We start from the raw sequence: 115,343 nt of genomic DNA, 5'->3' as shown, positions 1-115,343 counted from the left end.
GCGGCATGGACCGGAGGAACCACAATCGGCTCGCGCTGCGGCGCCAGAACGACCGGTAATGCGCCGTCGCGACTGATGGTTGTACGTGTGTTTATATCCGAGGCAACGACCTGCCCCGCAGCTTCTGCCGCTACTGGGGCTGCGTTTGCCGGCAGCGCTTGCACAGGCAATGCAGCTGACGGCTGTTGCTCGATCGCAGGCGGCTGTGCAGCCACCGCAACCGACCTGTCATTCAGATTTTTTTTTTGCAAGTCTGTTGCACTTGCGGTCACTGCCTGACCAACCGTTGGTGGCGCCGGCTGTGCGCTCTGTTCCGAAACCGCAGGCGAGACAGCTGTTGATTCCTGATGCACCGGCGCAGGTCCGGAAGCGGCCACGGCAGCAGCCGCTTTTTGCCCGCCGGAGGCGTGACCGTTACCGGCCTGCCATTCACTGGCCGTACTGTGAGCCGGCTCGGACGTGACCAAAGACAACATGCGCAGGCAGGTCATCACAAAGCCGGCATATTCATCTGGAGACAGTGCCAGTTCATTTCGCCCATGAATCGCAATACTGTAAAACAGCTGCAGCGTATCAGGGTGGCAGGTACGCGCCAGTCGCACGATATCGTCCTGCAACAACGCTTCGGTAAGAGCAGTACCCGGCAGGCGCTGCTCTATGGCGATCTGCGACAGCAGCACTGCCATATCGGCCAGCGCGCCGCCAAACGAGTAGCCGCGTTCATATAATTCATTTGCAATATCGAGCACGCCCTGCGCCGACCCCTGATTCAGGGAATCGAGCAGACGGACCAGAAAGCGCTGATCAATGGTGCCAAGCATATCGCGCACGGCATCGCCGGTGATATTGGAACCACTGAATGCAATGGCCTGATCGGTCAGCGACAACGCATCACGCATGGAACCACCTGCGGCCTGGGCAATCTGACGCAACCCAGGCACCTCAAAAGCCACTTCCTCTTCTGTCAAGACATGATTTAAGTGCGAGACAATGGCATCTGGCGGCATTTGCTTCAGGTTAAACTGAAGACAGCGTGACAGCACAGTAACCGGCATTTTCTGCGGATCGGTGGTCGCAAGAATAAATTTGATATGCGGTGGCGGCTCTTCCAGCGTTTTGAGCATGGCATTGAACGCATGCCCGGAGAGCATGTGCACCTCGTCGATCATATAAATTTTATAGCGCCCAGAACTGGGGGCGTAGACAGCCTGCTCCAGCAGTTGGGTCATTTCCTCAACCCGGCGATTGGACGCCGCGTCAAACTCCAGATAATCGACAAAGCGCCCCTCGTCAATCTCAACGCAGGCACGACATACGCCGCAGGGTTTGGACGTGATACCGGTTTCACAATTGAGTGATTTTGCCAGGATGCGTGAGAGCGTGGTCTTGCCGACCCCTCGGGTACCTGTAAACAACCAGGCGTGATGCAGACGCTGCGTATTAAGTGCGTTGGTCAGCGCCCGGACCACATGGTCCTGGCCGACAAGCGTTTCGAAGGAGCGAGGACGCCACTTACGGGCAAGGACAAGATAGCTCATACCGTTTATTTTAGCCCAGAAAAAACAAACGCCACCACAAGGGGTGACGTTGGTTCAAGAATGCGGGGGTGAGCCTTACTTCGGCACTGAACCTGAACGACTATGGCTGCTTCGTTCCCGACCTGACCAGTTTCACCGCCGGCCCATGCGAAGGGACCCACCGCTTTGCATTTTAGCAAGTTTCGCCAAGCTTGTGGGAAATTTACCTCGCCTGCGTCAAGAGCACCGGATCAAATTCGATCCAGTCTCCGGTATCCAGCGCAAAAATGGCAGCCGTGGCATCGCGCCCGTCCATTTGCGACAAGCGCTCGCAATACCCTTGTAACTGGAGTCGATACGTATCTCTCATGCGCGCCTCAAAAACGTCCTGCGGCTCGTGCTCCCGCCGCACACCCGTCTTGAAGTCCACGACCAGCCATCCCGTCTCGGTGGAAACCGCCACGTCGACAATCAGCAGTTTTCCATCTGCGCTGGTCAAGGACAATTCCTGGCGGGCCTGATCATGTGAGAGCAGCCAGCGGCCTTTTTCCGATGCCACGCAGCGACTAAGCAACTCGTAAACGCGCTGTGCACCGCTGCGCGCCTGCGACTGACGCAACCCTTCATTTTCCAGCTGGCGCACGATAACCTCCTGCGCTGCGTGCAGCCTTGCCTCGTCCCAGCCCCGCATGCGGTCCTGGCCAATGCGGGCCAGCCATGCATGCGCCACCGTACCAATGCTGGCCTCGTATTTATCGTCAAATTGCCAGCCCGAACCGGCAGAACCGGTGATGGCGCTTCTGTCGGAAACGACCGGCAACTGCCCAAGAGCTGCCGTGGCAATCCGGCTCAGAACGGGCCCCTGGACTCCCGGTGTTGCCGCATCGGCTGTTGCCGCCTCCTGCTGCGCCTGGGGCTCGGGAGGCGTAAATTCAAACAGTGAGAAAAGCCGCGACAACAGGGAGCCGCGCGGCGGATCAACGACCTGACCTTGCTTGCATTGCACCTGTGAAACCAGATGCAGGCGCTGACGCGCACGGGTCGCAGCCACATATAGCAAGCGATCGAGCTCATAGTCGCTGCGTCGTTTTTCCATCGCACCCAGCATTGCGGACAATTTGTCTGTTTCCTCAGCGGCCTTGGGCTTGATGGGGCCCATCAGCAGGCGATTGCGGTTGCGCTCAAAGCGCAGCAATGGCGCAGTATCGGCGCGGGGCCGACGGTGCAACCCGTACAAAATAACCTCTTCAAACTCCAGCCCTTTGGACTTATGCATGGTCATGATTTCAACCGCCCGCTGTTGCGCGCTCGTTGCCGAATACAGGCGCGCCAGCGCATCTTCCAGATCGGCAGGATTCAGGTCCCCGTAGGGCGCCAGCCTGTCGACCAGATCGAAAACAGCCTGGAAATCGGCAAATGCAGTATCGCTTGCATACACGCCGTAGCCACCCAGCGCACGCCAGACCGATTCTACATGCGAGGAAAATGCAATATCGGCAGTCAGATGACTGCGATCAAGCAGGATGCGCGCGCAACGCTGCAAACGCGGCCATTCGTCGCCAAGCAGCGGCGCAAATTCGGCCTCGCGGGCCAGCACAGTTTGCAGACGAAAAGCAATGGTGTCGCGACTGTCGCCAAACAAGTGGGTTAGCGCCTTCAGCGTCAAACCACACACCGGCGAGCGCAAAACAGACAGCCAGGCCACGCGATCGGCCGGGTGCGCCAGCGCGCGAATCAGTTGCACCAGATCGGTTACCGATTGCTCTGCCCGAATCGGGTTAAGCTCGACCGCCCTCACTGGTATCCCATGACGCTGCATGAGCAGCATGAGTGCGCCCAAATGCGTTCGGGCCTTGACCAGGATCGCCACCGGATGGTCGCTGTCCGGGTTGGCTGCCAGTGCTGCCCTCACCAGTTCCAGCGTCAGTTGCTCGGCTTGCGCCTGAACCTCTTGCGTATCCTTGCCTTCCAATTGGTAAACCGGATGAAGGCGCACGGCCGGGCCCTCTGCTGCCGGATTAAATGCCACCGAGTCTGTATACCTGATCGCACCCAGCGTCAGATCATCATATTCTGGAAACACGCGACTAAAGGATTGGTTTACCCAATTCACCACGCCGGCCTGAGAGCGGAAATTCTCGGTCAGGACCAGTTTTTCCAGCGCAAGACCGTTGATTCCCTCGTTGGCAACGCTCAGAAACAGACCGACATCGGCTTTGCGAAAGCGATAAATGGACTGCATCGGATCGCCCACCAGAAACAGCGTGCGGCCATCGCCCGGGCTCCAGCCCAGCGTCAACTTTTCGATCAGTTGAATCTGAATCTGGCTGGTGTCCTGAAACTCATCGATCAGGATGTGCGAAATGCGCGCATCCAGCTTTAACAGCATATCCGTGGGATCATCGGTGTAACCCAGCGCCAGCGCCGCTCTTTGGGCAATTTCGATAAAATCCACCTGCTTTTCTTCACGAAAAACCAGTGTCAGCTCAGCTGCCGCCAGTTTCAGTGTTTCCAGCAAGGACCGGATGATTTTTTCCTGGCGCTCGCTCAGCACCTCCAGGGGCAAGGCGCTGATTTCGGCAAGCAGGCCAGCCCAGTGCTCGCTATCACTCTGCCAGGCATCGAGCCAGTCCTGCATTGCCTGCTTGTGCGCACTTTTGGCCGGAAAGCCTTCTTTGACTGTAAGGCGTTTGCGCAAGCCGCCGCTGCCTGTAAGCAGCAGGCGCGACAAGGCATGCCATTGCGGCAAGGTTTCTACGGAACTGGCCAGTGGCTCACCATCCCAGTCCATCAGCGCGTCCAGCATGCAGACAGCTGTCTCGGCCTGGCTGGCGGCAGCCAGTCGCGCAATGGGCGCCAGCTCGCTGGCGTAGGAAAACGGCATCGCCTCTGCCAGAGCGTCCAGTTTCTGTTCCATCACGTCTCTGAGCGCCACTCGCAATTGGGTCATGGCCGCCTGGGTGTCCACCGTTTCCTGCAACCATTGGTCGCGCCGCGCAAGCATGTCCACGATCAGCCGCTCTACCGACCCCAGATCAATATCCATATGCAGCAGCACGTCCTGCACACTTTCGTTGTGGTCGACATGCTCCAGCAATCGTCTGGCCGCCTGCAAATACAGTTGCTCTGGATTATCGGCAATGCCCGGCATCCCGCCCATGGCGGACATCCATGGCATAGAACGGACCAATTGCGCGCAAAAAGCGTCAATCGTGCGAACCTTCAGCCGTGCCGGGTGATTAAGCAGATCCCAGCCTTGTTGCTCGTTACGCGCCAACGCCGCACGGGCCAGACGCCAGCTGTTTTTTTCATGGGCACTGGCCGGCTCCTGCTCGGACAGGCCGGCACGAAGCTTGCGCAGCACCCGGGCATGCATCTCGGCAGCCGCCTTGCGCGTAAAGGTAATGGCCAGAATCTCTTCGGGCTTGGTCACGCCCCCGAGTAGCGCCAGAATACGGTCAGTGAGCAGCTCGGTTTTACCGGAACCGGCCGGCGCCTGAATAATGAACGATTTGTCCGGGCGCAACGCCTGTGCCCGCGCCTCGAAATCACTGGGCCGACGTTCAATCATCTTCATTCTCCTGTGCCAGGCGTAAAAATGGCAGCACATCACAATAGATCAGGTCATTCACAGCCCAACTGCGGTTGTCGGCCACCCCGTCCGACATGTCGCGGGCCAGTTGTTGCAGACTGCGTTCCCAGCCGTCCAGCAACGCCTCCCAGCTTTGCTCTGGCGCCAGCTTGGTCAGGGACGTCACCCCGGCAATATCGGTGCCACTCTCCCCCAGGCCGCTCAATTCAGTTTTCTTTGCATTCAATTTTGCAAACAACAGGGCTTCTATCTGCCCGCGCTGCCCCGCTTCATCGGGTTGCCGCAGGACCGTAGCGTACAAGGGCAGTTGCAGATTGACCGGTTGTGGCCGCAGCCAGTCTTTCTGAAAGTCGGGCGTGCGCTGCCCGGATTTGTAATCCATCACCACTTTGGCGCCGTGTCTGGTTTCATCAATCCGATCGACACGCAAGTTGACTTTCACGCTGGCATGCTGCCAGCCGGCTGCCTGTTCAACACCCACGATATGAAATGACGGGCGTTCCCGCTCCAGGTCCAGCAATGTCATCATGACTGCGTGACCCCGTTCCTTTTCCATTGCCGCCAGTGTTGGCGATACCCCGTCCAGCGTCTGGTCTGCCGCCATGGTCACCGCCTGCGTCACCAGGTCATCCTGCTGAGCCTGACTAAGTTGTGCCAGACGTTCGGACGAGCCAAGCATTTCCCACACTTTTTGGGCCATGCTGTGCAGAAACATACCGCGAATGGCTGCGTTCAGCGATTCAGGATAGGGCTTGAGCCCTTTGGCCAGCAGACGATACCGCACGTACCCCCAAAGCGGATTGAGCGCCTGCGTTTCCAGCAGATCCGAGCCGCCTTCCAGCATGTGCGCCAGGGGCAATCCCCGATTATCGTTCAGCGTTTCCAGCGGCAGCGATGTGCAGCGGGCCCGCGACAGGCATTCGGGTGCATCAACGCCCTCCCGTTGTTCAGCTTGCGCACCGACAAAAAAGCTGAGCAATGGCGATGGCCGCAGGGCCCTGTCAGCCTCACTGGCCGGATAACTCAGAACGACTCGGGGTGCAACGCCACACAACGCCTGCAGCATATCGATTGCCCAGACTTTCTCGCGCTCCGGCGTGGCACGCGGCGCACCGGCCCTGGCCAGCGCCGCCACAGACAGGAACGGATTCGGGTCAGGGCTGGCTGGAATAACGTCATCTGTCAAGCCAAGCACCCAGACCGCATCCCATTGGCCGTGTTCAGCTTCAAGAAAGCCCAGGACATCCAGCCTGACATCCTGATCGCGTTGCGGCTGGAACATGGACTCCCGCGCCATGCGCTGCAGCAGCGCGACAGCAGGCATGCCCGACAGGCGCCCGGCGTACAGCGTCATCAATGAAAAAGTATGCAAGAGCGCATCAAACGCTGCGCACACCTGATAGTTGGTACTAGACAGCGTACTGCCGGGAAAACCCAGCAATGCCAGCGTCTCGCGTATGACCTGTGTCCAGTGTTCGGTGCTCTGGCGCCCACCGGACGCGGCCTGCCGCCAGTGTGCAATCGCCTGCCGGAAGAAATAGGAAAAGTCAGGGACATGCCGATCCATTTGCGCGCATACCTGATCGGTATTCCAGGCAATGTTTTGTGAATCGCGCAGGCGTGCATCCAATACCGCCATGGCCGACTGCTCGGCAGCGCTTGCACTGCAAAACCCGGCCAGCAGCGCCTGGCCAAACTGCTGCGGCCGCACCGAACCCTGATCGCACAGGCCGGCAATCAGCGACAGCCATCGAAATGCGGCCAGAACAACCGGCCACTCCCCGAGTGCGCGCCCCACCGTCATGTTGTAACGATAGGCAGGCGCAAAGGGATCAGGCGACAGTTCACGATCCAGAATTCGTCTTGCGAACACGGCATCTGCTTCCATGGCTGGCGAAACAATGGCCACGCGGCGTTGCGGATCGGCTGCCAGCTCGCCGGCTGCCCAGTGCGCGGCAGCGATCCACTCGCTGCTGCGATCTTTTTGCGCCGACAATATGCGTTGCGACTGCTCGTGCCTGGGCAGGGACAGCGATACCAAGCGGCAACCGCGATCTGCACACGCCTGCAACAGCCGCGTCAATCGCGGCGAGTATTCGTTAAAGCCAGCCAGGACCACGGTGGCGGGCAGCCGCAACAGTCGACCCGCCGCGATAGAATCGATCAGCGTGTTATACAGGTGATTGTCATCCTGGGCGTCCAGTTCGCGGCAGCGTTGTTCGTATTGATTGCGCCACTGCATAAAACGCTGGTATTCCTCTGTCTGCTCCTGAGGCTGGACCTGCACCTGCCACTCGTCACGGTCATGACTGGCGGCCATGGCGCGCGCGGCAGCCAGTTGCACATCAATGAGCGGGGTCTCGCCCTGCAGGGAGGCGACGACCTCTTCCCACAGCAGACGGGCAGCGAAAGCACTGAGCCGGTGGCTGCGTACGGTAGGATCGGCGCAAAAAAGTCGTTCCTGATGCAGCTGGTCCAGCCACCGGGTCAGTGAACTGGCGGCGGGCAGCTGCAGCACGGCCCTGCCCCGCCCTGCCTGCTCGAGCAACAACGCGTGAACCCGCCAAACCAGGCGGTTATTGACGGTAACAACAACAGTTGTATCCGGATCCAGCGATGCCACCGTTTCTGGCGTTACCGCATCAATTGAACTTGCCATGTAAATGCATCCGAAAAAACAATCCGGCGTGTCGTTCAACGACCCGCCTTAATCGCAAACCGGTATTATGACAGGCATTCATTGGCATTGCTGCGGTCGCAACGCAGCATTTCGGTTGTTACGATGCTGGACAAACCGTCACACCACCGTCACGATACCTGGGTATCCTGCATGAATAGGACAACTCGGGCACGCAAAAAAGCATCCAGAAATCGTGACCACACCTGCTGTCCTGCTACTGCTATCTTGCTTCTACTGTCTCATTTGTACTGCCCTGCAGCACAAAAAGCAGTATCAAACTTGAAATATTTGCTGGCTCGTTGCGGAACAAGCCGGTAAACTGGGCGCTCGCAGACGACAAAACACCCTGATCCTGCGTTTTTTTATTCGCCCTGATTACCCCTCTTATGCCGTTGTACTTCCACCGGTTGGCAGGTGCGAAAGCCGTTCAATGTTGGCAACCACTGCTAGCACTCATTATCGACCCGTTCACGCGGATTGCCAGAAGGAGAATAAGATGAAAGATGTACTGCTCAAACTGGTTTTGTCCTCGCTAGCGGCACAATTGAGCTATGGCGCGCTTGCCGCCGGCATCCAGGACGACGATCAACGCCGCAAATGCAAGACCGTCCAGGGCCTGACCGAGATTGTTCGCGATATCGAAGAAAAGACCCAGGGCAAAGTGGTGCTGCTCACGCCCCGACTGCATGACGGAAAAACCCATTTTGAAATGCTGGTGTCCCGCGGTGGCCAGTTCCAGAAATTGATTGCCGACCCCGACGGTGTTTATGATGCTGGCGACGATGCCAGCACAGACACAGTAAACAAATCTGCATGACAGCCGCGGGCTGTCTCTTAATACACCGTCACTGATCACCCCGCTCCTGAGTTGGTTGTAGGCAGGCCACCGGCGTTAGTGGAACTGTCGCCACTACCCTGCTGCGTCATCCTTTTGCTGACCGGACCGCATTGTCGGACAGTTACTTTCCTTTTTGTTACCCATGCTGCCAGCGTCTGCAGCAGATCCTGGTGGCTTGTGTATTGCGATGGCGATCATCACAAGTGCAATACCAGCGAGATCCTGCCGTGTTGGTATCTGTGCAAGCATAATGGCAGCTATAACGGCAGCTGTTGCCGGCAAGATAGACAGATACAGAGCAAAGGTAGCACGAGGCAGGCGCGACATCGCCATCTGATCGGCCACATACGGAACAACCGAAGAACAAAATCCCACTGCAATGCCAGCCACCACGAGTGCCGGCACACCAAACACTGCCACAGCCTGGGTGATGCCAATTGGCATCACAATGACAAATGCAATGATCATTGCAGCGCCAAGATACTCAACGCCGCTGCTGGCGCCACCCTCTGCTGCCTTGTGACCCAGGATAATATAAATAACGAATAGCGTCGCATTCAATAGCGCCCAGCAAAGCCCGGGCAAATCGGTAGACCACTTTACGTCAATCAATATGATGATGCCGAGAACGGCCAGAACCAGCGCCAGAAGATTGCGTCGCGATCGCAGACCATACAGTGCGACAACGATCGTACCTGCAAATTCCATGGCTGCGACAAGACTCATCGGCAGGCGATCCAGAGCAAGATAGAAGGAAGTGTTCATCACAGCCAGACAAATACCCAACCCGATTAGTAATAATCGCGTTCTCCCGTCAGCCTGTTGCAATGTCTTCCATGGCCGCGTGACCGGTGCAAAAATCAGCGCCGCCGACGCAATTCTGAACCAGGCGACGCCCATAACCCCGATAGACGGAAACAGAAGGACTGCAAAAGAGGGCCCAAGATAATGAAAGATGGCACTGACACCGAACCAGACGGGCGGAGGCACAAAGCGCGCGATCTGAGTCAATGATAAATGTGATAAGTGAAATAGTTTCATTGTTGCTCCTTTGCCCTTATTATGCGAGACTGGAGCGGCCAAATGAATACAAAACAAAAGCCATATATGGATAATAGCTTTACAAAAAAAGGTCAATTACATGAAACGCCTTAAGTATCAAAATGGAAAGCTGGACCACACGGATCTGATGTTGATCGAGGCGCTGGTAAAGGACGCAAGAACCACAACGGCCGAACTGGCCCGCCTTGTAGGGCTATCGCCGCCAAGCGTTTCGGAGCGAATAAAAAGACTGGAAGATGCCGGTCTGATCGAGGGATACACCCTGAAAGTCAATCCCAAAGCCCTGGGTCTGCCCATTGCCGCCTGGTTGCGTATTCGACCTATCCCCGGCCAGTTGCAACGCGTCGCGCAGATTCTAAAAGATATCCCGGAAATTGCCGAATGTGATCGCGTTACCGGCGAAGATTGCTTTATTGCCCGTGCGCACGTCGACTCCATCGAAGGGCTGGAGCACCTGATTGACCAGCTTATCCCTTATTCAATGACCAATACGTCCATTATCCAGTCATCGCCCGTTGCACGTCGCTTGCCACGTAAATCGGGCGCCGCAATCTGACCGCCCGTCATTGGCCGATAAGCTCCTCCGGTTGCGCATTGCATTTTTCTGTGGTCGCTTGCGGTGCCGCAGGTGGCATTTGGACGAGAAAAATTGTGTCGTAATCAGTACAGACGAAATACAAACGAAAAAAGATTCTGGATAATTTTTCTGGACATCACGACATCATGATGTCATGATGTCTGTTATGAGACTGACTGATACTAATAGCACCCCGCTATACGCAAAAATTGAAGCCGCCCTGGCCGCAGAGATTTCAACCGGCCAGCTTGCCGCCGGAACGCAGTTGCCAACGGAAGAGCAACTGACCGCCCGCTTTCATATGAGCCGGACCACCATCCGCAAGGCAATCGATAATCTAGTGGCCCGCGGACTGGTGGAAATTCGACGCGGCAAGGGAACCTTCGTCACGCATCCCAAGATCACGCAGGCCTTGACCGAACTGACAGGGTTTGCCGAAGATATGGTGGTATTGGGTCGCCATCCGACCTCGCGCCTGCTGGATAAACGCATCGTTTCCGCTGACCAGAAAACGGCTCAGGCGCTGCAGATTGCGCCCGGCACGCAGGTCTATCGGATTGAGCGCATTCGCCTTGCCGATGGCATTCCGATGTCGTTTGACGAAACCTATCTGCCCCTGGAAATTGGCGACAAAGTAGTCAGCAACAATCTGGACGTGGAACCCATATTCGATCTGCTCGAAAACAAATATGCCTTGCCACTGATCGAGGCCAGCTATCAGTTGGAAGCGGTGATCGCAGACAGGCATGTGGCGCAAGCCCTCAATATTGCAATTGGCGCTCCGATTTTTCTGATTGAACGCACCTCCTATAGCACCGGAGCGCAACCTGTGGATTACGAGAAACTCTATTACCGTGGCGACTCCATCCGCTTTGCCACGCGGCTATCGCGGCGTTCGCGCTAAGTGGGTGTGTAAACATGGATATAACTACCCTGTTCTGGTTATTTGCCGCCGCGTTCGGCGCCAGCATGCTGGGTGGCATGCTGGGTATGGCAAGCGGCATTTTTATTGTGCCCATTCTGATTATCGCTTTCGGCGTCGATATTCACGTTGCCATCGCAGCCAGCATCGTGTCTGTTATTGCCTGCTCCTGCGGCAGCGCCGCGCCGTTTCTTAAAGGGCGCCTGACCAACATCAGACTTGCCATTGTGCTGGAGACGGCGACCACGCTTGGTGCAATCACCGGCGTGCTGTTGATCGGCATCATTCCTACGCCGATACTCTACGGGCTTTTCGCCGTTATTCTCGTTCTGTCAGCGCAGCAAATGATGGCGCGGCGCCGCGATCCGGCACTGGTCGTCACACCCGACCCGCTAAGCTGGGCGACTCGCCTGGGTTTGCATTCCACTTTTCCTGATCGTCAACTTGGCAAGGACGTGGCCTATCAGGTCGCTCGTGTTCCCTTGGGTCTTTCCCTGATGTATGGCGCCGGTGTGATCTCTGCCCTGTTGGGCATTGGTTCCGGCGTACTGAAAATCCCGGCAATGGATACTGCCTTGCGACTCCCCATCAAAGTGTCATCGGCAACATCGAACTTTATGATCGGCGTCACTGCGGCGGCAAGTGGTGGTGCCTATCTTGTTCGCGGCGACATCGATATGAACATCGCCGGCCCCGTGGCACTCGGTTCAGTGGTCGGCGCACTGGCCGGCGCCCGCCTGCTGATGGGACTGCCCGCCGACAAACTGCGTATTCTGTTTGCCGTTATTCTTATTGCACTTGCAATTCAAATGATGCTGAGCGCGCTGGGCATCCACCTTTGGGGAACAGGCTCATGAATCCATTGAGCAGCAAGCCGAACCGCCACGACGGAATCATTGCGGGCCTGCTTTGGTATGGCACCCTGATCGCCTCAGCGGTGATTACGATCGGCATTATCCTTGGCGCAGCGGCGCAGATGGGCGATACCTCAGGCCTGGCCCAGACCGGCTATGCGCTGATCAAACTTGGCGTGGTAATCTTCGTACTGCTGCCAATAATCCGCGTCGCGCTCATGCTGGTGATGTTCGCGCACGCACGCGACTATATCTATACCGCGATTGCGGCGCTCGTGCTGGCGATTATCGGCATCGGTGTTCTATTGGGCCTTTAACTTTTAACTGGCTTTTAACAGGGCACAACCCATACGGTATAACCAATAGCGACATAAAAAAACGACGCCATGTAGCGTCGTTTTTTACTGGCATTCAAAACGCCTAGATTTTGCAGGCATCTCCGCAGTCATCATCTGCTTCAGGCAAGTTTTCATCCATCTTTTTGATCAGCTCGGCATTTTTCTTTTCGATCGCGTCAAAATCGATGTTATCCAGCGCGGTGTCAAAGTCAGTGTCGTTGTTCATGTGCCATTCTCCGGGTGATTAGCGATATACCATTTTAAGGCATGGCGTTTGTCTTGTGTCTTGTCGTTCCCACAATCATACAAAAAGCGTTGGCAGGACCCAAAAATCACATGTGCTGCAGGTTGCACCCCAGCTAACCCGCTGGGCAATGCACGCCGTGCATCGCAAGTACGCCATGAAACTGCGTTGCCTCTTTATTTCCCTTGCTGCGTCAATCGCTTCTGACGGGTTCACGGCCAGCTAGTAAGTGCGGCCTCATGCGCCCCCACCACCGCCTGGCGCAAGCTGATAAAAAAGACGGACGCCCCCATGTTACCGGTGCCTGCCAATCCATCCTCTGCAAAGCAGGCGGCAAATAATTATGGCGGACATGCTATGCCTTGCATCTGGTGTAACAAAATCAAGCTATCGATATGACACCAATCATATCACCCTGAACCGGCGCTCAATCTGGCGAGGGGCCTCTTTCGAGAAATGTGGAGAGTGCAATATAACTGCGCACGGAACGGACCCCCTCAAGGCTCTGGATCTCCATCAGAAAGTTTTCGAGCGATTCCGTATCTGCGGCGCGCACTTTTACGAAGACACAACCATCCCCTGCTACCGTGTGGAGTTCTTCGACTTCTGGCCTGCTGACAAAGGAAAGTAATTGGCGTGTCGCGTTGTAGCTACTCGTATCGACCACCAGAAAGGTTAACAAGGTACGGCCCAGCTTGCAGCCATCCAGTATGGCAACCGTTCCTTTGATAACCCCGTCGCGCCTGAGCCGCTTTACCCGGTCATGCACGGCGGGCGCCGATAGATTCACCATTTTGCTCAGTTCAGCATAACTGTGTGACGCATCTTGAGCGAGCGCACCTAATATTTTTCGGTCAATATGATCCAGTTCAGCGGGATGGTGCCTCATTTGCCGAACAGTATCTGTTTCTGTCTCTGATTGTGCCATAGCGGTATATTTCCGAATAGTATTTCAAATAAAATTAAATTAGCCGAATATCATTCGGATATTAACATCATATAGGAAACCTGAACATGCCAATCGCACTTTTTGCGCTGGCGATCGGCGCATTCGGTATTGGTCTGACCGAATTCGTCATTGCCGGCATACTTCCACAGATTGCCCTGGATTTCGGCGTCGAGATTCCAACAGCCGGCCTTATGGCCACGACCTATGCCCTGGGCGTTTTTGTAGGCGCGCCGATCCTGACCGTCCTGGGTGCAAAAGTCCCGAGAAAAAGGATGTTGCTCGGCCTGGCCATCATTTTTACATTGGGCAATATTCTTACTGCCGTTGCCCCCACCCTATGGCTCGCGCTCGCTGGTCGCATCCTGACAGCACTCAACCACGGCACGTTCTTCGGCATCGGCTCTATCATTGCCGCATCGCTGGTTGCAAAGGAACGCCAGGCCAGCGCCATTGCCTTCATGTTTTCAGGTTTAACAATGGCAAACCTGTTCGGCGTGCCTGCCGGAACGTGGCTTGCGCAGGCATACGATTGGCGGTTGGTATTCTGGCTGATCGGTGGAATCGGTGTTGTGACCGCGTTTAGCGTGGCGCTATTGGTTCCCCGGATTGGAGCGGCAAAACCCATTGCACTGAAAACCGAACTTCGCGCTTTCATGGACCCACAGGTGTTGCTTGCAATGGGCATCACCATCTTCGGTCCGGCGGCCTTCTTCACCTCCATTACCTACATTGCCCCGATGATGATCGAGCAAGCCGGATTTTCTGATGCAGGCGTAGCCCGGCTGATGATTCTGTTCGGCCTTGGTCTGGTTGTGGGTAACTGGATCGGCGGTCGCTTTGCCGATCGTTCACTCTTTGGAACATTGTTTGTGACACTCGCGGCACAGGCTGCGGTTCTGATCGTCTTCTGGATCGGTGTGAGTAACGGCACTGTGGCCTCGGCCTGCGTATTTCTTATGGCCGCGTTTGGATTTGCTACAGTCTCGCCCATACAAAAATTGGTGATGGATCGTGCCAGTCATGCTGGTGCCCCAACAATGGCCGCATCAGTCAACATCGGCATGTTCAATCTTGGAAATGCAATCGGCGCATGGGCAGGAGGTGCAACCATCGCCGCCGGATTTGGCTTGGCGTCTCCGAATTGGGCTGGGGCGATCCTCTCGCTGATAGCATTGGGCCTGGCGGTGGTCGCCTGGGTAAGTACCGGCAGGGAATATTCAGCAATACCCGCTGAAAGCTAGATAACGAGCCATGGCCGTAGAGATTGCCATGGCTTTAATCTTGGCCTCGCCGACAGGAATCGAACCTGTAATTGGCCCTTAGGAGGGGTCGGTTATATCCATTTAACTACGGCGAGAACGCTTAAAAGCACCCAGCATTATATGCCAAATCATCGTGATAATGGACCTGGCTATCGTTGCAAGGCCCAATAAAAATCGCTACTCATGACAAAGGCAGCAGCGAGTCAGGTAGAAGGTGCCGCTGGCAACACGCCGAATCAGGGCAACATTCCCAAGAACAGAGTAATACGATAGACCAGCAACGGGCGCTGCCGTTTCTGCAGCCAACTGTCCCTTTTCCGGCAAAAATCGCAGTGATGCCGGCGCTCAGGCCATACCCGGCTAGTATAAACCCTGCTTTTCAAGCGGATACCTTTGTAGTATTAATTTGACATTATGACCGGCCGGGGAACTGTCATGAAACACTATGCGATCCGCAAGCGCAGAGAGCCGCAACATGAAGATTATTATCTGAATGCGTTGGTTTGCAATGAATGCGCAGGAGACGTTGCACAATCATATCCGGATGCACGGGAAATTACCGAAATCCTGTGTGATCCCAGCTACGAAGAGCGCTGCGCGCTTTGCGGCAAATCGTTCTGGGAGGAAGTTAATGCGCGCTCTGTCATCCGGCACCATTGAACACTTGCGGCGCGACGCTTGCTGGTCAGTACGCTGACTTGAGATGACTGTCACCAACCCTGCTGCGCAACCAGCCATGCTGCAAACCTGCCATTTACCAAAGCCGGCCGGGAAGCACCGGGCGCGCACGCTCAATAGAACCTCTCAGGCGCCGCGCCCGTCGTTGGCGACGTTCACTGAGTTTGCCTGCAATAGCGTCACTAGCACCTGCGGGTCAACTCCCAGCAAATAGCCGCGTCGCCCGCCATTGATATAGATCTGCGGCAAATCCAGCACACTTTGTTCCACCCACACCGGCATTCGCTTGCGGGTTCCGAAAGGCGAGGTGCCGCCGATCTGGTATCCAGAATGCCTGGGGGCCACTGCTGCCTGGCACGGCTGCATTTTTTTGACGCTGGCCTGGCGCGCCAGGTTTTTCATCGACACTTCGCAATCGCCGTGCATCAGCATCACGTGCGGCTTGGCGTGTTCATCTTCCAGGATGAGCGTTTTGACCACGGCATGCGAATCAATACCCAGTTGCCGTGCCGCCTCTGCGGTGCCGCCGTGCTCAATATAATCATAAATGTGTTCGGTATAGGCCACTTTATGTTTTTTCAACATTTGGGTGGCAGGCGTTTCCGATACGTGTTTGCTGGCAGCCATATCCGGTTCACTGACGTATTTTGTTGTTGATGGAATCGGGTATTCTACTGCAACTGCCCAAGCCGCGCCTTATGCCCGAGGATGATGTTGCGCGTGCAACTGCTTGAGCCGCTCGCGCGCCACGTGGGTATAGATCTGGGTAGTGGAAATATCGGCATGCCCCAGCAGCAATTGCACAACACGCAGATCTGCGCCGTGATTGAGCAGATGCGTGGCAAAAGCGTGCCGCAGAGTATGTGGCGACAGCGGCGTATGAATGTCTGCCTGCAGGGCATATTTTTTGATCAGTTGCCAGAACGCCTGGCGCGTCATGCCGGTGGCGCGACGAGTCAGAAACAAATCGTCGGACTGACGCCGTCCCAGCAAATCGGGACGCGCCTCTTTCAGATATCGTTCCAGCCAGTAGGCCGCCTGCGCACCTACCGGAACCAGGCGATCCTTTCCGCCCTTGCCCATGACCACCCGTACGACGTTCTCGTTCAGGCTCAAATGCAGCACCTTCAGACTGACCAGCTCGGTGACCCGCAGGCCCGACGCGTACAGGGTCTCAAGCATGGCGCGGTCTCGCAACCCCAGCGGATCCCGGGTGTTGGGTGCCTCCAGCAACTGGTCCACCTGCTGCTCGCTCATGGTTTTGGGAAACCGTGTCGGCTGGCGGGCCGAATGCAGGGTCAGGCATGGATCTTCACTGATCTGATGAGTACGGATGGCCCAGGCAAAATATCGTTTGAGTGTAGCCAGTCGGCGATTGGCCGTGGTGGCCTTGCTGTGGGCATGTCTGGCGGCAAACCAGGCTTCGATATCATCCTTGGTGGTCTCCAGCAGGGTTTTGGGCGGCTTTCGCTTAGCCAGAAAATCGGCCAGCCCCTTGAGATCCTGTCGATAGGCCGCAAGCGTGTTCTGCGACAATCCGTCTTCCAGCCACAAGGCGTCAATAAATGGATCAATGGCATGCTGGTGGGCAGGCGTGACTGGCTGATCTGGCATGGTTATTTATTCACAACAAAAAATGATAATGGCAAACCGCCGCGGCTTTCTGAACTATGATTTGATTCTAGCCTAAATTCTGCCTATCCAAATACGATTTTCCTATGCATATTGCCCTGCTCGTCATCCCAGACTGTCTCATTGTCGCGCTGGGCTGGGTCCTGCTTCACAAACTGAAGTTCTCCCGCGAATTTTTCACCAACACCGAAAAGCTCGTCTACTACATCCTGTTTCCGGCCCTGCTGGTTCAGTCTATCGCCTTCACGCCCATTTCCGCCAGCTCCGCCGGCCGTCTGCTTGCCGTGTCGATCCTGCTGTGTCTTGCCGGCTACCTGGCCGCGTGGCTGGCCCGCCCCTTGCTCAAGCCGCGCCCGATCGCACTGGCTTCGCTGGCTCAATGCGCCTATCGCTTCAACACGTATATCGGATTTTCACTGGCGGCGGCGCTGGCCGGCAGTGAAGGGCAGGCCATTATGGCGGTACTGGTGGGGTTTTCGGTGCCGATTGCCAATGTACTGGCTGTAAAGTCGCTGGCCCGCTTTCAGGGATCGAACGTCTGGCTGGAAATTTTGAAAAACCCATTGGTTCTGGCTACGGTGGCTGGTCTATTGCTGAATTTTTCGGGTATCGGGCTCGAAAACACAGTGAACATGACCTTATCCAAATTGGGCAATAGCGCCATCCCGCTGGGGCTGTTGTGCGTGGGCGCCAGTCTGTCTCTGGCAGGTGGGAACCAGGATCGCGCCGTCATTTCCTGGATTCTGGGCATTCGGCTGCTGGCCATGCCTGTATTTGCGCTGATACTGGCGTTCATGCTGGCGCTGTCCCCGCTGGAGACCCATATTCTTGTTCTGTTTGCCGCATTACCGCCCGCCTCGGCCGCCTATATTCTGGCTGCCCGCATGGGCGGCGACGGGCGCTGTGTCGCGACCGCCATTTCCATCGGAACGGTGTTTTCCGTCATCACGATTCCCTTCTGGCTGTTCATCGGGCAAAAATTGGTAAATTAGCCACGGATCGTCAACTAATTTCCATTTAATTTTAGGTAGTTCCGGTGGATTTCTTATAATTTACATTATGTTTCTTTTCCCGGAACGGCCCAATAGCCATGTCAAACTTGCAAATATCCCCTCTTGAGCCTCTGGCAAGCACCTCACTTTATCTGGCCGATGAAGCGGCCACCGAGCACCTGGCACAGTCCCTTTCAGACATTCTTTCTCATTATTTTTCAAATAGTTACGAAAAAACACCGGGCACAGGAAAAGGCGCAAAAGTGTATCTGAGAGGCGACCTGGGCGCTGGCAAAACAACCTTTGTTCGGCATTTTCTGAGAGCCATGGGTGTCAAGGGACGAATTAAGAGCCCTACCTACACTTTGCTTGAAACCTATAAAGTTTCTAGTTTATACTTGTATCACTTTGATTTTTATAGATTTACCGATACCGAAGAATGGCATGAAGCCGGTTTTCGTGAGAATCTAGGTGAAGACGCAATTGTATTTATAGAGTGGGCAGATAAAGCAGGACCCGGGTTGCCAACACCCGATCTTGAGCTGTACCTGATATACGAATCGGCTGGAAGAACGGCACAATTTAATGCTTTTTCGGAAAAGGGCAAGACATGGATAACAAAGCTCATTCACAGGAAAATGCCAACAGGCGACCAATAACCCGTCGGCGCATTCTGGGTGCGTCAGCCACACTGCTGTCCCTTCCCGTCGTCTCCAAGGTCGCTGCTGCTTCCGGCGGACAGATTCTGGCCGTACGTACCTGGCCTGCCGACGAATATACCCGGGTCACGCTGGAACTGAACTCGCCACTGCGGGCCGAGCACTTCATGCTGGGCAATCCCAATCGACTGGTGGTGGATATTCAGGGCCTGACCATCAGCCAGGCGCTCAATTCGCTGATTTCCAAAATCCGTCCCAACGACCCCTATATTGCTGCGGTGCGTGTGGCACAGAACCGCGCCGATGTCGTGCGCTTGGTATTTGACCTGAAACAGGACATTGCCCCGCAGGTGTTCACACTGAAACCGGTAGGCGACTATCAGTATCGGCTTGTACTGGATCTGTATCCCAAAATTGCCAAGGATCCGATTCTGGCACTGGCCAGGGATCTGGAAAATGACCCGTTGGCACAGGTACTGGACAATCTGGCCCAGAATAACAGCAACGCGCCGGTGCCTTCGGTCAGTGGCCAGGTCAACCCTGCCACGGCCGGTCGCCAGCCTTCACGCGCCAATCCCAATCGCCCCATACTGGTGGCCATTGACCCTGGCCATGGTGGCGAGGACCCCGGCGCTATCGGCATGCGCGGGACACGCGAAAAAGATATCGTCCTGGCCATCGGACGTCAGTTGCGCGATGTCATCAATTCACAGCCCAATATGCGGGCCTACATGACGCGCGAGTCAGATTTTTTCGTGCCGCTGCATGTGCGGGTGCAAAAAGCCCGTCGGGTCAAGGCTGACCTGTTCATCTCGATTCACGCCGATGCGTTCACCAACCGCTCGGCACGCGGCACCTCGGTTTTTGCTTTGTCCCGCAATGGCGCGTCCAGTGCCGCCGCCCGCTGGCTGGCCAAAAAAGAAAATGCCTCCGATCTGATTGGCGGACTGGATATCGGTGCGCATGATCGCCAGACAGCCAGTGTGCTGCTGGACATGTCCACCACCGCGCAAATCAATGACTCCCTGAAAATCGGGCACCGCGTACTGGGTTCGCTGGCGCAAATCAATGGCATTCACAGTCGCAAGGTGGAACAGGCAGGGTTTGCCGTGCTCAAGGCGCCGGATATTCCGTCCATTCTGGTGGAGACGGCTTTTATCAGTAACCCGCAAGAGGAAAATTTCCTGCGTAGTCCGGCCAACCAGCGCCAGATTGCCAGGGCCATTTTCTCCGGCGTCAACGATTATTTCTCCACCAATCCACCACTGGCAAGAGTCGGCTAATCCCTACTGATCCCCTTTTGGCTCTTCGGGACAGCCGACAGGCCTTTGCCCACATAACGCCTTCGTATTCGGAGGCGTTATTATTTGCAGCATCGCCGGGCAACTGATCTGCCATGGCCCGACTTGCGTGTACGGCAATCGTCAAACACGTTAAAATGAAAAATTGCCCTTCTCTCTTTACGCTGCCCCCATGTCCGACCGCCGCCATATTGCTCCCCTGCCCGACACGCTGATCAGCCAGATCGCGGCCGGCGAGGTTATTGAACGCCCGGCCTCTGTTCTCAAGGAACTACTGGAAAATGCACTGGATGCCGGCGCCCGCAGCATTGAAATCAGGCTTGACGGCGGCGGCATTCGCCGCATTTGCATTACCGATGACGGCCATGGCATTCCCCGGGAAGAACTGGCGCTTGCGCTGACCCGCCACGCAACCAGCAAGATCAACAGTCTGGGAGACCTGGAATCGGTCAGTTCCATGGGGTTTCGTGGTGAAGCCCTGGCCTCTATTGCCTCGGTGGCTCGCCTGACCCTCACATCCCGCACTGAAAGCGACGAGCATGCATGGCAGATTGATGGGACCGCGCTGCAGATCAGCCCGGCGGCTGGCAGCACAGGAACCACCATTGACGTGCGCCAGCTTTTTGACGCTGTGCCGGCCCGCCGCAAATTTCTGAAATCGGAACCAACCGAACTGGGCCACTGCCTGACTGTCGCCGAGCGCATTGCCTTGGCCAACCCGGCCATCGCCTTTCGCCTGTTTCATAATGGTAAAGCCTACAAACAGTGGATGCCGGTAGATTTATTGCAACGCATCCGCGATGTGCTGGGCAATGAATTTACCCAAGCTGGGCTGCCCGTAGACGCCCAATTGCCCGCTGCCGGCTTGCGAGGCCTGATCACGCTGCCCAACGCTGCGCGTGCCCGCGCCGATCGTCAGTATCTATATGTGAATGGTCGCTTTGTACGGGATCGCACCGTTACACACGCCGTACGCACGGCCTATGCCGATGTCCTGCATGGCGATCGGCAACCGGCCTATGTGCTGTTCCTGGATATAGACCCCACCGCGGTGGATGTGAACGTACATCCGGCCAAGCATGAAGTGCGCTTTCGGGACAGCGGTGCCATTCACCGCTTTGTGGGACAAGTACTCACCCAGGCCCTGGCTGGTGTTGGTGGCGAAGCGGCTGCAGCCAATGCCCTGCCTGCCAGGATGCCAGCCGGCCTGGAACCCACCGGACAGACCGCCTATATACAGAATTCAGATAGCGATCGCGCCAGCGACATGACAACCGACGGCGCACATACCCGTGAAGCAATCCGGATTACTCCGGGCTATCAATCCTCCCTGCATTTACACAGCGCATCACCGCAATCGACGGAACACTGGAAACAGTTCTACTCGCCGCTGGAATCGACCTCGCCGCATCTGGGCGAACCACAACACAGCCTGGCCATGCCCGGGACGGCAAGCGTCTTTAAGCCAGCAGTCAATGGTATGGCCAATGCCGGCATCGGCCTGCCCGACACCGGTGATCAGGCCGACCCCTATCCGCTGGGCATGGCGCTGGGGCAACTTCATGGCATCTATATTCTGGCCCAGAATGCCCGGGGGCTGATTTTGGTCGATATGCACGCCGCTCACGAGCGCGTTGTCTATGAACGCCTGAAAACACTGCTCGATCAGCAGGCGTTGCCTCAGCAGGAACTGCTGGTTCCGTATGTGATTCATTGCTCCGAGCGCGATATTGCCGTGATGGAAAGCCATAAGGAACAGTTGGCCACGCTCGGCCTGACCGTCAGCGCCACCGGCCCGCAGTCGCTGGCCGTGCGTTCGGTACCCAGCCTGCTGGCTGGCGGCGACATTGAGGCGCTGGTTCTCAATGTCCTGAAGGAGCTGGAGATGGTGGGTCACTCCGAACAGCTTACCGGTCAGCGCAATGAACTGCTCTCGACCATGGCCTGCCACGGTTCGGTGCGCGCCAATCGCCGCCTGACTCTTGAGGAAATGAACGCCTTGTTGCGCCAGATGGAGCATACGGAGCGAGCCAACCAGTGCAATCACGGCCGCCCGACCTGGTTTCAATGGAGCATGAACGACCTGGATCGTCTGTTCATGCGCGGCCAGTGACGCAGCCGGTATTCTGCCTGGCTGGCCCTACCGCGTCGGGCAAAAGCGCCAGTGTGCTGGCATTGGCCCGGCGCTGGCCAATCGAAATCATCAATGTCGATTCAGCCACCATTTATACCGGCATGGATATTGGCACTGCCAAGCCCACGCTGCAGGAGCAGGCCTCAACACCCCAGCATCTGCTGGATATCCGGGATCCGACAGAATCGTATAGTGCTGCGCAGTTTGTGCAGGATACCCAGTTGCTGATCGATCAAATACGCGCTCGTGGCCGCATACCCGTACTGGCTGGCGGCACCATGATGTACTTCAATGCGCTGCGCCAGGGCTTGCATGCATTGCCGCAGGCAGACCCGGTGATCCGCGCCGATATTGAGCAAATGGCAAAACAGCATGGTTGGCCGCATGTTCATGCGCTGTTGCAGCGCCATGATCCGGTCACGGCGGCCCGGCTTGCCCCCAATGACCGACAGCGAATCCAGCGCATGCTTGAAGTTTGCCTGATTACCGGCCAACCGTATTCGTCACTGATAGCGGCTGAAGGCGAACGCACCGGTACCGATACCTTTCACATGGTGAGCCTGGAGCCTTCGGAGCGCCTGCAGTTGCACGATCGCATTGCCTTGCGTTTTGACCAGATGCTAGAGCTGGGGCTGGTGGGGGAAGTGGAACAGCTGTGGCGCCGGGGGGATCTGCACGAGAATTTGCCCGCGATACGCTGCGTCGGCTATCGCCAGATCTGGCAACATCTTGCCGGCCAGGACAGCCTGCAGCACGCGCGGGAAAAAGCCATTGCCGCGACCAGGCAGCTTGCCAAGCGGCAGCTTACGTGGTTGCGCAGCATGCCGGACCGTCAGGTCATCGATTGCCTGCAGGCAGACGTCGCCAGCCGCGTCATCGACGCCGCGGCCACGGTCATGCCGCACTAAACCCAACCCGCCAAGCTAAGCGTCCACCGGGCCGGCACAGCCGGCCCGTAACGCGTCAGACCACCACAGCCTGGGGCATGCCGTCTTCCTGGCGCACGATTTGTCCGAGATCGAAAACGGTTTCGCCCTGTTCCTGCAAAGTGGCCGTGATGGCCGCGGCCTGATCGGCAGCAACCACGATAACCATGCCGATACCGCAATTGAATACGCGATGCATTTCGGTGTCGTCAACCTGTCCTTCCTGCTGCAGCCACTGAAACAGGGGTGGCAACGTCCAGGCTGCCTTTTCCATACGTGCGCTCAGGCCTTCCTGCAAGATACGCGGAACGTTGTCAAGCAGCCCGCCGCCAGTAATATGTGCCAGGCCCTTGATCGCTGTGCCATGTTGGGCCAGCGCTGCCAGCACTTGCTTTACATAGATGCGGGTGGGCGCCATGACCACGTCAACCAGTGGCTGACCGTGAAAATCATCGTCTGGACGGGCGCCGGCGCGCTCCAGAATCTTGCGGATGAGCGAAAAACCATTTGAATGCGCGCCGCTTGAGGCCAGGCCCAGGATGCGATCACCCTCTATAATGCTTTTGCCATCGATAATGGCAGATTTATCGACCGCGCCAACCGCAAAACCGGCCAGGTCATATTCGCCATCGGGGTACATGCCCGGCATTTCAGCCGTTTCACCACCAATCAGGGCGCAGCCAGACAACTCGCAGCCTTTGGCAATGCCACCCACGACCTGGGCAGCGGTGTCGACCGACAATTTTCCACAAGCGAAATAATCCAGGAAAAACAGCGGCTCTGCGCCCTGCACCAGGATATCGTTAACACTCATGGCCACCAGATCTATGCCCACGGTACTATGGCGGTTCCACTCAAAAGCCAGACGCAGTTTGGTGCCAACGCCGTCGGTTCCGGAAACCAGCACCGGCTCGCGAAATTTCTTCGGCACTTCAAACAACGCCCCAAAACCGCCGATGCCCGCCATGACGCCTTCGCGCATGGTTTTGGCCGCCAGCGGCTTGATCCGGTCAACCAGCGCATCCCCGGCGTCGATGTCTACCCCCGCATCGCGATACGTTAAGGAAGATTTGTTTGAATTTGTCATGAGCAGGCTGCCTAAATATGTAAAATGTCAATTAATCGAACAGGAAGGCCTTATTTTACGATGAACGAATATATTTTGCGCCGGAAACAGACCCTTCTCTGGTCAGGAGTCGGCCTGGTACTACTCGTTGTCCTGTATGTCCTGTCTCCCGTATTGACTCCATTCATGCTTGGCATGGCGCTGGCCTACATTCTCGTGCCCGGCGTCAACATGCTTGTCGCCCTCAAATTGCCTCGCTGGCTGGCCGTCGGCATCATGTTTTTCCTGTTGTTTGCCATCATCCTGGGAGTGCTGCTGATTGTCATCCCGCTGGTGCGCAAGGAAGTCGGGCTGGCCATTGAGCAATTGCCCGGCTGGGTTGCGCAGTACAATATCAACCTGGCCCCCCGCCTGAACCAGCTGTTTGGCGTATCGGCCGAAATTGATATCCTCAAAATCCGGGAAGTGCTGCAGGATGCCATAACCGGTACCGACAGCCTGACAACAACCATTATTACCTATGCCAAATCCAGCGGATCGGCTGTCATTTTCTTTTTTGTGAACCTACTGATCACGCCCGTGGTACTGGTTTATCTGCTGTTTGACTGGGACAAGTTCATTCTGTCGATCCGCGAAGTCATACCGCGACGCTATCTGGATGGTACCCTTAGCGTATTTCGCGATATTGATCGCCTGTTGTCCAGCTTTTTGCGCGGGCAGATCCTGGTTATGCTGATTCTGGCCTTCTACTATAGTATGGGCCTGTCGCTGGCCGGGTTCGAAAGTGCCATTCCGATTGGGGTATTGACCGGGATGCTGGTGTTCATTCCCTATCTGGGAGTCACTTTCGGCTTGTTGCTGGCTATTTTGTCGGCGCTGTTGCAGTTTGACAATTATTATGGCCTGATTTCCGTGGCCATCGTGTATGGACTCGGGCAGATCCTGGAAGGCATGGTGCTGACACCCAAAATCATGGGCGAGCGTATCGGCCTGCACCCACTGGTCATTATTTTTGCACTGTTTGTCTTTGGACAGATTTTCGGTTTCTTCGGGGTGCTGATGGCCCTGCCCATCAGCGCCGCCTTGTCGGTGCTGATCCGCCGTGTATACGGTCAGTATCGTCGCAGTGATTTTTATAAGACATGAAAGAACAACTTATCCTGGACGTCCTGCCGGTCGTACCTCCCCGTTTCGACAATTTCGTGACGGGCGGCAATGGCGAAACGGTCAGCCGTCTGCTTGGCGTCGCACCCGGCCAGAGCATCTATCTTTGGGGCGAACACGGCAGCGGCAAAACCCATTTGCTGCGCGCTGCCACGCGCCAGCACGGTCTCTACCTGAATACAGCAACCGATATCCTGCCGGACCCGGGCGAACCCATCGCGCCGGGCAGCATTATCGCGGTGGACGATGTGCAAAACCTGTCCGAAGCACAGGCGGCAGCCCTGTTCGGCCTGTTCAACCAGTGGAAGACCAGCCAGCATACGCCTGACGCTTTTACCTTGCTGACCAGCGGCCCTTGCGCCCCCCGCCAATTGGAAATACGCGAAGATCTGCGCACGCGCCTTGCCTGGGACCTGGTTTATCGCCTTGAAACCCTGACCGACGATGAACGTCGCAGCGCGCTGCTGCAACGGGCATCAGACAAAGGCATCCCGCTTAGCGCAGAAGTTACCAACTGGATGTTCAACTATTACGCCCGTGATATGAGTGCCTTGTCATCGCTGCTGGATGCTCTTGATCGCTATTCGCTTGCTGAAAAGCGATCCATCACCGTTCCCTTGTTAAAATCTTACCTTCAATCCAGACATTCCTGAAAAATTTACTTATTTGACTATGACGCAACGACTCGCCCTGTTTGACCTTGACCATACCCTGCTGCCAATCGATACTGATCGCCACTGGGTAGATTTCCTGGCCCGCAATGGCTGGGGCGGCGATCCCAAGGTCGTGCAGGCAAAAAACCATGAGCTCATGGAAAAATACACGGCGGGTACGCTGAAAATAGAAGAATCGGTCGAATTCATGCTGAGTTTTCTGAACCTGCATACACCCTATGAATTGGCGCGCTTTCACGAACAGTACATGCACGAAGTGGTCAGGCCCGCCATGCAAGACAAGGCGGTGGCTCTGGTTGCAAAACATCTGGAACAGGGCGACCTGTGTTGCCTGGTGTCTGCCACCAACGAATTTGTCATCGCGCCGGTTGCCCGTGCCTTTGGCATTCCGCATGTCATCGGCACGGTTCCGGAATACAAAAACGGTCGCTATACAGGCAAGGTCGTCGGTACGCCCAGTTATCAGGCCGGCAAAATCGTCCGCGTCAATGAATGGCTGGGCAACATGGGCCTGACGCTTGAGCACTTTACCGAGAGCTGGTTCTACAGCGACTCCCAGAATGATATTCCGCTGCTTGAAGCGGTAACCCATCCGGTTGCAACCAACCCGGTACCGCCGCTACGCGAACTGGCAAATAAAAAAGGCTGGCCGGTGCTGGATCTATTTCCTTTGCAATAACAGGGACCAACAAAAACAATCACATGATCAAAAATACCATTCGCACATTCGTCAGCCGGCTTTTTGCCGCGCCCGTCCTGAAAGATAAACACCGGGTCTACTCCCACGAGCAGCACAAGATTGACCGACGCCTGGTCTCGCGCAACGCCATCAAGGTCTGCGAAGTGCTGCAACAAAAGGGCTACGATGCATTTATTGTTGGCGGCGCAGTGCGCGACCTGGTCCTGGGCTACGAACCCAAGGATTTTGACGTTGCCACCAGTGCCACGCCCGAGGAAATCCGCCCGCTGTTCCGGCGCGCCCGCATCATTGGCAGGCGTTTTCAACTGGTGCACGTCGTCTTCGGCCAGGAAATTATCGAGACTTCCACATTCCGCGCCCCCTCGCAGGGGGACCAGCACACTGATGCCGATGGCCGCATTCTGAATGACAATGTGTTTGGCACGCAGCAGGAAGATGCCGCCCGTCGCGACTTCACGCTCAACGCGCTGTATTACGACCCAGTCAAGGAAACCGTCATCGATTACCATAATGGCGTAGCCGACCTGAAAAACCATCTGGTCCGCATGATCGGCGACCCGGAAAAACGTTTTCGCGAAGATCCGGTGCGCATGTTGCGCGCCGTGCGCTTTGCCTCCAAACTGAATGGCACGATCGAACCGGCAACACAGGCCCCGATTCGCAATCTGGCCGGCCTGATCAAAAATGTGCCTGACTCTCGCCTGTTTGATGAGACGCTCAAACTGCTGACCTGTGGTAATGCCATCGTCGCGCTGGAGCAATTGCGCAAGGAAGGGCTGCACGAAAACGTGCTGCCGCTAATCGATCAGGTGCTCAGACAGCCCGGCGGCGAACAATTCGTACAGTTAACACTGGAGCGCACCGATCATCGGGTTCGTTCCGGCAAATCGGTCAGCCCGAGCTTTTTGTTTGCAGCGCTGCTGTGGCGACTGGTCGATATTAACTGGAAGAAAAATCTGGAGCGCAAGGAACATCCAATACCCGCGCTAAGCCAGGCCGCCGATCTGGTCATCGATACGCACATCAGTAAAATGGCCATACAGCGTCGGCACACTGCGGACATGCGTGAAATCTGGTTTATGCAGCCGCGCTTTGAACGTCGCATACCCAAACAGATCTGGCGCATGACAGAACAACCGCGCTTTCGCGCTGCGTGTGATTTCCTGCAGTTGCGTGCCGCCTGCAATGAATTTGACAGCGTGCTGGCGCAATGGTGGATGGATCTGGCCGATGCCAATCCTGGCGAGCGTACCGAAATGATTGAAGCCCTCACCGCTGAACAACAGGCGGCCGGGCCAGCGACCGCCCCACGCAAGCGGCGTAAACGGCGCAGCAATGCCAGCAAAGGCAACGCCAGCGGCGATACTGCCGCCGGTAGCGCAAGCCGTCCTGCGGCTTCCTAGCCAGGTGCACAGCGCCTATATTGGCCTGGGGTCGAACCTGGGTGAAAGTGAAGACACACTGTATCGGGCCCTGGACGATATCGCCGCCCTGCCCCATACTGTTTTGCATCAGGTTTCAGACCTGTACCGGACGGCTCCGATAGATTCTTCGGGCCCGGACTACATCAACGCCGTGGCCCGGCTGGCCACCGACCTGCCTGCACCCGATCTGCTGCAAGCGCTGCAGGCCATTGAGCTGAACCATGGCAGGGCACGCCCCTATCGCAATGCACCGCGCACGCTGGATCTGGATATCCTCTGCTATGACGACCTGGTGCAGGACAGCACGCAATTGACTTTGCCGCACCCGCGGATGCACCTGCGCGCGTTTGTGCTGCGCCCGTTGCTGGATATTGCACCTGACATGGTGCTGCACGAACGACCCGTCAACCAATGGCTGGCTGAATGCGACGCGCAGCCCATTACCTTATATCGCCGCTATGCAGACCGGCCGGACAAAGAAACGTAAGCGGCAAAGAACAGCCGCGGACGCATTACACAAACTGCTCGGCCAGATGACAGGCAACCTGCCGACCATCCACCTCACGCAATACCGGCTCCTGGTCACTGCACCGTGCCACCGCATGCGGGCAGCGTTTATGGAAAGCGCAACCTGAAGGAAGGTTCAACGGTGACGGCAGTTCGCCTTCAATCTTGATTTTCACGGTCCGTTTTTCCGGATAGATCGAAGGAGTTGCCGACAGCAGTGCCTGCGTGTAGGGATGCAATGGCTTTTCATACACGGTCTGTTTGGGGCCGCTTTCTGCAATCCGTCCCAGATACATCACCATGACCTCGTCTGCGACATGCTCCACCACCGACAGATTATGGGAAATGAATACATATGACGTATGTAATTGATCCTGCAGATCAAGGAAAAGATTGAGTACCTGGGCCTGAATGGATACATCCAGCGCCGAGGTGGGTTCATCGGCCACAACGATACTGGGACGCAGCATCATCGCGCGGGCAATGGCCACACGCTGGCGCTGGCCGCCGGAGAACATATGCGGGTAACGATAATAATGTTCGGGCCGCAAGCCGACGCGTTGCATCATGTCACGTACGCGTTCCTTGCGTTCGGCGCTTTTCAGGCTGGTGTTGATAATCAGCGGCTCTTCCAGCTGATCGCCAATCTTGCGCCGCGGGTTCAGCGAGCCATAGGGATTCTGAAACACCATCTGCACCTTGCTGCGCAAGGCCTTGATCTGTGAAGACGATCCTGCATCCACCTGGTCCCCTTCCAGCCACAACGTCCCGGAGGTCGGTGCTTCAATCATGGTAATCTGCCGCGCCAGCGTCGATTTGCCGCAACCGGACTCGCCCACCACCGCCAGGGTTTTGCCACGCTCCAATGAAAGCGACACGCCATTGAGCGCCTTGAGCGTGGCACGCGGTTTCATAAATCCCTGCGACACATCATAATAGCGTGTCAGGTTTTCTGTTTTCAATACAATATCGTTCATGACTTGACTTCCTGCAATGGAACCAGCGGTGTGTGACAGCGCACTGCCCTGTCGGCATAGCTGATTAGTTCCGGACGCTCACGCACACAGCGCTCCTGGGCAATAGGACAACGCGGAGAGAGCAGACAGCCCGACGGACGATCGTATTGCCCCGGCACCATGCCCGGCAACGTAGACAAGCGCCGCGAACCACGACAGGATTCGGGAATGGAGGCAATCAAGGCTCGTGTATACGGATGAGCAGGCTCGAAAAAGACATCCCGCACCGCGCCCATTTCGGCGACTTGTCCTGCATACATAACCACCACGCGTTGCGCAACTTCCGAGACAACCGCCAGGTCGTGCGTAATCATGAGCAGAGCCATGCCGCGTTCTTTTTGCAAACGCAGCAGCAAGTCCATAATTTGCGCCTGGATCGTCACGTCCAGTGCAGTGGTAGGTTCGTCGGCAATCAATAGGCGCGGCTCACAGGCTATCGCCATGGCAATGGCCACACGCTGACTCATCCCTCCGGATAACTGATGAGGATAAGCCGACAGACGGCGTTCAGGATCGGGAATTTCCACTTCACGCATCAGCTCAATGGCGCGCTGGCGGCGAGCCTTGCGATCAAGGCCGATATGCACCTTGAGCACTTCCTCGATTTGAAAGCCTACGGTGTAGCTGGGATTTAACGCAGTCATCGGATCCTGGAAAATCATGGCGATATCCTTGCCGATGATCTTGCGCTTTTGCTTGGCAGTCAACGCAGACAATTCCTGCCCATCAAACAGCATCTGGTCCGCCGTCACGTTACCCTGCCCGTCCAGCAAGCCCATCATTGCCATCATGGACACCGATTTGCCCGAGCCGGACTCGCCCACAATACCCAGCAGCTCGCCCTCGTCTACCGTCAGGTCAACGCCATCGACAGCAAGAAAGGGTTTTTCTTTGGTGCCAAACCGCACGCAAAGGTTACGGATGTTCAATAAACTCATTCGTGACTCCTATGCCGCGCGTTTCAATTTGGGATCCAGCGCATCGCGCAGACCATCGCCCACCAAATTGATGGCCAGTACCGTGAGCAGAATGGTCAGCCCGGGAAAGGTGACCACCCACCAGGCACTGGTAATGTAATCGCGCGCCGTCGCCAGCATTGTGCCCCACTCCGGCGCCGGAGGCTGCACGCCCAGCCCCAGAAAGCCCAGGGCGGCAATATCCAGGATGGCCGAAGAGAACCCCAGTGTCGCCTGCACGATCAGCGGCGCCATGCAATTGGGCAACACGGTGATAAACATCAGGCGCAACACTCCGGCGCCGGTTACGCGAGAGGCCATGACATAATCCTTGCTCAGCTCGCTCATGGCCGAGGCCCGCACAATGCGCATGTAACCGGGCAAACCTACGACTGCAATTGCAATCATTGCATTTGTGATACCGGGACCGAGCACCGCCATGATTGCAATGGCCAGCAGCACCGATGGCAAAGACATCATGATGTCAGCCATGCGCATAAGCAAACGCCCGGCGGTATGCGGGAAAAAGGCCGCCAGCAGACCAAGCAGAATGCCGGGCACCAGCGTGATGACCACTGCTGAAAAACCAATGACCAGCGACAGCCGTGCGCCATGCATCAGTCGTGAAAGAATGTCCCGGCCGGCCTCGTCGGTGCCCAGCAGATAGGCTGCGCTACCGCCTTGCTGCCAGGCCGGCGGCTGCAGCATATGATCACGAAACTGCATCAGTGGGTCGTACGGCGCCAGCCATGGCGCCAGCGCAGCGGCCAGAACCATGATGACCAGAAAACAGAAGCCGGCGACCGCGCCCCGGTTATTGGAAAAACTATCGATAAACTCACGCAAAGGAGACGGATACGAGATGACGCCAGCCGTTGCTGCGCTGGTTTCGGCCACAGAGAGTTGATTCATGATGTCGTCCTTATTTTGCATGACGGATCCGTGGGTTGACAACGCCGTAAACGATGTCCACCACCAGATTGACCAGGATGATCAGGACGGCCACGATCAACAGGCCATTTTGCACCACCGGGTAGTCGCGCCGGAAAATGGCATCAACCAGCCACTTGCCGATGCCCGGCCAGGAGAAAATAGTTTCCGTGAGCACGGCTCCGCCAATCAGCGTGCTAATTTGCAGGCCAATCACTGTTACCACGGAAATCATGGCGTTGCGCAACGTATGGACAAAGATGACTCGTCGTGGCGACAGCCCTTTGGCCCTAGCTGTTCGGACATAATCTTCGCCCATGACTTCAAGCATCGAAGAGCGGGTCATCCGCGAGATGACCGCCAGAGGAATAGTTCCCAGCACAACAGAGGGCAAAATCAGGTGCATGACCGCATCCAGGAAAGCGCCGCTGTTGTATTCGGGGTCCTGGATCTGCGCGATCACCGAGTCGATCAACATGAAGCCGGTATAGGGCTGCACGTCATAGGTCAGGCTGATACGGCCAGAAACTGGCGTCCAGCCCAGATAGGACGAAAACAGCATGATCAGCATCAGGCCCCACCAGAAAATCGGCATGGAGTACCCGGTCAGCGACAAGCCCATGACCCCATGGTCAAGGAACGTGCCACGCTTGATGGCGGCCAGCACGCCAAGCAAAATGCCGAAGACTGTGCCAAACAACAGGGCACAGATACCCAGCTCCAGCGTGGCCGGAAACAAGGCTGCAAATTCTCCCCAGACACTACTCTGGCTGGAAAAGGACTTGCCAAAATCACCCTGCAGCAAACCGCCCAGATAGTTCAGATATTGGATATGCAGCGGCTGATCCAACCCAAGCCGCGCCATGATGGACTTGTACATTTCCGGGTCGACATTGCGTTCACCCAGCATCGTCATCACCGGATCACCGGGAATCATATGAATAAGAAGAAACGTCAGGATCGTGATGCCGAAAAATGTCGGGATCAGAATTGCCAGACGTCTGAGAATAAAGGAAAACATGAGGCCAGCCTCCGTGGACACGCAGGCCATTTGAGATATGACCGGTTTATTGCACGTATCCTGAAAAAACATATGCCAAAACGAAAGCTACCCTGTCGGGGCAGCCTTCGTTTTGGCTCCTACGATAGTCGAAATTGTTATTTCAGACTGACGCCATAGAACTGAAAGAGGCCGAACGGACTAATCTTGAAGCCTTCGACTTTCTTGTTCATGGGAACGTTCACAATCGATGTGCCGATTGGAGACATGGGCATCTGTTCATGGAAGATTTTCTGGGCTTCCTTGTACAGCTGGGTGCGCTCCTGCTTGTCGGTTACACGCTTGGCCTTGACCACCAGCTCGTCAAACGGTTTATAACAGAAGCGCGAATAGTTGACGCCACCGACCGAGTTGCACGACAGCAGGTTGCCCAGCCAATTATCCGGGTCACCGTTATCGCCGGTCCAGCCCACCATGATGGCGTCATGCGTACCCTGTTTGGCACGCTTGAGATATTCACCCCATTCATAGGTACTGATTTTAACCTTGACACCGATTTTGGCCCAGTCCGACTGAATCATTTCAGCCATCAGGCGGCCATTCGGGTTATAGGGGCGCACCACGGGCAAAGACCACAAGCCCATGTCAAACCCATCGGGATAGCCGGCTTGTTTGAGCAGCTCCTTGGCTTTCTCAACGTCTGTCGGACGGCTTTTGATCGTGTCGTCATAAGACCACTGACTGGACGGCATGGGGCCATCGGCCAGCACGCCCTGCCCGCCATAGACCGCCTTGATAATGGCCGGTTTATTAATGGCCATGTCCAGCGCTATACGCACCTCGGGTTTCTTTAATTGCTCTTTTTCAGTGTTGTAGTAAATGAAACCCACGTTAAAGCCAGGATTGGACTGCACCTTCAGATTGGGATCCTGCTTGAGCCGTTCAACATCGGCTGGCAAGGGATATGAAGCCAGCTGGCACTCATTGGCCTTGAGCTTCTGGGCGCGGACAGACGGATCTTTGGTGATGGCGAAAATCAGATTATCCACCAGCGGACCTTCAGCCTTGTCCCAATAATCTTTGTTGGCCTTGTAGCGAATTTGGGCGTCTTTCTGATAGCGCTCAAAAATAAACGGGCCGGTACCCAGCGGCTGCTGGTTAATCATCTCGGGTTTGCCGTCGGCGAGCAGCTTTTCCATATATTCCTTGGAATGAATAATGGCAAACGGCATGGCCATATTCTGCACAAAAGCGGCATCCACTTCGTTCAGCGTGAACTTGACCGTATTGTCATCCACTTTTTCCACCGACTTCAGGTTCTTGTCCAAACCCATATCAGTAAAGTATGGGAACTCGGTCGGATAAGCCTTACGAAACGGATGATCCTTACTCATCATTCGCTGAAACGTATACACCACGTCATCTGCAGTCAGGCCGCGGGTGGGGGTGAAAAAGCGCGAAGTCTGAAACTTGACGCCTGGGCGCAGATGGAAGGTGTACACCAGCCCGTCTTCGGAAATATCCCATTTTTCAGCCAGTGCCGGGATCACTTCAGTGGAGCCACGCTCGAAACCCACCAGCCCGTTGTAGACTGTTTCGGCAGAGACATCGAAATCGGTACCGGCGCTATATTGTGCTGTATCAAAACCGGCCGGGCTGCCTTCTGAGCAATAGACCAGTGTGCCTGCCGCCTGCGCTGTTGTCGCAAGTCCACCTAGCAGGGCTGTCAGAATCATGCGTGTCGCATTTATCTTCATTACAGTTCCTTTGAAAATAAGGTAAAAAGCCAGCCTCGTGCCGCAATCATGCGGGGGCTGACTTGAACAGCGCAAGGTTACAGACCGTAGATCAGGGAAACAATTAGGAAATACCCAAAGCCGCTGTCTTGAAACGAACGATCCTTGGCCACAATCAGGATCATTGTGTAACCAATTACAACGGCAATAAGTTGGTTCGTTCTGCAGCGGCGGTACTTGAATGCGCCGTCGGAGCGTTTTATAGCTGTGCGACCTTTGTAGTTTTACAGCTGTACGGCCTTTCGCTACATGGATTTGCCTATAAGCTTTTGATTAGAAATTATCATCGCAATATCCCTTGCGTCAACCTTTGGCTGCACAAAGCAGACACAGATTACGTTGCAGCAAATATCCACTACACCTGACTGGCTCATGGCCAGGGCAGCTTATAATCGTTCGAAATAAATACTGACCCTGGTGTTGGCACACTCGTCAAGCGGCCGAGTGCCTGGCGCAATTGGCGTTCACCGGGGATATGCCGCAAGAGGAGACAACATGAGTATTGCTATGCGAACTGCAGCGGTGGCGCTGCCTGCCTTCGCACTATTGGCCGGGTGCGCACAAACAGGCGGACTAAACGTAAAGGAAGTCGGCAGCTATCACATCGGTGGCGAGCCGGTCACACTCAAAGGCTTGCCAACCAAGAAAATGGTGTACAGCCCGGGTTCGCCTCCGGTAACGTTAAATCCCAATGGCGATTTCGTCGCCGGACAAATGTACACCCGTTACACCATCCTGGAAAAACCGCGGGCCAGTGTGCCCATGCTGATGTGGCACGGCGGTGGACTATCGGGTACGACGTATGAAACCAAACCTGACGGTAAACCAGGCTGGGAAATGGATTTTTTGCACGACGGCTGGAGTGTGTATGTGAGCGATGCGGTCGAGCGTGGCCGTGCATCATGGGCGCGCTATCCTGAAATATTCCAGAGCGAACCCGTGTTCCGCACCAAAAAGGAAGCCTGGGAATTGTTCCGCATTGGCAAGACCTATGCGAGTGACCCGAAAGCACGACAGGCAATCCCCGGTACCCTGTTTCCAATCGCCGCTTTCGACCAGTTCGCCAAGCAAAGCATCCCGCGCTGGGCGACAAACGACGAGCGCACGCAGCAAGCCTACGACCAGTATGTACAACAAGCCTGCCCATGCGTGATTGTGGTGCACAGCCAGGGTGGCAATTTTGCGCTCACATCTGCGCTAAAGTACCCAGACAAAGTCAAGGGCGTGGTGCTGGTCGAACCCAGCGGTTCGCCAGACCCGGATAAAACAGATCTGACGCCCTTGCGTGAAGTGCCGATGCTATGGGTTTGGGGTGATTACATTCAGGACTACCCATTTTGGAAGAGCATCAAGGAACGACAGGAGCGTTTCCGTGCCGCACTGAACCGCGCCGGCGGCCACGGTGACCTGTTGGATCTGCCGGCACAGGGAATCCACGGCAACAGCCACATGCTGATGATGGACTCCAATTCCCGGCAGATATCAGGTCTGATCCAGGATTGGCTGAAAAAACAGGGGCTGGTGCGTTGACGATGATGACAGCACCTTGCCACAACCTAACGTTGGCCAGGCCCATCCATCCGGACTGAACCGGCACCCATGGCGGCGTTCGCAACGCCATGACGCCATCGGCAGGATGATCCAAACAAAAAAAACCTGCAGCGCCAGGCTGCAGGCCTTTCCTTTTTCGCCTAAACGAATCTTCAACGCATCAGGCAGGTACCGGAATAATACCGATTTTCGCCTGCCACTCGCGCGGCCCCGTCTTGTGCACCGAGGTGCCACTGGAGTCGACGGCAACCGTCACCGGCATATCCTTGACATCGAATTCGTAAATGGCTTCCATGCCCAGGTCTTCGAACCCAACCACTTTGGCGCCGCGAATGGCTTTGGACACCAGATAGGCCGACCCGCCCACTGCCATCAGATAGGCAGAACGATGATTCTTGATTGATTCGATGGCGACCGGACCGCGTTCGGCCTTACCGATCATCGCGATCAAACCGGTTTTCTCCAGCATCATGTCAGTGAATTTGTCCATGCGAGTGGCTGTCGTTGGACCTGCAGGCCCCACCACTTCATCGCGCACCGGATCGACCGGCCCCACATAATAAATGACGCGGTTGGTGAAATCGACCGGCAGCGGTTCGCCTTTTGCCAGCATGTCCTGAATGCGCTTATGTGCCGCGTCGCGGCCGGTGAGCATCTTGCCGTTCAAGAGCAGCGTCTGACCGGGCTGCCAGCTGGCCACTTCTTCTTTGGTCAGCGTATCCAGGTTCACCTGCTTGGAGGCATTGTAGTCAGGGGCCCAGTGCACGTCAGGCCAGTCGGACAGCGATGGCGGCGTCAGGTTCGCCACGCCCGATCCGTCCAGCACAAAATGCACGTGGCGGGTCGCCGCGCAGTTGGGAATCATGGCGATGGGTTTAGAGGCCGCATGGGTCGGATAGGTACTGATCTTGATATCCAGCACCGTGGTCAGGCCGCCCAGGCCCTGCGCACCAATACCCAATGCATTGACTTTTTCGTACAGTTCGATCCGCAACTCTTCCAGTTTGTTTTGCGGACCGCGGGCCAGCAGCTCGTACATGTCGATGTCTTCCATCAGCGACTGCTTGGCCATCAGCATGGCTTTTTCAGCCGTGCCGCCAACGCCGATGCCCAGCATGCCTGGCGGGCACCAGCCAGCCCCCATGAGTGGCACAGTTTTCAATACCCAATCCACAATGGAGTCGCTGGGGTTGAGCATGGCAAACTTGGATTTATTTTCGGAACCGCCTCCCTTGGAAGCGACCTGTACATCGACCGTATTGCCCGGCACCAGTTCCACATGCAAAATACAGGGCGTGTTGTCCTTGGTATTTTTGCGGTCGAAAATCGGATCAGAAAGCACCGACGCACGCAGTTTGTTGTCCGGATCCAGGTAACCGCGACGCACCCCTTCATCACACGCTTCCTGCAAGGTACAGGACAGATCGAAACGCACGTCCATGCCCACTTTCAGGAATACATTCACAATGCCCGTATCCTGGCAGATAGGACGCTTGCCCTCGGCGCACATACGCGAGTTGGTCAGAATCTGGGCAATTGCGTCTTTGGCTGCCGCACTTTGCTCGCGTTCATAAGCACGGGCCAGATGCTGAATATAATCGGCCGGATGGTAGTAGCTGATGAACTGAATTGCATCTGCAATAGACTGGATCAGATCATCTTGTTTGATTACAGTTGTCATGATTGAATGTATTTGCTAGTAAAAGTTACCTGCCCTTCCAGACGGGAGGGCGTTTTTCGGCGAAGGCAGTGGCGCCTTCCTTGGCATCTTCCGATGAAAAAATGTGGGCCATGCGGGGGTTCTGCAGGGCAAACATATCGTCTGTGCGCCAGTCCAGTGATTCGGTCACGATCTGCTTGACCGTGCGAACCGCCAGTGGACCGTTTGCAGCGATTTTCTCGGCCAATTTTAACGCAGCTTCCAGTGCCGTGCCGGGTTCCACCAGATCGTTGACCAAACCGAGCTCGTGCGCGCGCTTGGCGGCAATCATATCGCCAGTCAGCAGCGCTTCCATGGCAACGTGGTAAGGCAGGCGGCGCGGCAGGCGCAACATGCCGCCCGACCCGGGAACCAGTCCGCGCTTGACTTCGGGCAGTCCGAAACTGGCGTTATTGGCGGCGACAATCAGGTCGCAGGCCAGGGCCAGCTCAAATCCGCCGGCCAGGGCATAGCCTTCAACGGCGGCAATCAGCGGTTTGGCCGGCGGCGCTTCGGCCAGTCCGCCCAGCCCGCGCCCAGGAACCACCGCGCGGCGTTGGGTACGGGCAAATTCCTTCAGATCCATGCCAGAGCAGAAGGTATTGCCTTCACCGCGTAAAATACCGACGGTCAGATTGTCATCGGCATCAAGCCGGTCCAGCGCATCGGCCAGCGCAAATGAAGTGTCGTAGGTGAGTGCATTGCGCGCCTCGGGACGATTGATCGTCAGAATAAGGACGCGACCACGTATTTCGGACTTGATTAATTCAGACATGAGAGCTCCAGACTGCCATTTTCGGGATACCAGAACTTTAAATCATTCCGCGCGCAAAATCCGCCCATATGGTTGCCATCTCGCAAGAAACAGCCGAATACCGCGGCAAATCCGTTAAAATCGGCGATTCAGCTTTTTCTAATTATCTTGAGTCCGTCCATGCTAACTTTTCAGCAGATTATCCTGAAACTCCAGGAATACTGGGATACCCAAGGCTGCGCCCTGCTGCAGCCCTACGATATGGAAGTGGGAGCCGGTACATCGCACACCGCCACGTTTCTGCGCGCCATCGGACCCGAGCCGTGGCACGCTGCCTATGTGCAGCCGTCACGCCGCCCCAAAGATGGTCGCTATGGCGAAAATCCCAACCGTCTGCAGCATTATTACCAATATCAGGTTGTCCTCAAGCCAGCGCCGCCGGATATCCTGGATCTGTACATCGGATCTCTGAAGGCACTGGGCATCAACCCGCAGGAGCACGACATCCGCTTCGTCGAAGATGATTGGGAAAATCCCACGCTCGGCGCCTGGGGACTGGGCTGGGAAGTCTGGCTCAATGGCATGGAAGTGACCCAGTTTACCTATTTCCAACAGGTGGGCGGCCTGGACTGCCCCGCTACCCTGGGTGAAATCACATACGGTCTGGAACGGCTGGCAATGTATCTTCAGGATGTGGAAAGCGTTTACGATCTGGTCTGGACCGTGCGGCCCAGTGGTGAAAAAGTGCTGTATCGCGATGTGTTTCACCAGAACGAGGTGGAACAGTCCACCTACAACTTTGAATATGCCAATACCGATATGTTGTTTGCGCATTTTAACGACTACGAAAAAGAAGCCGCCCGTCTGGTGGAGATTCCGCTGGCCCTGCCCGCGTATGAGTCAGTGCTGAAGGCCGCCCACACATTCAATATGCTTGATGCGCGCGGCGCCATCAGCGTAACGGAACGCGCAGCCTATATCGGCCGCATCCGCAATCTGTCGCGCAAGGTCGCCCAGGCTTACTATGATTCACGCGAGCAACTCGGCTTCCCTATGCTCAAGAATAACAAGGCAGTATCATGAATTCGCCCTTACTTGTTGAACTGTTTACCGAAGAACTTCCACCGCGGGCCCTGCAAAAGCTCGGACAGGCGTTCGCCGACAGCCTTGCGCAGGCGCTGGCCAAGCAGCATCTGCTGGGCTCAGACAATGTGACCCAATGCTTTGCCACCCCGCGCCGGCTGGCAGCGCAGTTAAGCAGCGTACTGGCGGTCGCCCCCGATCAGCCGTTTTCCGAAAAACTCATGCCTGTCAAAGTGGGCCTGGACGCAAATGGCCAGGCCACGCCGGCCCTGCAGAAAAAACTGGCGGCGAAAAATCTGTCGCACCTGACGCCGGCTGATCTTGCCCGCGAATCCGATGGCAAGCAGGAATACCTGGTTGCCCATGGCACTGCTGCCGGTGCGCAATTGCAAAACGTGCTGCAGGCCGCCATTGAATCGGCCTTGGCAGACCTGCCCATTCCGAAGGTCATGCGTTATCAATTGGCCGACGGCCAGACGAGCGTACGCTTTGTGCGGCCAATCCATGGTCTGGTCGTACTGCACGGCAGCACGGTGTTGCCCGTCACCATTCTGGGCATTGAAGCCGGCAACAGCACACACGGCCACCGCTTCATGAGCGAAGGCCCCATCACGCTGGCCCATGCAGATGACTATGCCGCGACGCTGGCCGACAAGGGCCGTGTCATTGCCTCTTTCGAAGCGCGCCGCGCCGCCATCCGCCAGCAGCTTGATGCATCCGCAAAGACGTTGGGCGCTTCGCTGGGTGACGAAGCAGAAGTAACGCCACTACTGGACGAGGTCACCGCCCTGGTTGAGCACCCGACCGTTTATGTCGGGCAATTCGATGAGAAATTTCTTGCCGTGCCACAGGAATGCCTGATTCTGACCATGCGCCTGAACCAGAAGTATTTTCCGCTGTTCGATCCGGCCAGCGGCAGGCTTATTCACAAATTCCTGATCGTCAGTAATATGCAAGTGGCCGACCCGCATCATATTGTCCAGGGCAACGAACGGGTGATTCGCCCGCGTCTGGCCGATGCCGAGTTCTTTTTCGAGACGGACAGAAAGCTGCCACTGGCCTCGCGGGTGGCGCAACTGGACAATATCGTCTATCACAACAAGCTAGGTTCGCAGCATGACCGTATCGAACGCCTGCGCCGCATCAGCTCGCGCCTTGCTGAAGACCTGAACGCCAATGTCGCCCTGGCCGATCGCGCAGCACAGCTTGCCAAGGCCGACCTGACCTCCAATATGGTGGGAGAATTCCCCGAGCTGCAAGGTATCATGGGCGGCTACTACGCCCAGGCCGACGGCGAGCCCGCCGAAGTGGTCCAGGCGCTCAACGGTCAGTACCGCACTCGGTTCGATAGCCCTGTCAACGACGATAACCTGATATCGGCCATTCTCTTTATTGCCGAGCGCATTGAAACGCTGGTCGGCATCTGGGGCATCGGGCTACAGCCTTCCGGTGAGCGTGATCCGTTCGGACTGCGCCGCGCGGCGCTGGGCATTATCAGTGCGATCGAACAACTGGCGATCGGCGGCTATCTGGCCACCACGCCGGCGAACCCGACGCGCTTTAATCTGCCTGCGTTGCTGGCTTTTGCCATGACCACTTTCAGTCCCGGCACACTGCATTCTGATACAGCCGAGGAAGTGCTGGTCTATATCTACGAACGATATCGCAATCAGCTCAGCGGCGACTATGCCAAATCGGTGGTGGATGCGGTGATTGCCGTGCAGCCTGCGCTGCAGGAAGTGTCCGCCAGAATCAAGGCCGTAACAGCGTTTGCCCAATTGCCGGAAGCAGAAAGCCTGGCCGCCGCCAATAAACGAATCGGCAATCTGCTGAAAAAAACCGAAGGCAGTCTGCCTGCCATTGATCCATCCCTTTTCACTGAGCCGGCTGAAAAAGCGCTGTTCGATGCGCTGCACGGAATCGAAGCAACGGCGCGTGCTGACGCTGCCCAGGGACATTTTGAGAAAAGCCTGGCCGCGGTGGCGCAAACCCGGGGGGCCGTGGATGATTTCTTTACCCATGTCATGGTAATGGCTGAAGATCCGGCCGTTCGCAACAATCGCCTGGCCTTGCTGTCGCAACTGCACGCCACCATGAATCTGGTGGCCGATATATCAAGGCTGGCCCAATGAAGCTGGCCATTCTTGATCGCGACGGCGTCATCAACGAAGATCGGCCGGACTTCATTAAATCTGCCGATGAATGGGTAGCCCTGCCCGGCAGCCTTGAAGCCATTGCCCGTCTTAGCCGCGCCGGCTGGAAAGTGGTTGTGGCCACCAATCAGTCCGGCCTGGGACGCGGGTTATTCACGCCCGACGACCTGACCGCCATTCACCAGAAAATGCAACAACAACTGGCTGCGTTGGGCGGCCACATAGACGCCATTTTCATGTGTCCGCATCTGCCGGATGCCGGATGCAATTGCCGCAAGCCATTGCCCGGCATGTTCCTGGAAATACTCAAACGCTATGATGCCCCTGCCCACGACGTCGTGTGTGTCGGCGATTCCCTCAGGGACATCACCGCTGCACATGTGGCCGGTTGCCAGACCTGGTTGGTGGAAACCGGCAACGGACAGAAGACCCGCAACGACCCCGGTCTGCCCAAATCTGTACAAATCAGGCCGACTCTGGCCGATGTGGTCGACAGCTGGCTTACGGAATCCTGATCATGCTTTTTCTTCGCTCTGTTCTTTTCCTGCTTTTCCAGGCAATCACCGTTGTGCCCTACGCCATCGGATGCATGCTGGTTTTGCCGCTGCCCTTTATCTGGCGCTATCGCTATACCGCGGGCTGGCCACGTATGGTGATATGGGCTGCCAAAATATTTGTCGGCATTCGCTACGAACTCAAGGGGCAGCATCATATTCCTGATGCGCCAATTATTTTTCTGAGCAAACATCAGTCTACCTACGAAACCATGTTTTTCGCCTGGTTTCCGCGTCGACCAGCCTGCTTCGTCTACAAGAAGGAGCTCAATTACATCCCTTTCTTTGGCTGGGGCCTGGCCAGTCTGCGCAATATAGCCATTAATCGGCAAAAAGGGAAAAATGCCATGCAGCAAGTCATGGAAATTGGCACACAGCGCCTGGCCGAAGGCCGTTCCCCGGTGCTCTTTCCCGAAGGAACGCGCATCCCGCCGGGTCAGGCGGGCACCTACAAACTGGGTGGCACGCGACTGGCCGTCCATGCCAATACGCCGATCATTCCGGTCGCGCATAATGCCGGGGAGTGCTGGCCCAAAAAACCGTTTACCAAAAAGCCGGGCCTGGTTACCATTTCCTTTGGCCCACCCATTGAACCGGCGGGCAGAACGCCCGACGAAGTCATGAAAGAGGTACGTGACTGGATCGAAGGTGAAATGCGCGTGCTCAATCCTGAACGCTATCATGACGTCGCAGTCTGAACTGTTCCGTACGCCTGGCCCAAGCCTGCCCGATGGCGCACGCCTGCGCACCGTGGCAACCGTGCACGGGCTCATTACCTTTACCCTGGCGCGCAGCAGACGCCGCAGTATCGGCTTTGTGATCGGCAGCGAAGGGTTGCGTGTGACGGCGCCCTATTGGGTGTCGCTGAAACAGATTGACGAGGCCGTGCTGGAAAAAGCCGAGTGGATCCAGAAAAAACTGGATTTCTGGCGCCAGCGCAACGAGACAGCCGACCAAGCTCAACAGTCCTGGCTTGCCTGCACACAACTTCCTTATCTGGGTGCGACTATTTCAATTGACATTGATGTCGACGCGCGCCAGGCGCGCTTCGATGGCGACCACTTTGCCCCCCAGCTCCAGGACACGCTTTGGCTTGCCTTGCCGGCCAATGCCAGTGCAGAACAGCGGCGCGCCGCAGCAGCCCACTGGCTGCAGACGCAGGCGCAACAATATTTTGATCAGCGCATCCACGCACTTGCGAACAATGCCGGCCTGCGGTTCCAAGCATGGCGGCTGTCGCGCGCCCGCGCCCGCTGGGGCTCATGCAATAGCAGCGGGAGCATTCGCCTTAACTGGCGGCTGATCCACTTCACGCCGGATATTATTGACTATGTCATCGCGCATGAACTAGCCCATTTGAAGCAAATGAACCACAGCGCGCGGTTCTGGCAACAAGTCGGCATCATCCTGCCGGGCTACGAAGCGGCCATGCAGAAACTGAAAACAACCGATATGTCTACCCTGCCCGCCCTGCAGGCCTGACACGCAATGTGATGGCCGCCCGGTCTTCGTTACACGGCGATAGCATTCAACCCTTTTTTTCCTGGCCCGCAACGCATGGCACCGTGATCATCTGAACGGACAATGGAATACTGCGCACTGCCTGTTTTTTTGCCATTGAAGTCGCAACGATGCACCATCAGCGAACACCACCATATGACAGTTGCAAAACCATCGCCGCCGGCGCGCAAACAACCATCCAAACTCACTGACGGGCCGGCTGCGCGCACGACGATCGTGTATGATAGAAACTCGCGTCCGCGGGACGCAAACACATCATCATTATTACGAGGACAACATGCAATTTCTACACACCATGTTACGCGTCGGCAACCTGGAACGATCCATTGAATTCTATACCAATGTTATCGGTATGAAACTGCTGCGACGCTCGGAAAATCCTGAGTACAAATACAGCCTGGCATTCCTGGGTTTTGAAGCCAACCCCCACCAGGCCGAACTGGAACTGACCTATAACCACGGCGTTACCGAATACGATATGGGCGATGCCTATGGCCACATTGCTATCGGCGTGCCCAATGCCTATGCCGCCTGTGAGGCCGTTAAACAGGCCGGTGGCAACGTCACACGCGAAGCCGGACCGGTCAAGGGCGGCACAACGGTTATCGCGTTTGTGCAGGATCCTGACGGATACAAAATCGAATTGATCGAGAGAAAAGATTTGACAGCAGCCGGCACCGGCCTGCGTTGAACTCAGCCGTTTATCACATATAGCATAACGGCTGCCCGCCGTTGAGTCCGTCCAAGGAATCGCCTACATGACTACGCAGCTTAGCACCAGACGTCGTACCAAGATTGTTGCCACACTGGGCCCCGCCACCGCATCCGAAGCCCAGATCGAAGCCATGATTCTGGCGGGCATGAACGTTGCCCGCTTTAATTTTTCTCACGGAGAGGCGCAAGACCATCGCGAACGCGCCCGGATCATTCGCAAGCTGGAAGCCAAGCTTGACGTGCATATTGCGATTCTGGGCGACCTGCAGGGTCCGAAAATCCGCATCGCCCGTTTTGAAAACCAGAAAGTCATGCTGGAACTGGGCCAGGAATTCATCCTCTCCAACGACTATCCTTATGACAAGGGCACGGCGCAAATCGTCGGTATCGATTATCCGGAACTGGTGACCGATTGCCGGCCGGGTGACGAATTGCTGCTGGACGATGGCCGGATCATACTTGAAGTGGTGCGTATCGAAGGCCAGAACGTCTACACAACGGTCACCTCGGGCGGTGAGCTGTCCAACAACAAGGGCATCAATCGGCGTGGCGGCGGACTGTCGGCACCAAGCCTGACAGAAAAAGACAAGGCCGATATTATGCTGGCCGCAGAGATTGGTGTGGATTTTGTTGCCGTGTCTTTCCCGCGCTACGGCCGGGATATGGAAGAAGCCCGGCGTCTGGTTCAGGAGGCCGGCAGTTCGGCCTGGATCATTGCCAAGATCGAACGGGCCGAAGCGGTCGCCGACGATCAGGCCCTGGACGAGCTGATTACCGCCAGTGACGGCGTCATGGTTGCACGCGGGGACCTGGGCGTGGAAGTGGGCGATGCCGAGCTGGTCGGCATCCAGAAAAAAATCATTCGCCACGCGCGCACCTTGAATAAATTTGTGATTACCGCCACGCAAATGATGGAATCGATGATCAATCATCCGTTCCCGACCCGTGCCGAAGTGTCCGATGTCGCCAACGCCGTCCTCGATTACACCGATGCGGTCATGTTGTCGGGTGAAAGCGCTTCGGGCCTGTATCCGGTGGAAACGGTCAAGGCCATGGCACGCATCTGCGTAGGCGCCGAAAAACATCCGACCACCACGCAATCGGGCCACCGGCTTGGCGAAACGTTTACGCGCTTTGATGAAACCATCGCGCTGGCAGCCATGTATGCGGCCAACCATTTTCATCAGGTGCGCGCCATTATCTCGCTAAGCGAAAGTGGCCATACTCCGCTTATCATGTCGCGCATTCGCTCAGGCGTCCCCATTTACTGCCTCACCCCACATGACAGCACCCGTAACCGCGTTGCTATTTTCCGTGGCGTATATCCGGTGCACTTTGACCCGGCCGCGGTCACTGATACCGATGTAGCGCGGGCCGCGATGGCGCAACTGCTTAAATATCAACCACTCAATCGCGGCGACTGGGTGTTGCTCCTGCAAGGAGACCACTATGGCGTGATCGGTGCAACCAACAGCATGAAACTGCTCTGCATGGATGATTTTCTTGATGACTGAACCACTTTATATCGTGATTGCCCCGGACTCGTTCAAAGAGAGCCTGTCCTCGTCCGGGGTCGCCCAGGCCATTGCCGATGGCATCAAAACGGTGGCCCCTGATGCCACCCTGGTACTGATGCCGATGGCCGACGGTGGCGAAGGAACCGTTGAAGCCATTGCAGGCAGCACCGGTGCTCCGCTGCAGACGCTGAACACCGTCAACGCGCTGGGTGAACCGATTACGGCTGCCTGGATCATGCTGCATGACGACACCGCCGTGATTGAAATGGCCAGCGCGGCAGGCCTGGAGCAGATTACCGAAGACAAACGCGATGTGCGGCGCGCCAGCACCTATGGCCTGGGTCAGTTGGTCTCCGCCGCCCTGGATCAGGGCGCCCGGCGAATTGTACTGGGGCTTGGCGGTTCGGCCACCAATGATGCCGGCACCGGCCTGCTCAGCGCGCTGGGGATCCGGTTTCTGGACAAGGCCGGCAAGCCATTGGAACAGGGACCTGCCGCCCTTTACGAACTGGCAACCATTGATCTGTCCGGTCTGGATCCTCGGGTTGCGAAAACAGAATGGCTGATTGCCTCCGATGTGAACAATCCCTTGTGCGGCGACCATGGTGCTTCGGCCATCTTCGGTCCGCAAAAAGGCGCCAACGCGGATGATGTGCAGTTTCTGGATGCCGCGCTAAGCCATTTTGCCGATATGACCGCACAGGCGACCGGACAGGATGTGCGTGAACAGCCTGGCGCCGGTGCTGCGGGCGGGCTGGGCTTTGCCGCGCTGGCCTATCTGAAAGCAGTGTTCAAGCCAGGCGTAGAGGTGGTGGCCGAATATGCCGGCCTGGACGAACACATACAAAAGGCCGATCTGGTCATTACCGGCGAAGGGCGGCTGGATGCACAAACCCTGCGCGGCAAGACCATTGCCGGTATTGCCGCCCTGACCCAAAAACACCAGGTGCCACTGATCGCACTGGCCGGTTCATTGCATGAAGATTTCGCCAAAGTCTATGATGGCGGCATTACGGCGGCGTTCAGCCTGCCCGGCGGGCCGATGTCACTGAAAGATACCATGCAGCAGACCCGACAGTTGTTGATGCAGCGTAGCCGGGACATTGTTGCGGTTTTTCTGGCGGGGCGCCAAGCCCGGTAAGAACGCAAATGCGCGGGCGCGCGGCTGCAAGGAATGCGCCTGCCCGCTGTTGTTCAGCGATACCGCTGAACACTGCCGCTAAGCAATGCTGCATAACAATTAAAAGTCGGATCAAAAAGCCGGGCCAACGCCTTTGGCAGCATGCCGGCAACGTCACAGATTTACGGCGTCACAGGATGCGCGCGGCAACGCGTGCCGTCAGGCCAGAACGCCTTGCTCGACAAGGTAGTCAGCCAGGCGGATATAGTCAGCCACCGACAATTCTTCTGCCCTGGCGGTCTCCTTGATATCAACCCCAACCCAGTCTATCTGCCAGTCTGCCAGCACCCGGCGCAACATTTTGCGCCGCTGCGAAAACGCCCGCGCCACCACCTGGGAGAATGCACGTTCGCTTTTTGCCTGTGCGCGCGTCGGCGGCAAAGGCACCATACGTACAATGGCAGAGGTCACTTTGGGAGGCGGATCAAACGCCTCGGGCGGCACATCAAACAGATGCTGCATATCGTAGCGCACCTGCAGCATGACCGACAGCCTGCCGTAGTCGCCATCACCCGGATGAGCCACCATGCGCGCGATAACTTCTTTCTGCAGCATGAAATGCTGATCGCGAACATGATCGGCAAACCCGACCAGATGAAATAGCAATGGGCTGGAAATATTGTAGGGAAGATTGCCGACAACGCGCAGGTCTTTGCCGAAAGCGGCAAAATCCACCTTCAGCGCGTCGGCTTCATGCACCGTCAGCCGTTCGGGGGCAAAGCGCTTGCGCAGGCGCGCAGCCAGATCGCGATCTATCTCGATCACATCCAGATGCGCAACGCGGTCATGCAACGGCCCGGTGAGCGCAGACAGGCCCGGTCCGATTTCAATGACCTTATCGTCTCGCGCAGGGCTGACCGCCCGCACAATGGATTCAATCACACTTTCATCGGTCAGGAAATTCTGACCGAACCGCTTGCGGGCCTGATGGACTGCCATTCTTATTCTACTCTAGGGCTGGCTTTTCTGTTGCGTCAGACGGTTGTCAATATACGCTTTGGCCCGCAACTGTTGCAACCAGTCTTCGTAGACCGGTTCTGCGCGTTTCTGGAATAGCGATTGACGCGCCAGGTTGCGGCGGATTTCGGGTTGTTTGTCCGAGCTGCGACGGTCTTCAACCGTGATCAGATGCCAGCCAAACTGCGAACGCACGGGCGCACTAAGCTGGCCAGGCTGCAGGGCGTTCATGGCTTTCTCGAAGGCAGGATCAGAAACGCCTGGTGGAATCCAGCCGATTTCTCCGCCCAGTGGCGCTGAAGTGTCCTGCGAAAATTTCTTGGCTGCGTCCTCGAATGACATGCCGCCTTCGATCTGATTGCGAACGTCATTGATTTTTGTACGGGCCTGCTGGTCAGAAAAGACTGGTGTGATCTTAACCAGAATATGTTTGACCTTGGTCTCGGTAATGTTCACCGGTCCCTGCTGCTTGGCCATTTTTTCTATAGGCGGCACCGGTGGCGGAGGCGGCGCCGGCGGCTGCACGGTCACGACCCGTTTGTTTTCCTGCACCAGGCCACGACGCTCTACTACCTTGAGAATGTGAAAACCATTAGGCGCCTTGAAAACGCCGGTGGTGCGTCCATCCGGTACTTTTTTCGTGACGTTCACAAACAGCGATGGCCAGTCTTCGAACATGCGGATGCCCAGGTTGCCGCCAGCTGCCGCCTCGGGCCCATCGGAATATTCCTTGGCTACGCTTTCAAAGCTTGACCCACGACGCAATTTTGCCATCGCGGCATCTGCTTTCTTGCGCGCGGCGGCAACCACATCCTCTGGCGAGTTATCGGGCACGCGAATATAAATATGCTGCAGGGCAACCGCCTTGGGGACAAACGAGCGCTCAACCACAACTTGCTTCTGCGGTGGGGGCTTGGGCTGACTCTGTCTTTCGGCTCCCTGACCAGGCAAAATACCCGTCGGGTTCTGTTTCAGAAACGCATCAATATCGGACTCGTTGACATTGACACGACTCTGAATGATCTTGGTACGCAATTCTTCCATAACCATTTCGTTACGAAGATTGCGGATATAGTCATTCCAGTTCAAGCCCATCTGCTCGATCGCCGGCCGCAACTTTTCAGGCGGCAGGTTGTTGCGCTGGGCAATATTGGCCATGGCCTGAGACACCTGCGCATCAGTAACCTTGATGCCATATAGCTCGGCATCCTGGCGCATGAGTTTTTCGTCAATCATCGCCTGCAATACCGTCTGCTGAGCCTGACTCTGGCCGCCAGTAGTCATGCGGTTGCTGGCCATCCGTTGTTGCAGCTCGCGCATGGTAATGATTTCATTATTGACCACGGCCGCAATACCATCAGCGAATTGCCCTGGCGCACGCTGCTGCGACGCCCCGCCTTTTTTCGCCTGCTGCGCCTGCGCTGCCGGCGGCATAGCAATAAAAATAGCGGGGATGGCGAGAGCAACTGCTGTTCGCATGAAACCCAATTTACGCATTATTCATACCTTTCAAATGATGTCCTGGCCGGAACGGGGGTGTTGACACTTTCGTATCCGGGCACATTCTGTCTTAACAAGTCCATAGGATCTTTCCCGACCGAGCCCAACCCTGCCAATTCCAACTGAAAGAATATAGCAGAATTCGAATCTTGTTTCGAAACGGCGTAACGTTTCAAAACAACTCGCCCGGTCCAGCAACAGTCGCCTTTATACTCGACACCCAGAATATGCTGGGTGACGCGGCTTTCCTTGAGGGAGTAATCAACCCTGCCCACGCCGTACAGTTTGCTGGTAAAGGGCCACTGGCCGGCAAAGCTGACCGTTTCCTTGCCTTGCAACTGGTAGGACAGCGGATTGCCCTGATTGATATCGGTGCGCTCCTCATCCGCATAAGGGTCACGCTGGTAACGATAGGATAGCGACAGCGTGGTCAGACGCTTGGGCGTCCATTTGGCTGCGGCGTAGACCTGGGTTGTCTTGCCCTGATACGGGTCGATCTGCAAGGCCGCCTGGGTCGTAAATTTATTGGTCAGCGCCGCTTCTGCGCCGAAGATCCAGTCAGACTTGGTGCCCGTGCGCGGAGATTCAAACGGCAGGGTTACGCGTTGGGAGTCAAAATACACGCGCTGCGCCACTTGCAATGCAAGGCGTTGAAAGCCGGTATCCCGGTCAAACCAGCGCGAAGTCAGGCCCAGCGTGACCTGGTTGGCGTTGTTGATTCGATCCCATCCCCCGTTATAGCGGTTTTCGGAAAAGGCACTGGCAAATCCGAACTGGCTCACATCCGTATCGAAGATAGGGATGTCGCTCTGGTCCTGATAAGGAATGTACAGATAATAAAGCCGCGGCTCCAGGGTCTGCGTAGACGGATATCCGAAAAGCGTGGTCTCACGCTCGAATGTCATGCCTGCGTCCAGAGACACAATGGGCAAAACTCGTGATACCGAACGCCGCTGGTTACCGCTTTGGCTGTAGAACGAATGCTGTCCATAACGCGTATACCAGTCGGTTTCATACTGGGAAGCATGCACACCGATTTTGGGGGTAATGTACCAGCCGGGCCTGACAATCGGGTAACTGAGCGTGGAATAGGATGTAAAGCGCGTTCCATCCGGACGCAAATGCCCTTCTGTCTGATCAATGACTTCGTCGCTCAGCTTGGAGCCAAAATACGTGGGATATTCAAATCGCGTCAGCGTATTGGTGGTTTCCATATCCAGGCCGTGCCAATCAAAACGCGCGCCATGGACCCGCAATTCCGGCACTTTCTCGTACTGGCCGTAAATGTCGGTCGTCGTGGCATCCTGCAAGGTCTGGTATTTCTGAATCTGCAAATAACCATCCCAGTATTTGTAGCCAGAAAACCCGAGCGTGACATTCCGGTTCAGATAGGTCTTGTCCGCCTGGGTGATGGTGGTCATGTCCGTGAAATCACGGTAGTAATCATCGTCAGAGACTGCATTCCAGTCAACCGACAGGTTGAAATTGAGCCCCAGCACAGACCCGAGCGATTGCAGGTGCCGCCAGGAAAACATCCAGCGGGACCGATCCAGCTCGTTGTCCCTATGCATATAAGTGCCGGTCAGCGTACCGGAATAATTCGGCTGCAGATAACGGAACTCTGCGCCCAGTTGCGCACCGCGTTTGCTAAGGTAGCGCGGGACCAGGGTCAAATCATACTGTGGCGCAAGATTGATGAAATACGGAACTGAAAGATCCAGACCACTGCGCGAGGTCATGCCGTAGGTCGGCGTCAGAAAGCCGGTTTTTTTCTCTGCGCGGATCGGAAAGGTCAGATACGGCGACCACATCACCGGCACGCCCTTGATATACAGCGTGCCGTCTTCGGCAATCCCTTCGTTCTCATCGTTGTACAGATCGACGTTGCTCGAACGGATCTGCCAGAATGGTTCTTCGCAATTGCAGCCGCTGTACGTCGCATCCGTCAGGTTGACATGATTATCGTCAATGATATTGGCCTGACTGGCCTGACCCTGACCGCCGGTGGCCAGACTGTATACCGGCGATGTGATGGTGCCGTTCACCTTGTCGATGTTGTACCGCAGTCCCGGACCGGTGATCAGATTGCCATCGCGAAACAGGCGCGCATTGCCAAGTGCCGTAACCGTGCCGGAGCTTCGGTCATAGTTGATGGTATCGGCCTTCAGAATGGCATCGGGCCGGCGAATCTGCGACTTGCCATCCAGGGTAATGGTATTGGTGTTGTTGGTGATGTCCGCACGTGCGCTATCGGTGAACGTGACAATCTCATCGTTGTTAAGCGCCGGACTGGCGAGCATCGGCGATACATACAGCCGTGGCGCAGATGTCTGGCCCACTCCGGGCACCGACACACCGGTCTGGGCAAAAGCAATCGGGGATACGGTCAGAAGAAATAGGTGACAGATCTTTCGCACTGTGCTTTTTACCGGAAATAATTGAAGAAACCTGTCCTGTTACCCTGTTTCCCGGGACTGAGACGGGAAAATCATACTGCAACATGCATCGCCAGGATATCGGGTCTTGTCAGACTCCCTGATGATGCAGGACAAACCAGAGGATACCGCATAAAATATCGGTAACCTGCAGTTTTTACATTAGCCCGTTATTATAGTTATGTACCGCAGGCAACGGCAATGCCCGCCCGATTTACCGAAATAAAAATCCGAACCGGGCCCAACCCACTGAAATCACATACTTTTTCACGACAAGCATTCATGACGACGTCCGCAGCTCCCTCCACACCCTCCGGCAGCACCACTGAAGCCGAGACCGACACCCCTGTGACCGATTCCCGCTACGCATTGGTGCAGGCCTGGCTGGTCCCGCTTGCAGAAAAATACGGCATTCGCCCCGACAGCCTGCGCCCCGCATCCAGCGACGCCAGCTTTCGCCGGTATTTCCGGGTGGATACGGAAGCGGACAGCCTGATCATCATGGATGCCCCTCCAGCCCATGAGGACTGCCGCCCGTTTGTGGATATTGCCACGCGCCTGGACCAGGCGGGACTGAACGTGCCGAAAATTCTGGAGGCGCATGTCGAACAGGGCCTGCTGCTGTTGAGCGATCTGGGTCACGATACCTATTACCAGCGCATTGTGAACGGGATGGATGACACCACCCTGCAAGCGCACTACTTGAGCGCGCTAGAGGCGCTGGTCAGGATGCAGCAAGTGCCGTCCGATCACCTGCCCTCCTACGACAGCGCCAAGCTGCGCGACGAACTGGCCCTGTTTCCCGACTGGTATGTGGCGCGCCACTGCAATGCCGAACTGTCCGACCAGGAACGCACGGCGCTGAACACGATCTTCGACAACCTGTCCGCGCATAATGCCCGGCAGGCCAGCTGCTTTGTCCACCGGGATTTTCATTCACCAAACCTGATGATCAACGATCATCCCGAAAACGGCGCCGGCCCGGGCATCATAGACTTCCAGGATGCCGTGTACGGGCCTGTTTCCTACGATCTGGTGTCGCTGGTCATGGATGCTCGCACCACCTGGGAAGAACCGCAGCAACTGGACTGGGCAATCCGCTACTGGGAACAGGCCAAGAAGGCCGGCATTCCGGTTCCTGCAGATTTCGCCGATTTTCACGTTGACTATGAATGGATGGGATTGCAGCGCAATTTACGCATTCTGGGTGTATTTGCCCGCCTCTCGATCCGCGACGGCAAATCCCATTACCAGCAGCATATGCCCCGGGTCAATGCGTACGTACGTCAGGTCGCCGCCCGCTACAATGCCTTCCGCCCGCTGCTGCGACTGCTGGACCGCCTGGACAACATCGAAACGAAAGTAGGATACACATTTTGATTCAAACCATGATTCTTGCGGCAGGACGCGGCGAACGCATGCGCCCGCTGACCGATACCCTGCCCAAGCCCCTGCTGCCCGTCAACGATAAACCGCTGATTGTCCACCATCTGGAACGCCTGGCTGCCGTCGGCATTACTGATATCGTTATCAACCACGCGTGGCTGGGCGACCGCCTGGAGGCCGCACTGGGCGATGGCAGCCAGTATGACGTGGCGATTCAGTACTCCCGCGAGGCCACTGCGCTGGAAACCGCCGGCGGCATCGCCCATGCCCTGCCGCTGCTGGGCGATCAACCGTTTCTGGTGATCAACGGCGATGTTTGGTGCGACTGGAACCCCATGCAGGCCGTCAGCGTGGTCAACAGATTGCACGATTCGCCGACCCAGGCGTGGCTTCTGATGGTGGATAATCCCGAGCATCACCCCGAAGGCGACTTCCGCCTGGACACGCAAGGCTATCTGAGCCCCCGTCAGAATGGCGACAAGGCCCTGACCTACGCCGGCATAGGTGTATTTCACCCCAGCCTGTTCCGCAATATCGACAACGGTCAACCGGCGCCGCTGGCACCGCTGCTGCGCATGGCAATGGCAACCCGTTCGGTCGAAGGTTATCACTACACCGGCCAATGGACCGACGTCGGCACGCCTGCACGTCTGACCGAACTTGACGGGCAACTGCGCACCACCCGCTAAATTGCCAGTGGAAAATGTACAATACGTTACTGTTGATATTCGGATGAAACACCCATGTTTGGATCTTCTAAAAGAGCCACCTTCAAGCCTTCTGTTTTTGAAACAAGCAGCCGTCGTCGTCACCGCCGCATGCCGCCGTGGGTGGGCATACTGTTTACCGGCGTTATTATCGGTGCGGGCGGTTACTGGTTTTTGCAAACCAATTACGGCCCAAAGCGCCTGAGCCTGGACGAATCCAATAAACTGACCAGCGAAGTCACTTCGCTTTCGACCGACCGCCAGCAGTTGCAATCGCAACTGGAATCGGCCACGCAGCAACGCGACAACCTGCAATCGCAGCTGGAATCACAGACAGCGTTACTGAACAAAGCTCAGGGTCAGATCAAAGACCTGGCCAACAATCTGGCGCTGATCAAAAAAGTCATTCCTGCAGACCCAAGCGGCAGTACGCTGGGCATTCGCGTTGGCGAATTCGGTGGCCCGATGGGCAAGCTTGACTACAGCATGCTGCTCATGAAGAAAAATGAACAGGATCCCGATATGCAGGCGTCCATCGAATTTGCGGTCAATGGCCGCTACCGCAATGGCCGTTCCGGCACGGCTGAACTGGAGCCGATCACGCTTGAGGTAACCGATTTCCAGCAGGCAGCAGGAACACTGGAAATCCCCCCCACAATGACTGCTCGCCGGGTTACGGTTAAAATCACAGATGTGGCAACCGGAAAGGTTTTAACCACACGCACTTTCCAGGTCAGCCGCTAATGCACTGCGCAATCGGCCGATCTTTCTGATTTCATTGTATTTCGACCGCTTGCGCTCCTTTCCACCCTTTGGCAAGATGAGGCACTATGGACAAGCAACTGACAAAAATTCTCGTCGTCGATGACGATCCTGCCCTGCGCCAGCTTCTCGCGGAATATCTGAACCGTCATGGTTACGATACCCTGCTTGCACCCGACGCCAGCGATATTAACCAGCGTATAACCAAATTTTCACCTGACCTGATCGTGCTTGACCGCATGCTGCCCGGTGGCGATGGTGTGGAAACCTGCCGCAGGCTGCGTGCCCAGAATGAAGATATTCCGGTCATTCTGCTCACGGCCAAGGACGAAACGGCGGATCGCATTATCGGTCTCGAATCCGGCGCCGACGACTATATTGGCAAACCCTTTGACCCGCGCGAACTGCTGGCACGCATCGAAACCGTGCTGCGACGTAAAAAAGGCGCCTCGGCGCTGGTCAAGGAAACCCCGGTGCATTTCGGCCCGTTTACCTTTGATCCGGCCCGGCGTCAGTTATTCAAGGACAGTGCCCAGGTCAAGCTGACCGGCGGTGAAATCAATCTGCTCGAAGCCCTGGTCAAAAACTCCGGTAAACCGCTGTCCCGTGAACGGCTGCTTGCACTGGCGCGCGATGACGACGAAGGCGAACGCAACGACCGCGCCATCGATATCGCCATTCTGCGTCTGCGTCGCGCCGTCGAAGACGATCCCAAAGACCCGCGCTGGATTCAAACTGTCTGGGGCATTGGCTACCGATTCTCTCCTGACGCATGATAAAACCTTCGCTGTGGCCGCGCTCCTTGCGGCTGCAGATGATCCTCTTCATTCTTGGCACTGTGATTCTCGTGCAGCTCGGCAGCTTCACAGTCGGCAACTATATCAAGGAACGTTTCCTGGAAGATATCGTTGTCAATTACCTGTCTACCACCATCCGTACGCTACGCTCAGCCGTATCGCAGATTCCTGAAAACCGCCGCGCCGATTTCATTATCGAGGCATCCCAAAAGCGCTGGTACCTGCTTTCGCGTGCCGACCCCTATGCCAATCGGCGACGCCGCGGTGGCACACTTGACTCCCCCATCGCACCAGCGCCGCCGCCTGTGCCGGAAGCGGCTCGTGAAGTAGAGCGTGCCCGTCGCCAGGCTGCCCAGAAACCGCCCCCAGGGCCGTCGCACCTTGCCCAGCAGCCCAGCAGTGACATCCTGAAGATCGTCAAACGACTCAATATGGAGCTGGATGACGGAACGCGAGTCGGTCTGACACGCGGGCCGACACCGCGCATGTTCATTTCGCTCCAATCGGACGATGACGGCACGCAATTCATCCGCGAATGGCTGGTTATTCCGTTGGACCGTATCCAGCCGCCAAACATGCATGCGATTACCATCGCCTGGCTGAGCCTGACTGGCCTGCTATTGATTCTGGCTGCCGGGTTCGCCTGGCATATCACGCGCCCGCTGACCCGTCTCACCCTGGCCGCAGACAAACTGGCTCAGGGACGTCCGGAACGCGTCACTCCGGCAGGTCCGACTGAAACCCGTCAGCTCGGCGAACGCTTCAACGCCATGCTGGATGCGCTGGAAGAATCCAAGGCTGTTCAGCAGACCCTGCTGGCCGGCCTGCCCCATGACCTGAAAAGCCCGCTGGCGCGCATGCGACTGCGCGTAGAACTGACCGATGACACGACGTTCAAGGAAGGCATGCGCAACGACGTGCACGAAATGCAGGACATGATTGACCAGTTCATCAGCTATGTGCGGGGATCGGACCTGGCCACCTATAAGTTCCAGTCCGTCAATATCTGCGATTGGGTTGAGGAGCGCGTCGCTTCCTGGCATGATGCTGGCAGCCCGGTGCATCTGCGTCCCCTGCCCGCCACGACAGCCTATGTCAGCGCCGATACCTTGTCGCTGGGGCGCGTTCTGGACAACCTGATCAGCAACGCTCTCAAGCACGGGCGTCCTCCGGTGGATGTCTGCCTGACGCTGACCGCCGACCAGGCGATGCTTTCTGTGGCCGATCATGGCGACGGAATTCCGACAGAACGCCGCTCGGAAGCACTGCGCGCGTTTTCGCGCCTGGATTCAGCCCGGACCATGACCGGCAGCGTCGGCCTGGGGCTATCGCTTGCAGAAACCATCGTCAGTGCGCATAACGGCAAGCTCACACTGGATAGCAGCGATAGCGGCGGCCTGCTGGTAACGGTCACCCTGCCTCGGGCTAATCCGCCCGCTTCATAAACGACACATCTTTGGCCTTGCGCTCCTTGCCCAGCATATCCCGGTAATACCACAGCGTGACCAGTGGCAGCACCACCAGGAACAATGCAAAGGCCACGACCAGCAAGCGGATTGTTCCCAGGCTGGTCACACTTTCCCAAATGGTCAGCTCATCCAATACAAAAAACGGGAAAATACTGAACACCAGTCCGGCAATCACGCTCAAGACAATCAAAATCGTAAGAATGAATGGCAGCCAGATAAGCAGGCGCACGCGCTGTACCTTGCGCACCACCAGTTCGACCAGCACGAACATGGCAAGCAAGGCAAACCAGCCGATCAGCACCACCGGCAGCCTGGTCGTTTCAGTCCACTTGAAAAACACCCCGCCGTTGACCATGCCCAGCGCCACAGAGACGGCCACCACACCCGCAGCGGTCAGGCGGGATGCCCGACGCACCCATCCCCGGGCCTGCAACTGCAGATCGTCTTCGACCCGCATCAGCAGCCAGGTAGCACCCAGCAGGACGAATGTCGCCACAGTGCACAGTGCAATGAATACAGCAAACAATTGGCTGCCGGGCTCGGTACCGAAATTGACAGCGATTCGGCCGAGCACCAGCCCCTGCCCGAAAGCGGTCAGCAGCGAGCCAACAGCAAAGGCGGCAGCAAACACAGAGCGGCCCCCTGCCAGTGCACGCAGCCGAAACTCATAGGCTACGCCACGCAACAAGGCACCAGCAGCCAGCAACATCAACGGTAAATACAGGGCGCCGCTTACATACGCCCATGCCTTGGGAAAGGCCGACAGCAAGATGGCGCAACCGAAGAAAATCCAGAAGACATTCATGTCGCGCCATGGGCCAAGGAACGTAAACATCCGGGCCCGCTGCTCCGGTGTAGCAAAAGGCATCAGCATGCCCACGCCCAAATCGAAGCCGTCCAGGACGGCGCCGGCGATGGACACACCCAGAAACACGGTAAAACAAAGCAGCGGCATCCAGAAGCCCGGATCGTAGCTATTGAGTCCCAAAGAGCCCGCCAGTGTATCGATCATGCCGTTCTCCGGATCTTACGCACAGGCACGACGCCATAGCGGGCCGCGCGGCGTGCCAGGAAAATGAAACCGGCCAAAATCACAGCGAACAACAACCACATGACAACGGTGACAGCGCTAATCAGCACGACGCCCTGCTCACTGCTGAACGCCTCAGCGTAGGTCACCAGCCCATGTACGAAATACTGGCCATCGCGCAGCGATAGCAGGACGTGCGTCAGCCACAGGACCAGCCAGCTCGCAGGCGCGACCCAAACCAGCACGCGCTGCACCCAGCGCGGCAATTTGCCGAAATCGCTGCGCCGCTTCAAATACCAGCACCACTGAACCAAAGACACCAGTGCAAGCAACAGGAGCAGGCCGAGCACAATTTTTTGCGCCCAAAGCCCGATGATCGGCAGCGGCGCTACCTGCCGGAACAGTTCGGTTTGAAAAACAGCGCCGCTGGCGGCCAGCACGCCCAACCCCAAGGTTGTCAACCCCGTGCCTATGCTGAATCCCAGCTGTTCGGCCGCATTCAAGGGTTTGGACAGGGCCTCGCTGGCGCTGATCGATACCATCAGCCCGCCGACACCCAGGCAACCCAGTGCGATCATGAAGGTGACGCGATGCCAGGCCTGGGCCTGCAGGATAAACGCACGCCAGTCAGTCAGGGTAAGCGGGACGGTGTCAGGTGCCAGTCCGGCCGGAAAATGCAGCCAGCTCTGAAAGCAAATCAACAGCCCGGCAATAACGGTCAGGCCGAGCGCGGCCAGCAATACAAAAATGCTATGCAACCAGGATGAAAGTGTCCCCTGGCGATACAGCATGATGTCCGTCACGAACAGTTTAATGATGAATGTGCTCGCAGCGATCAGGACGATAAGCGGACCGCTGACGGGCCCCAGCCGCACGAACAGATTGGGCCATAAGGCGCCAGACTGGACTAGGAGAAACACCATACCCAGCAGTGATACAGTCATCGAAAGCGCGAAAATACGCACCCAGAAGCGGTACATATCCATCCAGCGCCCGTCGGCAGCCTTGCGATGCGTCATGCATTTACAAAACAGCAGCAACCAGCCCAGGACGACCGTACACAGTCCGAAAACGGAAAAAAAGGAGAGCGAACTGAAAAACTGCAGTTTTGCCAGCTGTAATGATGAAATATCCCACATTCTCGATAGCAGTTTAAATTTCGGGGCAGTTGAGCGATTCCCATGAGTCTAACCGCTGAACATGGCAAAATGGTCGATATTATCGAATTACTGAAATTTTAAAATATGTCCGCCTCAACGCCAGAGCTTCCTGCCGCTAATTTTTTGCGAACCATCATTGAAAACGATCTGAGCAACGACCGCTATCAATCAAAAAGATGGGCCGGTGAACCCGGGCCAGCTTCGGTTTTGCAGAATGCACCGAAAGACCCGGCCCGCATCCGCACCCGTTTTCCACCCGAGCCCAATGGCTACCTGCATATCGGGCACGCCAAAAGCATCTGCCTGAATTTCGGCCTGGCGCGCGATTATGGTGGCACCTGCCATTTGCGCTTTGACGATACCAATCCTGAAAAGGAAGAGCAGGAATATGTGGATGCCATTGACGACACGCTCGAGTGGCTGGGTTTTACCACCAAAGGGCCCGACGGCGAGGAAAACCGCTATTTCGCCAGTGATTACTTTGGCTACATGTACGACTTCGCCGAAGCGCTGATCAAGGGCGGTTATGCCTATGTCGATGAACAGTCGCCTGAACAGATCCGGCTCAACCGCGGCACGCTTACCTCGGCCGGCGTCGATTCGCCCTGGCGTGATCGCTCGCCCGAGTCTTCACTGACACTGCTGCGTGAAATGAAAGCGGGCAAACACCCTGACGGCAGCCTGGCGCTGCGCGCCAAAGTGGACATGGCCTCGCCCAATATCAATATGCGGGATCCGGTGCTATATCGTATTCGCCATGCGGCACATCACCGCACCGGCAACGACTGGTGCATCTACCCCATGTACACTTACGCCCATCCGATAGAGGATGCGCTCGAAGGCATCACCCATAGCATCTGTACCCTGGAATTCGAAGACCAGCGGCCATTTTATGACTGGGTGCTGGCCCGACTGATGGAACTGGGCCAGTTGCGCGATCCGCTACCCCGCCAGTATGAATTTGCGCGCCTGAACCTCAAGCATGTCGTGACCAGCAAGCGCAAGCTGCTGCAACTGGTGCGTGAAGGCCATGTCACCGGCTGGGATGATCCGCGCATGCCCACCCTTGCCGGGCTGCGTCGCCGCGGCTATACGCCGTCCTCGCTCAAACTTTTCTGTGATCGCCTGGGTGTATCCAAGTCCGACTCACGGATTGACTATAGTCTGCTTGAGCAGGCGCTGCGCGATGACCTTGATCCGATTGCCGATCGCAGTGTCGCTGTGCTCGATCCGATCAAGCTCATTATTACCAATTATCCCGAAGGCCAGACCGAGGCGTGCAGCGCCCCGCGCAACCCGCACGACGCACAGGCCGGCCGGCGCGAGTTTCCCTTTTCGCGCGAATTGCTGATAGAACGCGACGACTTCCGCGAAGAGCCGCCAAAGAAATATTTCCGCCTGTTCCCCGGCAATACCGTCAGGCTCAAATATGCTTATGTAATCAAATGCACCGGCTTTGACAAAGACGAGGCCGGTAACATTACGCATGTATATGCCGAATACCTTCCCGACACAAAAAGCGGCACGCCAGGCGCCGACAGCGTCAAGGTCAAGGGCAATATCACCTGGATCAGCGCTGCCCATGCCGTGCCGGCGACGGTCATGCTCTACGACCGACTCTTCACCGACGCGTCTCCCGACAGCGGCGACAAGAATTTTCTTGATTATCTGAACCCCGACTCGGTGCAGCGCGTCAACGCCTGGCTCGAACCGGGCTTTACTGCCACACCCGGCGCCCGTTGGCAATTTGAGCGGCTGGGCTATTTTGTCGCAGATGCCAAAGACTCCACTCCTGAAAACCCGGTATTGAACCGCTGTGTTACGCTGCGGGATTCATGGTCCTAATTTATTAAAGTGAATTGAAACGTGGCTTCCAAATCCTCTTTCTCTGCCCTCGAATTCAAAAGCGCTTCGCTTTTCGTTGTCCGGATCGAACTTAAAAGTACCGATACGGCAGCACTGCAGCAGGCGCTGGAACAGAAAATGGCCGAAGCCGGCAGCCTGTTCGAACACGAACCGGTCGTCCTGGATATCAGCGGTCTGAGCGATGCGCCCGACTGGGCCGAACTGGTGGCACTGCTCGCCCGGCACAAGCTTCCGGTTATCGGCGTCATGGGCCCCGATGGCGCCCTGATCGACAGTGCTCGCCAGGCAGGCCTGTGCAAGGTCGACGTATCCACCCTCAATAACCGTCAGCCGCCAGAGCCGACCCTGCTGACCGAACCGGTAGCCGATGCGGTCAAACTGGCACCGGCCGCCAACATCCGGACGGTGGCGACAGCGACGGAAAAAGACGTGCCGCCCGCGCCGAAAGCACCGCCGGCCGACACCCGCAAAGGCTCCCATTCCTCGCGCACCCCCTCCCGGCCAGCCGAACCGATCGTGCGCGAAACCATTCGCGAAGTGCCGGTACCGGTACCCACCATGGTGCTGGCCCGCCAGTTGCGTTCCGGTCAGCGCGTCTATGCGCGCAACAGCGATCTGATTGTCATTGGCGTTGTCAGCCGTGGGGCCGAAGTGATCGCCGACGGCAACATTCACGTATACGGCCCCTTGCGCGGCAAGGCTATTGCTGGTGCCCGCGGCAACGCGTCGGCGCGGATTTTCACTTCGCATCTGGATGCAGAACTGCTGGCCATAGCCGGTATCTATCGCGTCATTGACGCCGATATCGAACCACAGCTCAATAAAAAGCCAGTCATTGTCGAACTTGACAACGATACACTCAAATTTATTCCGGGCGACAACAGCGGTCAGGGATAGCACTGGCTTCCCGTAACGTTTTTTAAAAGAAATTCATACCGATATGCGTTAAGATATCGGCACTTACAGCCATACGGATATATAGGAATAACCTTACATGACTCGCATCATTGTGGTAACTTCAGGTAAAGGCGGCGTGGGCAAAACCACCACCAGCGCCAGTTTTTCATCCGGCCTAGCCATGCGTGGCCACAAAACAGCCGTCATCGATTTCGACGTTGGCCTGCGTAACCTTGACCTTATCATGGGATGTGAACGCCGCGTCGTGTACGATTTCGTCAACGTTATCCAGGGTGAAGCCACGCTGAACCAGGCGCTGATCAAGGACAAACAGATGGAAAATCTGTTCATCCTGCCTGCGTCACAGACCCGCGACAAGGACGCACTTACGCGCGAAGGCGTGGAAAAAGTGCTGAATGATCTCAAAGCAATGGATTTTGAATATATCGTATGCGACTCGCCCGCCGGCATTGAAACCGGTGCACTCATGGCTGCCTATTTTGCCGACGATGCATTGGTTGTAACCAATCCTGAAGTTTCCTCGGTACGCGACTCCGATCGCATTCTGGGTATCCTTTCCTCCAAGTCACGCCGCGCCGAAGTGGGCGAAGACGCTGTCAAGGAATACCTGGTGCTCACCCGCTATAGCCCGAAACGCGTTGAAGACGGTGAAATGCTGTCCCTGAAGGATATCGAAGATATCCTGCGCATCAAGCTGATCGGCGTTGTGCCAGAGTCTGAATCGGTCTTGCAGGCCTCCAACTCCGGTGTACCCGCTATTCATCTGAAAGACTCCGACGTGTCCGAAGCCTATCAGGACATCGTTGCACGCTACCTGGGCGAAGAAAAACCCCTGCGTTTTACCGACTATAACAAACCGGGCTTCTTCAAACGACTTTTCGGAGGCAAGTAATATGTCCTTCCTGAAATTTCTTCTTGGTGAAAAAAAATCATCGGCCAGCGTTGCCAAAGAACGTCTTCAGCTCATCATTACACATGAGCGCAGGGAAGGCACGGCCAGCGCACCAGATTTTCTTCCACAACTGCAAAAAGATCTGATCGAAGTCATCTCAAAATACATCAAAATCAATCCGGAAGACCTGAAAGTCAATGTAGACAAACACGGCAATCTGGAAGTACTCGAAGTCAAGATCGAAATGCCTCAGGATCCCAGAGACGTGATCGCAAAGGTCGGCTGATTCGCCTCCACGCATTGCCATCACAACTGTGCTGGCAGCTACCCCGGGGCAGATGCCTTCTGGTACTGCGTAAGCAAAACCCAGACAGCAAGCCAAATTGAACAGCACCACAATAACCGCAACAACTGGCGGCATTGCGGTGCTGTTTTTATTTCCGACAGGCCAAACGCCTCATCGTTTTCCAAGCAAGTCGCGCACTTGACGAAAGCATTGCCTCAGCACAGCGGCGCATAGACTCATAGACTCATAGACTCATAGACTCATAGCATCCTTGCAAAATCATGAGCCCGCGTGCAAATCAATGGGCAGTCCCAAAGCGATAGAAGCCCGGCAATTGATGCTCAACCGGAAGCTGTATCCCGGCCACGTGAGTGGACTGATAGGCGGGAGTTAAAAATAAAAGGACCGAGTGCTGCTGAGGCAACACTCGGTCCCTGGATTTCATTCGTAGCGGTCAGGGCTATCCTGACACGCTCAAAACAATGACCCTTGCCGGTCGGCTGATCTGATTAGCCCACCTGGGGCCAGATGCAACTGCGAACAAAATCGCTGGCGATTAACGACGACCACCAACCTGATTGCCGATCACACCACCGACAGCAGCACCACCAACCGTACCTAAGGTACCGCCGTTAGTCAGCAACGAGCCGGCGATACCACCGATGGCTGCGCCGCCGACAGTATTTCTGTCGCGTTGCGTCATACCGCCACATCCTGCCAGTGCAATGGCAAGGCTACCAGCTATGATGCTCTTGGCTACGATATTCGTTTTCATATTATGTACTCCTGAGTGGGAATGAAGATATCTCGCGTATTGGCCAAGCGAGTGCTCGTCTCAAACGCCTTATTGACACTATACAATGGAAAACTTTAAGCAACCAACTGCATCGTGGTGCTTTGTTACACAGATGTTTTATTTCAATCGAAATGATATCAACTGAAATAAACCCTCACGTTTGCGTGGGCAAAATGCAACGCTGCAGTCGCGTTTATTGCGCAACAATGTGCGACCGCAGCGAAGCGACAGTTTACTTCAGCGCCTTATAGCGAATACGGCGTGGTTTTGCGCCCTCTTCGCCCAGGCGTTTTTTCTTGTCGGCTTCATATTCCTGATAATTACCGTCAAAAAATACGGCATTGGAATCGCCCTCAAAGGCCAGAATATGCGTGGCAATACGGTCCAGGAACCAGCGATCGTGGCTGATGACCATAACGGTGCCGGCAAATTCCAGCAGAGCATCTTCCAGGGCACGCAGGGTTTCCACGTCCAGGTCATTGGACGGTTCATCTAGCAGCAATACGTTACCGCCCTTGATCAGCGTATTGGCCATGTGCAACCTGCCGCGCTCACCGCCTGAAAGCTGTCCTACCAGCTTGGTTTGGTCAGATCCCTTGAAGTTGAACCGCCCCAGATAGGCGCGAGTGGGAATTTCAAACCGTCCGACATTGAGCACATCCGATCCCTGTGATACAAAGTCGAACACACTCTGGTTATTGGCCAGTGTTTCGCGCGATTGATCCACAAATGAAATATTTACGGTCTGGCCTATTTTCACTTCACCGGCATCAGGTTGTTCCTGTCCGGCGATCATGCGAAACAGCGTGGACTTACCTGCGCCGTTGGGGCCGATAATACCGACGATTGCGCCAGGCGGCACCTTGAAACTCAAATCATCTATCAGCAGGCGCTCGCCGAAGGCCTTGCTGACATTGGCAAACTCAATCACCTCGTTGCCAAGACGCTCGGCCACGGGAATAAAGATTTCCTGGGTTTCATTGCGTTTTTGGTACTCGTGTGACGATAGCTCTTCAAAACGGGCAAGACGCGCCTTGGATTTGGCCTGCCTTCCCTTCGGATTCTGGCGCACCCATTCCAGTTCCTTGCGAATCGTTTTCTGGCGTGCCGTTTCACTGGCCTCTTCTTGTCCCAGGCGGGCTTCCTTCTGCTCGAGCCAGGAACTGTAATTGCCCTTCCAGGGGATACCGTAGCCACGGTCCAGTTCAAGAATCCATTCGGCCGCATTATCCAGGAAATAGCGATCATGCGTTACACCCACGACGGTGCCTGGAAATTTCTGCAGGAACTGCTCCAGCCATTCGACACTCTCGGCATCCAGGTGGTTGGTGGGTTCGTCCAGCAAAAGCATGTCCGGCTTGGATAGCAGCAGGCGGCACAACGCCACACGCCGCTTCTCGCCGCCCGAGAGCTTGCCAACAACAGCATCCCATGGCGGCAGGCGCAACGCGTCGGCAGCTATTTCCATCTGCGTGCCGATATCGTCGGCGCCACTGGATGCAGCGGCAGCAATGACCGCTTCGAGCTCGGCCTGTTCGGCTGCGAGCTTGTCAAAATCGGCATCGGGCTCGGCATATTCGGCGTACACCTCTTCCAGCCGCTGGCGTGCCGCAAACACTTCACCCAAGCCGGCTTCTACCGATTGTCTCACGGTATGTTCCGGAACCAGTTGTGGCTCCTGCGGCAGATACCCTATTTTCAGGCCGGGCATGGGCGTGGCTTCGCCTTCAATATCCGTGTCTATCCCCGCCATGATCTTCAACAGCGTAGATTTACCGGATCCGTTCAGACCAAGAACGCCGATTTTGGCGCCCGGAAAAAAAGACAGAGAAATATCGCGCAGAATCTGCCGCTTCGGGGGCACGATTTTGCCGACACGATTCATCGTATAAACGTACTGGGCCATAGTTAATTTTGCTTGCAAAAGATTCAAATAACCATTGTATGAAATAAACATGATGCGTGCCGCGCGAGGGCGGCTACAATAACAATAAGAATAGAAATCGGACCCCTGCTATGAGTTTTGTACCTGAACCCACATTCACCGACCACGAGATCGCACTGCTGAAAAAAACTGCAGATGCGCTTACTGCCTATTTGGCCAAACCGGTCATCGCCGAAATCGATACCACCGAAGACGGGATGGAATGGGTCGCTTTCGGCGTCCCGCTGGATATTACAGATGAAACCCCCGACGATATTGTCACCCTTGAAATGGGCGGCCCCGGTGCACGGCTCATCAGCGAATCCAGTGACCTGGAAAACCCCGACCAAGAAGTTTATGCTTGTGAATTTCTATGGGGCATTCAGATTACCGATATCGAAAATGCAAGATTCGTGCGTATTGATTTCGAAGGCGAGGAAGTCGAATGGGGAGACAATATAGAAGAACTGCTGCCGTTCGGCATGCGCGACCCGGAGCCCGGCGAATTACTTGAAATCGAAGAAAACGACGAGGATGAAGACGAAGATCCGCCCCCTGCCCCCCAGGACCCATCCTCACCCACGCTGCATTGAGTTTGCCTGAACGCTGCGGGTATACATTGAAGATAAACGTTGCAGATAAATGATCGGCAAACGGTGCGGAAGGTTATGCCCCGCATCGCAATGATCAGGTCAAGCTCAGGCACCTGCCGATTATGCGTGCCGGCGGCGATCCCGCAGATATAGCGCCCATCCGACCGGATACATCAGCGACACCAGCAATCTTGACATATTGCCCTGCAATTCCACGGCAGGAGGCAGGGGCTTTCCGGCTCGCTGCAGATGCATGCGAAAGCGGGTATATCGCGCCGCCGCCATCAAAAACGACATGGGCTGGAAACGGAACCAGGGCAGACAATTGACCACCGTATCGCGGGCCAGCAACAGAATGCCCAACGCATGCTTTTCACCTGACGCCGCGCCTTCGTTACTCAGTGAATCTTCACTCTCGTAGTAGGTGCGGAATACTTTATTAACAAAGCGCGTCAGATAGCCATCTCGCGCGATCGCCCGCCACACCATGCTTTCGGGGACGAAACCGTCGATATCTTCGGGAAATGGAAAATGCTTGAGTACCTGTGTCTGCAGACAGCCGAATTTCTCTCCCTTCACATGACATCTGAAATTCATATCTAGCGAAGTCATGTCCATGACATCTTCCGGGAACCGATCCCCCACAATACTGCCATCAGGACGCGCACACAGACCGGTTACGGCGATATACCCGCTTTTCAGATCATCGGGAATGCCACGCCATACATCCGCCATGGACTGCAGCGAATCGGGCAAGAGCGTGTCATCACTATCGAGCGCAACAATCAGGCGCCCCCAGGCTTCCTTAACGCCGGTATTGAATGCTGTTTTTTTATGCTGATTCGATTGCCAGACATACCGGATCGGAAATGGCGAATCGACCTGCCAGGTTTCTATTTTATTGCGGGTATTGTCGGTCGAACCGTCGTCGATAACCAGCCACTCAAAATCCTTGAATTGCTGCTCGCACAACGACTGGTAGACGCGCTCAAGGGTATGAGCGCGATTGTAGGTAGGCGTCAACACCGTAAAAAAATAAAGATTTTGCGTCATGGCTTTACGTATTCAATCCGATCATTATTTTATTTTTGTTGGTTTACGATAGCAGAGAAAGTGATGAAAACGATGTGCAACTTGTAGCAAAAAGTAAGCCGTCGTGCGCAATAACGAACTACATTAGGACTGCACGACATGCCTGCAAAATCCGACCGGGCAGCGACTGCCACCGACAACCAGGCGAGAAAAAAGCCACTTGCGCAAGTGGCTTTTTTTCAATCTCTGCCGTCTAGCGAAAAAACGCCATCGGATACCAGAGAGCAATGCATCGCATTGAATACGTCGCATTACCATTTCATGCAAATCTTGCGATGAAAAAACGACGTAACGCAATTCCGACTGCTGGAAGCGTCTATTTGCCTAGTAGCACCTATAGAGCGCCACAGAAGACACTTCATAACGGGCCGCCGGCAATGAAGCCTTCGCCCGCTGCGCCGCTTATACGCGTTTTACTTTTTCCAGCATTTTGAATACGCCTTTGGGCGAGCGTACAAAAAGACGCTTGAATGCTTTACCCAGGCAACGACGCTCTAGCGTGTTGCGGCGAGTGCGTTTGACTTCTGCCATGAGATTCTCCGAGAAATTTTTACTTAATCAGGTATTCTAGCATTAAATCAGTCATTTATCTACGAATTTTGCAACACCATGGTGTGCCGGCGCGAAAATCAGACACTCGGGTTACGCATCTGCAAAGCCAGTTCACAGGCGACACGCAATGATGACGGATCCGCCACCCCCTTGCCGGCAATATCGTAAGCCGTCCCATGATCCACGCTGGTGCGGATAAACGGCAAACCCACCGTCACATTCACGCCATTGTCTACGCCCAGATACTTCACCGGAATCAGGCCCTGATCATGATATTGCGCCACCACAATGTCAAATTCTCCGCGGCGCGCCCGCATGAAAATTGTATCGCCCGGATAGGGGCCGCTCACATCAAGGCCTTCGGCCCGGGCCGCCGCGATCGCCGGCTGGATGACAGCATCATCCTCATGGCCGAAACGCCCGCCCTCGCCAGCATGCGGATTGAGTCCCGCCACCGCAATGCGGGGCCCCGCCAGGCCCACCATCCGGCAGGCACGATCCGCCAGCCGGATGGTATCCAGCTCGTTTTCGAATGTAATAAGCGCAGGCACTTCGCTCAGGGCCACATGAATGGTCACCAGAATCACCCGTAATTGCTCGTTGAGCAGCATCATCGCAACCCGCGGTACGCCAGCGGCGTGCGCCAGGATTTCCGTATGCCCGGGAAAATCGACGCCGCCCGCCTTCAGCGACAGCTTGTTGATGGGCGCCGTGACAATTGCCGAAATCTCGCCGGCCATGGCATCTGTAATCGCGGCCAGGAGAAAATGATAGGATGCCAGGCCGGCCTGCGGACTCACCTGCCCCAGCAATAAATTCTCCGGCAAAGGATCGGCACAGCTAATTACCGGTATTTCAGATGAAATTGACCGGTTTTGGTGTGCTGCCCGCCACTGTGCCACCGAGCCATACGAGGTAACCGGCAGATCCAGCCCCAATTGAACCACCGCCCGCGATACGGCGCCCGCATCGCCGTACACCACAGCGCTGGCGGGCAGGCCCTGGCTGAACAGCCTGGCCACCAGTTCGGGCCCGATGCCTGCGGCATCACCCATGGTCAGCCCCAGCGGCTCGGTTGATTGCGATAACGGTTCAGTTTTCATAAGGTAACGTTCATCCGGCAGTGATCTATGGCCATGTGGACCAGCGTGCGAAAGTGTAATCCCATTGCAGGGACAATACAAACCGGCCACGATGCAGGGCTTGCCGCCGGCCCGCCACGTACAAAGTCGCCCACCGCTAGCCCGGTGATACTCCCTTGCATTACCATCCCCTGCATTACCATCCCCTGCGTTATAAGCCCCTCTCTACCGCCTTCTATACCGCGCGCGCTTTATCTATACCGCCAGCTCTTTATATTTGACAGGCCGGCCTCATCTTTCAGCTTTGACCTGGCCATTAAGCGGGACCTGCCTGCAGAATTTTGGTGCTGCACCGTGTCAAAAATCAATTATTATGCGACAATATTATAACTGGTTATTTATACAGTAAGAATCACCTTCATCCTCATAGCACCCCACTCAGAAAAGGGGGTCTTTCGGAGCACTTCATGAGTTCGCAGATCCGGATATTCGGCGCCAGACAAAACAATCTCAAAAATCTTGATGTCACATTCAATACCGGCGAATTCGTGGTGATTACCGGGGTATCAGGCTCAGGCAAAAGCTCGCTCGCCTTTGATACGCTTTATGCAGAAGGTCAGCGCAAGTACGTAGAAACCTTTTCCCCGTATGCGCGACAATTTCTGGACCGCATGGACAAGCCCCAGGCCGACCGCATTGAAGGCATTCTGCCCGCCATTGCCATCGACCAGACCAATCCGGTGCGCAACTCACGCAGTTCAGTGGGCACCATGACCGAACTGAACGACCACATCAAATTGCTTTTTGCCCGTGCGGCCAGACTGTACTGTCGGCAATGCGCGACTGAGGTACGCAAGGACAATCCTGACACCATTTACCAATTTCTTGAGACTACCACGGCAGCGCTGGGGGATCCACGCCTGGTCCTCACCTTTCCCGTGGTCGTTCCCGGCAACTATAGCGAAGAAGAAGTCCGGCAGTATCTTGAACAACAGGGCTATACCCGGGTTCACGCCGAAGAGGAACGCAGCGCAACTGTGACGCCCAAAGGGCGCGGCAAGTCGCAAAAAGTGGAAATCAGCCGTGTCCTGCATGTAGTGCAGGACCGCTTCCGTTTTTCCACCACCGAAAAGTCGCGGGTCATCGAAGGACTGGAGGCCTGTCTGCGCTACGGGACCGGCATGTGCACGGTATACGCCGTCGACAACGACAGCAATCCGCTGCAATCATGGAAGTTCAGCGAACAGTTGCACTGCGCCAACTGCGACATTACCTATTCGTCGCCATTGCCCAGCACGTTTTCCTTCAACTCCCCTCTGGGCGCCTGCGAAACCTGCCGCGGATTCGGTCGCGCCATGGGTATCGACTTTGGCCTGGTCATCCCTGACGAAACCAAAACACTGCAGGAAGGCGCTATCAAGCCCTGGCAGACGCCCAGCTATAGCGAATGCCAGACGGAAATGATGCAGTACGCCAAAAAGGCCGGCATCCGCACCGATACGCCATGGAAAGAACTGAATGATGCGGAACAGCACTGGGTGCTGTATGGCGATCCCGAGTGGAAAGGCGGCCCATCGGCCTGGAAGCATCAGTGGTATGGCGTACAGCGCTTTTTTGACTGGCTCGAAACCAAGTCCTATAAGATGCATGTACGTGTCCTGCTGTCCAAATACCGCAGCTATACACCTTGCCCGGCCTGCCATGGCTCACGCCTCAAACCGGATGCAACGCTGTGGCGGCTGGGCGATGCGCCGGCAGGCGACGACATCATGGGAACCTACACCCGTTTCATGCCGGTGCATGCGAAGTGGTCCGTCCCTGCGCTCACTGCGCTGGACGGCCTTGGCATTCATGATCTGATGCGTCTGCCCATCATACAGGTGCGCGATTTTTTCGCCACGTTGGCGCTTTCCGTGTTCATGGACAGCGCCATGGATCTGGTGCTCCAGGAAATCCGCAGCCGGCTGGACTTTCTGTGCAACGTAGGCCTCGGGTACCTTAGCCTGGATCGGCAAAGCCGTACCCTGTCCGGCGGCGAGGTTCAGCGTATTAACCTGACCACCGCACTGGGCACCTCCCTGGTCAATACCCTGTTTGTCCTGGATGAACCGTCCATTGGCCTGCATCCGCGCGACATGCATCGGATTGTCCAGGTGTTGCATCGTCTGCGCGATGCCGGCAATACGCTGGTCGTAGTCGAGCATGATCCGCAGGTCATGGTTGCCGCCGACCGTATTCTGGACATCGGCCCCGGGCCCGGCGAACGTGGCGGTCAGATTGTCTTTGACGGCACGCCGCAGCGCCTGCGCGAAGGCAGTTCGCTCACCGGCCGCTACTTAAGCGGTCAGTTGCGTGTCGAAGCGCCACGCCCAATGCCGGTGCAACCGAATACCCCCAAGCTGATCATCGAAGGCGTCAGCGCCAATAACCTGCAGGATGTCGACGCCGCCTTTCCGCTGGGCCGCCTGGTCTGTCTGACCGGCGTCTCGGGTTCCGGCAAATCTACCCTGGTTCAGGATGTGCTCTACCCTGCACTGCTCAAGCATTTCGGTCGCCCGACTGAAGCACCCGGCCCCTTTACCCGTCTGCTTGGCGCCGAACAAATCGCCGGCGTCGTAATGGTCGATCAAAGTCCGATCGGCAAAACCGCCAGATCGAATCCAGCCAGTTACGTTGGCGCCTTCGACGCCATTCGCAAGCTGTTCTCACAAGCGCCGGCGGCCCGCGAGCGCGGCTATACGCCCGGCACCTTCAGCTTCAACAGCGGCGATGGGCGCTGCCCCACGTGTGGCGGCACCGGCTTCGAGCATGTGGAAATGCAGTTCCTGTCCGACGTGTACATTCGCTGCCCCGATTGCGACGGCAAGCGTTTCCGTCCCGAGATTCTGGAAATCCGTGTTGAACACCTGGGCAACAGCGCCTCTATCGATGAAGTGCTGGATATGACCGTCAACGAAGCGCTGACGTTTTTCAAAGGCCTGCGCGACGTACAAACCAGCCTTTCACCGCTCATTGACGTGGGACTGGAGTACCTCAAGCTCGGTCAGCCCGTACCCACCCTGTCGGGCGGCGAGGCGCAGCGCCTGAAACTTGCCGGGCATCTGGCCGAAGCAGCGCGCAGCGGCATTTCCTCTGCAAAGGTCGCCAAAAAAGGCAGCCTGTTCCTGTTTGACGAACCCACCACCGGCCTGCATTTCGATGATGTCGCCCGGCTCATGGGCGCATTCCGCAAGCTGCTGGGCGCCGGCCACTCACTGCTGGTCATTGAACACAATCTGGATGTGATCCGCGCGGCCGACTGGCTGATCGATCTCGGCCCGGAAGGCGGCGTGGGCGGTGGTCGGGTTATCGCCGAAGGCACGCCCGACACCGTCATGGACATTGCCCACTCGCACACCGGTGTGGCTTTGCGCGAATACGAATCCAATATTATCGCCAGCGCACCGCTTACACTGCAGGAGCCGCAGGTGGCTTATGCAGGCAGCACGGCGCTGGCTGTTACGCGGCGCGAAACGCCCTCGCAGATCGACATCCTGAACGCCAAGGAACACAACCTCAAAGGCGTCAACGTTCATATTCCGCATAATACCTTTACAGTCATCACCGGCGTGTCGGGGTCAGGAAAATCCACGCTGGCTTTCGATATCCTCTTCAATGAAGGGCAGCGCCGCTATCTTGAATCGCTCAACGCATATGCGCGCGCGGTGGTTCAGCCGGCCGGCAAGCCGGATGTTGACGCCATTTACGGCATCCCGCCCACAGTGGCAATCGAGCAGCGTACCAGTCGCGGTGGCCGAAAATCCACGGTCGGCACCATGACCGAAGCCCACCATTTTCTGCGGCTGCTTTACGTCAAACTGGGCACCCAATATTGCCCCGACTGCCAGGTGCCGGTAGAACCGCAATCGCAGGAACAGATTTTTGCCCGCATCATGAGCGCGTGCAAGGGCCGGCACATCGGCGTTCTGGCGCCGCTGGTTACGGCTCGCAAGGGTTACTATACCGATCTGGCCAAATGGGCTGAAGGCAAAGGCTATACCCATCTGCGTGTCGACGGCGATTTCATCCCGGTCAAGCCCTGGCCGCGACTGGACCGCTACAAGGAACATACGATCGAATTGCCCGTAGCCGACTTGGTCATTACCCCGGCAGCAGAGTCCAGCCTGAAGCAAGCCCTGCACAGTGCGCTGGAAACCGGTCACGGCACCATGAGCATCATTCTGGATCTGGATCCGGCAAACCCGTTGCACGCCAGTGAACTGGAGCAACAGCACTTTTCCACCAAGCGCGCCTGCCCAAGCTGTGGAACGAGTTTCCCCGAACCCGATCCGCGTCTGTTTTCCTATAACTCCAAGCATGGCTGGTGCAACTCCTGCTTCGGCACTGGCGTCAAGCTGAGCGGGTTCGATGAAGAACAAAGCGGTGAAGAAGACGCCTGGAAAAATCTGTCCGGCGACGAAGAACATGAACTTGCCGCCTGCCCCGCCTGCCACGGCCACCGCCTGAATCGCAACGCGCTGGCCGTGCGCTGGAAAGACCGCAGTATTGCCGATTTGGCGGCACTGCCGGTCAGCGAGGCGCATACCTTCTTTGCCGGTCTGGTCCTCAAAGGCCGCGACGCCGAGATTGCCCGCGATATCCTAAGTGAAATAAAAAGTCGTCTGTCCTTCATGGAAGAAGTCGGACTGGGTTATCTGGGCCTGGATCGGTCGGCACCCACGCTGTCCGGCGGTGAAGCGCAGCGCATCCGTCTGGCTGCTCAACTGGGCTCTAACCTTCAGGGCGTGTGCTACATCCTGGACGAGCCGACAATCGGCCTGCATCCACGCGATAACCGAATTCTGCTCAATGCGCTGTCACGACTGGAAGGCAATGGCAATACGCTGGTGGTGGTGGAGCACGACGATGACACCATTCGCCGCGCCGAACATATTATCGATATGGGACCCGGTGCCGGCGTGCGTGGTGGCACCGTGGTGGCCCAGGGCACCTACGAAGATATCATTAATAACCCGGACTCACTCACCGGCCGCTACCTGAAGCACCCTATGGTGCATCCATTAAAGCCCGGCCAACCCACCGATGCCAATACCGATTATATTGAGATCCATCGCGCCCATTTGCATAATCTGCGGCATGTGAACGTTCGCATACCCAAGGGCCGCCTCAGTGTGATTACCGGTGTATCCGGCTCCGGCAAATCCTCGCTGGCGCGCGACGTCCTGCTGGATAATCTTAAGGGAGTGATCGGCACCAAGACACCAGTGCCATGGCGTGGTTGTGACGATATCACCGGCTGGGAAAGCCTGGACCGTGTACTTGAGGTGGACCAGACACCTATCGGCAAAACGCCGCGTTCGTGCCCGGCAACCTATATCGGCTTCTGGGATGATGTACGACGTCAGTTTGCAGAAACGCGCGATGCGAAGATTCGCGGCTGGAGTACCTCCCGCTTCTCGTTCAATACGGGTGATGGACGCTGCCCGATTTGCGAGGGCCAGGGCATGCGCACCATTGAAATGAGCTTTTTGCCAGACATCAAAGTCCCGTGCGAAGCGTGCAATGGCAATCGCTTCAGTCCGGATACGCTGGCCATCCGCTTGCGTGAAAAAAATGTGGGCGAAGTGCTGAAGATGGAAGTCGATGACGCCATTCCCTATTTCGCTGCTCATCCACGAGTCAAGCGTGCGCTGCAACTATTGCAGGATGTCGGCTTGGGCTATCTCACACTGGGACAACCTTCCCCTACCCTGTCTGGTGGTGAAGCTCAACGAATCAAACTGGTATCGGAATTGGTGAAGGCACGGCTCGACGAAGGCGTTATCAAAACCGGCAGGGCCTCAAGCCGGCCACACACACTGTACGTGCTGGATGAGCCCACTGTCGGGCTATCCATGGCCGATGTCGAAAAGTTGATTGTGGTACTGCACCGGCTGGTTGAAGCGGGCAATACAGTCGTGGTCATAGAACACAACCTGGACATCATGGCCGAGGCCGACTGGATTGTCGACATGGGACCCGAAGGCGGCAACGGCGGCGGACAGGTTGTCGCCGTCGGATCGGTGCAGGACATTATTGCGAAAAAATCCGTATCCCATACGGGCCTTGTCCTTGACGAGTTCCTGGCACGCACGTCTGAAGTAACGCCGGCCCTGGCATCGTGATTGAGGTGTAAATCGGGCGCCCGCCTGCACCGCAAACTGCCACGCGCAGAAACTGCGGTGCCGCCGCGCAATCGCCGCTTGCGGCAAAGACGCTACGGGCAATACGTGGCGCGAAGGTACCGAAAGACGGGCAGCGCAATCGACTATCGTGGCCGCCCTCAGACGTCAGTGGCCAGCTTCAGCGCATGTGTGCGCACATCATCCGGCCAGCCAGCGATATGTGTTTTCAGCGCCTCGGTATTATCGGCAAATAGCGCCCGGGTTGCCTCTTCGTAGCCGGGTAGGTCACCACCCAGCGCCAGCATGAAATGATAGGCCCGTTCCTGGGCTTTGCGCCGGCTGTCACGGTCCGTGTTGCTGAGCCGAGCCGACTCTACCAGCTTACGCAACGCGACTGATGCTCCCCCTGGCTGGGCAGCCAGCCATTCCCAATGTCTGGGCAGCAACGTCACCTCCCGGGAAATCACTCCCAGCTTCGGTCGCCCGCGCCGTCGCACAGTCTGATCGTCGCTCTCCTGCGTTGCCGGCGTCAACACTGTACGATGCGATGACGAATCGGTGGCGTCCGTCATATCGGGGTTAGTCTCCCCTGCTGCCCCGCTACCCGTTCGCAGTGTTATCGCCTGTGGCTCAAGGCCGTCCTGCTGATCGATTGGCGCTGCGGCATCCAGTAACCGCAAATCAATATCGGTTGAACGGCCGGTAACATCGTCGAATATCAATACCGCGCTGGTTGACGTTTTGTTCAGGGCGGCCTGGTATGCTGCCGCGACCTGGGGCAACGTACCGGAAGCGAGCTTGCGGTACCCATGAAATGCGGTGTAGGTTTGTTCCGGGGTTGCGGTCATTGTTGGAACTCCTTTAATTGGCTTGATCAGTACAATTCAAATATTACCCGGGTATAAATATAATTGGAATATTACCCGGGTAATTAATTGTAAAAATGTCTTTTATCGACCACTGCCCCAATCCAAAACACGACTTGACGTCACCGCTGAACAGGGGAAACCGCAACGAGTGGTCCATCGACATGCGCTCCGGTCGGTGCCCCCTTGCATTCACCACTCGCCTCAGCCCATCGCCACTGTGCAAATGCGCACGCGCAGCCGCAGCCATGACCAAAACCTTGATCATGACCGTGTTCAGCCGTTTTTCTGTTCAAGATGGCGCTATGTTGGCAACGCTGCAATGCGTGCGGGATTAGGCCAGGATTCTGCGAATCGCCTCGCCAGCTGCCGCCATGCCCATTGCTGCAGTTACCGTTACCGCAGACCCATAACCGGCGCAGGACAAACCCTGAAGTGCGCCACTCTCTTCTGACGCCCCCCACGCCTGGGGCAGAATGGCAGGCTGGTCGAACCAGAGCGCAAAAACGCGCATGGCAGGCGCCTTGCGCAGGGCCTTGCCGTGGCGATCGGAGCCTTTGGCGAACCCATGGTGCTTGCGCAACTGTTGCCGGATACGGCCCAGCAGCGCGTCGTTACGTGCTGTGGACAAATCACCAGCGGTCAGCGTGAGCGCATCCAGTTTGCCGCCGGCGCCACCACACATGATAAATGGAATCTGCTCACGCTGGCTGGCCAACACCATGGCGATCTTGGCCGCGACTTGGTCGGTGGCATCCACCAGGACGCTTACGGGTCGGGCCTGCAGCAGCGTATCAACATTATCGGGTCCCAGAAAATCGTCTACCAGATTCACGCGACAATCAGGGTTGATGCCGGCAATGCGATCTGCCATGGCCTGAATTTTGGCCTGGCCCAGCGTGGCCGAGAGTGCATGAATTTGCCGGTTCACATTGGATTCGGCGATATGGTCCAGGTCGATCAGCGTCAGTTCGCCCACACCGGAACGGGCCAGGGCCTCTGCAGTCCAGGAGCCTACGCCACCAATCCCGGCCACCATGACATGGGCCTGCTCCAGGCGCACTGTTGCCCCATCGCCATACAGGCGCTGTAAACCGCTGAAACGTCTTTGCTTATCGTTAATAGTTGTATCCATTCCAATCGAATCTGACCTATACTAAACTTGTTACAGAGATTTAACCGCCGGCGTCCGGCTGGTCTGGCTTGATCCGCGCTCCGGACTCCGTCATATTTTAATGCACATTCAAAGAAGTTCATTTCCGTGGCTGAACTAATCAGGAATCCCTTACAAAAAGCACTCGACCATATCCGCCAGTTCCGTCTGTGGACCGACGAAGAAGTCGAACACTCCATGCAACAGAACCTGGCCGGTACCGACCCGAACAACGTATGGGTTTTTGGTTACGGATCCCTTATCTGGCGTCCCGAATTCGAATTCCAGGAATGCCGTCTTGCCACCCTTCACGGTTTCCATCGTGCGCTGTGTCTGTGGTCCAGCGTCAACCGCGGTACCCCGGAACGGCCCGGTCTGGTATTCGGCCTGGACGAAGGCGGAAAATGCGAAGGCAAAGTCTTCAAACTGCGGCCCGATGCGCTGGAACAGGAGTTTCGCGCCTTGTGGAAACGCGAAATGGTCTCGGGCGCCTACATCCCCACCTGGACCCACTGCGAAACGGAGCAAGGAAGAGTGCGTGCCCTGGCCTTTATTATGGACCGGGAAAATCACGCTTACGCCAAGGACCTGACCTTCGAGGAAACCCTGCAGATCATCCTGAACGCCACCGGCCAGAACGGCCCCTGCCCTGAATATGTGATCGAAACCGCGCATGCCCTGTCAGATGCCAACATCCAGGATCACGCCCTGTTCAAACTGGCAGATACGCTCAAGAAAACCTACCCGGTAAAGCCAGGCACCTGACCGGGGCAATCTGCTGCTGCCGACCGGGAATTGGCGGGGAAATCCGCCCAAGTGCAGTACACTATTCCTTTAGGTATTTTCCCTGAAGAAGTAATTATGACGCTCGCAGATTTACGCCAGAACTACGAACAGAACGTGCTTCTGGAATCCCAGGTCGATCCCGACCCGATCAAACAATTCGAACGCTGGTTCAACGATGCCGTCGCAGGCGGCGTCAAGGAACCCAATGCCATGGTGCTGTCCACCGTGGACGCACGCCATAGACCGTCTTCCCGCACAGTCCTGCTCAAGGATCTGACGGCCGAAGGCTTCACCTTTTTTACCAACTACGAATCGGGCAAGGGCCACGATATTGCCGGCAATGCTGCAGTCAGCCTGCTGTTCGTCTGGCTGGGGTTGGAACGCCAGGTACATATCAACGGTATCGCGCGGCAACTGCCCGAAGCGGAGTCGACCGACTACTTCGTCAGCCGTCCGCTGGGCTCCCGAATCGGTGCCTGGGCATCCAAGCAAAGCCAGGTGATTACCCGCGAAGAACTGGAAGAACGCGCAGAGGATTTCAGGGAAAAATTTGGCGATACCGTCCCGAAACCGCCTCATTGGGGAGGCTATGTTGTCGTACCGGAAATGATCGAGTTCTGGCAGGGCCGCCCATCGCGGCTGCATGACCGTCTCCGTTATACGCGTAGCGAAGACGCACGCTGGTCCATGGTTCGCCTGTCTCCCTGACATGATCACAAAGCCAAGAAATAAGGTATCTACACCATGAGCGCACAGGCTCCGGATTTTGACTCACGGGATTTCAAGTCTGCGCTGGGCCGCTTTGCGACCGGCGTCACCATCGTGACGGCCACGAATCCGCAAAACGGCCATCCTATCGGATTGACCGTCAGCTCGTTCAATTCAGTCTCGCTGAACCCCCCACTGGTACTCTGGAGCCTGATCAAATCCTCTTCCAACCGGGAAGCCTTTGAGCAGATCACGCGCTACAACATCCACATATTGAACGCCGAGCAACTGACGCTGGCCCGCCAGTTTTCCGCTGGCAGTCCGCAAGAACGTTTCCGCGACATACTCTGGACGCCGGGCGCCACAGACGAACAGGTCCCCAAGCTGGATGACCGCTACTGCTCGGCCTGGTTCGAATGCTACAACCGTAATCACTACCACGAAGGGGATCATATGATCCTGATCGGCGAGGTAGAGCGGTGCCACCATACCGATTCGCTGCCCCTGGTCTATCATGCGGGCAGCTTTGACCTGACCCCTACATTAACAGAAACATAATGAGTATTGATATTGAATGCATCGTCATCGGCGCCGGTGTCGTCGGGCTTGCCATTGCCCGCGAACTGGCCTGTTCGGGAACTGAAGTTCTGGTGCTGGAAGCTGAAGAAGCCATTGGCATGGGTACCAGCTCACGCAACTCCGAAGTGATTCATGCCGGGTTATATTATCCCGAAGGCAGCCTGAAGGCCCGCCTTTGTGTGGAAGGCAAAAAACAGCTTTATGCCTATTGTGATGCACGCCATATCCCGTACAAACGCATGGGCAAACTGCTGGTCGCCACAGCCGACAGCCAGGTGCCGTATCTGGAAAAAATCGCCGCCCAGGGCAAGGCCAACAGTGTAGACGATCTGCAGTGGCTTACTGCCGAGCAAACGCGCAAGCTGGAACCCGAACTAGACTGCGCCGCCGCCGTGTTGTCTCCGTCAACTGGCATTATCGATAGCCACGCCTATATGCTGGCCCTGCAGGGCGATGCAGAAAACGCCGGCGCCCAGGTTATTCTGCGCACGCCCATGCTGCATGCGAATATCGACGCCGATGGTGCTTTCACCTGCCATTTCGGCGGGGACGAAGCCATGACTTTACGCTGTCGCACACTCATCAATGCCTCTGGCCTGCATGCGCCGACCCTGGCGCGCAACATCGGCGGACTAGACCCGATACATATTCCGGGCGAGTATTACTGCAAGGGCAGCTATTTCACGCTGAGCCGCCGCGCACCGTTTTCTCATCTGATCTATCCAATGCCCAACAGCGCAGGCCTTGGCGTGCACCTGACCCTGGACATGGGTGGCCAGGCAAAATTCGGACCCGATACCGAGTGGATCGAGAACGAAGACTATCTGGTCAACCCGGATCATGCCGCCGCTTTTGACCAGGCCATTCGCAGTTGGTGGCCAGGCCTGCCCGACAATGCCCTGGAACCGGGTTATGCTGGTATTCGCCCCAAAATTGTACCTTCCTCATCAGCGGCGGGCGACTTTGTTATTTCCGGCCCCGGTGATCATGGCGTACCCGGCCTGGTCAATCTGTTCGGCATTGAATCTCCCGGCCTGACAGCGGCCCTGGCCGTTGCCACGGCTACGGCCCAGGCCCTAACCTCCCGCTGACCCCTAACCCGCTACCGACCCGCGAACGAATATGCAAAACGATTACATCCTGACTGTTTCCTGCCCAGACCGCACTGGCATTGTGCATGCCATTTCCGGCCTGCTGCTTGAAATGGAAGGCAACATTATTGATTCACAGCAGTACGGGGACGAAGAAACCCAGCGTTTTTTCCTGCGCATACATTTCAGCGTAGACAGCGCGATCAATCATGACGACATCCGCCTGAAATTTATTCCCCTGGGCGAAAAATTCAATATGACCTGGAAGCTGCATGACGCCAGAAGAAAGGCACGCGTGCTGATCATGGTCAGCAAGCAGGGGCATTGTTTGAATGACCTGCTGTTTCGCGCCAATAGCGGCTCTTTGCCGATTGAAATTGTTGCCGTCGTCTCGAATCATCGCGACTATGAAAGACTGGCCACCGGCTACGGTATCCCCTTCCATTACCTGCCGGTGACACCAGACACCAAAGCCGAGCAGGAAAAACAGGTACTGGCGCTGGTAGAAAACCACAAGGCCGATGTTGTCGTTCTGGCCCGTTATATGCAGATTCTGTCGGATCCTTTCTGTCGTGCGCTGGAAGGCCGGGCAATCAATATTCACCACAGTTTTCTACCCAGCTTCAAAGGCGCCAGGCCGTACCACCAGGCCCATACGCGTGGCGTAAAAATTATTGGCGCCACCGCACACTATGTAACGGCAGATCTGGACGAAGGTCCTATCATTGCCCAGGACATCGAGCAGGTCGACCACACCATGTCGGCCAATGAACTCACACGAGTTGGCAGCGATATTGAATCTCTGGTCTTGTCGCGCGCCGTCAAATATCACGTTGAACATCGTATTTTGCTCAATAACCACCGCACGGTGATTTTCCGCTAGTATTGGACACGACGGATGCGTCGATACCCCGGCGCTTGCAGGTGGCGGCTACGGAAAGTACGACATTGACAAAAGAAATACAGTTGAGTAAATTAAAACCTGAGACCGGTGGGGATGAGCCCACCGGTCCCTGATTAGTAAGCTGGGGCGCTGTACACCAGCAGCATCAGCACTATACCGATCAGGATAAGTTGTAATACGATTCGTGTCATCGTATCCTCCTTATCAGGCAGGGCCCGGCTTCGGTCGGGCCCTTTTACCGTCTGTGCCGCCCATCAGCACAGCAGCAATATTCTGCTTTTTTCTTCAAACGCTACTGCGGGGGTTTGATCCATTTTTCCATTGCGCAATTTCCCCTGCTGCAGATGGGAGACAGGCGCCACTAACGTATCGTCTGCGCCTTCAGCCAGGATTCGAACAGAGTCAATGCCTCTGGGTAGCCTTCGGCTTTTGGATAGCCAAAATAATAGGCGGTCTCCACCGGCAGGGTTGCCGATACCGGCATCACATAGCGACCACTTTTAATATGCTCACGGGCAACAAAAGCTGGCACCAGCGCCACACCCAGCCCAGCATCTACAGCAGCCAGCAGCATGGTGAACAGTTCATAGCGAGGCCCACCCAGCACCAATGGCGTAAATGGCACGGCATTATGTTCATACCAACTGGGCCATGCATCGGGACGCGTCATCATGTGCAAATGCGTCAATTGCGCCAGCGCCCCTGCCCCTTTTTCCTTTGCGCGGGCCAGCAATTGCGAGGAACACACCGGCACCAATTCCTGCTCACGAAATAACATGACGCCTTGTGTATTTGGCCACGGCTGTGCGGCATGATAAATGGCGCCATCCACCGGCACATCGGTAAACTGAAACGGATGGGTGCGTACCGACAGGCTGATCTGGACGTCGGGCCAATGGCGCTGAAAATCGGCCAGCCGGGGAATCAGCCAGGTAGTGGCCAAGGTGGGCAGCGTCGCAATATGCAGGCTGCGTCCCAGACCCGAACGGCTCATCAGCCCAAAGGTATCCTTTTGCAGTTGTTCCAAATGGTGGCGTATGCGCGCTGCGTATTCCGCACCCTGTGTCGTGAGCGATATGCGCCGGCGCACGCGGTTGAACAGCGTCACGCCCAAGCGGGCCTCCAGCCCTTCAACTTGCCGAAATACCGCACTATGGGTCAGCGACAACTCTTCGGCCGCCCTTGAAAACGAGCCCAGACGGGCGCAGGCCTCAAACGCCTGCAACGCGCCCAGGCTGGGAATACCTTTACGCATCGCCCTCTCCGCCTGAAACAATCTGAATACAGCGCACGACATTGTGCATTTTTATCAATTGATCATTGATAATTTAACACATACAATGCTTTGATCCAGACTGTGCTGATCAGTCAGCCCGTCAAAACCCGAACGCCGTCATTCATAAATACAGACAGGAGCCAACTATGTCCTCTAACCCCTCATTCCACTGGGACGATCCTCTGCTGCTCAATGCACAGTTGACCGACGAAGAACGCATGATTCGCGATGCCGCTGCGGCATACTGCCAGGACAAATTGGCACCCCGTGTATTGGAAGCCTTTCGCCACGAAAAAACCGATCCGGCCATTTTCAGCGAAATGGGCGAGTTGGGCCTGCTAGGCCCCACCATTCCTGAACAATACGGTGGCGGTGGTCTGAACTACGTCGCCTACGGGCTTATCGCGCGCGAAGTGGAGCGCATAGACTCGGGCTACCGTTCCATGATGAGTGTCCAGTCTTCACTGGTGATGGTGCCAATTAATGAATTCGGCAGCGAAGAACAAAAATCCAAATATCTGCCAAAACTGGCCTCTGGTCAATGGATCGGATGCTTCGGCCTGACCGAACCCAATCATGGCTCTGACCCGGATGGCATGGAAACCCGCGCAAAAAAAATCGACAGCGGCTACAGCCTGAGTGGCAACAAAATGTGGATCACCAACTCGCCGATCGCTGATGTGTTTGTCGTATGGGCACGTTGTGTCGGCGGCGATTTTGATGGAAAAATTCGCGGCTTCATTCTGGAAAAAGGCATGAAAGGCCTGTCTGCACCAGCCATCCACGGCAAGGTCGGCCTGCGTGCCTCTATCACAGGTGAAATCGTAATGGACGACGTGCAAGTATCTGATGAACAGATGCTGCCGGGCGTAAGCGGTCTACGCGGTCCCTTTACCTGCCTGAACTCTGCCCGTTACGGCATCGCCTGGGGCGCTCTGGGCGCAGCCGAAGCCTGCTGGCACATGGCCCGTCAATACACGATGGATCGTAAGCAGTTTGGTCGCCCGCTGGCGCAGAACCAACTGATTCAGAAAAAACTGGCCGACATGCAGACAGAAATCACACTTGGCCTGCAGGGCTGCCTGCGTCTGGGTCGCATGAAAGACGAAGGTACGGCTGCCGTTGAAATCACATCTATCATGAAACGCAATTCCTGCGGCAAATCGCTGGATATTGCCCGTATGGCGCGCGACATGCTGGGCGGCAATGGCATTTCAGATGAATTTGGCGTAGCCCGCCACTTGGTGAATCTGGAAGTAGTCAATACCTACGAAGGCACACATGATGTGCACGCCCTGATTCTGGGTCGTGCACAAACCGGCCTGCAGGCGTTCTACTAATCATCCAAAAGGATGCTGTGGTTCACAGCATCCGCAGGAAACCTCAGGCCAGACAAAAGCCAGCATCGGGTACCGCATGCTGGCTTTTTAATTTAGTGCTGTGAGACTGAATATTCAACGGCAGGTTACATGATCGCCAGCCATTGAATTTCGATAGATTATTCTTCGTCTTTTTCCATACTCTCGGAAATATCAAAAAGACTGGTGGCATCAAGTTCCAGGACCGTTTCATTTTTTTGGTTGGTCACTTCCCAGCTCCAGAGCAGAATGCCCAGCCCTTCCCGGGTGTTGGATATCCGCTTGGCCTTGACCACGCCTTTCCAGAACAGATCATCGCCGGGCCGCACCGGCTTGAGCCATTTGACACTGTCCAGGCCAGGCGAAGCAAACGATTCGGAACCTTCCAGTGCTGCTTCCACGGCCATTTTCATGGCGATCCCACAGGTGTGCCAGCCGCTGGCGATCAGGCCTTTCCAGGGACCGGCCTTGGCCCGTTCCGGATTAACGTGAAACCACTGTGGGTCATAGGCTTCGGCGAAGCGAATGATTTCTTCTTCGGTCAAATGCCGGGGTCCCTGTTCAAAGACCATACCCGGCTGGAATTCCGCGAATTTCATTTAACTAACCTTATTGTGAACGGCACAAATGCAGCAAAAGCTGTATGCCCCTCTATAAATGCAGCGTCTGACTTGATAAACTGATGTTGGTGCGAATAACTGGTGCACGACCAGACAACTGCCCGCAACCGGCTATTTTACTTAAACTTCCTACCCACAACTGCAAACTCACACTTATTCTGAAAATGGCTGACATACAACTGACCAACGTTTCATATGACGAAATAACCGCGGCTATCGAATATCAGTTGATTCAGCCCGACAGGCTTGACCGGCCGCTTCTGGTCTTCCTGCACGAGGGCCTGGGTTCGGTCGCGATGTGGAAAGACTGGCCCGCAAATCTGTGCCGCCTGCTCGATTGCCGCGGTCTGGTTTTTTCACGCCACGGCTACGGCAAATCCACGCCCCGCCCTGCCCAGGAACAATGGTTGCCAGACTTCATGCACATCCAGGCACAACATTTTCTACCGGCTTTTTTCAGCGCGCTTGGAATAGACACGCGCGCTGACCAACCTATTTTAGTCGGGCATAGCGACGGCGCCTCAATCGCGCTGCTGTACGCCGCGGCTTTTCCTGATCGCATCCGTGCAGCGGCGGTGCTGGCCCCGCACCTGTTTGTCGAAGAGGCCACCGTGAGAAATATCGAACTGGCCCGCACTGCCTATCTGAACAGCAACCTGCCCGACAAACTGCAACGCTATCACGACAATGTCGATTCGGCCTTCTGGGGATGGAATAACGTCTGGCTCTCGCCTGCATTCAGGCATTGGAATATTGAAGATGACGTGGCATGCATCCAGTGCCCGATCCTGGCTATTCAGGGGCGAGAAGACGAATACGGGTCGCTGGCCCAGATCGAGCATATCGCCCAGCTAGCGGCTGACGTCAAGTTGTATGTCATTGACGATTGCCGCCATTCCCCGCATCGCGACAAGCCGCAGGAAACCACCGACGCCATTGTCGCTTTTGTACGCGCCCTGTTGTAACAACTGCGGATTCCAGGTCGCCTTGCCGGGCTGTTTTACTGTCAGGGTTGAAAGCCGCGCCTGAGACAAACCGCCGCCTAATGACAGATGTAATAAAAAGTCCGCGTCGCCACTCGAAGTCGCCGCTGATGTCATCTGTGATCCCACCTATCCATTCAGCACCGTACCGCCGTTAACATGAATCGTCTGGCCCGTCACATAACTGGAATCCGGGCTGGCAAGATAGACGTAGGCCGGCGCCAGTTCAAACGGCTGCTCCGGGCGGCCCATGGGGGTGTCTTTGCCGAACTTGGCCACCTTGTCAGCCGAAAAAGAAGCCGGTATGAGTGGTGTCCAGATGGGTCCGGGCGCGACAGCATTCACGCGAATCTGCCGATCAACTATTTTTGTCGAAAGAGAGCGCGTAAAAGACGTAATCGCGCCTTTGGTCGCCGAATAGTCAATCAGATCCGGATTACCTTTAAAAGCGGTAATGGAAGATGTGTTAATAATGGATGCGCCTTCGCGCATGACCTTGAGCGCTTCGAGCGTTATGGTGACAGTGCTGAAGAAATTGGTCTGAAAAGTGCGCACCAATTGCTCATAGCTGATATCCTCCGGCTCGGCGGCAGTGTGCTGCTCACCCGCATTATTGACCAAAATATCCAGCTTTCCAAAATGTTCGAATGTGTCATTGACGCATTTTTTCGCAAACGCCACGTCGCCAATATCGCCCTTGATCAACAACACTTCCGAGCCATACGCTTGCGCGCATTGTTGGGTTTCCCTGGCGTCACGATCTTCTTCCAGATAAACAATGGCGATCCTGGCACCCTCCTTGGCAAACGCAATGGTTGTTGCACGCCCTATCCCGCTATCGCCGCCGGTGATGAGTGCGACTTTATCCTGCAATTTACCTGCTGACTTGTAATGCGGATCGTCATAAACAGGGGCCGGGTGCATTTTTGACTCCCGGCCGGGCTGCACTTGCTGTTCCTGGACTGGCATTGTCTGTGTCATATTTTCTCCTTGCGATTGAGAGTTCTATTTCACGGTAGATTCAAGTCGTATTCCGTCCCTGTAAACGCATGGATTTTCTACATGTGCACGCGATCTCTGTCATTGTTCTTATATGCGCGCCTGCGTACCGGGCCGGTTGATACGAGCCACGTCTTTTTCACCTAAGGCCAAAAGACAATTTCATTATCTGCCCTGACATCGGCCCGACGCAAACATCCCGCCTACTAGTTTGTAAAGACACGTAAAGGCGCGATGCAACACGTTCGCCAAGCTCGTCAAATATCCTTCTAACTGCGTGGTATTGCTCATTAGTCGCCTCAAATGCGAGCCTAACGCGACAGGCCCTTTTTTATTTCAGGCCCATAGTCTTTTTAAGCATATGTAACATCCCATATTTTTCAGTCGATTTGATTGCTAGTATGAATCCTGTCCATGCCTGCTACGCTGCCCTGGCACGCTACACCATTGCGCCCAAGCGCAAAAGCGTCCGGCGATACAGCGCCTGAGCGTTCGATGTCACGGCGACGGTGATTTAAATCCTCTGCCAAAAACGCGTGAATATATCGGCACGAACACACTGCCCCTGCGCTGTCGTCAAACACAAAGGCAACGGCACACAGCGCAGCTTTATGGACCCGTTGTTGTTACTCACAAATGCGACGCGCATGGACAAACAATAGATGAAGCTCGGAATAGTCCGGGCACTCACCGGATGTTGGAGGCTATATGTTTCAGTTATCCTGCAAAACGATCGTATTGTTATCGGCATTATTAATCGTTCCCATTGCGGCTGGCGCACAGCCGGCTAACCCTGCTACCCATACGAGCCCGGACGTAGACAATCCGCCGACGACCCAACCGCTAGTGGCAAGCGATCAATCATTTCTTAACGATGCGGCGCAAGCCGGCATGGCAGAAATCGAGGGCGCCATGCTTGCCCAGAAAAAAGCGGCAACCGGCGAAGTCAAGCGCTTTGCAGCCCAGATGATCACCGAACATACCAAGGTTAATGACGAGCTGAAAGCGCTGGCAGCGACCAAAGACGTCAAGTTGCCGACAGCACCTTCCTTGCTGCAAAAAGGCGAACTCCAGGCGCTCAGTCTATTGGACGCCAAGTTTGATGAGAGCTATGTAGACCGGCTGGGCGTAGCAGCACATGAGAGTACCATTGCGTTGTTCCAGGATGCCGCCGTCAATAGTCAAGACCGGGATATCAAGGCCTTTGCCGAAAAAACATTACCGTCGCTGCAGACGCACCTGAAGCTGGCCAAGGCACTCAACCCGACCGTCATCAAAGCCATGCCCAGACCCTGAGGGCGAGATCGGAGACGCAGCTAATGCACCGCACAAAATTGCAGAGAACCCAGATATAAATAGAGCGTCCGATCTGTAATCATTGAGTTCAGGAATCAATTACTGGGCATCGTGATCATGCCTTCAGTGACAACCATATAACTTGCCATAATGATAGCTGCAGCATACGCCTCTTGATCCTGGCCATGTCACGATTGACGCTTAAATGAAGTTGCAAATAATTTTTGACATGCCATGCAAAGCTATTGGCAAAAGTAGCGGACGCTTAGGTACCAGATCTTTGCTGTTACGGGAACATACAGAGCAAATGCTGATTTTGCCGATTCTACGCCACCCTATTTCCGAAAAATTTTGATACTCATAAGTCAACATTTTTGTGTCATTTTGATATAGCCTGTTATTCCTGCAAGACAATTCTGCAAGACAATAAAACAGGCACATGCCAACGATCAAGGAGAGGCCAGATGTGGCACTGCATCGATGACGCTGTTCCGCCGAAACCGGGCACCTATCCGATCAAACTGTTTACGGGAGCAGAGCGGGAAGCCTATTGGACTGGTAAGGTCTGGATCCGCGCAAAAAAGAGCCGCAGAAAATCTGCATCCCCCATGATCAGGGGTGATCTACATCTTCTGCGTTTCTGGCACGATGGGCCCGCGATGAATGGATGACTGGCAAATAATCCGCTGGATGCACATCACCGTTTTTACCCAGTTTTTGTTTATCTGTACATGCGCCTTTTCAATTTCTGCAACCTGCCGAAAAGGTCTCGGGCAACGGATCACATCCATCAATCTCCCTTTGCGTCGTATCTATTTCTTGTAAAAATGACGACCGACACACACACCAATCAGCCCGGCAATAAGCAGCGCGCATCCCGGGCTGCGTCTGGTGCAATCTTCTATCGAATCGACCAGTGAATTGAATGCATACGATGCATCACCGGCTGCCTGGCCCGCCCGACGCTTGATTTGCTCTTTAGGATCGTCAATAAATTCCTCGGTTGCGGCTTGTGCTTTGTCTGCAGCGGCAGCCGCCTTTTGTTGAATCGTTTCATCGGTATTCATAGCATCACCTCATATAAGTGAAATAAGGCTCACACCAGAATGGTAGTCAATTGTGGCCTTAATACTATCTTTAGCATAATTTCAATTGTGCTTGGACCGGCATTAACCAATTTTTACCCAATTTTTCCCTCAGTTTCCGACTGCATCCAAACATTTTTTTCACCATGGTGTTTATGGATGGGCCTGGCTGCCTGACTGTCCTGGGGGACGCAATATCGGGGAAGACAGCGACAGGATTTGCTTCAGGTGCTGCAGTTCCTGTGCCGGGCTGCGGCCGAACAGTCTCTTGAACTCGCGGCTGAACTGAGACGGACTTTCGTAGCCGACCTGCTCCGAGGCGGTCGCCGCACTCATGCCATTGCGTACCATCATCAAGCGCGCGTTATGTAGGCGAATTGCCTTTATGTACTGAATTGGCGAGCTCATGGTTACCGCTTTAAAATGCACATGGAAAGCTGGAACACTCAAACTGGCTTCCTTTGCCAGCGCAGCGACATTAAGATCTGACGCATAATGAATATGGATTTTCCTGAGTATCTTGGCAATGCGCCCGAAGTGGCCGCCTTGCTGAAGCGCCGCAAGCAATGCACCTCCCTGCTCGCCAGTGAGCACACGGAATGTAATTTCACGCAGTAGTGCTGGCCCCAGCACCAAGGCTTCGACAGGGCAATTGAGCGCTTCGAGCAGACGCAATGTCGCATCCTGAAGTTTCTCCTCCATACGAGTGGCGTACAAGGGAGCGGGCTGCGCCTTGGCAGGTGACACATAATCATCGAGGGCAATTGCGATTTCCGCCGTCGCTGTTGTGTCTATACGCAGCGCTATCCCGAGCATGGGCTCCGCTTCGCTAGCCTCGGTCTCGGTGGAAAACGGCAATGGCACTGATAGCACCAAATAATGCTGAGCGTCGTAAACGTACACATTCCCACCGTGAACACCGCGTTTGCGCCCCTGAATCACGATCACGATACTCGGTTCGTACAGTGCCTGCGTGGTTGCAAGCGGACGATTGGATCGCATGAAGGTCACCCCTTCGAGCAATGACTGCGTGTAGCCCTCACTCGGTGCGAGTCGCTGGATCAGTTCAACCATACGCATTTGCTGAGAGGACATAGTAGTTCCTGGTAAAAAGTTCAGACCGCAAACGCGCGACTGATGCATCCGGACATTTCAATAGGAATAGTCTAACAGCAGCGTTTTATTTTGTTCCAAAAATCTCATCGAAATAGAAATAGGCAAGAACCCAAGAAGATCAGGTCTTAGCATACTTAGCCATTGCCTTTAGCATTCACTCTATCGGGATGCTCCCCTGGCCATTGCAGGCAGGGATGCACGCCCTACTACTATAAGGAAACCAGAGTGATGCATAAACCAGAACGCAGCAAGGTCATACTTCTTACGGGGGCCAGTAGCGGTATTGGAGAGGCGTGTGCCCGTTTACTGGCAACGCAGGGGCACAGACTGATCGTTGGCGCACGCCGAACCGACAAACTGGAAACGCTGACGCAGGATCTGCGCGCAAACGGCGCCCAAGTCATGTATCGCGCCCTGGATGTCACCCGGCAACAAGACGTGCAGGCATTCGCCGATTTTGCGGTCAGCAGCTATGGGCGCATTGATGTGATGATCAATAATGCAGGTGTGATGCCCCTGTCGCCCATGGCCGCATTGAAAGTTGATGAGTGGAACCAAATGATCGACGTTAATTTACGGGGCGTGCTCTATGGCATCGCTGCGGTCCTGCCGACCATGCAGAAACACAATGGCGGACAAATCATCAATGTTTCGTCTATCGGCGGACTTCAGGTCGTGCCAACAGCTGCCGTCTACTGCGCTACCAAATACGCGGTACGCGCGCTATCGGACGGACTACGGCAGGAGAACGACAAAATTCGCATCACCTGCGTTTATCCGGGCGTGGTCGAATCGGAGCTGGCCAATACCATTACCGACGCAGCAGCGGCCGCTGCCATGCAAAGCTACCGGCAAATTGCGCTTAAACCAGAGGCGATCGCCGCAGCGATTGCACATGTCATCAACCAGCCGGACGATATCGATACGAGCGAAATCGTTGTCCGTCCCACCGCAAGCTTGTAGTTTGCCTCACAGGCATTCAATACCGGCCCCTGCAGACATTGCTGCAGCACTTAGCCGAGAACTATTTACCCGTCATTTCCCACCGGCGTTCGCGCCACGACAAGGAGCTACTCATGAATCTGAAGAACCGGGCGAAAGCCATTGCATACATGGCCCTGATGGCCGTCTCTTCTTACTATCCCGCCAGCGCGTCAACGACTGCTGTAACTACCGAAGCGGCGAACACTGCCATTGTCCAGCAGGCGTTCGAGGCCTGGAAACAGGGCCAGGGCAGTGTTTTTGACCTGCTGACAGAAGATGCGCAATGGACTGTAGCCGGATACAGTCCCGTGTCGGATACCTATCGATCACGCGATTCATTTATCGCGCAGGCGGTCCGCCCAATTACAGCAAGGCTAGCCACGCCCATTACCCCTGAGGTAAAGCACATTGTGGCCCAGGCAGACCAGGTAATGGTTATTTGGGATGGCGTGGCCACCGCAAAAACCGGCCAACCCTATGAAAACAGCTATGCCTGGCACCTGACCATGGCCGATGGCAAAATCACGCATGTCAATGCCTTCCTGGATACCTGGAAGCTGGTGCAATTAATGGAGTGACTGTGACGGACCAGCCGGACGCCGTACGCAGCACCACCACAAACTGTTTGTCCTACGGCCCGCTCTCTCCTAGAATGGATACCACCCGGTGCCAAGACCGGATTCATTTTCGCAACAGGAATATTACAGATGCAAGACTTACGTATCGGAATAGCAGGCTTTGGTGCAATCGGCCAGTCTATCGCAACCCATTTGATTAATGGCGTTGAAGGCATGCAGCTTGCCGCCATAGGCGTCAGGGATCCGGCCGCGCCACCGACCTTTGCCTGGAACGACAAGCCTGTGCCGCAGTTTGTCCTGCTCGATGACATGCAGGCCTGCTGTGATATTGTGGTTGAATGCGCACCGGCGCAACTGCTGCCGCGTATTGCCACCCCTTTTCTGGAAAAAGGGAAAAAGGTGATCTGTTTAAGCAGTGGCGCATTACTGGCGCATCCCGAGCTGGTGGAACTTGCCAAAGCCCATAACGGGCAAATTCTCATTCCATCGGGCGCCATTGCCGGCCTGGATGCCATTCTGGGCGCTGCCGAAGGCAAGATTGAATCGGTCCGAATGACCTCGCGCAAGCCGCTCAAGGGCTTTGCCGGCGCACCATTTCTAAAAGCGCAGAATATCGATGTAATGACGTTCAAGGAACCGACCATGCTATTTTCCGGTTCGGCCCGCGAGGCTGCAGCAGGCTTTCCGGCCAATCTGAACGTGGCGGCCAGCGTTGCACTGGCCGGCGTCGGCCCTGACAATACTTTCCTGGAAGTGTGGGCGGATCCTTTTCTGGAGCGCAATACGCACCGCATTGAAGTCGTTTCCGATGCGGCGCTGCTCTCGGTGGAAATTCAGAATATTCCTTCGGACAATCCTAAAACAGGACGCATTACAGCGCAAAGCGTCATTGCCCTGCTGCGCAAATTACGCGCGCCCTTAAGCGTCGGAACCTGACACGAATCACACCCCGGGACATGGCCAATCGCACAACCGCCTTTGGCACATAGCCCGGGTCCCTAAGGAGTTTGATTCACTTCCCTAAGGAGTTTGATTGGCTATTTCTTTACCAACCCGAGATCGGTCAATACAGAACGAATCTGCTTATATTCTTCGGCACGATATTCCCGCGTTGCTTCGGGACCAAGAAAGTGCTCTCTCCAATGATTTTTGGCCACAAACGCTTTCCACTCGTCTGTCGCAGCAATGGTTGTCAGCATATTCACCCATACATCAAGCTGCTCTTTAGGCATGTCTTTGGGGCCTAATACGCCCTGCGCTGAACTGGGCACAACGTTAATGCCCTCTTCAACCCAGGTGGGTACATTTTCAAACGGCTCGCTCAACCGTTCTGGCGCACCAATCGCCAATACCCGAATCGCGCCACTTTTAGTCAGGCCAACCAGGTTAGGGGTGGTCGCCGCAACAACGTCCAGGTGTTCGCCCTGCAATGCAGTTATGGATTCAGTTGATGATTTATAAGGTACCACGGTCATCTTGCTGATATCGACGCCGGCCACTTTCAACGGGCTTGCAAGACCGACATGTATATGGTTTCCGATGGATGTCGCTACGCCAACATTCAGTTCTCCAGGCGACGCTTTGAACTTGGCTATCAAATCGTGAATATTTTTATAGGGTGAATTGGCACGAACGGCAATGGCTACATATTCATCAAACAGGGTAGCAATCTCTGTGTAATCGCTCAGCTTATGTTGAATTTTTCCTAGAATTTCCTGGTTCATAAGCGAGCTGATCGAGGTCATCACGTAATTGCCATCTCCCTTGTGCTTGTCAAGCGCATTAAGTGCAATCGCCATATTGCCGCCGGGATTATTGACCACGACAAGATTAGAATAAAGCTTCTCCTTTTGCAGCATATGGGAGATCATTCGAGCGGCGGTATCAAGCGCCCCACCCGGACCTGCCGGCACAATGAACTCACCCTTACTTGGCTGCCATTTTTTATCAGCTGGCTGTTGCGCGTGACCGATTCCAGCGGTCATCATCGCACCCATAAAATACAAACCCATTGCCGCGCTGCCTAACCGTTTGCCCCGACTATTCAGACTCATACTGATCTCCTCAGATGGTAGATTGAGCGAATCCAACGCTCGCTTCTGTAATAAAAATGGTGGACAGCACCATTACACGCGGCCCAAAAAAACGGCCTTTTACTTTTTCGTGCCACGTTTGGCTGCCAGCATATGCCACGCCTGATCCACCCATTCACACAGCAACGACCGTGTTTCGCGAGGATCAATAATGTCCAGAATGCCGAAGGCCTCGGCGGTACGGAACGGTGAACCCAGATGATGATATTGCGCCTCTAATTGTTCTCTGAGCGCAACGGGGTCTTCTGCCGAATCAATCTCACGACGATGTGCCGCGTAAACGCCACCTTCAATAGGAATAGAGCCCCACCGCGCAGAAGGCCATGCGACCCGATGGTTCAGTGCCGGAAAATGCTTTGGTGCATGCATGCCGCCGGCCATACCGAAGCAGCGTCGCATAATCACGGTGAACCATGGCACATCGGCATGTTCAATAGCGGTAAGCACCCGCACGGCAGACAACAGCGTGCCTTGCAACTCGGCCTCGGGGCCGGTCGCATTACCAGGCTGATCGACCAGATTAATGATTGGCAAACCGAAGGTGTCGCACAGCTTGACGTGCCGCTCTGTTTTATACGCGGCCGCTACCGTCATGGCACCGCCGGCAATTTTTGGATCGTTGCACAAGATACCAACCGGATAACCGTCGATCCGCGCGAACGCCGTTATGACCGATCCACCTTGCCAGCGACCTATCTCAAAGACTGAATCACGATCGCAGATTGCAGCAAGGATTTTGCGAGGATCGAAAATTTTTCGCCGATCTTTTGGAATCGCATCGGCCAGCCAATCCTCTACCCGATCCGGTGAGTCGTCCGGAACCGTACGCTCGGCCAGCTGATCGCTGTTTGGTGGCAAGTAGCTTAAGAAGCGTTTAACCTGGGCGAAAGCATCCGCCTCATCCACGGCTTCGTTATGCACGAGCGCACTGCGACGATGCACTTTATAGCCGCCCAATTCGTTCTTGTCGATATCAATGCCGTAAGCCTGTTTGACCACCGGTGGCCCGGCAGCAAACACCTGAGCCTGATCGCGTACCATCACAGAGAAATGCGACAACACCACTTTCATAGCACCAAGCCCGGCACACGAGCCCAGCGCAATACCGACAACAGGTACCTTATCCATCAGTTTAATGGCTGGCCAGGTCGGATAACCAGGGATCTTCGTTCCACCCATCTGCGCAAGCAGCTTGACACTGCCGCCGGCGCTATCGACCATTCTGATCAACGGCGCGCCGATCGTAATGGCCAACCGTTCAGCATAGATCCACTTATCGGAAATGGTGGACTCGGAAGACCCGGCGCGCAACGTATAGTCATCGCCCGAGACCACCACAGTCCTGCTCTCAACTTTACCTGTGCCGATAATTGCATTCACGGGCGACATATCAATGAAGCGACCGTTTTCGTCATAACGTCCCTTGCCTGCCAGTCTGCCCATCTCACGAAAAGTGCCAGGATCGAGCAATGCGTCCATGCGCTCCCGCGCATTCAACCGTCCACGCTCCTTGTGCTTGAGCAAGGCTTGCTCGCCCCCCATGGCCTGAGCCATTTTGCGGCGTCTGTACAGCTCTTCGTATTCCTCTTTCCACTGCTGGCCATGATATTCGAATGTTTGCATAGTCTCTTCTATATTGGTTGTAATGACAGCCGGCAAGGCGCGTTACGCTTCCCCGAAGCTGCACAGGTGAGTCAATCTCCCGCCGCGATCACTCCGTCGCGCAGCAAGTCTTCTATGGTCTTGTCGTCGATGCCAAGCTCGTCGCGCAGCACACTGACCGTGTCTGCGCCCAGATCGGGCCCCGTAAAGCGGATGCTGCCCGGCGTGACCGACAGGCGCGGCACAATTCCGACCTGGGCTACAGACTCCAGCTGCGGGTGAGGCACATTGGCAATCATGCCGCGCGCCCGATAATGCGGATCGTCAAAGATGTCCGCTATCGTATAGACCCTGGATACAGGCACTTCTACGGCAATGATCATCTGTTCCAGCTCGACGGCATCGTACTGGCGCGTCCACGTGCTGATAATGGCATCCAGATCCGTCATATTGGGTTTTTGGCCCCGCGCACGAATCGAGCAAAAGCGCGTATCCTGTAGCAAATCAAGACGATCCATCAGTTTGAGCAAACGTTCGAACGTGGCATTGCTGTTGGCAGCGATCAGCAGATAATTATTATCGCGAGTCGGGTAAAGACTGTTGGGCGCCATGGAAGGCAGGTTCGGACCGACTCGCATTGGAATTTTGTTGAGCTTCTGGTATGCAGGGACCAGCGGCTCCAGTTGCGTGAAGGCGGTCTCATACAATGCCACATCCACGACTTGGCCCTGCCCGGTTCGATCCCGACTGCGCAGTGCGCCCATTGCACCAAAGGCGGCGTACACCGAGGTCAGATAGTCGGTTGTCGCTAGTGCAACGCGCGCAGGTGGCCGATCCGGGTCTCCAGTCATATGTCTGACGCCGCCCACCGCCTCGCAAATCGCACCGTAGCCCGGTCTTTGGGCGTAAGGCCCGTCCTGTCCATATCCGCTGATGCGCACAAAGATGATGCCGGGATGCTGCGCCGATACCTGCTCATAGCCCAGCCCCAGTCTTTCCAGAACGCCGGGCCGGTTGTTTTCCAGCACAATATCTGCTCCAGCCATCAGCGCCAGCGCCAGTTTGCAGCCCTGTTCAGTCTTCAGATCGATCACGACCGAACGCTTATTACGCAGGATGGACGCGGCGTAGAGCGAGATATCACCCACATGACTGCCCATCTGACGCACCGGATCTCCCTGGGGAGGCTCTATTTTGATGACATCGGCGCCGAAATCAGCCAGCAGGCGCCCGCAAGCGGGTCCGGCAATGGTGCTGCAGATCTCGATCACCTTGACGCCCGCCAGCGGCTGCGCCTCTGATTCGGCGGTGGATTGCAGATTGGTCGCAGGTGGATTCAAGGTATTCTCCTGTTGCAAATAAGGGGTTCAGGTCGATCGCTGATTCAGGCTGCCCCGATTCGCGCCACGATCATGCCTTCCTCGACAGCACTACCTTCCTGAACCAGAATCGTAGCTTGACCACTGGCAGGCGCCTCTACCGGGATTTCCATTTTCATGGATTCCACAATTACCAAAGTCTGGCCCTCTTGAACCGTATCGCCATCATTAACGACGACTTTCCATACCGTGCCGGTCACTTCTGACAGAACGTCCATATTTTTTGCCTTATAAATAAATTAACAAACAGATTGTTAACAATAATATAATATACAAACTAGAATTACACAATCAATCAATTGCTCGATGACCGGCAAACCGGCATTCAAGAGTGCGACAGGAGATCTGACAGTGTTCAAGAAAATATTGGTGGCCAACCGGGGCGCCGTAGCAGCAAGAATTATTCGCGCCGCAAGGCAAATGGGCATAGATTGTGCTGTGGTCTATTCAGAGGCAGATGCTGACCTGCCCTATGTGCGGCAGGCAGAAGAAAAAATTTGTATTGGCCCCCCTGCAGCGGCCGATAGTTACCTGAATATGGACAAAATACTGGCCGCCGCGCAATCGGCCAGCGTCGACGCGATCCATCCGGGGTACGGCTTTCTATCGGAAAACGCTGAGTTCGCCGCGCGCGCTCAGCGCGCCGGCCTGGTATTCATTGGCCCATCGCCGCATTGGATCGAGTCCATGGGACACAAAACCCGGGCACGGGAACTGATGGCGCAACATAACATGCCGATGTGCCGCAGCAGCGGCATCCTCCAGGGCACGGCCGAACAGCAGTGTATCCAGGCCGCAAGCGCGGGTTTTCCGTTGTTAATCAAGCCTGCAGCAGGCGGTGGCGGCATTGGCATGATCGCAGTGCATGAAGCTTCTGCACTGCCAGCCGCGCTCGAACAGGCCACAAGCCTGGCGCAAAGAAGCTTCGGCAACAGCCAGTTGTATGCCGAGCGCCTCTTTGCACAGCCGCGGCATATTGAATTTCAGATCATGGCAGACAACTTTGGCAACGCCATGCATCTGTTCGAGCGCGACTGCTCGATCCAGCGCCGCCACCAAAAAGTAATCGAAGAAGCGGGCGCCCCGGCCATTGACAGGGCCACACTCGTATCGATGGCAGACACTGCTGTTCGCATCATGGAAAACGTGAAATATAACAATATTGGAACGGTGGAAACCTTATACGATCAGCAGACTGGCTTCAGTTTTCTGGAAATGAACACCCGGCTACAGGTCGAACATGGCGTTACCGAAGCAGTAACGGGCATTGACATTGTGCAAAGCCAGATTGCGCTGGCCGCCGGCAAACGTCTGCACGAAGTCATTCCAAATCGGCCGCAGGCCCCTATCGGCCATGCGATCCAGGTTCGCATTTATGCCGAAGACCCATGGCGTTTCACCCCGTCTCCTGGATTATTGAGCGTTTTTCGATTGGGTCAGGGCGCAGGCATTCGCATTGAAACCGGCTATGCAGAAGGCACCAGGGTATCGCCGTTTTATGATCCGATGATTGCCAAGGTGATTGCGCATGGCGACACCCGGCGCCAGGCCATTGAGCGTTTAAGAAGCGCATTATCAGACAGCGTAATCGAGGGCATCAAGACCAATATACCGTTCCTGCTGGCCGCATTGGAATACCCGGACTTTTGCCAAGGCCAGGTTCATACGCAGCTGGCACAGAATATTGTCACGCAGGCTGCTCCCGACAGAAAGCGCCCACTTGCCGCGTGATGCCTCTCGGGGTAGATCCATTGCGCTGCGGATCCATTACAGCGCGATCGGCCTTGCTCCCTAGTGCGTCTCAGCTTGCAGGGCCGCCAGTGTGGCATCCCAGGACTCCTGGATCCGCTGCTGGCAAATCTGGGCCGCCAGTTCAGCGTCACCCGCCTTGCACGCCTGCAGGGAACGTTGCCAATGCTCGATAGAGCGCACTCTTCGTTCCCGGGATCGAAATTGCAATTTCGAATAACGCAAGGTTTGCAAAGACAAGGAGGTCACGATCTGACTTAAGCGTGTATTGCTTGCGTAGCGCGCCGACAGTAAAGACAGGCGGTAAGTGGTCTCGGCATAAAGACTGCCATCGGCAGGCGTGTCAATGCACGACGCAAGCTTTTTGATACCGTGCTCAAGCAGCTTGAGTAATTCTGGATTTTGAGCCGCCGCATTCTTTCGCGCCGCCAGCGACAAAAGGCTGCTGCGCACCTCGAATATTTCTGCCAGTTCATCGGCGTTCAACTCGGACACACTGGCCCCCCGTCTGGGGTTGACGACAACCAGTCCTTCTCGCTCCAGGATCCTTAAAGCCTCGCGCACCGGGCCCCGGCTGACCTCATATCGTTCGGCCAGTTCCTGCTCGGGAATATGCGCGCCGTTGGCCATGGAGCCGCTGATGATCTGGTCGCCCAGTTGAGCGGCAATCTGCTCAGGCAGCGATAATGTGAGTTGCTTACGTTCTGCAAACAGTCGAAATCCGACCGAACTTTCAAAGTTATCAAGCGCGTCTTGATCAGTTGGTTTCAAAATAAAATCCTGTTCGCTGGCATGCGTTTGTAGATACGGCGCCCGGCAGAAAATGATTGCAAACGGTTCAGCGTATTATAACGCCGTTGTAATAATTCATATAGTTAACAATAGGATTGTCGGGATTATCTGATGATTATTCTGTAGCGTCTAAGCCTGCTGTCGTCGTGCTTATGCGCCGTTAATCACCAAATCCTGTTTTGCTTGCCAACGCAATATCCATGGCGCGCCGCCCGCCCCTTACAAAACATCCTGGCGCAATTGCGGAAATACCTTGGATACTTTGTTGAGCAGATAGTCTCCGTAAATGCCATTGAATGCATGCACATTGGCCTTATCCCAGCGCGATGCGCTGTCATCCGGATCAGGAACGGCGGGCAGCCCTTCGATGGGCTGCACTTGTGCAAAATAATTGGGATCAAAGAACAACGGGAAAGACAGCCGGTCGCTGCCCGAGGTGTTGCGCACCACCCGATGTGCGGTTGATCGATACCAGCCGCCGGTCATGCGTTCCAGCATGTCGCCGATATTGCAAATGAACGTGCCCGGCACCGGTACGGCATCAACCCAGCCGCCAGGGGTCTTCACCTGCAAGCCACCGATCTGATCCTGCAGCAAAATGGTCAATAACCCATAATCTGTATGTTCCCCTACGCCCCATTGCACGTCCATCTCTTTGGGCACATCCTGGGTCGGATAATTGAAAATGCGAAACAGGATCAGGGGGTCTGCGGTGTAGCGGCGCTCGAAGTAGTCTGCCGGCAGCGCCAGGCTGAGCGCAATGCCGCGCATCAGGGCATGACCCAGCGCGGTCACCGCTTCCATGTATTGCAAGATGGTTTGCCGCAAGTTTGGGATGTCGGGAAACAGGTTGCGCCCGTGTACCGGCGTGCCTGCCTGCACCAGCGGATGATCATCGGCCAGCTCGGTGCCCAGATAAAGCCCTTCTTTCCAGTCCGGCCTGCCCGAAGTCAATTCACCGCCCAGGGGGAAATAACCGCGCCACGCCCGACCACCGAGCGCCATCCGCCAGCGCATTTTTTCCTGCTCGTCCAGCGAAAAAAACTGGCGGCTGAGCGTATCCAGACGCTGCATCAACGCCATATCGACGCCATGCCCTGCAACATAGAAGAAACCGTGGGCACGACAAGCATTGCGAATGTGATCAGCAACCGTCTGCAATGCCTGGCGGCTACTATCGGTTACCAATGCAGAGACATCAATGATCGGTAATGCAGGGTGAGTCTCAGGGGTATAGGTCATGATCTGTATCGATTCAATGGTTAAATAGCCGGCGCCGCCTGGCGGTTCGCGAACAAGGGTGATAGCAGAAGCACAAACAATGGCAAGCGTATTTCATTTGTCATCCTGCCCAGGCAACCATTGTCATACCGCCCCGGCAAAAGGCGTGCGTATATCCGAGAGAAACTGCGCTGCCCGGGGATGCTGCGGACGGTTGAAAAAATCGTCCGGTGTGGCGCGCTCCAGCATTTTGCCGGCATCCATAAACAGAATCCGGTCGGCCACTTCGCGCGCAAATCCCATTTCATGCGTCACACATACCATAGTCATGCCGTCTTTAGCCAGATCGCGCATAACCAACAGTACTTCTCCGACCATCTCCGGATCCAGCGAGCTGGTTGGTTCATCAAACAGCATCAGCGGCGGCTCCATGGCCAGCGCACGAGCGATGGCAACGCGCTGCTGCTGCCCGCCCGACAGCGCGTCGGGCATGGCATCAGCCTTATGAGCCAGGCCGACCCGATCCAGCAACGACAAGGCTTTTTCTCGCGCCGCCGGGGCAGACAGCCCATGCAAATGCATAGGCGCCAGGGTGCAGTTTTCCAGGGCGCTCAGATGAGGAAACAAATTGAACTGCTGGAAAACAAAACCGATGCCCGAGCGAAAGGCATTCAAATCTATCGATTTATCATGGATATCCTGACCATTGACGCGGATATGACCCGCCTGAATAGGCTCGAGCCGGTTGATCGTACGGATCAGGGTAGATTTACCTGATCCTGACGGGCCGCACACGACAACCACTTCGCCGCGCGCGACGGTTTCCGTGACATCCACCAAGGCATGATACTTGTCATACCATTTATTCACATTTTCAAATTCAATCATGTTGCTTCCTTGCGGGCAGCGATGGCAGCTTGCTGTTTCCCGCGCCGGCGTTCAAGCCAGTAGGCAAAACGGGACAGGCCGAAACACAGCAGCAGATAGGTCAGGCCCAGGACGAGATAAATTTGCGTCGGATACACCATCACCTGGGTATTGATCTGCGAGGTGATAAAGGAAACCTCAGCAAGACCGATGATATAACCCAGGGAAGTTTCCTTGATCGTCGAGATAAACTGGTTGACCAGCGATGGCAGCATATGCCTGATCGCCTGCGGCAATATGACCAGTCGCATGGCGCGAAAATAACCGAAGCCCAGCGAACGGGCGCACTCCATCTGGCCCTTGGGCAAACCCTGGATGCCGGCCCGGATAATTTCGGCCAGATAGGCGGCATCGAAAATAACCAGTGCAATAAGCATGGTCCAGAACTGATTAGTTTTTACGCCAGTCACGCTGGGCAAAAAGAAATAGGCCCAAAACACCACCATCAGCAACGGCGTTCCACGCACCACAAATACCAGGATGCTCACAGGCCAGCGCACCGCCCGCCATGGGCTGATGCGGGCAAACGCCAGCGCAATACCCAGCGGCATGGCCATGACCAGCGCACAGCTTGCCAGCAACAACGTAAGCGCCAGTCCGCCCAGCGGCCCGTTCGGATACTGGCCAACCAGGAAGTACAACCAGTACGTATCGATGACCTCAAGAAATCCGCTCATAGCGCCCTCGGCGGATAACGATGCTGGAACCACGCAGCCAGCGCAGTGATCAGCAGCGACAGGCTCAGGTAGGCAGAGGTGGCAAAAGCAAAGGATTCAAAACTTCTGAAGCTGGCGCTTTCGACCTGACCGGCCTGATACATAAGCTCAGCCACACCAATGACAGTTGCAATACTGGTATTTTTCCACAAATTCAGTGTCTGCGAAATCAATGGCGGTGTAATGACCCGCATGGCCTGTGGCAGGATGACCAGACGCATGGCCGCCAGAAAACTCAGCCCCAGCGCACGCGCGGCTTCCATCTGTACAAATGAAATAGCCCGGATGCCGCTACGGATATCTTCGGCCATATAGGCTGCGGTATAAAGCGTCAGCGCAATGACCGCACAGCTGGCTTCGGTGTTGCCGGCATAAAGCCATTGCTTGGCTGCTTCGGGCAGCAGCTCGGGGGCACCGAAATACCAGAACAGCATATGTGCCAGCAGCGGGATATTGCGGATCGTCTCGACATAGGCAAAGCCCAGGCCGCGCAGCAGCGCCAACGGCGACAGGCGCAGCAAGGCGATGCAGGTGGCCAGTGGCAGCGCGAGCACCAGTGAAATGACCAGCAATTGTATGGATAGCCATAATCCTGCCAGCAGCATTTCATGGTACCGGCCGCTGAGCAGCATGGAAGCGTCAAACTCGGGCATGGATCAGTCGCGTAGTCGTGGAAACAAAAAACGGCGTGAAGTCCGCTGCGCTGGTCTAGCGCAGCACACGCCGTCGCTTTGCAACAGCAACCGATCATTTTCCAGATGCTGTCTTGCGGGTATCCAGTCTACTCTTAAATTTTATCGGTTTCGAATTTAAAGCTGCGCGTTGAAAACTGCGATTTTGTATCCGGTCCGTACCATTTGAAGAAAATTTTCTCGGCCTGACCAGAGGCTTCAAGTTCACGCAGCGTATCGTCGACCACTTTTTTCAAACCGGCCTCGCCTTTGCGCAAGCCGAATGCCAGCGGTTCTTCGCTGATGCTTTGCTTGAGCACCACAAAATCTTTCTGCTTTGGCCCCAGCTTGGCATAGACGCGCATCAACGCCGCTTCATCGTCAACATAGCCCACACCCTTGCCTTGTTGCAAAGCAAGAAACGCCTGCTGGCTGGTATCGAATGTAACCACGTTCACATCAGGCACTGCCTTGCGAATATTGGGCTCCTGAGTGCCGCCACGAATGGTCAGCACTTTCTTGCCCGACAAACCGGCCAGATCGGTGATACCGCTGTCGCTACGCACCAGCGCCTTCTGTCCGGTCACAAAAGTGGTCACGGAAAAATCGACCTGTGCTTCGCGTTCCTTGTTGTGTGTCAGGCCGGCGGCAATAATATCCACGTGTTTTTGCTGCAGTTCGGGAATGCGCGCAGCCACGGCTACTTGCTTGAAGCGGGCTTTCACGCCGATCTTGTCGGCTACCGCCTTGGCAAGATCCACTTCATAGCCAATGAACTCACGGGTCTTGGGGTCGATGAAGGTTGCCGGTTCATCTGTGCCCAGAACACCGACAACCAGTTCACCGTTTTTCTTGATATCGTCCAGTTGATCAGCCTGGGCGCTGACGGCGCTCAGGCCGATCAGGGCCGCGCCCAGCAGGGGTAAAAGTTTTCTCAGTTTCATAATGGCAGGTTTCCTGATAGTTGGCGTTATACCCAAACGTTATTTGGAATACATATATTCGTGAAGAAAACTATATCAGCATAACAAAGGCGAATAAAATAACCAATGGTTATTTAGTAATTATCAAATCGTCCATCGATTTGCTTTACACGCAAGTGGGAAAACATCCCTGCCCGTTCCCGACAGGCAGTGCCGATCCCTTTTTCGGTGTCATCCGGTCACGCGCCCACTGCTCGCCTGGCGTGCAAGCTCCTTTTCCAGCCAGGCAATAAAATATCGCGCTTCAGGTGTCGCGTTCGGACTAACGCCATAATAATACCGGGTCACCGGCAGGCGCATATGCATATCCGGCAATGGACAACAAAGTCGGCCCAGCGCCACGTCGTGGGAAATCAACGAGAACGGGACAATTGCGAAACCCAGGCCGTCCTCGACCGCTTGTAGAACAAAATGTACATGGTCAAACTGCATTTGACCCACGGGTCTGACGCCGTCTATGCCAACATGCTCCAGCCAGGCTTCCCAATCGCCCTTGCGAGACTTTGACCGCAACAGCGTCAGTCCCGCCAGCGCGCCTGGATCCGTGACACCATACTTGGCCTGGAAAGCGGGCGACATGACCAGACATACGTCATCTTCAATAAACGCGGACACCTGCATCGCGTCCGACCATCCCTTGAGGCCCCGACGGATGGAAATATCGAAGTCGCCGGCGGACTCGGGCGGTAGCGTCGTGGTGAGCACGTGCGGTTCTATACCGGGGTATTGCGCGATGAATTCAGGCAGCCTGGGAATCAGCCAACGTACCGCAAATGAAGGACGGACATTGATCCTGACTACCCGTTCAGGCGTTTGGCTCATGACCGATTGCGCAGCATTGGCGATTTGTTTAAGCGCCGCATCGGCCTGTGTGAAAAACCGCAAGCCTTCGAGTGTCAGGCTTACCTGCCGGATACGTCGGTCGAATAGACGGACTCCCATATAGGACTCAAGCGCCTTCACCTGATGACTGATTGCGCTATGGGTGATATGCAGTTCATTGGCCGCCAGTGTAAAACTCTGGTGCCGCGCTGCAGCAACAAAAGCGCGAACGGCATTGAGGGGTGGCAGAGAGGTGTTCATGCGTTTAATTTTATAACACATGGCGCGAATTTAAATCGTTTGTCGCGTCTCTGACTGCGCAGTAGCATTCCCGTATGATCATTCCCCCTGCCCAGCCCCCCGTTGAACGGCATTCGCGGTATGCCGCGCTCGCCATGGCCCTTGCCTTACCCACCGATGTAGTCCTGTATTTGTTGCTCCCCATGTACTCGGAACAGTTTGGCGTATCGCTGGTTGAGGCCGGCGTATTGCTTGCCGCCAATCGCCTTATCCGGATAGCCGGGTATGGTTTTGTCGCACGCTTTTATGCCCGACATGGCGATCGCCTGGTCTGCACGCTTGCCGTCATTGCGGCCGGCCTGTGTGCAGTGGGCTATGCCACGCTGACGGGCCTGTGGGCGTTATTGCCATTGCGACTGCTCTGGGGATTGGCCTTCGCCGCCCTGAACCTGTCAACGCAGGCTTTGGCGACGGCCGAGGCAACAGGCGCTTCACGCCGATCGGGAAGATCCCGCGCCTTTATTGCGCTGGGACCGGCCATCGCATTGCCTCTGGCAGCGCTACTTGCCTATGGCTTCGGGCCCCGCGCCATTTTCTGGATACTCGCCGCCACGGCAATGATGGGCGTCGTGGTCACCCGCCACCTTCCATTTCGTGCGTATCCAATGCCGCCAAAGCGGCGCGGCCTGCGCCTGCCCAACAGTCTGGATATGTGGTCTTTTCTGGAAGGCTTCACGCTGGACGGGCTGTTCATTATCGGTCTGTCCTACCTGGGCAGCGATCTTTTTCCTGAGGGCGCGGTCATGACCGCCGGCCTATTGCTGGCACTGCGCTATCTGGGTGAAATTGTCTTAAGTCCCATAGGCGGCAGGCTTGCAGAACGATTCGGTGCCGAAAAACTTCTGCTTGCACTGTCGCTGATGACCTGTGTATGCCTGATCGGATTCGGTGCGGGCTGGCTATGGAGCTGTGCCACGTCAATTGTTGTACTTCGCGCCCTGCAACTGCCGCTGCTGGCGCCCATCGTGGCCCGACGAACGCCGGGCCCGGAGCGGGTTCACGCCCTTGCCGCTCGTTCTGTCTGGCGTGATATCGGGGCCGGAACCGGCCCGCTTGCCGCCGGACTACTGCTGCCTTTGCTGTCTGCGTTCTGGGTATACTCAGTACCTGCAGTGTTGCTGGTATGGGCTGCCGCTGCCTGTGTCGAGCGCCCATCCTTCAGCAAACATCAGGAAACATAGACCTGCGGCCAATTGCAAAATATGATCTGGCTGATCGTACCGCTATGCCAACACCATCAATACGTCTCCAGATGCAGACGCCCTTTTTGCCTGAGCGTGGCATGCAGTTCGGGCCATACCATGCCGCCGGCAGTGGCCGCTTCTTGCAAGACCTCCAGCACGCCGGACTCCATGCCCTTGACGCCGCAGACATAAATATACGTGTCCTCGTCCTTGAGCAACGCCAGCAGATCGGGCAGGCGTTCACGCATCACATCCTGCACATATTTTTTGGGCTGGCCGGGGGTACGCGAAAATGCAAAATTAATATCGATAAAGTCTTTGGGCAACTTGTTGAGCGGTCCGAAATAAGGTAGTTCTTCCTTACAGCGGGCGCCAAAGAAAAGCATGAGTTTGCCGCGTGCATCGCCCTGTCCTTCCAGGTGCTTGCGCCGGCGCCTCTCGGTCATCGCGCGCATGGGCGCGCTGCCGGTTCCGGTGCAGATCATGATAATATTTGCGCCCGGGTGGTTCGGCATCAGGAAGGTATGGCCAAAAGGCCCGATAACCTGTACCTTGTCGCCCTTCTGCAAATCACATACGTAATTGGAACAGACCCCCTTGACCGCATTGCCATCATAGTCCTGCACCACCCGCTTGACGGTGATCGATACGTTGTTGTAGCGGGGTCGCTCGCCATCCCGCGGGCTGGCCAGTGAATATTGACGGGCATGATGCAAACGCTCGCCGGCGTCAGTGCCTGGTGGAATAATGCCAATGGACTGGCCCTCCAACACCGGAAACGGGGCATCGCCAAAATCCAGGACGACATGCCGAATGTCACTATCGGACGCATCATCGGTCAGCCGGTAGTTTCCCGAGACCGTGGCCGTCACCACGTTGCGCGTGCCATACAGGTTGGTATAGCTGTGCGAGGCAGACCATGGAGGAATCTGCGAGCCAGCGACATAATTGCTGCCCTGGATGGTTACTTCCGCATCCGCCTCTGTATTAACATCAGTCGTACCAGCGTCGGCAACTGCTGGTATATCCGGCACATCCAGCGCCAGCGGCGCCGGCAACTCGTCCCAGGTGTATTGCTCGTCGATTGAATACATTTTTTCCGCATGTACCGGCTGCCAGTTATCGATGGCGCCGGTGGGACAGGGCGCCACACAGGCCATGCAATGGTTGCAAACGTCCGGCTTCACCACATAATTGGTACCGTCGTGCGTAATCGCATCAATCGGACAGGTTTCCTCGCATGTATTGCAGCGTATGCAAATTTCCGGATCAATCAGGTGCTGTTTTTTTATTACCTGGGCTTGTTCGATCGTCGCCATAACAGTCTGCCTCCTGGATCTATTTCCATATTAGTGGATGCCCTTTCGGGCATCCCTGATCAGTTGAATCGCACATACTCGAAATCGACCGGCTGGCGATTGATGCCCATGACCGGCGGCGCAATCCAGTTGGCAAATTTGCCCGGCTCCACGACGCGCCCCATCAGTGAAGCGACAAAGGCGCGGTCTTCACTTGTCGGCAACCAGTCACGTTCGCGCCTGACCCATTCGGCCTCGGACATCATCGTACCTTCGGGGGAAACAAATATGCCCGACAAGGTGCCGATGCTCCGGTTGAATGCTTTGTGCGGTGTCTTCAGGCGAAAGGAAATTCCCGCCTTTTCAATCACTTTATTCCAGCGATTGACGCCACCGACCGAGTCCGTGATATAGTCATCGCGCAACACTTCGTTGAGCGCATTGAGCATCGGCACAGAGCGCTCGACCAGACGCCCGTCCTGCACGGCCAGCACGTTATAGGTGCGATCGTACAGTTTGTGATCGTCGTCACGCTTGGTTTCTTCGTAGCGCCCTTTCAATCCGGTATTGTAGAACGTAGCGGCGTTACTGGACTCGTCTGCGCCGAACAGGTCAATGGTGACACTGAAATGGAAATTCAGATAGCGCTGAATGGTTTCCAGGTCAATCACACCGGCTTCGCGAAGACGCGCGGCATCGTCAGTTTTCAATTGATTCATCACCTCGCAGGTTCGCTGGATGACCCGCGATACCCCAGACTCACCGACGAACATATGATGCGCCTCTTCGGTCAGCATGAATTTCGTGGTGCGTGCCAGCGGGTCAAAGCCGGATTCGGCCAGCGCACACAATTGAAATTTTCCGTCGCGATCCGTGAAATAGGTAAACATATAAAACGATAGCCAGTCTGGCGTTTTTTCATTGAAGGCAGCCAGAATTCGCGGATTGTCCTGGTCACCACTATTGCGCTCAAGCAGCGCTTCTGCTTCCTCGCGACCATCACGACCGAAATGCTTGTGCAGCAGATACACCATGGCCCACAAATGCCGTCCCTCTTCCACGTTGACCTGGAACAGATTGCGCAAGTCATACATGGAAGGCGCGGTCAGGCCCAGATAGCGCTGCTGCTCCACTGATGCCGGCTCGGTATCGCCCTGGGTCACAATAATGCGCCGCAGATTGGCGCGATGTTCACCCGGCACATCCTGCCAGGCCTTCTCGCCTTTGTGCTCGCCAAAATTGACCTGACGCTCGACATCACGCGGGTTCAGAAAGATGCCCCAGCGATAGTCCGGCATCTTCACATAGCCAAAGGATGCCCAGCCCTGCGGATCCACACTGGTCGCGGTACGCAAGTAGACGTCAAAGTCCTGCGAACCTTCGGGTCCCATCTCATTCCACCATTTGCGATAATTCGGCTGCCAGTGCTCAAGCGCGCGCTGCAGTGTCCGGTCTTCGGACAGGTTCACATTATTGGGGATTTTCTCGTTGTAGTTGATACTCGACATAGTGATCTCCAGTGTCACGGAGCGGGTATTTCAATGGGTTTACCCTGCCCCTTCATTTTGATGAATATACGCAGCTGGCCGTCAGACGGAATGGGTCAGACGCGATTGCGGTCAAAGCTGGGTTTTTCGCCCTTACCATACAGTTTGAGGGCGCCTTTTTCTCCGACCGCATTGGGTCGAATAAAGATCCAGTTTTGCCAGGCCGTCAAGCGGCCGAAGATCCGCGTCCACATATTTTCGGGGCCATTAAAGCGCAGGTTGGCTTCCATGCCGGTCAACGCATCGGGCGACATGGACACCCGCTCTTCAATCGCAATCCGTACTTCTTCGTCCCAATCGATATCATCCAGCGCATAGGTAACCAGTCCGGCCTGCTCGGCCTGATCGCCCTCCAGGTGCTTGCCGGCCAGTGACTTGATGGCCTCCAGGCTGGCTTGATCATCATAAAAGCGGCGCGCCAGGCGCGACTGTCGCGTCACCATGGGCAAGAAGCCGAAGTTGATCGGACCGACGGTGATACGTGGCGTACGGTCTTCGTCATCAGGCAGGGTCAGCATATAAATGCGATCGCAGGCAAGCGCCGGTTCCAGCAACGATCCGGCAAAGCACGAGCCTTCATCGACCAGTGCAAACAGGGAGCGCGAGGAGACGTCCAGCCTTGCAAAAGTACGACGCAGCAAACCCAGGGTTTCGCGCACGAACCAATGGTCCTTATGATTGAGCAGGATATCGTCGCTTTTGAGCACTGCCTCGGCGCTGCCTGTGGTTTTGATCAACCACAGGCCGCTGTCCAGTTCGTTGGTCCGCATGGAAAGAATGGCATCATCCAGTTCACGGGCCATTTGCAACGGCCACCAGCGCATGCCTGCCTGCAAAATGGCCTCAATGCTGTCGGGCAACTCCCCTTGCGGGCCTCGCAGGGTGAAGGTGGCGAACTTGCCTGCCCGGTCAATATCGACACTGACATATGTGTAATGCAGGCTGTCGGCGGTTTCGTGTTTTTCAAGCGGCGTCAGCGCCACCCCCTGCAGACCGTCCAACGAATCCGCCGCATTCTGCTGCGCCAGCTCTACCGCCCGGGCGTTGATGGTTTCCTGAAACCGGGCAGGCTTGACAACCTCGTCGACCAGTTTCCAGTCTTTGGCCCGCTGACCGCGCACGCCCTCGACCAAGGTGCAGAAAACATCGGCATGGTCGTGGCGGACCTTGCGTTTATCGGTCACTCGCGTCAGGCCGCCCGTACCCGGAAGTACGCCAAGCAACGGGACTTCGGGCAGTGAAACCGACGAGGAGCGATCATCCACCAGATAGATTTCATCACAGGCCAGGGCCAGCTCGTAACCGCCACCAGCACAGGCGCCATTGACAGCGGCAATGAACTTCACGCCTGAATGCTCACTGGTATCCTCTATGCTGTTGCGCGTCTCATTGGTGAACTTGCAGAAATTGACTTTCCACGCATGACTGGACAAGCCCAGCATAAAAATATTGGCGCCCGAGCAGAAGATACGCTCCTTACCGCTGGATACGACAACGCTGCGCACTTCGGGATGTTCAAAGCGAAGACGATTGAGTGCATCGTGCAATTCAATATCCACGCCCAGATCATAAGAGTTCAGTTTCAGCTTATAGCCGGGACGAATGCCGCTGTCTTCATCAATGTCAATCGTCAGACGCGCCACATTGCCTTCGGTCGTCAATGAGAGGTGCTTGTACTGCGACGGATTGGTCTGGTAATTGACTTTCAGCTCGCTCATGGCTGTCTCCAATAGAGTCATGCATTTCATTGCATTTCGTTTATCATTAGACGCACTATATTGCATGATTCTTCAGGCAGTCAAGCTGTTTGACTAGGGATTTACCCTAGTCACTCACGTCTGATCACGTCAGCATTTCAGCGGACTGGCGGGCGGCCTGGACCTTCGCAAACAACGCATCAAAAGTCTCCTCAAGAGGCTGAAGACTGGTATCCAGATGCACATCGGCCTTGCTGTAGAAGGCCACCCGGCCCTCCAGAATCAGCTTCAGGTCATGCATGGCTTCCTTGCTGCCGGACATGGGGCGAAAATCCCCCTGGGCGATGACCCGGTCCATGTGCTCGCGCGGCGTGGCCTGCAGCCAGACCGTCAGGCAATGCTCCAATAGATTGTTGTAGGTGGCCGCTTCGGAAACCAGCCCGCCCGGCGTGGCAATCACTACTTCAGGATACAGCTGGATGGTTTCTTCCAGCGCACGCCGTTCGTAGCGACGGTAGGCCACGGGGCCATACAGTGAATGGATCTCGTTGATGCTGCAACCGGTTGTCTGTTCGATTTCATGCGACAACTCGATGAACGGATAGCCAAGCCGGTCAGCCAGCATACGGCCCAACGTGGATTTGCCGGCGCCGCGCAGACCAATGAGGGCAATGCGTGACAGGCGCGAGCCCGGCGTTTTGTCGGCACCGAACAGTTCAATCAACCGCAGCCGCACTTTGTGCAGATCTTTCTCGCTGCGGTTCTCCAGCAACTCGCGGATCATCAGCCATTCGGGCGACGAGGTGGTAACGTCGCCGATGAGCTCGGCCAGCGAACACGTCAGCGCCTGGGCCACCTGATGCAGCACCAGTATGGTTGCATTGCCGGTACCCAGCTCAAGATTGGCCATATGGCGCTCGGAAATACCCGCCAGGCTCGCCAGCTTCTTGCGCGTAATTCCCTTGCGCGCGCGCAGCGAGCGAATCCGCTCGCCCAACGCTCGCAACAGCGGCGTCTTGTCTTCCATTGGATCTATTTCAAATGAATTTTCCAGCGTCATAGCGTGCCATTTCGTAAATCGGGAGCTAGTGTTTTCCCTAAAGATTGAGCAAAAATCTTGACTGATTTTAACTGCATGCCTATCTTATCATCTACATGCAAAATAATGCACGAAAAAAAAAATCAGGTGTTAAGGAGACTTTCAGTATGCGTGAACATTTCGACACGCTCATCCAGACAGTAACCCGGCAGATCGCAGACCGTCCGCTCGATGAAACGTTACAGGGCTGGCTCAATAGTCACTACGGTGCCGACAGCCAGTGGTACCACGACATCAGCGCTGCCTGTATTGCAGGCGTGCAGGATGGCTGGATGTGCAAGCACGAAGCACAGGGACTCAAATACGGCCGGGTGACCAAACCGTCCGAAGCGACCCATGGATTTTCGGTAGATGTGGTGAGCATGCAGGATATCCGCGGCCCCCATCACCGCCATCCCAATGGCGAAATTGATCTGATCATGCCGCTCACCCCCGGCGCCCGATTTGATGGCTGTGATGCCGGCTGGAAAGTCTATGGCCCGGACTCCGCACATTGTCCCACCGTCAGCAACGGTGCCGCCCATGTGCTGTATTTGCTGCCGGAAGGAAAAATTGAATTCACGGCGCAGCCGCAATGACAGGTCAATGCACCTTCAGATCCTGTTAATAAGCAGGCTGCCGCCGTACTGAGGTTGCGCAAGACCGGTACAGGCAGCCAATTGATCCACTCGCAGCGCGGCAGTGCCAACAACTTGAAGTGAGCTGGCAGCAAGCAGCCAGGCATTTAGCGGAGTTAACCATGCAGACCCCTGAAAACAGCAATCAGTTCAATATTGCCGACTATCTGATGCAAACCAACCAGAGCCGTCTGGATCGCATTGCGTATATCGATGGCAACGGCTCATTGACCTACGCAGCGCTTTTTGACAAAGTGCGGCGCCTGACCGCGGTACTGAAAAACCTGGGCGTACGCCGCGAGGAGCGGGTATTGTTGCTGATGAACGATTGCACAGACTGGCCTGTCGCCTTTCTGGGGGCGATTCATGCCGGTATTGTGCCAGTTGCCATCAACACCCTGCTGACACCACAGGACTATAAATACATTATTGAAGACAGCCGCTGTCAGGCCGCCATGGTGTCGGCCACGCTGCTGCCGGTGCTGGCCCAGGCCATGAGCGAAGCAGAGCATGAAATCAAGCATATCCTGGTGTCGCGCCCGCAAGGTGAACTCTCGCACGGCCAGTTGAGCATGGAACAGGCGCTGGCTGCCGCCACGCCCTGTCATCGCCCCTGTAGCACCAGGGCCGATGAGCCGGCCTTCTGGCTGTACTCTTCTGGCTCAACCGGCAAGCCCAAGGGCACAATCCACAGTCATGCCAACCCTTACTGGACCATTCGTTATTATGCGCAAGACCTGCTGCGGCTGACCGAGTCGGATCGTATTCTGTCGGCCGCAAAACTGTTTTTTGCCTACGGGTTGGGCAATGCCCTGACCTTCCCTCTGGGCGTCGGCGCCAGCGTGATCCTGATCGAAGGCCGCCCTACTCCGGATGCTGTGTTCGAGGCGATGCGCAAACACCAGCCGACGGTGTTTTGCGGTGCGCCAACCGGTTATGCCGGCATGCTGGCGGCAGCCAACACGCCCACCCGGGACGAGGTGCAATTGCGGATGTGTTCTTCAGCCGGGGAGGCGCTGCCACGGGAACTTGGCGAGCGCTTCACGGCTCATTTCGGATGTCATATCATCGATGGCATCGGCTCAACTGAAATGTTGCATATTTTTCTGTCCAACAAGCCTGATGACATCCGCTATGGCACCACAGGAAAACCCGTACCCGGCTATGAACTCGAGCTTCGCGACGAGCAAGGTGCTATCGTCGCAGATGGCGAAATCGGCGATCTGTACATCAAGGGAAAAAGCGCTGCCCTCATGTACTGGAACAACCGGGAAAAGACAAGAGCAACATTTCAGGGGGAGTGGACCAAAAGTGGCGACAAGTATTCGCGCGATGCCGACGGCTATTACACCTATGCGGGTCGCAGCGACGACATGCTCAAGGTAAGCGGACAGTATGTGTCTCCCTTCGAAGTGGAGGCCACACTCATAGAGCATGAAGCCGTCCTGGAGGCGGCCGTCATCGGCGTTGCCGATTCGCAGGGCCTGGTCAAGACCCGCGCCTATGTGGTGCTCAAGGAAACGGCGCCACCGGCTGACGACACACTCAAGGATGCACTCAAGGCCTTTGTCAAATCCCGGCTGGCGCCGCACAAATATCCACGCAGCATTGAATTTCTGGATGAATTGCCCAAAACGGCAACCGGCAAAATCCAGCGCTTCCGTCTGCGTGAAATGAATCAGCATGAAGTGGCGTAAGCCAGCACAAAAAGACGGGCACAGCGGACTATCGCAAGGGACGCCGTGATCCTGCAAGTGCGGTACCAGGACGCGGCAAGCGGCGTTGTTCGTGGCAACAAAAACAAGCAGTCATCATAAAAAGCAGTCGTACATTCAGGAGACAGGACAATGAATAATGTGAAAAAAGCCACGATCGCCACAGCGATCATGCTGGCCGGGGGATTGGGTCAGGCGGCGCAGGCCGAAGTCAAGGTGGGCCTCATGCTGCCGGCCACAGGCACCTATGCGGCGCTTGGCAAGGCGATCGAAAATGGCTTTAAACTGTATGTCGAGGAACAGGGTGGCAAGCTGGGCGGCCAGCAGATCCAGTATTTTGCTGTTGATGACGAATCTGATCCGGCCAAGGCGCCGGAGAACACCAACCGGTTGGTGCAGCGCGACAAAGTTGATGTACTGGTAGGAACAGTGCATTCAGGCGTGGCCATGGGGATGGCGAAAATCGCGCGTGACAGCGGCGTGATCTACATTATTCCCAACGCCGGTGCAGATATGCTCACCGGGCCGCTGTGCGCCAAAAACATCTTCCGCAGCTCATTCACCAATTGGCAGCCCGCTTATGGCATGGGCATTGTCGCGGCCGAAAAGCAAAAACATAAAACAGCAGTGACCATCAATTGGAAATACGCCGCAGGCACTGAGGCGGCCGATGGTTTCCGCGAAGGTTTCGAAGCCAAGGGCGGCAAAGTGATCAAAGAGCTCACGCTGCCCTTCCCCAACGTGGAATTCCAGTCGCTGCTCACTGAAATTTCCTCACTGAAACCGGATGCCGTCTTTGCATTCTTTGCCGGTGGCGGTGCGGTCAAATTCGTGAAGGATTACGATGCCTCGGGCCTGCGCAAGACGATCCCGCTATACGGTCCAGGCTTTTTGACTGACGGCACACTCGCCGCCCAGGGCGATGCAGCCAAGGGCATGCTGACCACCCTGCACTATGCCGATGAACTGAATAATCCGAAAGACAAAGCGTTCCGCAAGCACTACCAGGAAAAGTTCAGCATGGAGCCGGACGTATACGCGGTGCAGGGATACGACGCAGCCCAG

Annotated in this window: 102 protein-coding genes, 1 tRNA gene and 1 other RNA gene (2 of these 104 only partly in view); 54 read left to right on the top strand and 50 right to left on the bottom strand. The window is 55.9% G+C overall.

The features are described 5' to 3' along the window. From dnaX to EV681_RS07560, 4 genes are all read right to left on the bottom strand, one after another. Positions 1 to 1,538, bottom strand: partial view of a DNA polymerase III subunit gamma/tau gene (dnaX, locus tag EV681_RS07575; RefSeq protein ID WP_130303638.1) — the 5' portion only. It extends 844 nt beyond the left edge of the window; only the first 1,538 of its 2,382 coding nucleotides appear in the window; the start codon lies at positions 1,536 to 1,538; the stop codon falls past the left edge of the window. A 64-nt stretch (positions 1,539 to 1,602) separates the two neighbouring features. Then, positions 1,603 to 1,700, bottom strand: an RNA gene (gene ffs, locus EV681_RS07570) — signal recognition particle sRNA small type. A gap of 40 nt (positions 1,701 to 1,740) precedes the next feature. After that, the gene (locus EV681_RS07565; protein ID WP_130303637.1) at positions 1,741 to 5,094 is read right to left on the bottom strand and encodes a UvrD-helicase domain-containing protein; all 3,354 of its coding nucleotides are present in this window, start codon (positions 5,092 to 5,094) and stop codon (positions 1,741 to 1,743) included. After that, entirely contained in the window at positions 5,081 to 7,768 is a 2,688-nt protein-coding gene (locus EV681_RS07560; RefSeq protein WP_130303636.1) for a PD-(D/E)XK nuclease family protein, read from the bottom strand. The genes EV681_RS07565 and EV681_RS07560 overlap by 14 nt, the downstream gene beginning before the upstream one ends. A gap of 517 nt (positions 7,769 to 8,285) precedes the next feature. Here EV681_RS07560 and EV681_RS07555 point away from each other — a divergent pair. Next, complete coding sequence (locus EV681_RS07555; protein ID WP_128395442.1) at positions 8,286 to 8,606, top strand: hypothetical protein; 321 nt, start codon at positions 8,286 to 8,288, stop codon at positions 8,604 to 8,606. Between the two features lie 93 nt (positions 8,607 to 8,699). Here the strand turns inward: EV681_RS07555 and EV681_RS07550 are convergent, their stop codons facing one another. Beyond that, a complete protein-coding gene (locus tag EV681_RS07550; protein ID WP_130303635.1) occupies positions 8,700 to 9,668 on the bottom strand; it encodes an EamA family transporter in 969 nt (322 codons plus the stop codon). Between the two features lie 100 nt (positions 9,669 to 9,768). On the opposite strand from EV681_RS07550, the gene EV681_RS07545 reads away from it, so the two are divergent. The 4 genes from EV681_RS07545 (at position 9,769) to EV681_RS07530 (ending at position 12,359) form a co-directional block, all read left to right on the top strand. Next, on the top strand, positions 9,769 to 10,245 hold the full coding sequence (locus EV681_RS07545) for an Lrp/AsnC family transcriptional regulator (protein WP_130303634.1): 477 nt from the start codon (positions 9,769 to 9,771) through the stop codon (positions 10,243 to 10,245). A 178-nt stretch (positions 10,246 to 10,423) separates the two neighbouring features. After that, positions 10,424 to 11,170: a GntR family transcriptional regulator gene (locus tag EV681_RS07540; RefSeq protein WP_423191191.1), complete on the top strand. Its 747-nt coding sequence runs from the start codon at positions 10,424 to 10,426 to the stop codon at positions 11,168 to 11,170. Between the two features lie 14 nt (positions 11,171 to 11,184). Beyond that, positions 11,185 to 12,045 (top strand): sulfite exporter TauE/SafE family protein, encoded by an 861-nt coding sequence (locus EV681_RS07535; protein WP_128395438.1) that lies wholly within the window; start codon positions 11,185 to 11,187, stop codon positions 12,043 to 12,045. After that, entirely contained in the window at positions 12,042 to 12,359 is a 318-nt protein-coding gene (locus EV681_RS07530) for a DUF1634 domain-containing protein (RefSeq protein ID WP_128395437.1), read from the top strand. Before EV681_RS07535 ends, EV681_RS07530 begins: the two co-directional genes overlap by 4 nt. 103 nt (positions 12,360 to 12,462) lie before the next feature. On the opposite strand, the gene EV681_RS22505 is transcribed toward EV681_RS07530, so the two are convergent. Next, positions 12,463 to 12,606, bottom strand: a complete 144-nt coding sequence (locus EV681_RS22505; RefSeq protein WP_014750137.1) for a hypothetical protein — start codon at positions 12,604 to 12,606, stop codon at positions 12,463 to 12,465. 445 nt (positions 12,607 to 13,051) lie between these two features. After that, positions 13,052 to 13,552: an Lrp/AsnC family transcriptional regulator gene (locus tag EV681_RS07525; protein WP_128395436.1), complete on the bottom strand. Its 501-nt coding sequence runs from the start codon at positions 13,550 to 13,552 to the stop codon at positions 13,052 to 13,054. Between the two features lie 86 nt (positions 13,553 to 13,638). Between EV681_RS07525 and EV681_RS07520 the strand changes: the two genes are divergently transcribed. Continuing rightward, on the top strand, positions 13,639 to 14,814 hold the full coding sequence (locus EV681_RS07520) for an MFS transporter (protein ID WP_128395435.1): 1,176 nt from the start codon (positions 13,639 to 13,641) through the stop codon (positions 14,812 to 14,814). Positions 14,815 to 14,855: 41 nt separating this feature from the next. Here the strand turns inward: EV681_RS07520 and EV681_RS07515 are convergent. Beyond that, a tRNA-Arg gene (locus tag EV681_RS07515) sits at positions 14,856 to 14,930 on the bottom strand. Between the two features lie 340 nt (positions 14,931 to 15,270). On the opposite strand from EV681_RS07515, the gene EV681_RS07510 reads away from it, so the two are divergent. Beyond that, a complete protein-coding gene (locus EV681_RS07510; protein ID WP_128395434.1) occupies positions 15,271 to 15,495 on the top strand; it encodes a hypothetical protein in 225 nt (74 codons plus the stop codon). Positions 15,496 to 15,639: 144 nt separating this feature from the next. Here EV681_RS07510 and EV681_RS07505 read toward each other — a convergent pair whose 3' ends face one another. Next, a complete protein-coding gene (locus EV681_RS07505) occupies positions 15,640 to 16,140 on the bottom strand; it encodes an aminoacyl-tRNA deacylase (RefSeq protein WP_128395433.1) in 501 nt (166 codons plus the stop codon). Between the two features lie 69 nt (positions 16,141 to 16,209). Next, the gene (xerD, locus tag EV681_RS07500) at positions 16,210 to 17,127 is read right to left on the bottom strand and encodes a site-specific tyrosine recombinase XerD (RefSeq protein ID WP_128395432.1); all 918 of its coding nucleotides are present in this window, start codon (positions 17,125 to 17,127) and stop codon (positions 16,210 to 16,212) included. Positions 17,128 to 17,231: 104 nt separating this feature from the next. Between xerD and EV681_RS07495 the strand changes: the two genes are divergently transcribed. The 5 genes from EV681_RS07495 to miaA all read left to right on the top strand — a co-directional run bounded on the left by EV681_RS07495 (position 17,232) and on the right by miaA (position 23,139). Continuing rightward, positions 17,232 to 18,137 (top strand): AEC family transporter, encoded by a 906-nt coding sequence (locus EV681_RS07495; RefSeq protein ID WP_128395431.1) that lies wholly within the window; start codon positions 17,232 to 17,234, stop codon positions 18,135 to 18,137. Positions 18,138 to 18,235: 98 nt separating this feature from the next. Next, complete coding sequence (tsaE, locus tag EV681_RS07490) at positions 18,236 to 18,796, top strand: tRNA (adenosine(37)-N6)-threonylcarbamoyltransferase complex ATPase subunit type 1 TsaE (RefSeq protein WP_128395430.1); 561 nt, start codon at positions 18,236 to 18,238, stop codon at positions 18,794 to 18,796. After that, positions 18,748 to 20,079, top strand: a complete 1,332-nt coding sequence (locus EV681_RS07485) for an N-acetylmuramoyl-L-alanine amidase (protein ID WP_130303633.1) — start codon at positions 18,748 to 18,750, stop codon at positions 20,077 to 20,079. Before tsaE ends, EV681_RS07485 begins: the two co-directional genes overlap by 49 nt. 190 nt (positions 20,080 to 20,269) lie before the next feature. Further along, positions 20,270 to 22,210 carry a DNA mismatch repair endonuclease MutL gene (mutL, locus tag EV681_RS07480; protein WP_130303632.1) on the top strand — a complete coding sequence of 647 codons (1,941 nt, stop codon included), beginning with the start codon at positions 20,270 to 20,272 and terminating at the stop codon, positions 22,208 to 22,210. Continuing rightward, the gene (miaA, locus tag EV681_RS07475) at positions 22,165 to 23,139 is read left to right on the top strand and encodes a tRNA (adenosine(37)-N6)-dimethylallyltransferase MiaA (RefSeq protein WP_130304045.1); all 975 of its coding nucleotides are present in this window, start codon (positions 22,165 to 22,167) and stop codon (positions 23,137 to 23,139) included. Before mutL ends, miaA begins: the two co-directional genes overlap by 46 nt. A 55-nt stretch (positions 23,140 to 23,194) precedes the next feature. Here the strand turns inward: miaA and purM are convergent, their stop codons facing one another. After that, positions 23,195 to 24,244: a phosphoribosylformylglycinamidine cyclo-ligase gene (gene purM / locus EV681_RS07470; RefSeq protein WP_128395426.1), complete on the bottom strand. Its 1,050-nt coding sequence runs from the start codon at positions 24,242 to 24,244 to the stop codon at positions 23,195 to 23,197. Positions 24,245 to 24,304: 60 nt separating this feature from the next. On the opposite strand from purM, the gene EV681_RS07465 reads away from it, so the two are divergent. From EV681_RS07465 to folK, 5 genes are read left to right on the top strand one after another with little or no spacing between them, the layout of a single operon-like run. Continuing rightward, the gene (locus tag EV681_RS07465) at positions 24,305 to 25,369 is read left to right on the top strand and encodes an AI-2E family transporter (RefSeq protein ID WP_165392969.1); all 1,065 of its coding nucleotides are present in this window, start codon (positions 24,305 to 24,307) and stop codon (positions 25,367 to 25,369) included. Next, positions 25,366 to 26,040, top strand: coding sequence for a DnaA regulatory inactivator Hda (gene hda / locus EV681_RS07460; RefSeq protein ID WP_128395424.1), 675 nt, complete (start codon positions 25,366 to 25,368; stop codon positions 26,038 to 26,040). Before EV681_RS07465 ends, hda begins: the two co-directional genes overlap by 4 nt. Before the next feature lie 19 nt (positions 26,041 to 26,059). Further along, the gene (locus tag EV681_RS07455) at positions 26,060 to 26,740 is read left to right on the top strand and encodes an HAD family hydrolase (RefSeq protein ID WP_130303631.1); all 681 of its coding nucleotides are present in this window, start codon (positions 26,060 to 26,062) and stop codon (positions 26,738 to 26,740) included. A gap of 23 nt (positions 26,741 to 26,763) precedes the next feature. Next, positions 26,764 to 28,164 carry a polynucleotide adenylyltransferase PcnB gene (gene pcnB, locus EV681_RS07450; RefSeq protein WP_128395422.1) on the top strand — a complete coding sequence of 467 codons (1,401 nt, stop codon included), beginning with the start codon at positions 26,764 to 26,766 and terminating at the stop codon, positions 28,162 to 28,164. 4 nt (positions 28,165 to 28,168) lie between these two features. Next, complete coding sequence (gene folK, locus EV681_RS07445) at positions 28,169 to 28,672, top strand: 2-amino-4-hydroxy-6-hydroxymethyldihydropteridine diphosphokinase (RefSeq protein WP_128395571.1); 504 nt, start codon at positions 28,169 to 28,171, stop codon at positions 28,670 to 28,672. A 25-nt stretch (positions 28,673 to 28,697) separates the two neighbouring features. Here the strand turns inward: folK and EV681_RS07440 are convergent, their stop codons facing one another. The 5 genes from EV681_RS07440 to EV681_RS07420 form a co-directional block, all read right to left on the bottom strand. Then, the gene (locus EV681_RS07440; protein WP_130303630.1) at positions 28,698 to 29,669 is read right to left on the bottom strand and encodes a peptide ABC transporter ATP-binding protein; all 972 of its coding nucleotides are present in this window, start codon (positions 29,667 to 29,669) and stop codon (positions 28,698 to 28,700) included. After that, positions 29,666 to 30,646, bottom strand: coding sequence for an ABC transporter ATP-binding protein (locus EV681_RS07435; RefSeq protein ID WP_130303629.1), 981 nt, complete (start codon positions 30,644 to 30,646; stop codon positions 29,666 to 29,668). Before EV681_RS07435 ends, EV681_RS07440 begins: the two co-directional genes overlap by 4 nt. 9 nt (positions 30,647 to 30,655) lie before the next feature. Continuing rightward, on the bottom strand, positions 30,656 to 31,579 hold the full coding sequence (locus EV681_RS07430; protein ID WP_423191200.1) for an ABC transporter permease subunit: 924 nt from the start codon (positions 31,577 to 31,579) through the stop codon (positions 30,656 to 30,658). Between the two features lie 7 nt (positions 31,580 to 31,586). Continuing rightward, positions 31,587 to 32,615, bottom strand: coding sequence for an ABC transporter permease subunit (locus EV681_RS07425; protein WP_128395418.1), 1,029 nt, complete (start codon positions 32,613 to 32,615; stop codon positions 31,587 to 31,589). Between the two features lie 137 nt (positions 32,616 to 32,752). After that, entirely contained in the window at positions 32,753 to 34,351 is a 1,599-nt protein-coding gene (locus EV681_RS07420) for an ABC transporter substrate-binding protein (RefSeq protein WP_128395417.1), read from the bottom strand. A 128-nt stretch (positions 34,352 to 34,479) separates the two neighbouring features. On the opposite strand from EV681_RS07420, the gene EV681_RS07415 reads away from it, so the two are divergent. Together EV681_RS07415 and EV681_RS07410 are read left to right on the top strand one after the other, a co-directional pair. Then, entirely contained in the window at positions 34,480 to 34,755 is a 276-nt protein-coding gene (locus EV681_RS07415; RefSeq protein WP_130303627.1) for a hypothetical protein, read from the top strand. A gap of 130 nt (positions 34,756 to 34,885) precedes the next feature. After that, positions 34,886 to 35,920 (top strand): alpha/beta hydrolase, encoded by a 1,035-nt coding sequence (locus tag EV681_RS07410; protein ID WP_130303626.1) that lies wholly within the window; start codon positions 34,886 to 34,888, stop codon positions 35,918 to 35,920. A 181-nt stretch (positions 35,921 to 36,101) separates the two neighbouring features. Here the strand turns inward: EV681_RS07410 and EV681_RS07405 are convergent, their stop codons facing one another. Further along, positions 36,102 to 37,622: a fumarate hydratase gene (locus EV681_RS07405; protein WP_128395415.1), complete on the bottom strand. Its 1,521-nt coding sequence runs from the start codon at positions 37,620 to 37,622 to the stop codon at positions 36,102 to 36,104. Positions 37,623 to 37,647: 25 nt separating this feature from the next. Then, a complete protein-coding gene (locus EV681_RS07400) occupies positions 37,648 to 38,415 on the bottom strand; it encodes a crotonase/enoyl-CoA hydratase family protein (RefSeq protein WP_128395414.1) in 768 nt (255 codons plus the stop codon). A gap of 159 nt (positions 38,416 to 38,574) precedes the next feature. Between EV681_RS07400 and glyQ the strand changes: the two genes are divergently transcribed. The 8 genes from glyQ (at position 38,575) to EV681_RS07360 (ending at position 47,077) form a co-directional block, all read left to right on the top strand. Continuing rightward, the gene (gene glyQ / locus EV681_RS07395; RefSeq protein ID WP_128395413.1) at positions 38,575 to 39,477 is read left to right on the top strand and encodes a glycine--tRNA ligase subunit alpha; all 903 of its coding nucleotides are present in this window, start codon (positions 38,575 to 38,577) and stop codon (positions 39,475 to 39,477) included. Then, the gene (gene glyS / locus EV681_RS07390; RefSeq protein ID WP_130303625.1) at positions 39,474 to 41,609 is read left to right on the top strand and encodes a glycine--tRNA ligase subunit beta; all 2,136 of its coding nucleotides are present in this window, start codon (positions 39,474 to 39,476) and stop codon (positions 41,607 to 41,609) included. The genes glyQ and glyS overlap by 4 nt, the downstream gene beginning before the upstream one ends. Next, positions 41,606 to 42,145 (top strand): D-glycero-beta-D-manno-heptose 1,7-bisphosphate 7-phosphatase, encoded by a 540-nt coding sequence (gmhB, locus tag EV681_RS07385; protein ID WP_128395411.1) that lies wholly within the window; start codon positions 41,606 to 41,608, stop codon positions 42,143 to 42,145. Before glyS ends, gmhB begins: the two co-directional genes overlap by 4 nt. Positions 42,146 to 42,147: 2 nt before the next feature. Beyond that, a complete protein-coding gene (locus EV681_RS07380) occupies positions 42,148 to 42,882 on the top strand; it encodes a lysophospholipid acyltransferase family protein (protein WP_128395410.1) in 735 nt (244 codons plus the stop codon). Then, positions 42,866 to 43,666 carry a M48 family metallopeptidase gene (locus EV681_RS07375; RefSeq protein WP_130303624.1) on the top strand — a complete coding sequence of 267 codons (801 nt, stop codon included), beginning with the start codon at positions 42,866 to 42,868 and terminating at the stop codon, positions 43,664 to 43,666. Before EV681_RS07380 ends, EV681_RS07375 begins: the two co-directional genes overlap by 17 nt. A gap of 316 nt (positions 43,667 to 43,982) precedes the next feature. Continuing rightward, positions 43,983 to 44,396 (top strand): lactoylglutathione lyase, encoded by a 414-nt coding sequence (gloA, locus tag EV681_RS07370; protein WP_242612165.1) that lies wholly within the window; start codon positions 43,983 to 43,985, stop codon positions 44,394 to 44,396. Positions 44,397 to 44,463: 67 nt separating this feature from the next. Next, positions 44,464 to 45,933 (top strand): pyruvate kinase, encoded by a 1,470-nt coding sequence (gene pyk / locus EV681_RS07365; protein ID WP_128395407.1) that lies wholly within the window; start codon positions 44,464 to 44,466, stop codon positions 45,931 to 45,933. Then, positions 45,926 to 47,077: a glycerate kinase gene (locus EV681_RS07360; RefSeq protein ID WP_130303623.1), complete on the top strand. Its 1,152-nt coding sequence runs from the start codon at positions 45,926 to 45,928 to the stop codon at positions 47,075 to 47,077. Before pyk ends, EV681_RS07360 begins: the two co-directional genes overlap by 8 nt. A 198-nt stretch (positions 47,078 to 47,275) precedes the next feature. On the opposite strand, the gene rsmA is transcribed toward EV681_RS07360, so the two are convergent. The 3 genes from rsmA to EV681_RS07345 are packed head-to-tail and all read right to left on the bottom strand — an operon-like array spanning position 47,276 to position 51,990. Next, on the bottom strand, positions 47,276 to 48,055 hold the full coding sequence (gene rsmA, locus EV681_RS07355) for a 16S rRNA (adenine(1518)-N(6)/adenine(1519)-N(6))-dimethyltransferase RsmA (protein ID WP_128395405.1): 780 nt from the start codon (positions 48,053 to 48,055) through the stop codon (positions 47,276 to 47,278). Positions 48,056 to 48,067: 12 nt separating this feature from the next. Further along, a complete protein-coding gene (locus EV681_RS07350) occupies positions 48,068 to 49,570 on the bottom strand; it encodes a peptidylprolyl isomerase (protein ID WP_128395404.1) in 1,503 nt (500 codons plus the stop codon). Beyond that, positions 49,570 to 51,990, bottom strand: coding sequence for an LPS-assembly protein LptD (locus EV681_RS07345; RefSeq protein ID WP_128395403.1), 2,421 nt, complete (start codon positions 51,988 to 51,990; stop codon positions 49,570 to 49,572). The genes EV681_RS07350 and EV681_RS07345 overlap by 1 nt, the downstream gene beginning before the upstream one ends. Positions 51,991 to 52,290: 300 nt before the next feature. On the opposite strand from EV681_RS07345, the gene EV681_RS07340 reads away from it, so the two are divergent. The 5 genes from EV681_RS07340 to EV681_RS07320 all read left to right on the top strand — a co-directional run bounded on the left by EV681_RS07340 (position 52,291) and on the right by EV681_RS07320 (position 57,105). Continuing rightward, a complete protein-coding gene (locus tag EV681_RS07340) occupies positions 52,291 to 53,388 on the top strand; it encodes an aminoglycoside phosphotransferase family protein (RefSeq protein WP_130303622.1) in 1,098 nt (365 codons plus the stop codon). Continuing rightward, entirely contained in the window at positions 53,388 to 54,083 is a 696-nt protein-coding gene (murU, locus tag EV681_RS07335; RefSeq protein WP_165393026.1) for an N-acetylmuramate alpha-1-phosphate uridylyltransferase MurU, read from the top strand. Before EV681_RS07340 ends, murU begins: the two co-directional genes overlap by 1 nt. A 54-nt stretch (positions 54,084 to 54,137) precedes the next feature. Then, entirely contained in the window at positions 54,138 to 54,845 is a 708-nt protein-coding gene (locus EV681_RS07330; RefSeq protein ID WP_128395400.1) for a hypothetical protein, read from the top strand. An 86-nt stretch (positions 54,846 to 54,931) separates the two neighbouring features. Beyond that, complete coding sequence (locus tag EV681_RS07325; RefSeq protein WP_128395399.1) at positions 54,932 to 55,639, top strand: response regulator; 708 nt, start codon at positions 54,932 to 54,934, stop codon at positions 55,637 to 55,639. Further along, entirely contained in the window at positions 55,636 to 57,105 is a 1,470-nt protein-coding gene (locus EV681_RS07320; RefSeq protein WP_128395398.1) for a HAMP domain-containing sensor histidine kinase, read from the top strand. Before EV681_RS07325 ends, EV681_RS07320 begins: the two co-directional genes overlap by 4 nt. Here EV681_RS07320 and EV681_RS07315 read toward each other — a convergent pair. Both EV681_RS07315 and EV681_RS07310 read right to left on the bottom strand, forming a co-directional pair. Then, positions 57,086 to 58,141, bottom strand: coding sequence for a cytochrome d ubiquinol oxidase subunit II (locus EV681_RS07315; RefSeq protein WP_130303621.1), 1,056 nt, complete (start codon positions 58,139 to 58,141; stop codon positions 57,086 to 57,088). The two genes, EV681_RS07320 and EV681_RS07315, sit on opposite strands and share 20 nt — an antisense overlap. Further along, complete coding sequence (locus tag EV681_RS07310) at positions 58,138 to 59,298, bottom strand: cytochrome ubiquinol oxidase subunit I (RefSeq protein ID WP_130303620.1); 1,161 nt, start codon at positions 59,296 to 59,298, stop codon at positions 58,138 to 58,140. Before EV681_RS07310 ends, EV681_RS07315 begins: the two co-directional genes overlap by 4 nt. Positions 59,299 to 59,403: 105 nt before the next feature. Here EV681_RS07310 and EV681_RS07305 point away from each other — a divergent pair, with 105 nt between their 5' ends. The 4 genes from EV681_RS07305 (at position 59,404) to minE (ending at position 63,281) form a co-directional block, all read left to right on the top strand. Continuing rightward, positions 59,404 to 61,164, top strand: a complete 1,761-nt coding sequence (locus EV681_RS07305; protein ID WP_128395395.1) for a glutamine--tRNA ligase/YqeY domain fusion protein — start codon at positions 59,404 to 59,406, stop codon at positions 61,162 to 61,164. A 21-nt stretch (positions 61,165 to 61,185) separates the two neighbouring features. Further along, positions 61,186 to 62,082: a septum site-determining protein MinC gene (gene minC, locus EV681_RS07300; RefSeq protein WP_130303619.1), complete on the top strand. Its 897-nt coding sequence runs from the start codon at positions 61,186 to 61,188 to the stop codon at positions 62,080 to 62,082. 97 nt (positions 62,083 to 62,179) lie between these two features. Then, complete coding sequence (gene minD, locus EV681_RS07295) at positions 62,180 to 62,995, top strand: septum site-determining protein MinD (protein ID WP_128395393.1); 816 nt, start codon at positions 62,180 to 62,182, stop codon at positions 62,993 to 62,995. 1 nt (position 62,996) lies between these two features. Further along, the gene (minE, locus tag EV681_RS07290) at positions 62,997 to 63,281 is read left to right on the top strand and encodes a cell division topological specificity factor MinE (protein ID WP_014750101.1); all 285 of its coding nucleotides are present in this window, start codon (positions 62,997 to 62,999) and stop codon (positions 63,279 to 63,281) included. 556 nt (positions 63,282 to 63,837) lie between these two features. Here minE and EV681_RS07285 read toward each other — a convergent pair. Beyond that, positions 63,838 to 64,056, bottom strand: a complete 219-nt coding sequence (locus EV681_RS07285; RefSeq protein ID WP_128395392.1) for a glycine zipper 2TM domain-containing protein — start codon at positions 64,054 to 64,056, stop codon at positions 63,838 to 63,840. A gap of 253 nt (positions 64,057 to 64,309) precedes the next feature. Continuing rightward, a complete protein-coding gene (gene ettA / locus EV681_RS07280) occupies positions 64,310 to 65,983 on the bottom strand; it encodes an energy-dependent translational throttle protein EttA (RefSeq protein ID WP_130303618.1) in 1,674 nt (557 codons plus the stop codon). Between the two features lie 110 nt (positions 65,984 to 66,093). Between ettA and EV681_RS07275 the strand changes: the two genes are divergently transcribed. Beyond that, positions 66,094 to 66,594, top strand: coding sequence for a hypothetical protein (locus EV681_RS07275; protein ID WP_128395390.1), 501 nt, complete (start codon positions 66,094 to 66,096; stop codon positions 66,592 to 66,594). A gap of 120 nt (positions 66,595 to 66,714) precedes the next feature. On the opposite strand, the gene EV681_RS07270 is transcribed toward EV681_RS07275, so the two are convergent. From EV681_RS07270 to pdxA, 3 genes are all read right to left on the bottom strand, one after another. Continuing rightward, positions 66,715 to 67,647: a glycosyltransferase family 2 protein gene (locus EV681_RS07270; RefSeq protein WP_128395389.1), complete on the bottom strand. Its 933-nt coding sequence runs from the start codon at positions 67,645 to 67,647 to the stop codon at positions 66,715 to 66,717. A gap of 441 nt (positions 67,648 to 68,088) precedes the next feature. Next, complete coding sequence (locus EV681_RS22770; protein WP_278044078.1) at positions 68,089 to 68,217, bottom strand: hypothetical protein; 129 nt, start codon at positions 68,215 to 68,217, stop codon at positions 68,089 to 68,091. Positions 68,218 to 68,315: 98 nt separating this feature from the next. Continuing rightward, a complete protein-coding gene (gene pdxA / locus EV681_RS07265; protein ID WP_128395388.1) occupies positions 68,316 to 69,341 on the bottom strand; it encodes a 4-hydroxythreonine-4-phosphate dehydrogenase PdxA in 1,026 nt (341 codons plus the stop codon). Positions 69,342 to 69,787: 446 nt separating this feature from the next. On the opposite strand from pdxA, the gene uvrA reads away from it, so the two are divergent. Further along, on the top strand, positions 69,788 to 75,484 hold the full coding sequence (uvrA, locus tag EV681_RS07260) for an excinuclease ABC subunit UvrA (protein ID WP_130303617.1): 5,697 nt from the start codon (positions 69,788 to 69,790) through the stop codon (positions 75,482 to 75,484). Positions 75,485 to 75,642: 158 nt separating this feature from the next. Here uvrA and EV681_RS07255 read toward each other — a convergent pair whose 3' ends face one another. Next, positions 75,643 to 76,332 (bottom strand): DUF2239 family protein, encoded by a 690-nt coding sequence (locus EV681_RS07255; RefSeq protein ID WP_130303616.1) that lies wholly within the window; start codon positions 76,330 to 76,332, stop codon positions 75,643 to 75,645. Positions 76,333 to 76,684: 352 nt separating this feature from the next. Beyond that, positions 76,685 to 77,485: a tRNA threonylcarbamoyladenosine dehydratase gene (locus EV681_RS07250; protein WP_130303615.1), complete on the bottom strand. Its 801-nt coding sequence runs from the start codon at positions 77,483 to 77,485 to the stop codon at positions 76,685 to 76,687. Between the two features lie 216 nt (positions 77,486 to 77,701). On the opposite strand from EV681_RS07250, the gene EV681_RS07245 reads away from it, so the two are divergent. The 5 genes from EV681_RS07245 (at position 77,702) to purU (ending at position 81,550) form a co-directional block, all read left to right on the top strand. After that, positions 77,702 to 78,268: a gamma-glutamylcyclotransferase gene (locus EV681_RS07245; RefSeq protein WP_128395570.1), complete on the top strand. Its 567-nt coding sequence runs from the start codon at positions 77,702 to 77,704 to the stop codon at positions 78,266 to 78,268. 96 nt (positions 78,269 to 78,364) lie between these two features. Further along, positions 78,365 to 78,997 carry a pyridoxamine 5'-phosphate oxidase gene (gene pdxH, locus EV681_RS07240; protein WP_128395384.1) on the top strand — a complete coding sequence of 211 codons (633 nt, stop codon included), beginning with the start codon at positions 78,365 to 78,367 and terminating at the stop codon, positions 78,995 to 78,997. A 36-nt stretch (positions 78,998 to 79,033) separates the two neighbouring features. Beyond that, a complete protein-coding gene (locus tag EV681_RS07235; protein WP_130303614.1) occupies positions 79,034 to 79,555 on the top strand; it encodes a flavin reductase family protein in 522 nt (173 codons plus the stop codon). After that, positions 79,555 to 80,667, top strand: a complete 1,113-nt coding sequence (locus EV681_RS07230) for an NAD(P)/FAD-dependent oxidoreductase (protein ID WP_130303613.1) — start codon at positions 79,555 to 79,557, stop codon at positions 80,665 to 80,667. The genes EV681_RS07235 and EV681_RS07230 overlap by 1 nt, the downstream gene beginning before the upstream one ends. A gap of 31 nt (positions 80,668 to 80,698) precedes the next feature. Then, a complete protein-coding gene (gene purU, locus EV681_RS07225) occupies positions 80,699 to 81,550 on the top strand; it encodes a formyltetrahydrofolate deformylase (RefSeq protein ID WP_128395381.1) in 852 nt (283 codons plus the stop codon). A 382-nt stretch (positions 81,551 to 81,932) separates the two neighbouring features. Here purU and EV681_RS07220 read toward each other — a convergent pair whose 3' ends face one another. Further along, complete coding sequence (locus EV681_RS07220) at positions 81,933 to 82,826, bottom strand: LysR substrate-binding domain-containing protein (protein ID WP_128395379.1); 894 nt, start codon at positions 82,824 to 82,826, stop codon at positions 81,933 to 81,935. 167 nt (positions 82,827 to 82,993) lie between these two features. Here EV681_RS07220 and EV681_RS07215 point away from each other — a divergent pair, with 167 nt between their 5' ends. Then, entirely contained in the window at positions 82,994 to 84,187 is a 1,194-nt protein-coding gene (locus tag EV681_RS07215) for an acyl-CoA dehydrogenase (RefSeq protein WP_128395378.1), read from the top strand. Between the two features lie 158 nt (positions 84,188 to 84,345). Here the strand turns inward: EV681_RS07215 and EV681_RS07210 are convergent, their stop codons facing one another. Beyond that, positions 84,346 to 84,804 (bottom strand): MaoC family dehydratase, encoded by a 459-nt coding sequence (locus EV681_RS07210; protein WP_128395377.1) that lies wholly within the window; start codon positions 84,802 to 84,804, stop codon positions 84,346 to 84,348. 185 nt (positions 84,805 to 84,989) lie between these two features. Here EV681_RS07210 and EV681_RS07205 point away from each other — a divergent pair, with 185 nt between their 5' ends. Continuing rightward, positions 84,990 to 85,790, top strand: coding sequence for an alpha/beta fold hydrolase (locus tag EV681_RS07205; RefSeq protein WP_130303612.1), 801 nt, complete (start codon positions 84,990 to 84,992; stop codon positions 85,788 to 85,790). 147 nt (positions 85,791 to 85,937) lie between these two features. Here EV681_RS07205 and EV681_RS07200 read toward each other — a convergent pair whose 3' ends face one another. Then, complete coding sequence (locus EV681_RS07200; protein ID WP_130303611.1) at positions 85,938 to 86,789, bottom strand: SDR family oxidoreductase; 852 nt, start codon at positions 86,787 to 86,789, stop codon at positions 85,938 to 85,940. A gap of 726 nt (positions 86,790 to 87,515) precedes the next feature. On the opposite strand from EV681_RS07200, the gene EV681_RS07195 reads away from it, so the two are divergent. After that, on the top strand, positions 87,516 to 88,103 hold the full coding sequence (locus tag EV681_RS07195; RefSeq protein ID WP_128395374.1) for a DUF4142 domain-containing protein: 588 nt from the start codon (positions 87,516 to 87,518) through the stop codon (positions 88,101 to 88,103). Positions 88,104 to 88,915: 812 nt separating this feature from the next. Here the strand turns inward: EV681_RS07195 and EV681_RS07190 are convergent. Both EV681_RS07190 and EV681_RS07185 read right to left on the bottom strand, forming a co-directional pair. Then, positions 88,916 to 89,170, bottom strand: coding sequence for a hypothetical protein (locus tag EV681_RS07190; protein WP_128395373.1), 255 nt, complete (start codon positions 89,168 to 89,170; stop codon positions 88,916 to 88,918). Positions 89,171 to 89,341: 171 nt separating this feature from the next. Then, complete coding sequence (locus EV681_RS07185; protein ID WP_207227018.1) at positions 89,342 to 90,283, bottom strand: AraC family transcriptional regulator; 942 nt, start codon at positions 90,281 to 90,283, stop codon at positions 89,342 to 89,344. 249 nt (positions 90,284 to 90,532) lie between these two features. On the opposite strand from EV681_RS07185, the gene EV681_RS07180 reads away from it, so the two are divergent. The 3 genes from EV681_RS07180 (at position 90,533) to EV681_RS07170 (ending at position 92,802) form a co-directional block, all read left to right on the top strand. Continuing rightward, positions 90,533 to 91,267: an SDR family oxidoreductase gene (locus EV681_RS07180; RefSeq protein ID WP_128395568.1), complete on the top strand. Its 735-nt coding sequence runs from the start codon at positions 90,533 to 90,535 to the stop codon at positions 91,265 to 91,267. Between the two features lie 113 nt (positions 91,268 to 91,380). After that, complete coding sequence (locus tag EV681_RS07175) at positions 91,381 to 91,866, top strand: nuclear transport factor 2 family protein (RefSeq protein WP_128395372.1); 486 nt, start codon at positions 91,381 to 91,383, stop codon at positions 91,864 to 91,866. Between the two features lie 129 nt (positions 91,867 to 91,995). Continuing rightward, positions 91,996 to 92,802 (top strand): aspartate dehydrogenase, encoded by an 807-nt coding sequence (locus EV681_RS07170; RefSeq protein WP_130303610.1) that lies wholly within the window; start codon positions 91,996 to 91,998, stop codon positions 92,800 to 92,802. 101 nt (positions 92,803 to 92,903) lie between these two features. On the opposite strand, the gene EV681_RS07165 is transcribed toward EV681_RS07170, so the two are convergent. From EV681_RS07165 to EV681_RS07150, 4 genes are all read right to left on the bottom strand, one after another. Then, entirely contained in the window at positions 92,904 to 93,920 is a 1,017-nt protein-coding gene (locus EV681_RS07165) for a Bug family tripartite tricarboxylate transporter substrate binding protein (RefSeq protein WP_130303609.1), read from the bottom strand. 99 nt (positions 93,921 to 94,019) lie between these two features. Beyond that, positions 94,020 to 95,582, bottom strand: coding sequence for an acyl-CoA carboxylase subunit beta (locus EV681_RS07160; protein ID WP_242612163.1), 1,563 nt, complete (start codon positions 95,580 to 95,582; stop codon positions 94,020 to 94,022). 71 nt (positions 95,583 to 95,653) lie between these two features. Then, a complete protein-coding gene (locus EV681_RS07155; protein ID WP_242612162.1) occupies positions 95,654 to 96,901 on the bottom strand; it encodes a CaiB/BaiF CoA transferase family protein in 1,248 nt (415 codons plus the stop codon). A gap of 44 nt (positions 96,902 to 96,945) precedes the next feature. After that, positions 96,946 to 97,158, bottom strand: coding sequence for an acyl-CoA carboxylase biotin carboxyl carrier protein subunit (locus EV681_RS07150; RefSeq protein WP_128395368.1), 213 nt, complete (start codon positions 97,156 to 97,158; stop codon positions 96,946 to 96,948). A 133-nt stretch (positions 97,159 to 97,291) separates the two neighbouring features. Between EV681_RS07150 and EV681_RS07145 the strand changes: the two genes are divergently transcribed. After that, on the top strand, positions 97,292 to 98,671 hold the full coding sequence (locus tag EV681_RS07145) for an acetyl-CoA carboxylase biotin carboxylase subunit (RefSeq protein ID WP_242612161.1): 1,380 nt from the start codon (positions 97,292 to 97,294) through the stop codon (positions 98,669 to 98,671). A 60-nt stretch (positions 98,672 to 98,731) separates the two neighbouring features. Here EV681_RS07145 and EV681_RS07140 read toward each other — a convergent pair whose 3' ends face one another. The 7 genes from EV681_RS07140 to EV681_RS07110 all read right to left on the bottom strand — a co-directional run bounded on the left by EV681_RS07140 (position 98,732) and on the right by EV681_RS07110 (position 105,082). Then, on the bottom strand, positions 98,732 to 99,460 hold the full coding sequence (locus EV681_RS07140; protein ID WP_165392968.1) for a GntR family transcriptional regulator: 729 nt from the start codon (positions 99,458 to 99,460) through the stop codon (positions 98,732 to 98,734). Between the two features lie 240 nt (positions 99,461 to 99,700). Next, entirely contained in the window at positions 99,701 to 100,723 is a 1,023-nt protein-coding gene (locus tag EV681_RS07135) for an isopenicillin N synthase family dioxygenase (RefSeq protein WP_128395365.1), read from the bottom strand. 123 nt (positions 100,724 to 100,846) lie between these two features. Next, positions 100,847 to 101,590 (bottom strand): amino acid ABC transporter ATP-binding protein, encoded by a 744-nt coding sequence (locus EV681_RS07130; protein ID WP_130303606.1) that lies wholly within the window; start codon positions 101,588 to 101,590, stop codon positions 100,847 to 100,849. Then, a complete protein-coding gene (locus EV681_RS07125) occupies positions 101,587 to 102,306 on the bottom strand; it encodes an amino acid ABC transporter permease (protein WP_128395363.1) in 720 nt (239 codons plus the stop codon). The genes EV681_RS07130 and EV681_RS07125 overlap by 4 nt, the downstream gene beginning before the upstream one ends. Next, positions 102,303 to 102,998: an amino acid ABC transporter permease gene (locus EV681_RS07120; RefSeq protein WP_128395362.1), complete on the bottom strand. Its 696-nt coding sequence runs from the start codon at positions 102,996 to 102,998 to the stop codon at positions 102,303 to 102,305. The genes EV681_RS07125 and EV681_RS07120 overlap by 4 nt, the downstream gene beginning before the upstream one ends. Positions 102,999 to 103,132: 134 nt before the next feature. Continuing rightward, positions 103,133 to 103,960 (bottom strand): ABC transporter substrate-binding protein, encoded by an 828-nt coding sequence (locus EV681_RS07115; protein WP_128395361.1) that lies wholly within the window; start codon positions 103,958 to 103,960, stop codon positions 103,133 to 103,135. 210 nt (positions 103,961 to 104,170) lie between these two features. After that, positions 104,171 to 105,082 (bottom strand): LysR substrate-binding domain-containing protein, encoded by a 912-nt coding sequence (locus tag EV681_RS07110; protein WP_130303605.1) that lies wholly within the window; start codon positions 105,080 to 105,082, stop codon positions 104,171 to 104,173. A gap of 74 nt (positions 105,083 to 105,156) precedes the next feature. On the opposite strand from EV681_RS07110, the gene EV681_RS07105 reads away from it, so the two are divergent. Then, positions 105,157 to 106,302: an MFS transporter gene (locus EV681_RS07105; RefSeq protein ID WP_130303604.1), complete on the top strand. Its 1,146-nt coding sequence runs from the start codon at positions 105,157 to 105,159 to the stop codon at positions 106,300 to 106,302. A gap of 56 nt (positions 106,303 to 106,358) precedes the next feature. Here the strand turns inward: EV681_RS07105 and boxA are convergent, their stop codons facing one another. The 4 genes from boxA to EV681_RS07085 all read right to left on the bottom strand — a co-directional run bounded on the left by boxA (position 106,359) and on the right by EV681_RS07085 (position 111,907). Continuing rightward, entirely contained in the window at positions 106,359 to 107,624 is a 1,266-nt protein-coding gene (gene boxA / locus EV681_RS07100) for a benzoyl-CoA 2,3-epoxidase subunit BoxA (protein WP_130303603.1), read from the bottom strand. 59 nt (positions 107,625 to 107,683) lie between these two features. Next, a complete protein-coding gene (gene boxB / locus EV681_RS07095; protein WP_130303602.1) occupies positions 107,684 to 109,111 on the bottom strand; it encodes a benzoyl-CoA 2,3-epoxidase subunit BoxB in 1,428 nt (475 codons plus the stop codon). Positions 109,112 to 109,206: 95 nt separating this feature from the next. Continuing rightward, complete coding sequence (boxC, locus tag EV681_RS07090; protein ID WP_128395356.1) at positions 109,207 to 110,868, bottom strand: 2,3-epoxybenzoyl-CoA dihydrolase; 1,662 nt, start codon at positions 110,866 to 110,868, stop codon at positions 109,207 to 109,209. Between the two features lie 124 nt (positions 110,869 to 110,992). Then, the gene (locus tag EV681_RS07085; RefSeq protein WP_128395355.1) at positions 110,993 to 111,907 is read right to left on the bottom strand and encodes a helix-turn-helix transcriptional regulator; all 915 of its coding nucleotides are present in this window, start codon (positions 111,905 to 111,907) and stop codon (positions 110,993 to 110,995) included. Between the two features lie 146 nt (positions 111,908 to 112,053). Here EV681_RS07085 and EV681_RS07080 point away from each other — a divergent pair, with 146 nt between their 5' ends. The 3 genes from EV681_RS07080 to EV681_RS07070 form a co-directional block, all read left to right on the top strand. Beyond that, a complete protein-coding gene (locus EV681_RS07080; RefSeq protein ID WP_128395354.1) occupies positions 112,054 to 112,524 on the top strand; it encodes a DUF4863 family protein in 471 nt (156 codons plus the stop codon). A gap of 161 nt (positions 112,525 to 112,685) precedes the next feature. After that, positions 112,686 to 114,260 (top strand): benzoate-CoA ligase family protein, encoded by a 1,575-nt coding sequence (locus tag EV681_RS07075; RefSeq protein WP_130303601.1) that lies wholly within the window; start codon positions 112,686 to 112,688, stop codon positions 114,258 to 114,260. Positions 114,261 to 114,410: 150 nt separating this feature from the next. Continuing rightward, positions 114,411 to 115,343, top strand: partial view of an ABC transporter substrate-binding protein gene (locus tag EV681_RS07070; RefSeq protein ID WP_130303600.1) — the 5' portion only. The gene runs 237 nt beyond the window's last position; the window shows 933 of its 1,170 coding nt (coding positions 1–933); its start codon is at positions 114,411 to 114,413; the stop codon falls past the right edge of the window.

Source organism: Advenella incenata, from assembly GCF_004217095.1.
Taxonomy (GTDB): Bacteria; Pseudomonadota; Gammaproteobacteria; order Burkholderiales; family Burkholderiaceae_B; genus Advenella; species Advenella incenata.
This window is presented reverse-complemented; position numbering and strand designations above follow the sequence as displayed.

Coding starts and splice junctions, on each gene's coding strand:
- EV681_RS07565 (WP_130303637.1), bottom strand. CDS start 5,094: ATGAAGATGATTGAACGTCGGCCCAGTGATTTCGAGGCGCGGGCACAG.
- EV681_RS07560 (WP_130303636.1), bottom strand. CDS start 7,768: ATGGCAAGTTCAATTGATGCGGTAACGCCAGAAACGGTGGCATCGCTG.
- EV681_RS07555 (WP_128395442.1), top strand. CDS start 8,286: ATGAAAGATGTACTGCTCAAACTGGTTTTGTCCTCGCTAGCGGCACAA.
- EV681_RS07550 (WP_130303635.1), bottom strand. CDS start 9,668: ATGAAACTATTTCACTTATCACATTTATCATTGACTCAGATCGCGCGC.
- EV681_RS07545 (WP_130303634.1), top strand. CDS start 9,769: ATGAAACGCCTTAAGTATCAAAATGGAAAGCTGGACCACACGGATCTG.
- EV681_RS07540 (WP_423191191.1), top strand. CDS start 10,424: ATGTCTGTTATGAGACTGACTGATACTAATAGCACCCCGCTATACGCA.
- EV681_RS07535 (WP_128395438.1), top strand. CDS start 11,185: ATGGATATAACTACCCTGTTCTGGTTATTTGCCGCCGCGTTCGGCGCC.
- EV681_RS07530 (WP_128395437.1), top strand. CDS start 12,042: ATGAATCCATTGAGCAGCAAGCCGAACCGCCACGACGGAATCATTGCG.
- EV681_RS22505 (WP_014750137.1), bottom strand. CDS start 12,606: ATGAACAACGACACTGACTTTGACACCGCGCTGGATAACATCGATTTT.
- EV681_RS07525 (WP_128395436.1), bottom strand. CDS start 13,552: ATGGCACAATCAGAGACAGAAACAGATACTGTTCGGCAAATGAGGCAC.
- EV681_RS07520 (WP_128395435.1), top strand. CDS start 13,639: ATGCCAATCGCACTTTTTGCGCTGGCGATCGGCGCATTCGGTATTGGT.
- EV681_RS07510 (WP_128395434.1), top strand. CDS start 15,271: ATGAAACACTATGCGATCCGCAAGCGCAGAGAGCCGCAACATGAAGAT.
- EV681_RS07505 (WP_128395433.1), bottom strand. CDS start 16,140: ATGGCTGCCAGCAAACACGTATCGGAAACGCCTGCCACCCAAATGTTG.
- xerD (WP_128395432.1), bottom strand. CDS start 17,127: ATGCCAGATCAGCCAGTCACGCCTGCCCACCAGCATGCCATTGATCCA.
- EV681_RS07495 (WP_128395431.1), top strand. CDS start 17,232: ATGCATATTGCCCTGCTCGTCATCCCAGACTGTCTCATTGTCGCGCTG.
- tsaE (WP_128395430.1), top strand. CDS start 18,236: ATGTCAAACTTGCAAATATCCCCTCTTGAGCCTCTGGCAAGCACCTCA.
- EV681_RS07485 (WP_130303633.1), top strand. CDS start 18,748: ATGGATAACAAAGCTCATTCACAGGAAAATGCCAACAGGCGACCAATA.
- mutL (WP_130303632.1), top strand. CDS start 20,270: ATGTCCGACCGCCGCCATATTGCTCCCCTGCCCGACACGCTGATCAGC.
- miaA (WP_130304045.1), top strand. CDS start 22,165: ATGGAGCATGAACGACCTGGATCGTCTGTTCATGCGCGGCCAGTGACG.
- purM (WP_128395426.1), bottom strand. CDS start 24,244: ATGACAAATTCAAACAAATCTTCCTTAACGTATCGCGATGCGGGGGTA.
- EV681_RS07465 (WP_165392969.1), top strand. CDS start 24,305: ATGAACGAATATATTTTGCGCCGGAAACAGACCCTTCTCTGGTCAGGA.
- hda (WP_128395424.1), top strand. CDS start 25,366: ATGAAAGAACAACTTATCCTGGACGTCCTGCCGGTCGTACCTCCCCGT.
- EV681_RS07455 (WP_130303631.1), top strand. CDS start 26,060: ATGACGCAACGACTCGCCCTGTTTGACCTTGACCATACCCTGCTGCCA.
- pcnB (WP_128395422.1), top strand. CDS start 26,764: ATGATCAAAAATACCATTCGCACATTCGTCAGCCGGCTTTTTGCCGCG.
- EV681_RS07440 (WP_130303630.1), bottom strand. CDS start 29,669: ATGAACGATATTGTATTGAAAACAGAAAACCTGACACGCTATTATGAT.
- EV681_RS07435 (WP_130303629.1), bottom strand. CDS start 30,646: ATGAGTTTATTGAACATCCGTAACCTTTGCGTGCGGTTTGGCACCAAA.
- EV681_RS07425 (WP_128395418.1), bottom strand. CDS start 32,615: ATGTTTTCCTTTATTCTCAGACGTCTGGCAATTCTGATCCCGACATTT.
- EV681_RS07420 (WP_128395417.1), bottom strand. CDS start 34,351: ATGAAGATAAATGCGACACGCATGATTCTGACAGCCCTGCTAGGTGGA.
- EV681_RS07410 (WP_130303626.1), top strand. CDS start 34,886: ATGAGTATTGCTATGCGAACTGCAGCGGTGGCGCTGCCTGCCTTCGCA.
- EV681_RS07405 (WP_128395415.1), bottom strand. CDS start 37,622: ATGACAACTGTAATCAAACAAGATGATCTGATCCAGTCTATTGCAGAT.
- EV681_RS07400 (WP_128395414.1), bottom strand. CDS start 38,415: ATGTCTGAATTAATCAAGTCCGAAATACGTGGTCGCGTCCTTATTCTG.
- glyQ (WP_128395413.1), top strand. CDS start 38,575: ATGCTAACTTTTCAGCAGATTATCCTGAAACTCCAGGAATACTGGGAT.
- glyS (WP_130303625.1), top strand. CDS start 39,474: ATGAATTCGCCCTTACTTGTTGAACTGTTTACCGAAGAACTTCCACCG.
- gmhB (WP_128395411.1), top strand. CDS start 41,606: ATGAAGCTGGCCATTCTTGATCGCGACGGCGTCATCAACGAAGATCGG.
- EV681_RS07380 (WP_128395410.1), top strand. CDS start 42,148: ATGCTTTTTCTTCGCTCTGTTCTTTTCCTGCTTTTCCAGGCAATCACC.
- EV681_RS07375 (WP_130303624.1), top strand. CDS start 42,866: ATGACGTCGCAGTCTGAACTGTTCCGTACGCCTGGCCCAAGCCTGCCC.
- gloA (WP_242612165.1), top strand. CDS start 43,983: ATGCAATTTCTACACACCATGTTACGCGTCGGCAACCTGGAACGATCC.
- pyk (WP_128395407.1), top strand. CDS start 44,464: ATGACTACGCAGCTTAGCACCAGACGTCGTACCAAGATTGTTGCCACA.
- EV681_RS07360 (WP_130303623.1), top strand. CDS start 45,926: ATGACTGAACCACTTTATATCGTGATTGCCCCGGACTCGTTCAAAGAG.
- rsmA (WP_128395405.1), bottom strand. CDS start 48,055: ATGGCAGTCCATCAGGCCCGCAAGCGGTTCGGTCAGAATTTCCTGACC.
- EV681_RS07350 (WP_128395404.1), bottom strand. CDS start 49,570: ATGCGTAAATTGGGTTTCATGCGAACAGCAGTTGCTCTCGCCATCCCC.
- EV681_RS07340 (WP_130303622.1), top strand. CDS start 52,291: ATGACGACGTCCGCAGCTCCCTCCACACCCTCCGGCAGCACCACTGAA.
- EV681_RS07330 (WP_128395400.1), top strand. CDS start 54,138: ATGTTTGGATCTTCTAAAAGAGCCACCTTCAAGCCTTCTGTTTTTGAA.
- EV681_RS07325 (WP_128395399.1), top strand. CDS start 54,932: ATGGACAAGCAACTGACAAAAATTCTCGTCGTCGATGACGATCCTGCC.
- EV681_RS07320 (WP_128395398.1), top strand. CDS start 55,636: ATGATAAAACCTTCGCTGTGGCCGCGCTCCTTGCGGCTGCAGATGATC.
- EV681_RS07315 (WP_130303621.1), bottom strand. CDS start 58,141: ATGATCGATACACTGGCGGGCTCTTTGGGACTCAATAGCTACGATCCG.
- EV681_RS07310 (WP_130303620.1), bottom strand. CDS start 59,298: ATGTGGGATATTTCATCATTACAGCTGGCAAAACTGCAGTTTTTCAGT.
- EV681_RS07305 (WP_128395395.1), top strand. CDS start 59,404: ATGTCCGCCTCAACGCCAGAGCTTCCTGCCGCTAATTTTTTGCGAACC.
- minD (WP_128395393.1), top strand. CDS start 62,180: ATGACTCGCATCATTGTGGTAACTTCAGGTAAAGGCGGCGTGGGCAAA.
- minE (WP_014750101.1), top strand. CDS start 62,997: ATGTCCTTCCTGAAATTTCTTCTTGGTGAAAAAAAATCATCGGCCAGC.
- EV681_RS07285 (WP_128395392.1), bottom strand. CDS start 64,056: ATGAAAACGAATATCGTAGCCAAGAGCATCATAGCTGGTAGCCTTGCC.
- ettA (WP_130303618.1), bottom strand. CDS start 65,983: ATGGCCCAGTACGTTTATACGATGAATCGTGTCGGCAAAATCGTGCCC.
- EV681_RS07275 (WP_128395390.1), top strand. CDS start 66,094: ATGAGTTTTGTACCTGAACCCACATTCACCGACCACGAGATCGCACTG.
- EV681_RS07270 (WP_128395389.1), bottom strand. CDS start 67,647: ATGACGCAAAATCTTTATTTTTTTACGGTGTTGACGCCTACCTACAAT.
- EV681_RS22770 (WP_278044078.1), bottom strand. CDS start 68,217: ATGGCAGAAGTCAAACGCACTCGCCGCAACACGCTAGAGCGTCGTTGC.
- pdxA (WP_128395388.1), bottom strand. CDS start 69,341: ATGAAAACTGAACCGTTATCGCAATCAACCGAGCCGCTGGGGCTGACC.
- uvrA (WP_130303617.1), top strand. CDS start 69,788: ATGAGTTCGCAGATCCGGATATTCGGCGCCAGACAAAACAATCTCAAA.
- EV681_RS07255 (WP_130303616.1), bottom strand. CDS start 76,332: ATGACCGCAACCCCGGAACAAACCTACACCGCATTTCATGGGTACCGC.
- EV681_RS07250 (WP_130303615.1), bottom strand. CDS start 77,485: ATGGATACAACTATTAACGATAAGCAAAGACGTTTCAGCGGTTTACAG.
- EV681_RS07245 (WP_128395570.1), top strand. CDS start 77,702: ATGCAACAGAACCTGGCCGGTACCGACCCGAACAACGTATGGGTTTTT.
- pdxH (WP_128395384.1), top strand. CDS start 78,365: ATGACGCTCGCAGATTTACGCCAGAACTACGAACAGAACGTGCTTCTG.
- EV681_RS07235 (WP_130303614.1), top strand. CDS start 79,034: ATGAGCGCACAGGCTCCGGATTTTGACTCACGGGATTTCAAGTCTGCG.
- EV681_RS07230 (WP_130303613.1), top strand. CDS start 79,555: ATGAGTATTGATATTGAATGCATCGTCATCGGCGCCGGTGTCGTCGGG.
- purU (WP_128395381.1), top strand. CDS start 80,699: ATGCAAAACGATTACATCCTGACTGTTTCCTGCCCAGACCGCACTGGC.
- EV681_RS07220 (WP_128395379.1), bottom strand. CDS start 82,826: ATGCGTAAAGGTATTCCCAGCCTGGGCGCGTTGCAGGCGTTTGAGGCC.
- EV681_RS07215 (WP_128395378.1), top strand. CDS start 82,994: ATGTCCTCTAACCCCTCATTCCACTGGGACGATCCTCTGCTGCTCAAT.
- EV681_RS07210 (WP_128395377.1), bottom strand. CDS start 84,804: ATGAAATTCGCGGAATTCCAGCCGGGTATGGTCTTTGAACAGGGACCC.
- EV681_RS07205 (WP_130303612.1), top strand. CDS start 84,990: ATGGCTGACATACAACTGACCAACGTTTCATATGACGAAATAACCGCG.
- EV681_RS07200 (WP_130303611.1), bottom strand. CDS start 86,789: ATGACACAGACAATGCCAGTCCAGGAACAGCAAGTGCAGCCCGGCCGG.
- EV681_RS07195 (WP_128395374.1), top strand. CDS start 87,516: ATGTTTCAGTTATCCTGCAAAACGATCGTATTGTTATCGGCATTATTA.
- EV681_RS07190 (WP_128395373.1), bottom strand. CDS start 89,170: ATGAATACCGATGAAACGATTCAACAAAAGGCGGCTGCCGCTGCAGAC.
- EV681_RS07185 (WP_207227018.1), bottom strand. CDS start 90,283: ATGTCCTCTCAGCAAATGCGTATGGTTGAACTGATCCAGCGACTCGCA.
- EV681_RS07180 (WP_128395568.1), top strand. CDS start 90,533: ATGCATAAACCAGAACGCAGCAAGGTCATACTTCTTACGGGGGCCAGT.
- EV681_RS07175 (WP_128395372.1), top strand. CDS start 91,381: ATGAATCTGAAGAACCGGGCGAAAGCCATTGCATACATGGCCCTGATG.
- EV681_RS07170 (WP_130303610.1), top strand. CDS start 91,996: ATGCAAGACTTACGTATCGGAATAGCAGGCTTTGGTGCAATCGGCCAG.
- EV681_RS07165 (WP_130303609.1), bottom strand. CDS start 93,920: ATGAGTCTGAATAGTCGGGGCAAACGGTTAGGCAGCGCGGCAATGGGT.
- EV681_RS07160 (WP_242612163.1), bottom strand. CDS start 95,582: ATGCAAACATTCGAATATCATGGCCAGCAGTGGAAAGAGGAATACGAA.
- EV681_RS07150 (WP_128395368.1), bottom strand. CDS start 97,158: ATGGACGTTCTGTCAGAAGTGACCGGCACGGTATGGAAAGTCGTCGTT.
- EV681_RS07135 (WP_128395365.1), bottom strand. CDS start 100,723: ATGACCTATACCCCTGAGACTCACCCTGCATTACCGATCATTGATGTC.
- EV681_RS07130 (WP_130303606.1), bottom strand. CDS start 101,590: ATGATTGAATTTGAAAATGTGAATAAATGGTATGACAAGTATCATGCC.
- EV681_RS07125 (WP_128395363.1), bottom strand. CDS start 102,306: ATGAGCGGATTTCTTGAGGTCATCGATACGTACTGGTTGTACTTCCTG.
- EV681_RS07120 (WP_128395362.1), bottom strand. CDS start 102,998: ATGCCCGAGTTTGACGCTTCCATGCTGCTCAGCGGCCGGTACCATGAA.
- EV681_RS07115 (WP_128395361.1), bottom strand. CDS start 103,960: ATGAAACTGAGAAAACTTTTACCCCTGCTGGGCGCGGCCCTGATCGGC.
- EV681_RS07110 (WP_130303605.1), bottom strand. CDS start 105,082: ATGAACACCTCTCTGCCACCCCTCAATGCCGTTCGCGCTTTTGTTGCT.
- EV681_RS07105 (WP_130303604.1), top strand. CDS start 105,157: ATGATCATTCCCCCTGCCCAGCCCCCCGTTGAACGGCATTCGCGGTAT.
- boxA (WP_130303603.1), bottom strand. CDS start 107,624: ATGGCGACGATCGAACAAGCCCAGGTAATAAAAAAACAGCACCTGATT.
- boxB (WP_130303602.1), bottom strand. CDS start 109,111: ATGTCGAGTATCAACTACAACGAGAAAATCCCCAATAATGTGAACCTG.
- boxC (WP_128395356.1), bottom strand. CDS start 110,868: ATGAGCGAGCTGAAAGTCAATTACCAGACCAATCCGTCGCAGTACAAG.
- EV681_RS07085 (WP_128395355.1), bottom strand. CDS start 111,907: ATGACGCTGGAAAATTCATTTGAAATAGATCCAATGGAAGACAAGACG.
- EV681_RS07080 (WP_128395354.1), top strand. CDS start 112,054: ATGCGTGAACATTTCGACACGCTCATCCAGACAGTAACCCGGCAGATC.
- EV681_RS07075 (WP_130303601.1), top strand. CDS start 112,686: ATGCAGACCCCTGAAAACAGCAATCAGTTCAATATTGCCGACTATCTG.